This is a genomic window from Flintibacter porci (genome assembly GCF_041925195.1).
Taxonomy (GTDB): Bacteria; Bacillota; Clostridia; order Oscillospirales; family Oscillospiraceae; genus Lawsonibacter; species Lawsonibacter porci.
On sequence record NZ_JBHEVB010000005.1, the window covers coordinates 57,672 to 173,014 of the forward strand.

At 58.8% G+C, this 115,343-nt stretch carries 104 protein-coding genes, 1 tRNA gene, 1 other RNA gene, 1 pseudogene and 1 riboswitch (2 of these 108 cut by a window edge); of the genes and pseudogenes, 62 read left to right on the plus strand and 45 right to left on the minus strand.

Translation table 11 applies throughout. The features are described from left to right. From glgB to ACEVJL_RS06625, 6 genes are all read left to right on the plus strand, one after another. On the plus strand, nt 1–969 hold the 3' portion of the coding sequence (gene glgB, locus ACEVJL_RS06600) for a 1,4-alpha-glucan branching protein GlgB (protein WP_374737269.1). It extends 831 nt beyond the left edge of the window; the window shows 969 of its 1,800 coding nt (coding positions 832–1,800); its start codon lies beyond the left edge, outside the window; its stop codon occupies nt 967–969. Between the two features lie 128 nt (nt 970–1,097). Beyond that, the gene (locus tag ACEVJL_RS06605; protein WP_374737270.1) at nt 1,098–2,873 is read left to right on the plus strand and encodes an oleate hydratase; all 1,776 of its coding nucleotides are present in this window, start codon (nt 1,098–1,100) and stop codon (nt 2,871–2,873) included. Between the two features lie 100 nt (nt 2,874–2,973). Continuing rightward, the gene (locus tag ACEVJL_RS06610) at nt 2,974–3,549 is read left to right on the plus strand and encodes a DUF308 domain-containing protein (protein ID WP_374737271.1); all 576 of its coding nucleotides are present in this window, start codon (nt 2,974–2,976) and stop codon (nt 3,547–3,549) included. An 85-nt stretch (nt 3,550–3,634) separates the two neighbouring features. Further along, nucleotides 3,635–4,990, plus strand: coding sequence for a radical SAM protein (locus ACEVJL_RS06615; RefSeq protein ID WP_374737272.1), 1,356 nt, complete (start codon nt 3,635–3,637; stop codon nt 4,988–4,990). Between the two features lie 21 nt (nt 4,991–5,011). Continuing rightward, nucleotides 5,012–7,825 carry an oxidoreductase gene (locus ACEVJL_RS06620; RefSeq protein ID WP_374737273.1) on the plus strand — a complete coding sequence of 938 codons (2,814 nt, stop codon included), beginning with the start codon at nt 5,012–5,014 and terminating at the stop codon, nt 7,823–7,825. Between the two features lie 75 nt (nt 7,826–7,900). Then, nucleotides 7,901–8,659, plus strand: coding sequence for an SDR family NAD(P)-dependent oxidoreductase (locus tag ACEVJL_RS06625; RefSeq protein ID WP_374737274.1), 759 nt, complete (start codon nt 7,901–7,903; stop codon nt 8,657–8,659). Nucleotides 8,660–8,858: 199 nt separating this feature from the next. Here ACEVJL_RS06625 and ACEVJL_RS06630 read toward each other — a convergent pair whose 3' ends face one another. After that, nucleotides 8,859–10,328: a C40 family peptidase gene (locus tag ACEVJL_RS06630; protein WP_374737275.1), complete on the minus strand. Its 1,470-nt coding sequence runs from the start codon at nt 10,326–10,328 to the stop codon at nt 8,859–8,861. Nucleotides 10,329–10,459: 131 nt separating this feature from the next. After that, nucleotides 10,460–12,133: a primase C-terminal domain-containing protein gene (locus ACEVJL_RS06635; RefSeq protein WP_374737276.1), complete on the minus strand. Its 1,674-nt coding sequence runs from the start codon at nt 12,131–12,133 to the stop codon at nt 10,460–10,462. 782 nt (nt 12,134–12,915) lie between these two features. Here ACEVJL_RS06635 and ACEVJL_RS06640 point away from each other — a divergent pair. The 10 genes from ACEVJL_RS06640 to spoIIR all read left to right on the plus strand — a co-directional run bounded on the left by ACEVJL_RS06640 (nt 12,916) and on the right by spoIIR (nt 23,720). Next, nucleotides 12,916–14,643: a recombinase family protein gene (locus tag ACEVJL_RS06640; protein WP_374737277.1), complete on the plus strand. Its 1,728-nt coding sequence runs from the start codon at nt 12,916–12,918 to the stop codon at nt 14,641–14,643. Between the two features lie 7 nt (nt 14,644–14,650). Further along, entirely contained in the window at nt 14,651–15,004 is a 354-nt protein-coding gene (locus ACEVJL_RS06645) for a sigma-70 family RNA polymerase sigma factor (protein ID WP_302667960.1), read from the plus strand. 198 nt (nt 15,005–15,202) lie between these two features. Next, the gene (locus ACEVJL_RS06650; RefSeq protein WP_374737278.1) at nt 15,203–16,240 is read left to right on the plus strand and encodes a TAXI family TRAP transporter solute-binding subunit; all 1,038 of its coding nucleotides are present in this window, start codon (nt 15,203–15,205) and stop codon (nt 16,238–16,240) included. A gap of 182 nt (nt 16,241–16,422) precedes the next feature. After that, nucleotides 16,423–18,408 (plus strand): TRAP transporter permease, encoded by a 1,986-nt coding sequence (locus ACEVJL_RS06655; RefSeq protein ID WP_374737279.1) that lies wholly within the window; start codon nt 16,423–16,425, stop codon nt 18,406–18,408. A gap of 150 nt (nt 18,409–18,558) precedes the next feature. Next, nucleotides 18,559–19,038 (plus strand): Lrp/AsnC family transcriptional regulator, encoded by a 480-nt coding sequence (locus ACEVJL_RS06660; protein WP_008981383.1) that lies wholly within the window; start codon nt 18,559–18,561, stop codon nt 19,036–19,038. Next, complete coding sequence (locus ACEVJL_RS06665) at nt 19,035–20,219, plus strand: aminotransferase class I/II-fold pyridoxal phosphate-dependent enzyme (RefSeq protein ID WP_110441982.1); 1,185 nt, start codon at nt 19,035–19,037, stop codon at nt 20,217–20,219. The genes ACEVJL_RS06660 and ACEVJL_RS06665 overlap by 4 nt, the downstream gene beginning before the upstream one ends. 38 nt (nt 20,220–20,257) lie before the next feature. Beyond that, the gene (thrH, locus tag ACEVJL_RS06670; RefSeq protein ID WP_302667956.1) at nt 20,258–20,857 is read left to right on the plus strand and encodes a bifunctional phosphoserine phosphatase/homoserine phosphotransferase ThrH; all 600 of its coding nucleotides are present in this window, start codon (nt 20,258–20,260) and stop codon (nt 20,855–20,857) included. A gap of 28 nt (nt 20,858–20,885) precedes the next feature. Then, nucleotides 20,886–22,169 carry a DUF1015 domain-containing protein gene (locus tag ACEVJL_RS06675; protein ID WP_374737280.1) on the plus strand — a complete coding sequence of 428 codons (1,284 nt, stop codon included), beginning with the start codon at nt 20,886–20,888 and terminating at the stop codon, nt 22,167–22,169. Between the two features lie 19 nt (nt 22,170–22,188). Further along, a complete protein-coding gene (gene ispE, locus ACEVJL_RS06680; RefSeq protein WP_302667954.1) occupies nt 22,189–23,040 on the plus strand; it encodes a 4-(cytidine 5'-diphospho)-2-C-methyl-D-erythritol kinase in 852 nt (283 codons plus the stop codon). Nucleotides 23,041–23,096: 56 nt separating this feature from the next. After that, nucleotides 23,097–23,720, plus strand: coding sequence for a stage II sporulation protein R (gene spoIIR, locus ACEVJL_RS06685; protein ID WP_235396962.1), 624 nt, complete (start codon nt 23,097–23,099; stop codon nt 23,718–23,720). Between the two features lie 34 nt (nt 23,721–23,754). Here the strand turns inward: spoIIR and ACEVJL_RS06690 are convergent, their stop codons facing one another. The 5 genes from ACEVJL_RS06690 to ACEVJL_RS06710 all read right to left on the minus strand — a co-directional run bounded on the left by ACEVJL_RS06690 (nt 23,755) and on the right by ACEVJL_RS06710 (nt 31,690). Then, nucleotides 23,755–23,994, minus strand: coding sequence for a hypothetical protein (locus tag ACEVJL_RS06690; RefSeq protein ID WP_020989835.1), 240 nt, complete (start codon nt 23,992–23,994; stop codon nt 23,755–23,757). 310 nt (nt 23,995–24,304) lie between these two features. Next, nucleotides 24,305–27,061 (minus strand): DNA polymerase I, encoded by a 2,757-nt coding sequence (gene polA, locus ACEVJL_RS06695; RefSeq protein WP_374737281.1) that lies wholly within the window; start codon nt 27,059–27,061, stop codon nt 24,305–24,307. A 142-nt stretch (nt 27,062–27,203) separates the two neighbouring features. After that, nucleotides 27,204–29,999: a CAP domain-containing protein gene (locus ACEVJL_RS06700; protein WP_374737282.1), complete on the minus strand. Its 2,796-nt coding sequence runs from the start codon at nt 29,997–29,999 to the stop codon at nt 27,204–27,206. Between the two features lie 102 nt (nt 30,000–30,101). Next, on the minus strand, nt 30,102–30,695 hold the full coding sequence (locus ACEVJL_RS06705; protein WP_235398733.1) for an NAD(P)H-dependent oxidoreductase: 594 nt from the start codon (nt 30,693–30,695) through the stop codon (nt 30,102–30,104). Further along, entirely contained in the window at nt 30,692–31,690 is a 999-nt protein-coding gene (locus ACEVJL_RS06710) for a pyruvate kinase (RefSeq protein WP_235398734.1), read from the minus strand. Before ACEVJL_RS06710 ends, ACEVJL_RS06705 begins: the two co-directional genes overlap by 4 nt. Before the next feature lie 222 nt (nt 31,691–31,912). Here ACEVJL_RS06710 and ACEVJL_RS06715 point away from each other — a divergent pair, with 222 nt between their 5' ends. From ACEVJL_RS06715 to ACEVJL_RS06730, 4 genes are read left to right on the plus strand one after another with little or no spacing between them, the layout of a single operon-like run. Further along, nucleotides 31,913–32,653, plus strand: coding sequence for a WecB/TagA/CpsF family glycosyltransferase (locus ACEVJL_RS06715; RefSeq protein WP_008981465.1), 741 nt, complete (start codon nt 31,913–31,915; stop codon nt 32,651–32,653). Continuing rightward, nucleotides 32,653–33,321, plus strand: coding sequence for a dTMP kinase (locus ACEVJL_RS06720; RefSeq protein WP_302667948.1), 669 nt, complete (start codon nt 32,653–32,655; stop codon nt 33,319–33,321). The genes ACEVJL_RS06715 and ACEVJL_RS06720 overlap by 1 nt, the downstream gene beginning before the upstream one ends. A gap of 35 nt (nt 33,322–33,356) precedes the next feature. Continuing rightward, nucleotides 33,357–33,902 (plus strand): DJ-1 family glyoxalase III, encoded by a 546-nt coding sequence (locus ACEVJL_RS06725; RefSeq protein ID WP_151076347.1) that lies wholly within the window; start codon nt 33,357–33,359, stop codon nt 33,900–33,902. Then, complete coding sequence (locus tag ACEVJL_RS06730) at nt 33,877–34,464, plus strand: 5-formyltetrahydrofolate cyclo-ligase (protein WP_374737283.1); 588 nt, start codon at nt 33,877–33,879, stop codon at nt 34,462–34,464. Before ACEVJL_RS06725 ends, ACEVJL_RS06730 begins: the two co-directional genes overlap by 26 nt. A 53-nt stretch (nt 34,465–34,517) precedes the next feature. Here ACEVJL_RS06730 and ACEVJL_RS06735 read toward each other — a convergent pair whose 3' ends face one another. Next, on the minus strand, nt 34,518–34,661 hold the full coding sequence (locus tag ACEVJL_RS06735) for a hypothetical protein (protein ID WP_302667946.1): 144 nt from the start codon (nt 34,659–34,661) through the stop codon (nt 34,518–34,520). Nucleotides 34,662–34,873: 212 nt separating this feature from the next. Here ACEVJL_RS06735 and mltG point away from each other — a divergent pair, with 212 nt between their 5' ends. Beyond that, the gene (gene mltG / locus ACEVJL_RS06740) at nt 34,874–36,001 is read left to right on the plus strand and encodes an endolytic transglycosylase MltG (protein WP_235398738.1); all 1,128 of its coding nucleotides are present in this window, start codon (nt 34,874–34,876) and stop codon (nt 35,999–36,001) included. A gap of 54 nt (nt 36,002–36,055) precedes the next feature. Beyond that, nucleotides 36,056–37,270, plus strand: coding sequence for a peptidase U32 family protein (locus ACEVJL_RS06745; RefSeq protein ID WP_374737284.1), 1,215 nt, complete (start codon nt 36,056–36,058; stop codon nt 37,268–37,270). Between the two features lie 51 nt (nt 37,271–37,321). Here the strand turns inward: ACEVJL_RS06745 and ACEVJL_RS06750 are convergent, their stop codons facing one another. Beyond that, nucleotides 37,322–38,284 carry an S-layer homology domain-containing protein gene (locus ACEVJL_RS06750; protein WP_235398740.1) on the minus strand — a complete coding sequence of 321 codons (963 nt, stop codon included), beginning with the start codon at nt 38,282–38,284 and terminating at the stop codon, nt 37,322–37,324. A gap of 296 nt (nt 38,285–38,580) precedes the next feature. Here ACEVJL_RS06750 and rimI point away from each other — a divergent pair, with 296 nt between their 5' ends. The 13 genes and pseudogenes from rimI (at nt 38,581) to gltS (ending at nt 50,162) form a co-directional block, all read left to right on the plus strand. After that, nucleotides 38,581–39,030 carry a ribosomal protein S18-alanine N-acetyltransferase gene (gene rimI, locus ACEVJL_RS06755; RefSeq protein WP_020989855.1) on the plus strand — a complete coding sequence of 150 codons (450 nt, stop codon included), beginning with the start codon at nt 38,581–38,583 and terminating at the stop codon, nt 39,028–39,030. Between the two features lie 185 nt (nt 39,031–39,215). Then, entirely contained in the window at nt 39,216–39,914 is a 699-nt protein-coding gene (locus tag ACEVJL_RS06760; RefSeq protein ID WP_008981474.1) for an RraA family protein, read from the plus strand. A gap of 47 nt (nt 39,915–39,961) precedes the next feature. Continuing rightward, the gene (locus ACEVJL_RS06765; protein WP_374737285.1) at nt 39,962–41,158 is read left to right on the plus strand and encodes a pyridoxal phosphate-dependent aminotransferase; all 1,197 of its coding nucleotides are present in this window, start codon (nt 39,962–39,964) and stop codon (nt 41,156–41,158) included. A 42-nt stretch (nt 41,159–41,200) separates the two neighbouring features. Further along, nucleotides 41,201–42,418, plus strand: a complete 1,218-nt coding sequence (locus ACEVJL_RS06770) for a Na+/H+ antiporter NhaC family protein (protein WP_374737286.1) — start codon at nt 41,201–41,203, stop codon at nt 42,416–42,418. A gap of 146 nt (nt 42,419–42,564) precedes the next feature. Beyond that, entirely contained in the window at nt 42,565–43,422 is an 858-nt protein-coding gene (locus ACEVJL_RS06775; protein ID WP_235397929.1) for a MurR/RpiR family transcriptional regulator, read from the plus strand. Nucleotides 43,423–43,455: 33 nt separating this feature from the next. Further along, on the plus strand, nt 43,456–44,466 hold the full coding sequence (gene tsaD, locus ACEVJL_RS06780) for a tRNA (adenosine(37)-N6)-threonylcarbamoyltransferase complex transferase subunit TsaD (protein ID WP_235397931.1): 1,011 nt from the start codon (nt 43,456–43,458) through the stop codon (nt 44,464–44,466). Nucleotides 44,467–44,618: 152 nt separating this feature from the next. Continuing rightward, nucleotides 44,619–44,726, plus strand: a pseudogene (locus tag ACEVJL_RS06785) (tRNA (adenosine(37)-N6)-threonylcarbamoyltransferase complex transferase subunit TsaD); the annotation flags it as partial. Nucleotides 44,727–45,212: 486 nt separating this feature from the next. Then, nucleotides 45,213–45,743, plus strand: a complete 531-nt coding sequence (infC, locus tag ACEVJL_RS06790; protein ID WP_084203557.1) for a translation initiation factor IF-3 — start codon at nt 45,213–45,215, stop codon at nt 45,741–45,743. 21 nt (nt 45,744–45,764) lie between these two features. Further along, complete coding sequence (rpmI, locus tag ACEVJL_RS06795; RefSeq protein WP_008981480.1) at nt 45,765–45,974, plus strand: 50S ribosomal protein L35; 210 nt, start codon at nt 45,765–45,767, stop codon at nt 45,972–45,974. A gap of 20 nt (nt 45,975–45,994) precedes the next feature. Further along, nucleotides 45,995–46,351, plus strand: a complete 357-nt coding sequence (gene rplT / locus ACEVJL_RS06800) for a 50S ribosomal protein L20 (protein WP_008981481.1) — start codon at nt 45,995–45,997, stop codon at nt 46,349–46,351. A gap of 154 nt (nt 46,352–46,505) precedes the next feature. Then, on the plus strand, nt 46,506–47,810 hold the full coding sequence (locus ACEVJL_RS06805; RefSeq protein ID WP_374737287.1) for a sensor histidine kinase: 1,305 nt from the start codon (nt 46,506–46,508) through the stop codon (nt 47,808–47,810). Continuing rightward, nucleotides 47,807–48,643 carry a DNA-binding domain-containing protein gene (locus ACEVJL_RS06810; protein ID WP_235397937.1) on the plus strand — a complete coding sequence of 279 codons (837 nt, stop codon included), beginning with the start codon at nt 47,807–47,809 and terminating at the stop codon, nt 48,641–48,643. Before ACEVJL_RS06805 ends, ACEVJL_RS06810 begins: the two co-directional genes overlap by 4 nt. 277 nt (nt 48,644–48,920) lie before the next feature. Next, nucleotides 48,921–50,162, plus strand: coding sequence for a sodium/glutamate symporter (gene gltS, locus ACEVJL_RS06815; protein WP_374737288.1), 1,242 nt, complete (start codon nt 48,921–48,923; stop codon nt 50,160–50,162). A gap of 89 nt (nt 50,163–50,251) precedes the next feature. On the opposite strand, the gene ACEVJL_RS06820 is transcribed toward gltS, so the two are convergent. Both ACEVJL_RS06820 and ACEVJL_RS06825 read right to left on the minus strand, forming a co-directional pair. Further along, nucleotides 50,252–50,833 carry an epoxyqueuosine reductase QueH gene (locus ACEVJL_RS06820; protein WP_235397941.1) on the minus strand — a complete coding sequence of 194 codons (582 nt, stop codon included), beginning with the start codon at nt 50,831–50,833 and terminating at the stop codon, nt 50,252–50,254. Further along, nucleotides 50,830–51,342, minus strand: coding sequence for an SLOG family protein (locus tag ACEVJL_RS06825; RefSeq protein ID WP_374737289.1), 513 nt, complete (start codon nt 51,340–51,342; stop codon nt 50,830–50,832). Before ACEVJL_RS06825 ends, ACEVJL_RS06820 begins: the two co-directional genes overlap by 4 nt. 154 nt (nt 51,343–51,496) lie before the next feature. Beyond that, a riboswitch (FMN riboswitch) is annotated at nt 51,497–51,622 on the plus strand. Between the two features lie 113 nt (nt 51,623–51,735). Between ACEVJL_RS06825 and ACEVJL_RS06830 the strand changes: the two genes are divergently transcribed. Then, the gene (locus ACEVJL_RS06830; protein WP_374737290.1) at nt 51,736–52,425 is read left to right on the plus strand and encodes an ECF transporter S component; all 690 of its coding nucleotides are present in this window, start codon (nt 51,736–51,738) and stop codon (nt 52,423–52,425) included. 25 nt (nt 52,426–52,450) lie between these two features. On the opposite strand, the gene ACEVJL_RS06835 is transcribed toward ACEVJL_RS06830, so the two are convergent. Then, entirely contained in the window at nt 52,451–52,870 is a 420-nt protein-coding gene (locus ACEVJL_RS06835) for a YjdF family protein (protein ID WP_374737291.1), read from the minus strand. 221 nt (nt 52,871–53,091) lie between these two features. On the opposite strand from ACEVJL_RS06835, the gene dinB reads away from it, so the two are divergent. The 5 genes from dinB (at nt 53,092) to ACEVJL_RS06860 (ending at nt 59,215) form a co-directional block, all read left to right on the plus strand. After that, nucleotides 53,092–54,336, plus strand: coding sequence for a DNA polymerase IV (gene dinB / locus ACEVJL_RS06840; RefSeq protein ID WP_374737292.1), 1,245 nt, complete (start codon nt 53,092–53,094; stop codon nt 54,334–54,336). 30 nt (nt 54,337–54,366) lie between these two features. Beyond that, nucleotides 54,367–55,401 (plus strand): inorganic phosphate transporter, encoded by a 1,035-nt coding sequence (locus tag ACEVJL_RS06845; protein WP_374737293.1) that lies wholly within the window; start codon nt 54,367–54,369, stop codon nt 55,399–55,401. A 91-nt stretch (nt 55,402–55,492) separates the two neighbouring features. Continuing rightward, the gene (locus ACEVJL_RS06850) at nt 55,493–55,873 is read left to right on the plus strand and encodes a BlaI/MecI/CopY family transcriptional regulator (RefSeq protein WP_008981491.1); all 381 of its coding nucleotides are present in this window, start codon (nt 55,493–55,495) and stop codon (nt 55,871–55,873) included. Beyond that, nucleotides 55,874–57,565, plus strand: a complete 1,692-nt coding sequence (locus ACEVJL_RS06855; RefSeq protein WP_374737294.1) for a M56 family metallopeptidase — start codon at nt 55,874–55,876, stop codon at nt 57,563–57,565. Nucleotides 57,566–57,646: 81 nt separating this feature from the next. Beyond that, entirely contained in the window at nt 57,647–59,215 is a 1,569-nt protein-coding gene (locus ACEVJL_RS06860; RefSeq protein ID WP_374737295.1) for a copper amine oxidase N-terminal domain-containing protein, read from the plus strand. Between the two features lie 97 nt (nt 59,216–59,312). Here the strand turns inward: ACEVJL_RS06860 and ACEVJL_RS06865 are convergent, their stop codons facing one another. The 9 genes from ACEVJL_RS06865 to ACEVJL_RS06905 form a co-directional block, all read right to left on the minus strand. Beyond that, nucleotides 59,313–61,619 (minus strand): ATP-dependent Clp protease ATP-binding subunit, encoded by a 2,307-nt coding sequence (locus ACEVJL_RS06865; protein WP_302667928.1) that lies wholly within the window; start codon nt 61,617–61,619, stop codon nt 59,313–59,315. Between the two features lie 82 nt (nt 61,620–61,701). Beyond that, nucleotides 61,702–62,427 (minus strand): CvpA family protein, encoded by a 726-nt coding sequence (locus ACEVJL_RS06870; protein WP_374737296.1) that lies wholly within the window; start codon nt 62,425–62,427, stop codon nt 61,702–61,704. A 35-nt stretch (nt 62,428–62,462) separates the two neighbouring features. Next, a complete protein-coding gene (locus ACEVJL_RS06875) occupies nt 62,463–63,629 on the minus strand; it encodes a DUF5711 family protein (protein ID WP_325207963.1) in 1,167 nt (388 codons plus the stop codon). 39 nt (nt 63,630–63,668) lie between these two features. Then, nucleotides 63,669–64,421, minus strand: coding sequence for a tRNA pseudouridine(38-40) synthase TruA (truA, locus tag ACEVJL_RS06880; protein WP_235397962.1), 753 nt, complete (start codon nt 64,419–64,421; stop codon nt 63,669–63,671). 23 nt (nt 64,422–64,444) lie between these two features. Next, complete coding sequence (locus tag ACEVJL_RS06885) at nt 64,445–65,254, minus strand: energy-coupling factor transporter transmembrane component T family protein (protein WP_235397964.1); 810 nt, start codon at nt 65,252–65,254, stop codon at nt 64,445–64,447. Beyond that, entirely contained in the window at nt 65,255–66,118 is an 864-nt protein-coding gene (locus ACEVJL_RS06890) for an energy-coupling factor transporter ATPase (protein ID WP_008981499.1), read from the minus strand. A 71-nt stretch (nt 66,119–66,189) separates the two neighbouring features. Next, nucleotides 66,190–66,447, minus strand: a complete 258-nt coding sequence (locus ACEVJL_RS06895) for a hypothetical protein (RefSeq protein WP_302670931.1) — start codon at nt 66,445–66,447, stop codon at nt 66,190–66,192. A gap of 37 nt (nt 66,448–66,484) precedes the next feature. Next, nucleotides 66,485–67,333 carry an energy-coupling factor transporter ATPase gene (locus ACEVJL_RS06900; protein WP_374737297.1) on the minus strand — a complete coding sequence of 283 codons (849 nt, stop codon included), beginning with the start codon at nt 67,331–67,333 and terminating at the stop codon, nt 66,485–66,487. A 39-nt stretch (nt 67,334–67,372) separates the two neighbouring features. Continuing rightward, nucleotides 67,373–68,233: a class I SAM-dependent methyltransferase gene (locus tag ACEVJL_RS06905; protein ID WP_374737298.1), complete on the minus strand. Its 861-nt coding sequence runs from the start codon at nt 68,231–68,233 to the stop codon at nt 67,373–67,375. Nucleotides 68,234–68,410: 177 nt separating this feature from the next. Here ACEVJL_RS06905 and ACEVJL_RS06910 point away from each other — a divergent pair, with 177 nt between their 5' ends. From ACEVJL_RS06910 to pap, 8 genes are all read left to right on the plus strand, one after another. Next, nucleotides 68,411–69,103: a hypothetical protein gene (locus ACEVJL_RS06910; RefSeq protein WP_374737299.1), complete on the plus strand. Its 693-nt coding sequence runs from the start codon at nt 68,411–68,413 to the stop codon at nt 69,101–69,103. 149 nt (nt 69,104–69,252) lie between these two features. Further along, complete coding sequence (locus tag ACEVJL_RS06915; RefSeq protein WP_110442019.1) at nt 69,253–69,513, plus strand: hypothetical protein; 261 nt, start codon at nt 69,253–69,255, stop codon at nt 69,511–69,513. Between the two features lie 89 nt (nt 69,514–69,602). After that, entirely contained in the window at nt 69,603–70,781 is a 1,179-nt protein-coding gene (locus tag ACEVJL_RS06920; protein WP_374737300.1) for an ABC transporter substrate-binding protein, read from the plus strand. 162 nt (nt 70,782–70,943) lie between these two features. Then, nucleotides 70,944–71,855 (plus strand): branched-chain amino acid ABC transporter permease, encoded by a 912-nt coding sequence (locus ACEVJL_RS06925; RefSeq protein WP_374737372.1) that lies wholly within the window; start codon nt 70,944–70,946, stop codon nt 71,853–71,855. 10 nt (nt 71,856–71,865) lie between these two features. Continuing rightward, the gene (locus ACEVJL_RS06930; RefSeq protein WP_110442021.1) at nt 71,866–72,924 is read left to right on the plus strand and encodes a branched-chain amino acid ABC transporter permease; all 1,059 of its coding nucleotides are present in this window, start codon (nt 71,866–71,868) and stop codon (nt 72,922–72,924) included. After that, nucleotides 72,921–73,772, plus strand: a complete 852-nt coding sequence (locus ACEVJL_RS06935; RefSeq protein WP_374737301.1) for an ABC transporter ATP-binding protein — start codon at nt 72,921–72,923, stop codon at nt 73,770–73,772. Before ACEVJL_RS06930 ends, ACEVJL_RS06935 begins: the two co-directional genes overlap by 4 nt. Nucleotides 73,773–73,784: 12 nt before the next feature. Next, complete coding sequence (locus tag ACEVJL_RS06940; protein ID WP_040649869.1) at nt 73,785–74,486, plus strand: ABC transporter ATP-binding protein; 702 nt, start codon at nt 73,785–73,787, stop codon at nt 74,484–74,486. A 110-nt stretch (nt 74,487–74,596) separates the two neighbouring features. Then, on the plus strand, nt 74,597–76,066 hold the full coding sequence (gene pap, locus ACEVJL_RS06945; RefSeq protein ID WP_374737302.1) for a polyphosphate:AMP phosphotransferase: 1,470 nt from the start codon (nt 74,597–74,599) through the stop codon (nt 76,064–76,066). A 46-nt stretch (nt 76,067–76,112) separates the two neighbouring features. On the opposite strand, the gene glsA is transcribed toward pap, so the two are convergent. Beyond that, the gene (gene glsA, locus ACEVJL_RS06950; protein WP_008981508.1) at nt 76,113–77,030 is read right to left on the minus strand and encodes a glutaminase A; all 918 of its coding nucleotides are present in this window, start codon (nt 77,028–77,030) and stop codon (nt 76,113–76,115) included. Between the two features lie 266 nt (nt 77,031–77,296). On the opposite strand from glsA, the gene ACEVJL_RS06955 reads away from it, so the two are divergent. Beyond that, complete coding sequence (locus ACEVJL_RS06955) at nt 77,297–78,331, plus strand: threonine aldolase family protein (RefSeq protein WP_374737303.1); 1,035 nt, start codon at nt 77,297–77,299, stop codon at nt 78,329–78,331. 45 nt (nt 78,332–78,376) lie between these two features. On the opposite strand, the gene ACEVJL_RS06960 is transcribed toward ACEVJL_RS06955, so the two are convergent. Further along, complete coding sequence (locus tag ACEVJL_RS06960; protein WP_020989867.1) at nt 78,377–79,324, minus strand: L-lactate dehydrogenase; 948 nt, start codon at nt 79,322–79,324, stop codon at nt 78,377–78,379. A 212-nt stretch (nt 79,325–79,536) separates the two neighbouring features. On the opposite strand from ACEVJL_RS06960, the gene ACEVJL_RS06965 reads away from it, so the two are divergent. After that, on the plus strand, nt 79,537–80,082 hold the full coding sequence (locus ACEVJL_RS06965) for an RNA polymerase sigma factor (protein WP_374737304.1): 546 nt from the start codon (nt 79,537–79,539) through the stop codon (nt 80,080–80,082). Continuing rightward, nucleotides 80,066–81,415 (plus strand): hypothetical protein, encoded by a 1,350-nt coding sequence (locus tag ACEVJL_RS06970; protein ID WP_374737305.1) that lies wholly within the window; start codon nt 80,066–80,068, stop codon nt 81,413–81,415. Before ACEVJL_RS06965 ends, ACEVJL_RS06970 begins: the two co-directional genes overlap by 17 nt. Nucleotides 81,416–81,583: 168 nt before the next feature. Here ACEVJL_RS06970 and ACEVJL_RS06975 read toward each other — a convergent pair whose 3' ends face one another. The 9 genes from ACEVJL_RS06975 to ACEVJL_RS07015 all read right to left on the minus strand — a co-directional run bounded on the left by ACEVJL_RS06975 (nt 81,584) and on the right by ACEVJL_RS07015 (nt 91,210). Next, nucleotides 81,584–83,662: a sodium-translocating pyrophosphatase gene (locus ACEVJL_RS06975; protein WP_374737306.1), complete on the minus strand. Its 2,079-nt coding sequence runs from the start codon at nt 83,660–83,662 to the stop codon at nt 81,584–81,586. A 192-nt stretch (nt 83,663–83,854) separates the two neighbouring features. Beyond that, a complete protein-coding gene (locus ACEVJL_RS06980; RefSeq protein WP_151076317.1) occupies nt 83,855–85,291 on the minus strand; it encodes a TrkH family potassium uptake protein in 1,437 nt (478 codons plus the stop codon). Beyond that, on the minus strand, nt 85,281–86,684 hold the full coding sequence (trkA, locus tag ACEVJL_RS06985; RefSeq protein ID WP_374737307.1) for a Trk system potassium transporter TrkA: 1,404 nt from the start codon (nt 86,682–86,684) through the stop codon (nt 85,281–85,283). The genes ACEVJL_RS06980 and trkA overlap by 11 nt, the downstream gene beginning before the upstream one ends. A 65-nt stretch (nt 86,685–86,749) precedes the next feature. Beyond that, the gene (locus ACEVJL_RS06990; RefSeq protein WP_374737308.1) at nt 86,750–87,397 is read right to left on the minus strand and encodes a hypothetical protein; all 648 of its coding nucleotides are present in this window, start codon (nt 87,395–87,397) and stop codon (nt 86,750–86,752) included. Nucleotides 87,398–87,582: 185 nt separating this feature from the next. Further along, nucleotides 87,583–87,870 carry a GIY-YIG nuclease family protein gene (locus tag ACEVJL_RS06995; protein ID WP_235397993.1) on the minus strand — a complete coding sequence of 96 codons (288 nt, stop codon included), beginning with the start codon at nt 87,868–87,870 and terminating at the stop codon, nt 87,583–87,585. Continuing rightward, on the minus strand, nt 87,870–89,324 hold the full coding sequence (locus tag ACEVJL_RS07000; protein WP_374737309.1) for a sensor histidine kinase: 1,455 nt from the start codon (nt 89,322–89,324) through the stop codon (nt 87,870–87,872). Before ACEVJL_RS07000 ends, ACEVJL_RS06995 begins: the two co-directional genes overlap by 1 nt. 28 nt (nt 89,325–89,352) lie before the next feature. Continuing rightward, nucleotides 89,353–89,859, minus strand: coding sequence for a hypothetical protein (locus ACEVJL_RS07005; RefSeq protein ID WP_008981520.1), 507 nt, complete (start codon nt 89,857–89,859; stop codon nt 89,353–89,355). Nucleotides 89,860–89,885: 26 nt separating this feature from the next. After that, nucleotides 89,886–90,560 (minus strand): response regulator transcription factor, encoded by a 675-nt coding sequence (locus ACEVJL_RS07010; protein ID WP_374737310.1) that lies wholly within the window; start codon nt 90,558–90,560, stop codon nt 89,886–89,888. 41 nt (nt 90,561–90,601) lie between these two features. Further along, a complete protein-coding gene (locus ACEVJL_RS07015; protein WP_235397999.1) occupies nt 90,602–91,210 on the minus strand; it encodes a UBA domain-containing protein in 609 nt (202 codons plus the stop codon). A gap of 161 nt (nt 91,211–91,371) precedes the next feature. On the opposite strand from ACEVJL_RS07015, the gene ACEVJL_RS07020 reads away from it, so the two are divergent. The 5 genes from ACEVJL_RS07020 (at nt 91,372) to ACEVJL_RS07040 (ending at nt 94,150) form a co-directional block, all read left to right on the plus strand. Continuing rightward, on the plus strand, nt 91,372–92,541 hold the full coding sequence (locus ACEVJL_RS07020) for a polysaccharide deacetylase family protein (protein WP_374737311.1): 1,170 nt from the start codon (nt 91,372–91,374) through the stop codon (nt 92,539–92,541). A gap of 11 nt (nt 92,542–92,552) precedes the next feature. Further along, on the plus strand, nt 92,553–92,867 hold the full coding sequence (locus ACEVJL_RS07025) for a hypothetical protein (RefSeq protein WP_235398003.1): 315 nt from the start codon (nt 92,553–92,555) through the stop codon (nt 92,865–92,867). 54 nt (nt 92,868–92,921) lie between these two features. Next, nucleotides 92,922–93,431 carry a DUF6512 family protein gene (locus ACEVJL_RS07030; RefSeq protein ID WP_374737312.1) on the plus strand — a complete coding sequence of 170 codons (510 nt, stop codon included), beginning with the start codon at nt 92,922–92,924 and terminating at the stop codon, nt 93,429–93,431. A gap of 19 nt (nt 93,432–93,450) precedes the next feature. After that, on the plus strand, nt 93,451–94,053 hold the full coding sequence (locus ACEVJL_RS07035) for a 4'-phosphopantetheinyl transferase family protein (protein WP_374737313.1): 603 nt from the start codon (nt 93,451–93,453) through the stop codon (nt 94,051–94,053). A 21-nt stretch (nt 94,054–94,074) separates the two neighbouring features. Next, a tRNA-Arg gene (locus ACEVJL_RS07040) sits at nt 94,075–94,150 on the plus strand. A gap of 258 nt (nt 94,151–94,408) precedes the next feature. Here ACEVJL_RS07040 and ACEVJL_RS07045 read toward each other — a convergent pair. From ACEVJL_RS07045 to ACEVJL_RS07055, 3 genes are all read right to left on the minus strand, one after another. After that, nucleotides 94,409–95,686: an L-cysteine desulfidase family protein gene (locus tag ACEVJL_RS07045; RefSeq protein WP_374737314.1), complete on the minus strand. Its 1,278-nt coding sequence runs from the start codon at nt 95,684–95,686 to the stop codon at nt 94,409–94,411. A 176-nt stretch (nt 95,687–95,862) separates the two neighbouring features. Continuing rightward, complete coding sequence (locus tag ACEVJL_RS07050; RefSeq protein WP_374737315.1) at nt 95,863–96,819, minus strand: DUF4179 domain-containing protein; 957 nt, start codon at nt 96,817–96,819, stop codon at nt 95,863–95,865. Next, nucleotides 96,809–97,306: an RNA polymerase sigma factor gene (locus tag ACEVJL_RS07055; protein WP_374737316.1), complete on the minus strand. Its 498-nt coding sequence runs from the start codon at nt 97,304–97,306 to the stop codon at nt 96,809–96,811. Before ACEVJL_RS07055 ends, ACEVJL_RS07050 begins: the two co-directional genes overlap by 11 nt. Nucleotides 97,307–97,437: 131 nt before the next feature. Between ACEVJL_RS07055 and ACEVJL_RS07060 the strand changes: the two genes are divergently transcribed. Further along, on the plus strand, nt 97,438–97,839 hold the full coding sequence (locus ACEVJL_RS07060) for a hypothetical protein (RefSeq protein ID WP_374737317.1): 402 nt from the start codon (nt 97,438–97,440) through the stop codon (nt 97,837–97,839). Between the two features lie 356 nt (nt 97,840–98,195). On the opposite strand, the gene eno is transcribed toward ACEVJL_RS07060, so the two are convergent. The 5 genes from eno to ACEVJL_RS07085 form a co-directional block, all read right to left on the minus strand. Further along, nucleotides 98,196–99,497 carry a phosphopyruvate hydratase gene (gene eno, locus ACEVJL_RS07065; RefSeq protein WP_008981530.1) on the minus strand — a complete coding sequence of 434 codons (1,302 nt, stop codon included), beginning with the start codon at nt 99,495–99,497 and terminating at the stop codon, nt 98,196–98,198. Between the two features lie 471 nt (nt 99,498–99,968). Next, nucleotides 99,969–101,483: a 2,3-bisphosphoglycerate-independent phosphoglycerate mutase gene (gene gpmI / locus ACEVJL_RS07070; protein WP_008981531.1), complete on the minus strand. Its 1,515-nt coding sequence runs from the start codon at nt 101,481–101,483 to the stop codon at nt 99,969–99,971. A gap of 381 nt (nt 101,484–101,864) precedes the next feature. After that, nucleotides 101,865–102,638: a triose-phosphate isomerase gene (tpiA, locus tag ACEVJL_RS07075; RefSeq protein WP_020989873.1), complete on the minus strand. Its 774-nt coding sequence runs from the start codon at nt 102,636–102,638 to the stop codon at nt 101,865–101,867. A gap of 400 nt (nt 102,639–103,038) precedes the next feature. Continuing rightward, a complete protein-coding gene (locus tag ACEVJL_RS07080; RefSeq protein WP_374737318.1) occupies nt 103,039–104,235 on the minus strand; it encodes a phosphoglycerate kinase in 1,197 nt (398 codons plus the stop codon). Between the two features lie 99 nt (nt 104,236–104,334). After that, entirely contained in the window at nt 104,335–104,850 is a 516-nt protein-coding gene (locus tag ACEVJL_RS07085; protein WP_235398017.1) for a tRNA (cytidine(34)-2'-O)-methyltransferase, read from the minus strand. Between the two features lie 357 nt (nt 104,851–105,207). On the opposite strand from ACEVJL_RS07085, the gene ACEVJL_RS07090 reads away from it, so the two are divergent. Continuing rightward, nucleotides 105,208–105,822 carry an MBL fold metallo-hydrolase gene (locus tag ACEVJL_RS07090; protein ID WP_374737319.1) on the plus strand — a complete coding sequence of 205 codons (615 nt, stop codon included), beginning with the start codon at nt 105,208–105,210 and terminating at the stop codon, nt 105,820–105,822. Nucleotides 105,823–105,873: 51 nt separating this feature from the next. On the opposite strand, the gene ACEVJL_RS07095 is transcribed toward ACEVJL_RS07090, so the two are convergent. From ACEVJL_RS07095 to ACEVJL_RS07115, 5 genes are all read right to left on the minus strand, one after another. Next, a complete protein-coding gene (locus tag ACEVJL_RS07095; protein ID WP_374737320.1) occupies nt 105,874–107,184 on the minus strand; it encodes a CCA tRNA nucleotidyltransferase in 1,311 nt (436 codons plus the stop codon). A gap of 12 nt (nt 107,185–107,196) precedes the next feature. After that, nucleotides 107,197–108,321, minus strand: coding sequence for an SLC13 family permease (locus ACEVJL_RS07100; RefSeq protein ID WP_374737321.1), 1,125 nt, complete (start codon nt 108,319–108,321; stop codon nt 107,197–107,199). Nucleotides 108,322–108,423: 102 nt separating this feature from the next. Further along, a complete protein-coding gene (locus ACEVJL_RS07105) occupies nt 108,424–109,974 on the minus strand; it encodes a peptidylprolyl isomerase (protein WP_235398025.1) in 1,551 nt (516 codons plus the stop codon). 218 nt (nt 109,975–110,192) lie between these two features. Next, a non-coding RNA gene (gene ssrS / locus ACEVJL_RS07110) (6S RNA) lies at nt 110,193–110,392 on the minus strand. Between the two features lie 17 nt (nt 110,393–110,409). Further along, nucleotides 110,410–110,724 carry a DUF1292 domain-containing protein gene (locus ACEVJL_RS07115; RefSeq protein ID WP_020989875.1) on the minus strand — a complete coding sequence of 105 codons (315 nt, stop codon included), beginning with the start codon at nt 110,722–110,724 and terminating at the stop codon, nt 110,410–110,412. 357 nt (nt 110,725–111,081) lie between these two features. Between ACEVJL_RS07115 and ACEVJL_RS07120 the strand changes: the two genes are divergently transcribed. The 3 genes from ACEVJL_RS07120 to ACEVJL_RS07130 form a co-directional block, all read left to right on the plus strand. Further along, nucleotides 111,082–113,706, plus strand: a complete 2,625-nt coding sequence (locus ACEVJL_RS07120; protein ID WP_374737322.1) for a transglycosylase domain-containing protein — start codon at nt 111,082–111,084, stop codon at nt 113,704–113,706. A 230-nt stretch (nt 113,707–113,936) separates the two neighbouring features. After that, the gene (locus tag ACEVJL_RS07125; protein WP_008981542.1) at nt 113,937–114,377 is read left to right on the plus strand and encodes an ACT domain-containing protein; all 441 of its coding nucleotides are present in this window, start codon (nt 113,937–113,939) and stop codon (nt 114,375–114,377) included. Between the two features lie 36 nt (nt 114,378–114,413). Beyond that, nucleotides 114,414–115,343, plus strand: partial view of a homoserine dehydrogenase gene (locus tag ACEVJL_RS07130; protein ID WP_008981543.1) — the 5' portion only. The gene runs 279 nt beyond the window's last position; 930 of the gene's 1,209 nt are visible here — the first part of the coding sequence; the start codon lies at nt 114,414–114,416; its stop codon lies beyond the right edge, outside the window.

Genomic DNA, 115,343 nt, shown 5'->3' on the forward strand with positions numbered 1-115,343 from the left:
GCCGCGAATTACTGGCTGACGGAATTTCATGTAGATGGTCTGCGCATGGATGCAATCAGCCGCATGATCTATTGGCAGGGAGACCCTGGACGGGGTGTCAATCTGGACGCAGTAAAATTCCTGCAATATATGAATCGGAGGTTGAAGGCACTGCATCCAACCGCAATTCTGATAGCGGAGGACTCCACATCCTATCCCGATGTTACAAAGTCTGTGTCTGAAAACGGGCTGGGGTTCGACTATAAGTGGGACATGGGCTGGATGAACGACACCTTGGATTACTGCCGCACGGCTCCCGCATATCGTGGCATGAACTATCATAAGCTGACTTTTTCCATGATGTATTATTATCATGACCAGTTTCTTCTTCCGCTGTCCCATGACGAAGTCGTTCACGGAAAGGCGACAATCCTGCAAAAAATGAACGGTCACTATGAGGAGAAATTCCCCCAAGCCAGAATCCTCTATATGTACATGTATGCCCATCCAGGAAAGAAGCTGAATTTTATGGGGAACGAGCTTGGGCAACTGCGAGAGTGGGATGAAAAGCGGCAGCAGGACTGGAACTTGTTGGATTTTCCTGCACATCGGGAGTTCCATCGCTTCATGATAGACTTGAACCATATTTACCTGCAACATCTTGCTCTGTCTGAAAAAGATTACGATCCCGATGGCTTTCGGTGGCTGGACTGCCATCAGGAGGAGCGGTGTATCTATGCCTTTGAACGCATAGGAAGCAGTGAACGAATCATCGCTGTCTTTAATTTTTCCAACCGTGAACAGATATACCAATTAAAGATACAGAACCCACAAACTGTCCAGGTGCTGCTGAGCAGTAATTGGGTAATTTACGGCGGCGATGAAACAAATTACGGTGCAAATTTGACAACTAAAAACAACATACTGGAATTGACGATGAAACCCTATACGGCGCTTTATATGATAACGTATAGTACAAATAAAAACTGAGCATAAAATACAGACAAAAGCAGCCTCTATGCCTAAAAAACAGGCATAGGGGCTGCTTTTGCCCATATCTTGTGCGGGGAGTTCCAATTACAATACAAGCACAAACATAAAACAAGGAGGCGCTCAATATGTATTATTCCAGCGGTAACTATGAAGCGTTTGCCCGTCCTCAGAAGCCGGAGGGCGTTGACCACAAGTCGGCCTACTTCATTGGTACTGGCCTGGCGGCCCTGTCCGCAGGCTGCTTTCTGGTGCGGGACGCCCAGATGCCCGGTTCCCACATCCACTTTTTTGAGCGGGACCCGATAGCTGGCGGTGCCTGCGACGGATGGAACTACCCCGAGGTGGGTTATGTCATGCGGGGCGGCCGGGAGATGGACAATCACTTCGAGGTCATGTGGGATCTGTTCCGCTCCATCCCGTCCATTGAGACCGAGGGCGTGTCTGTCCTGGACGAGTACTACTGGCTCAACAAGCGTGACCCCAACTACTCCCTATGCCGGGTCACCGAGAACCGGGGCCAGGACGCCCATACCGGCGGCAAGTTTGGCCTGAGCGACAAGGGTGCCATGGAGCTGATGCATTTCTTTTTCACGCCCGACGAGTACATGGAAGACAAGCGCATCACCGACTACTTTGACGACGAGGTGCTGAACACCAACTTCTGGACCTACTGGCGGACCATGTTTGCCTTTTATAACTGCAACAGTGCCCTGGAGATGAAGCGGTATATGCAGCGCTTCATTCACCATATCGACGGCCTGCCCGATCTGCGGGCCCTCCGCTTTACCCGGTATAACCAGTATGAGTCCATGATCCTGCCCATGGTAAAGTACCTGGAGGATCACGGGGCCCAGTTCCACTTCAACACCCAAGTGATGGACGTGCACTTTGACATCCTCGACGGCAGAAAGGCTGCCAGGCGCGTGGAGCTGTTTCACGACGGCCAGCAGGAGTTCCTGGATCTGACGGATGACGATTACCTCTTTATCACCAACGGCAGCAATGTGGAGAACTCCACCATCGGCGGTCAGGATAAGCCCTGCGAGTATATCACCGATATCCGTCCCGGCGGTTCCTTCGATCTGTGGCGGAAGATCGCGGCCCAGGACCCCTCCTTTGGTCATCCCGACAAGTTCTGCACCAATCCGGAGGAGTGCAACTGGATGGGCGTCACCGTCAACACCCTGGACGAAAAGATCCTGCCCTACATCCAGAACATCTGCAAGCGGGATCCTCTCTCTGGCGGCGTAGTCACCGGCGGCATCGTCACGGCCCAGGATTCCGGCTGGCTCCTGAGCTGGACTATCAACCGCCAGCCTCAGTTCCGCTCCCAGCCCAAGGATCAGTGCCTGGTGTGGCTTTACGGGCTCTATACCGACCGTCCCGGAGACTATGTGAAGAAGAATATGCGGGACTGCACCGGCAAGGAGATCTGCATGGAGTGGCTCTACCACATCGGTGTACCCGCAGACAAGATCGAGGAGTTGGCCACCCACAGCGCCAACACGGTTCCCACCATGATGCCCTTCGCCAGCTCCTACTTCATGCCCCGCGCCGCCGGTGACCGGCCTGACGTGGTGCCCGAGGGGGCCGTGAACTTCGCCTTCCTGGGCCAGTTTGCCGAGGTGCCCCGGGATACGGTGTTTACCACCGAATACTCCATGCGCACCGCCATGGTGGCCGTCTATACCCTCTTCCATATAGATCGCGGCGTGCCCGAGGTTTGGGGCAGCCTTTATGACCTGCGTGCGCTCCTCGCCGCCACTGTCAGCCTCCGGGATGGCAGACCGCTGACGGAGATGGACCTGGGCTTCAAGGAGAAAATGGTTGTCAAAAAACTGCTGCAGAAGATTCAGGGGACCGACATTGAAAAGCTGCTGAAGGAATATCATGTCATTTAAACCAGAATGTTCTGGCAAATGAAACGGGGCTCCCACATTCTGCCGAGCCTGTCAGGGTGTGGGAGCCCCATTCTGTAACAAAGGGAAGGAGATGTTGGCAGTGCCCTCAAATAAGCGGATTTGGGCCGCAAAGGTCGGCTATATTATCGTTTCCATACTGATTGGTGTGCTGGGCATTGTGCTGATCGCTACTCCGAATTTTTCCGTTTCGCTGTTATGCCGGCTCGGCGGCGGAATCCTGATTCTGTTCGGCATTGTAAAAATTATCGGCTATTGCTCAAATGACTTATACCGATTGGCTTTTCAATATGATTTGGCAATTGGTATTTTGCTCATTGCGCTTGGCGCGATTCTGATACTCCGCACACGCATTATGACCAGTCTCATCTGCGTTCTTCTGGGAATCTATACGCTTGCCGATGCGCTTTTGAAAATACAAATTTCCGTCGATTCAAAAACATTTGGTATTCGCCAATGGTGGCTGATCCTCGCGGTGGCGATTATCACTGGCGTCGTTGGCTTTCTGCTGGTTTTCCGCCTGTCAGAAAACGCACGGATCGTTATGATTCTGCTGGGACTGGCCCTCCTTATGGAAGGTGCATTGAATTTCATTACGGTTCTGACGTCCGTAAAAATCAATCATCATCAATCGCCGATTGTCACCGGAAGTGAATAGGAGGAAATCAAGTAGAATTTGTACCTATACATGCCCATAGAGCTTTTATAAAAAGAAATCAAAATACATGAGGGAGGATATTATCATGAATGCTTCAACAGCAATCAAAAAATTCGGATTGGAGCAGGCTTTCAACTACCTGTATAAGGATCCGAAAGAAAATCTCGTAAAGCTGATGGATTGGGCGGATAAGTTTGCAGACGGCGAGTTTGAAACGCAGCGGAAGCTTATCCGCGAGGCAATCACGGATCCAAAGCACCCCTATTATCCCTTCATTCAGCGGCTGATGACAGACATCGACCCGGAGGTTATGAAGACCATCGCCGTGAACTTCTTTATCAACGCCTCCTTGGTTGGATGGCCCAAGCAGGAGGAGTGCCGCAAGAAATATGGCTGCAATATTCCATGGGCCATTCTTCTGGACCCCACCAGTGCCTGCAACCTCCACTGCACCGGCTGCTGGGCCGCTGAGTACGGCAACAAGCTGAACCTGACCTACGAGGAGATCGACGGCATTATCCAGCAGGGTAAGGAGTTGGGCATCTACATGTACATCTACACTGGCGGTGAGCCGCTGGTACGCAAGAAGGACCTGATCCGCCTTTGTGAAAAGCACTCCGACTGCATTTTCCTCAGCTTTACCAACGCCACATTGATCGACGAGGCTTTTGCGGACGAGATGCTGCGGGTGAAGAACTTTGTCCCCGCGATTTCCCTGGAGGGCTCCGAGAGCGCCACAGATGGTCGGCGCGGCGACGGCGTGTACGGCAAGGTCATGAAGGCCATCGATCTGCTGCACCAGAAAAAGCTGGTCTACGGGATTTCCGCCTGCTACACCAGCGCCAATTTCGAGTCCATTACCTCTGAGGCGTTCTTCGATCAGCTGATCGGCCTGGGCTGCTATTTCATTTGGTACTTCCACTATATGCCGGTGGGCAATGACGCTTCTCCGGAGCTGCTGCCCACGCCGGAGCAGCGGATCGCTACCTATCACCGCATCCGGCAATACCGGGCGGAGAAGCCCCTGTTCGCCATGGACTTCCAGAACGACGCGGAGTATGTGGGTGGCTGTATTGCCGGCGGCCGCAGGTATCTGCACATCAATGCCAACGGTGATGTGGACCCCTGCGTGTTCATTCACTACTCCGACAGCAACATCCGGGAAAAGACGCTGCTGGAGTGCCTCCAGTCTCCCATCTTTATGGCCTATCACGACGGGCACCCCTTCAACAAGAACATGCTTCGCCCCTGTCCCATGCTGGAGAATCCCCAGCTTTTACGGGAAATGGTGCATAAGACCGGTGCCCACTCCACGGATCTGCAATCGCCGGAGAGTGTGGATCACCTGTGCGACAAGTGCATCGTCTATGCGGAGAATTGGAAACTCGAGGCGGAGCGGCTGTGGAAAGATGACAAAGCGCAGAAAACATGCGGTGTCTGATGATAAAAAGGAGGAGTTTCTATGTACGAAAAACTATTTACCCCTGGTAAGATCGGCAACGTCACAGTAAAGAACCGTCTGGTCATGTCCCCCATGGGCATTGGCTTGGCGGAACTGGACGGCAGCCCCTCAGAGGATATGCTGGCCTTTTACGAAGCCCGCGCCATGGGTGGAGCCGGCCTGATCATTCCGGAGATCACCCGGGTCAATGATGTTCATGGTGCCGGACTTATGCGGCAGCTGTCCGTCACCCAGGACCGCCATATTCCCGGTCTGGCCCGGCTGGCCACCGCAGTACATAAGCATGGGGCAAAAATCTTCATCCAGCTCCATCACCCGGGCCGGGAAACAGTCACCGCACTGACTGGCGGGCAGCCTGTAGTCTCCGCCTCCGCCATTCCCTGCAAATACCTTCAGCAGGAGACTCGGGCACTGACCACTGAAGAAGTCCAGCATCTGATCGCCCAATTCGTAGCTGGCGCGGCGCGGGTACAGAAGGCTGGCTGTGACGGTGTGGAGCTTCACGCTGCCCACGGCTATTTACTCCAGCAGTTCCTGTCTCCCTATACCAATAAGCGGGAGGATCAATACGGCGGCAGCTTTGAAAACCGCCTGCGGATGCTCTCTGAGATCATTGCCGGCATCCGCGAAACCTGCGGCCCCGATTTCCCCATCGGTGTCCGCCTCAGTGTAGAGGAATTTCTGGATAAAACTGGTGTTAGTGAGGACTACATCCATATCCAAGACGGCGTAAAAATTGCCATGGCTTTGGAGTCCATGGGCATTGATTTTGTTGATGTATCCGTGGGCCTGTATGAGACCGGCATCACCTGCGTGGAGCCTATTTCCTATCCTCAGGGTTGGCGGCGGGAGCTCATCAAGGCTGTCAAAGACCACGTGCATATCCCTGTCATCGGCGTTTCCTCCATCCGGGAGCCTGCTGTGGCGGAGCAATTCCTGGCCGACGGCGTGGAGGACTTCGTGTCTATGGGTCGCAGTTGGCTGGCGGATGAGCAGTGGGGCAAAAAGGTCCAGGAGGGCCGGGAAGCGGAGCTGTGCAAGTGCATTAATTGCCTGCGCTGCTTCGAAAGCCTGAACCAGTGGAATGCCGCGGGCCTCCCCCCCGAGTGCGCTCTGAATCCCCGGATGGCTCGGGAGCGGAAGTACGGCGATCTGGAACGGGATCTTCAGAGTCACACTGCCGTGGTCGTGGGCGGCGGTCCCGCAGGCATGATGGCTGCCAAAACCCTGGCAGAGCGGGGCGTCAAGGTCACGCTGCTGGATCGGGGCAGCGAACTGGGCGGTACTGTAAATCTGGCCAAAAAGCCTCCGCTGAAAGAGCGGATGCAGTGGGTGGCCGACTATTATGCCAACGCCTTCCAGCGTCTGGGTGTGGAAGTTCAGCTGAACACCGAAGTTACCGCTGACACTGTGGCGGCACTCCAGCCTGATGCCGTGGTGGTGGCCACGGGTTCTAAATCCGTGGTGCCGGAGAGCATCCCCGGCGTCCATGGTGCCAATGTCCACACCATTGAGGAGGTCCTGTCCGGAAAGGTGTCTTTGTCCGGTAAACAGGTCGTGGTTATCGGTGCGGGCAACACCGGCATCGAGACCGCCGAATATCTGTGTGCTGCGGGCAATACTGTAACCATTGTGGATCAGCTGGATAAAGTGGCGCCCACGGCTAACCACACCAATGTGGCAGACATCTGCGGGCGGCTGAATCAACACGGAGCCAAATTCCTGCTGGCTCACTCTCTGAAAGAGATTCGGGAGAATCAGGTTGTGTTGGAGCGGCTGGTGGATCATGCCGAGGTCACTGTCTCCGCAGATGCGGTGGTGCTGTCGCTGGGCTTCCGTCCGGACAACGCCCTGGCAGAGGAACTGCGTGCTAAGAGCATAGAAACTGTCGAAGTAGGAAGCGCCGTGAAGGATGGCACCATCGCCCCTGCTACCCGCAGTGGCTATGAGGCTGGACGTCAGCTCTTCCGCCCGATGGTGAAGGCACCCAGTTTCCGTGTGCCCGCTGAGGACCTGCCTAATTTCGGAAAGGTGTCTCTGATGAAGAATCAGGAGGGCGTGTATCTGGCTTACCTTACGGATCCTGCAGCTATCGCACGGGTGCTGCCTCCCCCGCTGAAGCCCTTCTCCATCCCCGTGGTGACGCTGTCCGTCTGCCATGTGAAAGAACCTACGTTTGCTGATGACTATTACGAAGCCATTCTGGGTGTCTATGCCACTTATGGCACCACCCTGGGCCTGTATCCTCTGGGCTTGGTGCTGGGCGGTCCCGGTGCCGAAATGGCAGTCCAGTGTGGCCGGGATAACGGATCCATCCCCAAGAAACTGGGGGCCGAGTTCGTCATCCGGAGCAGCGGCGATTCCGTCACGGCTCAGGTCACCCGCCGGGGCACCCAACTGGTGAACCTGAAGATGGAGCTCGGTCAGTACAACAGCCCCTTGACCGGTACACTGTATCAGTTCCCGGCTCCAGGCAAAAAGACCTACGGCGGTGGTTTCTACTTCCATTTTGACCGGGAACCTGACCAGCAGGGCATCAGTCACTTTATGAACGGCTGCCTGCTGCAAAACCTGTGCGAATATATATACCATACCTGGGAGCCCGGCTTTGCCGCGCTACAGCTTCAGTCCTCCGTGGACGATCCCTGGGCGGAGCTGCCTATCCACACCATTGTGGGCGGCGCCTACTCCTGCAATGATCTGATGGTTCACAAGCTGAATCTGGCGGAAAAAGTGGATGCTGACGCAGTAGTACCCTATCTCCTCACTGGGCGCTATGACCGGACAGCGTTTATGGAAACAGGCCGAATCTGAGGCAGCCCTATCACCTGATTCAACCCGAAGAAATATCATCTTTCACTGACTATACGAAATAGAAAGGAAGCGCACATGATGAAACTGGAGAACAAAGTCGCCATTATCACCGGATCGACCCGCGGCATTGGCCGCGCTACTGCCAAACTTTTTGCCGCTGAGGGAGCGAAGGTGGTTGTTGTGGGCACCAACGCAGAATTAGGAGAGAGCTGCGTGGCTGAAATTAAGGCCGACGGCGGCAAGGCCATATTCTGCAAGACCGATGTTACCTCTGAGGAGAGTCTGTCCGCGCTGGTGAAGGCTGCGCTGGATACCTACAGCCGCATTGACATTCTGGTGAACAACGCGGGTGTAGGCGGTTCTACCGCTAACATGAATGACATCACCATGGATGAATGGAATAAAGTTCTGACGACCAATCTCACCGCACCCTTCATGCTGTGTAAGAAGGTGATCCCTGTCATGGAGGAACAGGGCGGCGGCGCTATCGTCAACATTGCCTCCATGGCCTCCACTGGCGCGGGCCGGGGCGGGTTAGCCTATACCTCCGCTAAGCACGGTCTGCTGGGGTTGACCAGGCAGATGTCTATGGACCACGGCCGCACCGGTGTTCGGATTAACGCCGTGCTCCCGGGTCCCATTGAGACAGATATGATCGCCCGTGTTCTTGCAATTCCGCAGCATCCGGTGTGCATGAAGATCAAAATGAGCCCGGCTGCACGGGCCGGTAGACCGGAAGAGGTCGCCCAGGCGGTTGCGTTCCTGGCCAGCGATGAAGCGAGCTTTATTCACGGCGCGGCTTTGGCTGTGGATGGTGGCTATACTATTTTTTAATACCTGAAAAGTGGATGTCGCAGAGAAATGCTGGCATATGAGATGATGGGCACCATTTTGCGTCATAATTTTACATTAACACTGATAGCATTTCCTGAAATGTGTTAAAAGCTGTGGAAAATTGATGATGTCGGCAATTCCTTTATACTTTTTGACGTGTTGTTTTTTGCTTTGCCCTATCGTCGCTCCTTTCGGAAAATCAGTTCAAACGCCCAAAGGCGTAAAAGTGCTCCTGCCAGTAGTTCGTAGTGATACTGGCGTATTTGATGGGGTCGCCTGCGTGGATCATCATACCGTCTCCCACATAGATACCCACATGGGAAACAGGGCCGTCGCAGTCATAGGTTTTCGTAAAGAAAATCAGATCTCCGGGCCTTGCGTCAGCGGGCGATACATAGGCGCATTGATTGAAAATTCCTGTTGCCGTGGTGCGGGGCAGGTTGTGGACGCCGCTGGCCGTATAGACCCAGCAGACAAAGCCGGAACAGTCGAAGGAGGTGGAGGGGCTGGAGCCGCCCCATACATAGGGCCAGCCCAGGTACTTTTCCGCCTCCGTGATAAGGGCCGCAAAGGCAGGGTCAGAAAGAGCTTCGCCCGGTACGGTGTAATCACTTCCGGGGTCATAGCTGCCACCGCCGCCCGTGTAAATGTCATCCCACAGATAGGGCTTGTTGCCTTTGAGCTCCAAGGTAATGTCGTAGATTTCTTTCTGCTCGGCATCCAGCAGGGAGTTAACCACCACGGGCAGGGTCTTGTTCTGGAGCTGCACATGGAGAATGTAATACTCATACGGCACCTCGTAGGTATCCGTATGGGTGGTTCCGTCCTCGTCCGTCCATGTGTCCGTTTCGGTGCGGTAGCGTATCTCCACTTCCTCGGTCAGCGTCAGCTTGTACTGCGCCTCAAACAAGGCCCGGAGCTCACCCTGCACATTTTCACGGGTATAGGTGCGGAGCTTGGCAATCAGGTAGGAGGTCAGCTCATAGGGGTTGTGGCCCAGCTCGTCCACCTGATAGCGGTAATCGTCATAGCCGGGATGGGTGCTCTCAATGTGGGCGATTTTCTGCCGGAGCTCGTTTTCAAGAGCCGTATAGTCCTCGTTGGCCCCTAAAATATCCTCGTCCTCGGCGGTGTAGGAGGTGCCGACCACGGCGTTCATCATGCCAATACCCAGCGAAGGGAGGGCGGAAAAGACGGAGTTCAAAATCAACAACAGACAGAACAACAGCAGAATGATGATTACTCCGCTTTTATGACGGCGCACAAACCGGGTGGCATAGGCCGCCGCCTTTTCGGTGGTAGTGGCCGCCGCTCCCGCCGCCTTGGCCCCCTGTCTTGCAGCCTCCCGGGCCTGCTTGGCGTATTCCCGCTTGATTTTCCATTTCTGGGCCATGCGGGAAAGAAAGCTGCTTTGAAGCTCCGGGTGCTCCTGCGCCATCTGCTGATAGTGGAGGTTGGCATTGGCCTTCATGGTCTTGTGTTCCCATTTCTCCACCTGCCGGGCCGGGTGCTCCCGGATACGCCGCTTGGTGTAGCGGGTGGCCTTATGCACTCCGGCCTCTGCCAGAAGCTCGGCCTTGTGGGCGCTCTCCACACCCACATTCTCATGCTCGACCTCATGTATTTTGCGGTGGGTGTAGGCCGCAGAGAACGCATAAAGATGGAGCATAGCTTCCCCTTTGGGTTGGTCTGAAACTGACGCAGGATATCCAGAAGATTCTCCGTGCAGCATAGAGCTGGTATGCCCCCAACTTAATCTTAAAGGAGTATCAGATCTTATCAGGCAGTTCGAACACTGCTTCAATTTCTCTTCTGTTTGTAATCCTGATAATGGTAGAGACACCCCAAAAAGGCCGGAGAGTAGATCCACAGATTCCGTTTGCACAGGACCTCAAAGAGAAAATCCAAGGTATCCAGGTTCTCCAGCAGCTCTGCAGCGTGACTTTTAACAGCACTCAGGCCAGGGACGGGGCGGCAAGGTCCGTTTCTTGCTTTGCTCCGCCTGGATAGAAAATCGGATCCAGGTGGGGAAGGGGGAGTTTGTCGGTAAGAAAGAGCCGTTTGAACAGGAACCTCCTGCTCTAGGAGTATAATATTACGCGCTTCGTCTTTTGAAATCGTATTTTTACCGCGAATATGGCTAGTGGAAGATCGTACCAGTCGAGACAGGTATATATCCCACAACTCATGTGCGGTAAACAGCTCTGACAACTTATGGGCATACTCTGTAATGACCTTACAGATCGTGTTATAGGCATGACCGACCGCCCGTGCTATTGCGGCAGTGGACATCCCTCTGAGATGCCCCTCCATAATCGCACGGTTGCGTTGACGCTTTTTTTCGGCGTTACGCGCTTTCCGGGCCCGATTGGTGTCGCGAGGCGCAGCGACAGACAGGCCGATTGCAGCCTGCATTTCGGGGGTGATGGCAAGATTATCAATCAGACGCTGGTTGCTCGGGTGGTACCGCTTGCGGTTGGATGTGGACAGACTACGTTCCACCTCGCGCTCCCCCAGAGGATGCGCAAGGCTGCGGTTAACGGTCTGAACATATGCCATCGCCTCGTTGTTGGACAAACCGGCCATCTGAGCTGCGCAAAAGGTGTGCCAGAGATATAGGTCGCGCTGTCCCACATCAATGGGCCGTAGCTCATGTAGGCGCATCAGCGCATCCAAACGACGCAGTCCAATGGTGGTCCAGCGGTTAGAGCTGCTCCCTTTGTAGCGAGGGGGGAGAGGAATTGAATCATATGCCCTGGGGAGGTCCATCCGTTGCCGGTGCAGCATTACGTAACTACCATAGGTTCCGGCCGCTGTGTTATATGTACCAGGTATGCGTGTCAGCCCAGCTACATTGCTGCTGTAGCCCATGTCCACTTGGTACCCGAGAATCCCAATATTTTGTAGCAGGCTCTGGATCATCTGCGCGTAATGACGGGATACCTCTCGCACCATCCAATCCAGTTTGGCAGATACCTGCTGGATGCACCACACCAGATGGATGCCCCGTCCGGTATATTCAGCGATATTGGGGATTGGATATCCTGAATCTTCCAGCCAGTAGCACAGTTTGTACATGATCTGCCTGCCATCTGCAGGAGAGTGACCATCATGCGCATCAATATCGACGGCGATAAAGTTGTAGGACAGTGCATTCTCCGTTCCCCAAGGACCAGGCTTGTACTGCTGCGCACGACCAAAATAATAGTCGCACCGTGTTGATATATGCATCTTCTCAGCCCAACTGCCCAGTTGATCAGCAGGCACAGCTTTTATCAGCTTAAAAGTCCCATCCCCGCAGCGGATCACAATGGGGACCAAGCCTTTGTACTCCGGACAGTCGCTGCCGAAAAGTAGATCGAAATACGTCTTTATATCTGCGTGGGGGAAATTGTGGTGCGGCTGTAGGGCCGGCATATTCGGCATATGTTTTTCGCGGAAGGCGGCACTCTCTGTTTTGCTCCAAATGCTCATGGTGTTGCTCCTTATGGGGGTGGCAATATAGGGCCGGGAGGTTCGTATTAAGCGACTGGCTACTGAGGTCGGCACGGTTTTTCCGCCCTCCAGTGCCATAGGGGCCCAAAAAATTGCATTTGAAGAAACCAAGAAAGTGGTGTGAGAAATGCCACATATGCAAAAAGGGCACCGGTGTATGCTCTAAATACATCGGTGCCCTAAATTTTTAACAAAAAAGGGTATTCGCCATATTCGGCAAATACCCAAACATTTTGTCTATGTTACACTTACAATAGATGATTCTCACTCGATGGATACGACCGTTCTAGGAGTGAGACGAAAGAGAGACGACTTCCATGGGAAGAGAAAGAGACTGACGCATTGCCTGCCAAAATGGCTAGGATACGACGGAAGAGAGACTTTTACACTACGTATTGTAATCCTTTTTACATTCTGCGTCAATACATTTTTTGAATTTTTCAAATTGATTTTAAAGGATTTTACATCTAAAACGATTGTTTTATACCGCTATTGGAACAATTAAGTGCATGCGAGCAACCAAGAGCGGAGCAGATCACTTCGGGCCTCGCTGTTTGGTTTCTGTGGTAAATAGATCTGACACATTATAAGCATATGTCGCCATGACTCTGTAGAGCGCACGACAGGTATGAACATTTACCATGCCCATGTATACCAGTATCGGTATTATAAAGTTTACTGAAAGAGCTTCCTTGCCTTGCGGCCTGTATAATCTATGTTATAATAGAAACAGTAATATTACACTAAAGGGGAAGTGAAGGATGAAAGACCGGTCGACCAAACGATATGTTATCTACTCCCGGAAATCCAAGTTTACCGGCAAGGGCGAGAGTATCGAAAACCAGATTGAATTGTGCCGCCAGTATATCACCGCCCATTACAGTCAGGAGGAGGCAGATGCCGCCCTAGTGTACGAGGACGAGGGCTTTTCAGGCGGCAATCTGGAGCGCCCCCAATTCAAAAAGATGATGAAAGACTCTCAGGAGACTCCCTTTGCAGCCATCGTGGTCTACCGCCTTGACCGCATCAGCCGTAACATTGGGGACTTTGCCAAGCTGATCGAGGACCTTGGCAAACGAAAAATTGATTTTATCTCCATCCGGGAACAGTTTGATACATCTTCCCCAATGGGACGGGCCATGATGTACATTGCCTCGGTCTTTTCCCAGCTGGAGCGAGAAACCATTGCAGAGCGCATCCGGGACAACATGCACGAGTTGGCCAAAACCGGGCGCTGGCTGGGCGGGACTACTCCCACCGGGTATGAATCCGAGAGCATCACCAGTGTGACGGTGGATGGAAAGACACGGAAGGCGTGCAAGTTGAAAATCATTCCGGACGAGATTGACCTGGTCAAGCGGATTTTTGACAAGTTTCTGGAAACACAGTCCCTGACCCAAACAGATGCCTTTCTGCTGCAAGGCAAATACCGGACAAAACGGGGCAAAGCATTTACCCGCTTTGCCATCCGGGGTATTTTGACCAACCCCGTCTATATGATTGCGGATGAAGCTGCGTATGAATACCTGACGGAAAAGGGCGTGGAACTGTTTTCGGACCGTTCTGATTTTGACGGCAGGCATGGTATCATGGCCTATAACCGTACTTTGCAGCAGCCTGGCAAGGCCCACCAGGAAAAGCCGATGGAGGAATGGATCGTGTCGGTGGGCAAACATGAGGGCGTGATCCCCGGCGCTATGTGGATCAGCGTTCAAAAGCTGTTGGAGCTCAATAAATCCAAGAGCTATCGCAAGCCCAGGAGCAATGTGGCCCTGCTCTCTGGGTTGCTGGTCTGCGGCCGCTGCGGCGATTATATGCGGCCCAAACTGACCAGCCGCACGAATGCATCCGGGGAACCTATTTACACCTATATGTGTGCCATGAAAGAGCGCAGCCGTGGCCATGTGTGCGATATGAAAAATGCAAACGGCAATACGCTGGACTCAAAGGTGGTAGACTTTCTGATGAAGCTGGGCAAAAACAGCGAGGAGATGGCCCGGCAGATCACCATGACCAAGAAGATCATACAGGGCAATCGGGAGGGCTGTGATGCCCAGATCGCCAAGATCAAGTCGCAGATCGAGGAGAAGGAGAGCGGTATCAAGGCGCTGGTTCTGTCCCTCTCCAAAGCCGCAGGAAGCAATACGGAGCAGTATATCATCCAACAGGTGGATGAACTGCATGGAGAGATCGAGTTCCTCAAAAAGCGGCTGCAGGAATTGGAGTCCATCACCCAGAAGCATCAACTGTCCGATCTTGAGTTTGATATCATCCAGCAGCTCCTTTCCACCTTTGGGGAGAACCTCGTCGATTACAGTGTGGAGCAGAAGCGGGCAGCGATCCGCACCTTTGTGAAGCGGATCGTCTGGGATGGAGAAAACGCCCACATCTATCTGTTCAACGACGATGGGGACTGCGAGTACCCAGAACCAACAGACGACTGGGATGGCGGCGATTCAAAGAGTCTGTCAGGAGAGGATAGCAAATGAGATCCTCATGCACTTCCGGGCGCAGAAGAAACTCCAGGGGGAGGTCTCCTTGTCCGACACCATGGAAAACGGCGGGGACGGCAATTCCCTGTCCTTGATGGATGTCATTGCTGTGGATGACAACATGCTCGAGGATCTGGATACCCGGGATGCGTGCAGGCGAGTGCGGCAGTGTGTGGGGGAGTGCCTCAACCCCCGGGAGCGGGCCATCATCACCCTGCGCTACGGACTGGATGACCAGCCTCCACGGACGCAACGGGAGGTGGCTGCCCGGTGCGGTATCAGCCGGTCCTATGTGTCCCGTATCGAAAAACGGGCCCTGGCAAAGCTGGAACAGGCCATGGACGGATGGCGTCCTTAGTCAAAAAGGCGATGTTAAAATGTCATAAAGAACATTCGAAAATGTTATGAAAAAATACAGAAATAGGGAAAAATGATAAAATTTTTGACGTAGCTCACAAAACGTTAAAAAACGTTATTGCGTTTTTTCAACAAATATACTATAATAAGCCTGCAAGTATTGTCCCTGCAAATCAATCATTGAATTGGAGGAATCTACATGAAAAAGAAACTTGCTCTGGTTCTGGCTCTGGCTCTTACTGCCAGCCTGTCCCTCACGGCCTGCACCACTTCCGGCGGTACCAGTTCTGGTTCCGACTCTGGTTCTGGATCCAACACCGTTGCTGAGACCGTTAAGGGCGGCAAGGACGGCGGCACCAGCCTGAACTTCACCACCGGCGGCGATCAGGGTACTTACTACGGCTTCGGCAGCATCCTGGCCCAGAAGGTGGGCGAGGCTACCAGCACCCAGGTGACCGCTATCACTTCTAATGGTTCCGCGGCCAACATTCAGGCCATGCAGGACGGCGACGCTCAGCTGGGCTTCGTGCAGTCCGACGTTATGGCTTATGCCTATGAAGGCACCCGCACCTTTAAGGATCTGGGTGCCTACTCCGACTTCTCCACCGTAGCCTCCGTCTATATGGAGCAGGTGCAGATCGTCACCCTGGACCCCAACATCAAGACCGTAGCTGACCTGGCTGGTAAGCGCGTGTCCATCGGCGCTCCCAACTCCGGCGTGTACTTCAACGCTGTGGACGTGCTGGGCGCTTATGACCTGACCGAGGATGACATCGAGGCCACCTACGAGGACTTCGGCACCAGCGCTGACTCCCTGAAGGACGGCAAGATCGACGCCGCATTCGTGGTCGCCGGTGCTCCCACCACCGCCATCACCTCCCTGGCCACCACCAAGGACGTGTATCTGGTTAGCCTGGACGACGAGCACATCGACAAGCTGCTGGAGACCTCTCCTTACTACAGCAAGAACGTGATTTCTGCTGACACCTACGACATGGACGCCGACGCCACCACCGTGGCCGTGGTCGCCACCGTGATCGCCCGCAACGACGTGTCTGATGAGGACGTGTACAACTTCCTGTTCGGCGTGTACAAGAACATCGAAAGCCTGACTCAGTCCCACCAGAAGGGCGCGGAGCTGGATCTGGAGTTCGCCGCTTCCAACACCGCCGTTCCCTATCATCCCGGTGCGGTTGCCTTCTTTGCTGACGAGGGAATTACCGTTCCCGGAAAGTAAATCCATTCCCTGCTGACAGTCATTCCATGGGCTGCGGCGGACTTGTCCGCCGCAGCCCGCTGTGAATTGCGGGATCAACTTGCGAAGCAGAAGCGCCCGCATTCCCTAAAGGGCATGCGGGCGCGTGTGTTCCGCAGGCAGTCGCGGAACCGTAAAGGAGAACGGAGAAAGGATTTTGTGGTATGGACTACAACGAAAAAGAAAGGGAAAAAAAGGTGAACGCACCGGAAGAATCACCGGAAGACGTTGCCGCAGCAGTCGATGAGGTCATGAAAAAATATGACCGAGAGTCCAATGTCCGTGTGTGGGAAGGAGCGCCCAAGCAGGTTGTGCGGGCGATCATGGCTCTCTTTTCCGTCTACTGCATCTATGTGACCCTGTTTGTCAGCGGCCTGCTGGAAGTTCGTCTGACTATGTTCCTGGGACTAATTCTGGTCATCGGTTACCTCAATTATCCCATCAAGAAGGGGATGGTTCGGGTCAACTACATGCCTTGGTACGACATCATCATTATGGTGCTGGGCGCTGGCTCCTTCTTCTACTTTGCATTCAACGCAAAGGAGATCCTGAAGCTGGCCAGCAACATCACCAAACAGCCCATCATGGTGGCCATCGCCATCATCGGCATCTTGGCTTTTGCTGAGCTGTGCCGGCGCTGCGTGGGCATCCCCATCCTGTGTGTGGTGGGTGCACTGCTCATCTATACCTTCGCCAATGTCCGTTTCGGCAAGGTGATTTACGACCTGTTCTACACCACCAACGGCATCATGGGTACCCCCATCAAGGTGTGTGCCCAGTATATCGTGGTATTCATCATCTTCGGCGCGTTCCTGGAGCGCACCGGAATTTCCAGCTTCTTCATTGATCTGGCGAATTCCGTGGCCGGTTCCACCTCCGGCGGTCCCGCCAAGGTGGCTGTTATCTCCTCCGCCCTGTGCGGCATGGTGTCCGGCTCCTCCGTGGGCAACACCGTGACCACCGGTTCTGTCACCATCCCCATGATGAAGAAGACGGGCTATAAGCCTCAGTTTGCCGGCGCCGTTGAGGCATCTGCCTCTACCGGCGGTCAGATCATGCCCCCCATCATGGGCGCTGCTGCCTTCCTGATGGCCGAATTCATGGGAATCCCCTACGCACAGGTGGCCGCGAAGGCCATCCTGCCCGCTATCCTCTACTTCACCGGCATCTATATTGCCGTCCATCTGGAAGCCAAGAAGCTGGGCCTGAAGGGTATCCCTAAGGATCAGCTTCCTAAGATGGGGAAGCTCATCAAAAAGATCTATCTGCTACTGCCCCTGGTGGTGCTGGTAGTCATGGTCTCCCTGGACCTGAAGACCATGCAGTTCTGCGCCGCCGTGGCCATTGGTATTACCATCGTGGTCAGCCTCTTCAACAAGGATGACCGCATCACTGTGACCAAGTTCATCGATGCCCTGGAGGCCGGCGGCAAGGGCACCATCACCGTGGCTGTGGCCTGCGCTATGGCTGGTATCGTGGCCGGCTGCATCACCTCCACCGGTCTGGCTTCCAAGCTCATCACCGCCATCGTGGCTGTCTCCGGCGGCAAGGCTATCATCGCTCTGTTCCTCACCATGCTGTGCTGCATCGTGCTGGGCATGGGCGTGCCTACCACCGCTAACTACTGCATCATGGCTTCCACCTGTGCCCCCATCCTGATGAGCCCCGCCATCGGCATTCCCAAGGTGGCTGCCCACTTTTTCGTGTTCTACTTCGGCATCGTGGCCGACATCACTCCGCCCGTGGCCCTGGCCGCCTATGCCGGCTCCGCCATCGCCAAGGCGCCCCCTATGAAGACCGCCCTCAATGCCACCCGCCTTGCCATCGCGGCCTTCATCGTCCCCTACATCTTCGCCTTCAGCCCTGTGATGCTCTTTGAGTTCAGCAAGGGCACTTCCACCGTTATGATGGTGGTTCAGATCATCCAGATCTGCGTCACCTCTCTGTTGGGTATCTTCGGTGTGGCTGCCGCTCTCAACGGCTTCCTCTATAAGAAGATTAACCCTCTCTTCCGTCTGTTTATGATCGTGGGTGGTCTGTGCATGATGATCCCCGGTACCGTCAGCGATATCGCAGGCCTGGTTCTGGTCGGCAGTGTTTGCGTGTATCAGTATCTGAGTGCCAAGAAGGACCGCTCTGTGGCTGCGTAACACAATTGAGCATAAGCAAAAGACGTCCGCCGCTGGCGGGCGTCTTTTTTGTGCGGAAAGAACAGAGCCAGCATTGCGCATACAGTCAAAATGCGCTATAATATTCAGAACACACCAATTTGATATTGGCGAAAAAGGAGGACGTATCCTATGAACACACTGCTGGAGCTGCTGGAGCAGGACTGCACCCAGTCCGCAGCACAGTTGGCCGCACAGGCGGGCATGACCGAGGAACAGGTGAAGGCGGAGATGGCACGCCTGGAGCAGGACGGGACCATTCTGGGCTATCAGGCCATTATTGACTGGGACCGGGTGAAGCGGGAGAATGTCACCGCTCTCATCGAGGTGAAGGTCGTCCCCCAGAGCATCGACGGTTTTGACCGCATCGCGGAGCGCATCTACCAGTACGACGAGGTAGAGAGCATGTACCTGATGAGCGGTTCGTTTGACCTGACGGTCATTATCTCCGGCCGCACCCTGCGGGAGGTAGCCCAGTTTGTGGGCGAGCGTCTGGCTCCTCTGGAGGGAGTCACCGGCACGGCCACCCACTTCATTTTGAAGAAATATAAGGAAAAACACCTGGTATTCCGCCGTCCGGAGCCCCAGGAGAGGGAGTTTGTGTTTTCATGAATTACGACCAGATCATTTCTCAGCGCATCCAGAATATCAAGCCCTCGGGCATCCGTAAGTTTTTCGACATCCTGGAGGAGATGACTGATGCCATCTCCCTGGGCATCGGCGAGCCCGACTTTGTTACCCCCTGGCACATCCGGGACGCGGGTATCTACTCCCTGGAGCGGGGCCACACCAAGTACACCTCCAACGCCGGCATGCTGGAGCTGCGGCGGGAGATTTCCAACTACCTGCGCCGCCGCTTTGATCTTAACTACGACTACGCCAAGCAGATCCTGGTCACCGTGGGCGGCAGCGAGGCCATCGACCTGGCCCTGCGCTGCCTGCTGAACCCCGGTGACGAGGTCATCGTGCCCGTGCCCTCCTTTGTGTGCTATGGGCCTCTTACCGAGATGGCGGGCGGCGTGCCGGTCTATGTGGAGCTGAAGGCGGAGGACCAGTTCCGCCTCACCCCCGAGCAGCTCAAGGCCGCCATCACCCCCAAAACCAAGGTGCTGGTGCTGCCCTTCCCCTCCAACCCCACCGGCGGCATCATGAGCCGTCCCGACCTGGAGGCCATTGCCGAGGTGCTGCGGGGCACCGATATCATGGTGATCTCTGACGAAATTTACGCCGAGCTTACCTACGGCCAGCGCCACGTGTCCATGGCCAACCTTACCGATATGTATGAGCGTACCGTGGTGGTCAACGGCTTTTCCAAGAGCCACGCCATGACGGGCTGGCGCATGGGCTATGTGTGCGCTCCCCAGCCGGTGATCGCCGCTATGACCAAGCTGCACCAGTTTGGCATCATGTCTGCGCCCACTACCAGCCAGTATGCCGCCATCGAGGCCATGCGCAACGGCGACAAGGACATTGAACATATGCGGGAGGAGTACGACAGCCGCCGCCGCTACCTGGTGGAAAACCTCAACCGCATCGGCCTTACCTGCTTTGAGCCCAAGGGCGCCTTTTACGTATTCCCCTGCATTAAGTCCAGTGGCCTGACCTCGGAGGAGTTCTGCGAGCGCTTCCTCATGGAGGAGAAGGTGGCCGTCATTCCCGGCACTGCCTTTGGCCCGGGCGGCGAGGGCTTTGTGCGGGCCTGCTACGCCGCTTCCATGAAGGACATCGCCGAGGCGGTCAGCCGTATGGATAACTTTTTGCAGAACCTGCGCCGTAAGCAGGGAGAAGAATAAGCCGGACGAACTGAGAAGCGGCATGGAGGAATAAGATCATGAATATCGTATGTTTGGATATGGAGGGCGTTCTGGTCCCCGAGATCTGGATCGCCTTTGCGGAAGAGAGCGGCATCCCTGAGCTTAAGCGCACCACCCGGGATGAGCCCGACTATGATAAGCTCATGCGCTGGCGTCTGGGCATCCTGAAGGAGCACGGACTGGGTCTGAAGGAGATCCAGGCCACCATCGCCAAGATCGACCCCCTGCCCGGGGCTAAGGAGTTTTTGGATGAGCTGCGCACCATGACCCAGGTGGTCATCCTCAGCGACACCTTTGAGGAGTTTGCCCAGCCCTTGATGAAGAAGCTGGGCTGGCCCACCATCTTCTGCAACAGCCTGGAGGTGGCTTCTGACGGGGAGATCACCGGCTTCAAGATGCGCTGCGAGCAGTCCAAGCTCACCACGGTGAAGGCCCTGCAGTCCATGGGCTATGAGACCATCGCCGCCGGAGACAGCTACAACGACCTGGGTATGATCCAGGCCAGCAAGGCGGGCTTCCTCTTCAAGAGCACCGACAAAATCAAGGCTGACCACCCCGAGCTGCCTGCCTTTGAGGAGTTTGGAGAGCTGCTGGAGGGCATCCGCAAGGCCCTTTGACCCAATTTTGGAAACATAGGTGAAAATCATGAACGCGTTTGAATCCCTGCCCTTCCGTCCCGCGGACATTCTGCTGCCCAAGGACTGTGAATACTCCAAGTGGAGCGTGGTGGCCTGCGACCAGTATACCTCTCAGCCGGAATACTGGCAGCGGGTAGCAGAGTATGTGAGCCGCGCCCCCTCTGCTCTGCGGCTCATTCTGCCGGAGAGCTGCCTGGAGGGTCCCAATGTGGAGACCGACATCATGGAGATCAACAACACCATGAGCCGCTACCTCCGGGAGGGCCGCTTTGTCTGCCACCCCGACGCCCTGTTCTATGTGGAGCGCATTCTGGAGGGCGGAAAGGTGCGCCGGGGCCTGATGGGCATGGTGGATCTGGAGCAGTACGACTACGAGCCTGGAGTTGAGAGTCTGGTGCGAGCCACCGAGGGCACCGTCCTCTCCCGCATCCCGCCCCGAGTGGCGGTGCGGAAAAACGCCCCCATCGAGCTGCCCCATGTGATGCTGCTGGCCGACGATCCGGACAAGACGGTCATCGAGCCTCTGGCCGATCAGACGGAGGATATGACCCTCCTTTATGACTTTGACCTCATGGAGGGCGGCGGCCGCCTGCGGGGCTGGGAGCTGACCCAGCAGCAGAAGGAGCAGGTGGCCAAGGCTCTCACCGCTCTGGCCGATCCGGAAGCCTTCCGGGCGCGGTACCATTTGAAGGAAAACCTGCCCGTGCTGCTGTTTGCAGTAGGGGACGGAAATCACTCCCTGGCCACCGCCAAGGAGTGCTATGAGCGGCAAAAGCGGCTCACGCCGCCGCAGCATTGGGATACGCTGCCCGCCCGGTTTGCCCTGGTGGAGCTCAACAACCTCCATGATAGTGCTCTGGAATTTGAACCCATCCACCGGGTGGTGTTCGGGGTGGAGCCGCAGCAGCTGCTGGAGGCTATGGAGGCATATTACCCCGGACTTATCCACGGGGAGGGAGAGGGCCACGTGCTGCCCTATGTCTGGGGAGACTGCCAGGGGACCGTGACGGTTCCCAACCCCAAGGCTCAGCTTCCGGTGGGGACCCTTCAGCGTTTCCTGGATGATTATCTGCAAAATAATCCCGGCCGGGTGGACTACATCCACGGCGCCCAGGTGGCCCGGGATCTGGCCCGGCGGAAGGATACCATTGCCTTTTTGCTGCCCGCCATGGGCAAGGAGGAGCTGTTCCCCACCGTGATCCACGACGGGGTGCTGCCCCGCAAGACCTTCTCCATGGGTCGGGCGCAGGATAAACGGTTTTACCTGGAGGCCCGGAGGATCCGGGACTGAGAGAAAGGGGGCGCCGTGCATGAAGACGCGGGCCTGGGCAAAGCTGAATTTGACCCTGGATGTGCTGGGAAAGCGGGAGGACGGCTATCACGATCTGTGCATGGTGATGCAGTCAGTCACCCTCCACGACACCCTCACCCTCACGCCCAATGAAGGACAGGGGCTGCGGGTAAAGACCAATCTGCGTTTCCTGCCCACGGGAGACAAAAACCTGGCCGCTGCCGCCGCCCTGCGATTTTGGGAGGCCTTGGGCCGGGAGCCGGAACACCTGGATATTGAGATTCAAAAGCGTATCCCGGTCTGTGCCGGTATGGCAGGAGGCAGCAGCGACGCGGCCGCGGTGCTGCGGGCACTCAATGAGTTGGCAGGCAGCCCCTTTACTCCCACAGAGTTGGCCAAAGTGGGGGAGAAGGTAGGTTCCGACGTGCCCTATTGTGTGCTGGGAGGTACCGCCCTGGCCGAGGGACGAGGCGAGGTGCTCACCTCGCTGCCCGCCCTGCCGCCCTGCTGGGTGGTGGCCTGCAAGCCGGATTTTCCCATCTCTACCCCCGAGCTGTTTGCCCGCATTGACAGCTGTAAGATCCGCTGCCGTCCCGACACGGCCGGCATGCTGGAGGCGCTGAAGGCGGGCAGCCTGGAGGAGGTGGCCCGGCGGATGTACAACGTGTTTGAAGATGTGCTTCCCGAGCGCTATCAGGCCCGGGTGGCGGAGATCAAGCATGTGCTTATCCAGAAGGGAGCCCTGGGCGCCAACATGAGCGGCACCGGCCCAACAGCCTTTGGCTTGTTTGACAGCGAGGCGGCGGCCCGAGAGGCTCAGGCAGCCCTGCAAGAGGGATACCGGGATACTTTTTTGTGCCGGAGTGTTTAAAATGGAAAAAAGCCGTCCATCCTACTATGTACTACATAGGATGGACGGTGTTTTTTATGGATCGGAAGCTGAAGCGGTGGGAAGTGGCCCTGTTGTGCGGCGTGCTGGCGGCGCTGTTGTGGAGCGCCTGGGCCGGGCAGGAGCAGGCAGAGCTGGCTGGGCAGGTGATCCGCCTGCATGTGCTGGCCAACTCCGACAGCCAGGCCGACCAGGAGCTGAAGCTGGCCGTGCGGGACAGGGTGCTGGAGCAAGCCGAGGATCTCTATCCGGAAGATGCTACCCTGGAGCAGGCACGAGAGATTTTGGAGGACAACCTGGACGAGTTGGCCGCGGCTGGGCAGCAGGTGGTGGACGAGGCAGGCAAGGACTATCCCGTTACTGCTCAGCTGGAGGAGTGCTGGTTCCCCACCAAGGAATATGAAAACTTTGCCCTGCCTGCAGGAGAGTATACGGCACTGCGGGTAGTGATTGGAGAGGGAGAGGGTCAGAACTGGTGGTGCGTAGCCTTTCCGCCCCTGTGTCTGGGAGCGGCTACCGAGAGCGTAGAGGAGGCCACGGCGGCGGGACTCTTTACGGAGGATCAAGCCGGGCTGATGACCCGGGAGAATGAAGGGTATGTGCTGAAATTCAAGTCCCTGGAGCTGCTGGGAGAACTGCGGGGACTGCTCACTGGAAACTGAAAAGCGCCCGTCCACAAGGACGGGCGCTTTGTGCTTAGTATTCTTCTTTGGACTCCAGCAGGTAGGGGAGGAAGTCGGCCATCAGGGGGATGTAGGTGGCCACAAAGGCGATCCCGGCCAGAATGGCCACTTTGGGCTTGTGCCGGGAGGGGACCAGAAGGCCCAGCAAAATTCCTACGGCACAAAGGCAGATCTTCACCAGGGCGAAGTCACGCCAGGTGCTCTCGGCGGCATACTCGTCCGCCCGGTCCAGTAACCATCTCAGCCAGTTCATACATGCCCTCCTTTTCTTTCCGCTTCCTTGCCGCTTTCTTGTAAGAAAGCTTGGCAAAGAACGTTGTGCGAAACTGCGTTTCGCTTCTGAGTCTGGAGTGATCTCCCGCACAGCCGCAACCGACGGGACATTCCCCTTGTGCTTTCATTTTAAGTCACGCCTCGACAAAATGCAAGAAAAACCGGGGGAAATAAACTGGAAGATGAGATGGCGGAGGACAGCTTTCGACAAAATCCTGCTCCCAGGCGGGGGCAGAAGCAAAACGGAGTTTTGCAGAAAGTTCTTTTGCTGACTTTTCTTTCAAGAAAAGTTAGTGGGCGGAGGCCCAGGTAGTCCCGGCGTGAGTCTCAGCCAGCAGAGGGACAGACAACTGGCATACGCCCTCCATCTCCTCCTTGACTAGCTTACACACCGTCTCAGCCTCAGCCTCGGGGCACTCCACGATCAGTTCGTCGTGGACCTGGAGTACCAGACGGCCCTCCAGCCCCTCCCGGAGCAGGCGGTCCCGCACCCGGATCATAGCCAGCTTGATGATGTCGGCGGCAGTTCCCTGGATGGGCATGTTCAGCGCCACCCGCTCTCCGAAGGAGCGGGTATTGAAGTTGGAGGACTTCAGCTCCGGTAGCCAGCGGCGGCGACCAAACAGGGTGGACACATAGCCGTCCTGCTTGCCCTGCTCCACCACGCCGTCCATATAGGCCCGCACGCCGGAATAGTGGGCAAAGTACTTATCCATATACTCCTTGGCCTGCTGCACGGAAACGCCAATGTCCTGGCTCAGGGAGAAGGGGGAGATACCGTAAACGATGCCGAAGTTTACCGCCTTGGCGCTGCGGCGCATCTGGGGCGTGACCTGGTCAGGTGTCACGCCAAAGACCTGGGAGGCGGTAATGGTGTGGATGTCCGCTCCGCTGTGGAAGCCCTCGATCATGGCCTGATCTCCGGCCATGTGGGCCAGCAGGCGCAGCTCGATCTGGGAGTAGTCCGCGTCCACCAGCACCTTGCCCGGGGCGGCCACAAACATCTCCCGGAGCTGGGCGCCCAACTGGGTGCGGATGGGGATGTTCTGGAGGTTGGGCTCGGTGGAGGAGAGCCGCCCGGTGGCGGTGACGGTGTTCTGGAAGCAGGTGTGGATGCGCCCGTCGGGGGCGATGACTTTGCCCAGACCGTCGGCATAGGTGGATTTCAGCTTGGTGAGCTGGCGGTAGTCCAGAATGGCCTCGATGATGGGGTGCTTGCCCCGCAGTTTCTCCAGCACCTCGGCGTTGGTGGAGTAGCCGGTTTTTGTCTTCTTCACCGGAGGCAGGCCCAGCTTGTCAAAGAGAATTTTTCCCAGCTGCTGGGTGGAGTTGATGTTGAACTCCTCTCCGGCCAGCTCATAGATGAGGGCCTGGTCCTTCTCAATGCCCTGAGCCAGAGCTTCGCCGAAGGCAGCCAGAGCCTTCCGGTCCACCAACACGCCAGAGCGCTCCATCTCGGCCAGCACGGGGCACAGGGGCAGCTCGATCTCCTCATAGAGCTGGGTGAGCTTCAGTTCCTCCAGACGCTGGGACAGCGTTTCATAGAGCGCGTCGATGAGGGCGCAGTGACTCAAAAATGCACCCATGGGGCCGCTGACCTGGGTGGCGGCTCCCTCCCGGTCCTCCACCCCGGCGTAGGGGTCCGCCCCGGCGGAGCGGGCCTCCTCAAAGGCAAAGAGGGAGTCAAACGCACCGGGGGTGAGATACTCCTTGGCCTTGGCAAACTCCTGGTTGTAGTAGGTGAGACCCAACTTCTCCAGGTCGTAGCTGCCGTCGGTGGGGGAGAGAAGGTAGGCGGCCACCTCGGTGTCAAAGAGGATGCCCTGGGGGGCGATCCCCTGGTCCATCAGCTCCTTCTCCAGCTCTTTGGCTCCGTGGACCACCTTCTGGATGTCGGCGGCAAAGAGGGCCTGGAGCACCTGGTTGTAGTTCTCCAGGCGATTGGCGAAGAGCAGAGCGCCGTGGGCCTCGGTGGGGCTGGGCTCAAAGCTGACGCAGACTGCGTCCAGGCCGGGCAGAGCCAGCACGGCCACGTGGTCAGCCTGCCGCCACAGCGCCAGCAGCTCCTGAGCCCGGGCGGCGTCGGCGACCACCTCGCTGGTGCAGGTGCACTCCGCTATCTTGCCCTCCTGGGGAGCGCCCTCCCCCTGGGGGGCGGTGAGGTGGTACTTGTCGATGAGCTTGGCAAACTCCAGCTCCAGGAAAAGCTGGTAGAGGCGGTTGTTGTCCACCTCTTTGCGCAGGTTCTGTTCCGGGGCGAAGTCCAGAGGGGCGTTACACCGGATGGTGGCCAGGTCGTAGGACATGCGGGCCATCTCCTCCCCCTCCTGGAGCTTTTTGATGACGCCCGGCTTGGCGGGGGTGCCGGGGGCCATCTCCGGGGTGGGCATGGCGGCGTACAGGTCATCGATGGAGCCGTAACGGCCCACCAGGGCCATAGCAGTCTTCTCGCCCACGCCCTTGACGCCGGGAATGTTGTCGCTGGCGTCCCCCATGAGGGCCTTGAGGTCGATAATGTGGATGGGATCAAAGCCGTATTCCTCCCGGAAGGCGTCGGGCGTCATGTCCTTGGTGGTGGTGCGGCCCATGCGGGTGGACACCAGTTTGACGGTGGTGTGGTCGGTGACCAGCTGGAGGGAGTCCTTGTCGCCGGTGACCACGATGGTGTCCCACCCGGAGGCGGTGTCCTTGGCGGCAATGGTGCCCATCAGGTCGTCCGCCTCCCAGCCGTCCATCTCGTAGATGGGGATGTTCATGGCGGACAGCACGTCCTTCAAAATGGGCATCTGGCTGGCCAGCTCATCGGGCATCCCCTTCCGGGTGGCCTTGTAGCCGTCATAGGCCAGGTGGCGGAAGGTGGGAGCCTTGCGGTCAAAGGTGACGCACAGGGCGTCGGGGTTGCTGTCGTCCAGCAGCTTGCCCAGGATATTTAAAAAGCCGAAGATGGCGTTGGTAGGCTGGCCGGAGCGGGTGGTGAGATTCTGGCTCACCCCGTAAAAGGCCCGGTTGACCAGGGAGTTGCCGTCCAGGACCATCAGTTTTTTCATGTGGGTATCCTCTCGTTTCTTCCCCGGAAGGGGTAACATTTCTCTCTTAGTATACCAGTCTTCCCGCAGGTGGGCAAGAAAAACCGGGGGCCGCGCTGCGGCCCCCGGAGGGAATAAATGGGAGAAAAGAGGTGTTTCAGAATCAGTTATGTTCCACTTTTAATTGACAGCTGCCCGATTCGTCCAGCACAAGGAAAATGTCCACACCCCGGAAGGTGAAGCCGCCAAAAGCGCTGTCGCCGGGGGTATAGTTCTGGCAGATCATCGCAGAAACATGGGATTTGGCATTGGGATCTTCGGCATACAGCCGTTCCAGGGCGTTCAGATCTGCCACAGCGGTGCCTTGGAAGGGAACCATAGAAGTAAAAGGCATCTCGGCCCGATTGGCCTGTTTGCCGCCTGCCACCCATAGCAGAGCATAATTATAAAGACCTGGAGTAGCTTTCACGCAGCCGGAGAACTGAACGGTGTTTTTCCCGGTGACCTTCAGCTCCATATACTGGCCGCCCTCCCAGTCCTGGCGGTAGTAGTCGGTGCAGCCGTCGGCAGGCAGTGAGCTCTCCTTGGTAAAGTATCGGTCGTTGCCGGAGGAGTTCCCACTGTTCGATCCGGTATTGCCTTCCTCTTTTTCGTTGGAGCCGATAAACAGCTGGACCCAGGCGTTCCCCGGGGCATAGCCCACACCGATCGCATTGAAATTGGCGTTGAGGATATTGGCCCGATGGCCGGGAGAATTCATCCAGCCCGCCACCACAGCTTCGGGAGAGGGGTATCCCATGGCAATGTTCTCGCCGGCAGTGTAGTAGCTGATGCCCATGTCTTTAAAGATACTGGAGAAGCTGGAGCCGTCGGGGCGGGTGTGGTCGAAGAGCGTCAAAATCTCCTGGGCACGAATCTGGGCGCCCTGGGTGGCTTTTTCGCTGATGCTCAGAGGAGACAGCCCCTCCTTGGCGCGCTCCGCATTGACCAGACGTACCACCTCCTCGGCCATGGCCTGGGGATCGATGGAGACAGGCTTGGTCACGGTCAGAACCGCAGAATCCTTTACTCCGTTTTTGGCGGTGACTGTGATGACCGCGGTGCCCGCGCTCTGGGCGGTAATGCGGCCGTTCTGGGTGACGGTGGCCACGGAAGGATCGCTGGAGGACCAGGTGAGCGTCTTGTCTGCGGCGTTGCTGGGGTAGATCGCAGCACTGCCTGTGGTGCTCTCTCCTACCTGAAGGGAGGTGGCCGCCAGAGTCAAAGACACATTGGTGACCTCTTGACGGGGGACGTTGATGGTGACCCGATCCACCAGGCCGGCTACCTGACACAGAATCACACAAACTTCTGCACGGGTAATGTTGCTGCTGCCGTTAAAGCGGTAGTTGGTGCCGCCGGACAGAGCTCCGGCCCGGTACCACTTGTATACCTGAGGGCCGTAGGGGTCGCCCTCATCCACATCCGGGATAAAGCCGTCGGGAATATCGTTGATGGCAGGAAGCTGGCTGGCCGGAACGGCCTGATCCAGCAGAGCCACCATCTCGTAGCGGGTGGCTTTGCGGTCCATCTGGGACAAGCCGACTCCGGGCAGAACAATGCCGTAGTTTACACAGTACTGATAGTAGGGGGTGTACCAGGGAGAGGAGGCAGAGACTTTGGGCAGCGTGCCTTTACCCTGGCTGTGGAGCTGATAGGCCAGCACCATGGTCTGGCCCAGAGTCAGATTTCCGTTGGGGGTGAAGGTATTGCTTCCGGTGCCGGTCATCAGGCCCTCTTTGGTGGCCAGAGTCACATAGGGGGCAAACCAGCTGGCAGCGGGAACGTCGGCAAAGTTAGTGTTGGAGGGGCACTCCGGTTCCACGGGCTTTTCCGGTTCTTCCGGCTCCTCCGGCTCGACGGGCTGCTGGTTATAGGTATCCGGATCAAAGAAATCCACCTGGTAGGAGAAGGCGGCGGGAGAGCCGCTTTTGCTCTTCAACCCGTCAATGGTGACGGTGTAGACGCCCTCATACCGGTCGATATTGTCGGGGCGGAAAATGATGCAGTTGGCTACGCCGTAGTTGCCGGTGTTCACATTGAGATAGCGGCCTGCACCGGCGTTATAGCTCTCGTTCCCAGACAGAACCCAGCTCTTGCCGTCGCTCTCCCGCACCAGGGTGATGGTGAGCTGGGACAGGGAGGGGATGGCATACTTCTGGGGGTTGAGAGTGACGCTCCAGGCGGTATTTGTCTCAAAACCGCCAGTGTTGGTGGGGAAGTTGCCGGAAGCAGGCCAGGCGATAAAGTCATAGTCGCACCCGGAGCCGCTGCGGTCAAAGACCTTCTCGGTTACATAGCGGCCGTACCCGCTGGAGGACTGGGCATAGCCAAATCCCACTTTGCCCAGAGTGGGGTTGAGCTGCCAGCGGCGGTGGCCCACCCGGCTGATGTTGGAGCTGTCGCTGTCGTCCATGAAGCCGTCAGGGGCAAAGGCAAGGGTGACGCCGGCATACAGGTTGCTGGACGAGGCGGCGGAGTAACCCTGCTTATAGAAGCTCTCGTCCATATCGGCGGGTTTGCTGGGACTGTGGCTCAGACCGCCGTTGGCGGCAGTGAGCACCGCACCGTACTGGGCATTCTCGCACAGACTGGCGTCCAGGGTGACGGAGGGAAGTCCGGCAATGCGCCGCAGGGCGTTGAGCCGGTCCACCGCCCGCTGAAGAGCCTGGCTGCTCACCCGGCCAATGGAGTAGGGGGCGGTGACAGAGGGGGTCACGTCAAAGACCTGGTCGGGCATGGTGTTGGGATTCTCACGGAGCAGCTGCGTGATCTCCTCTTTGGACAGCTTGGGCAGAGAGGTGGAACCGCTGTCCCGATTGCTGCCCGCCGCCCAGGCAGCCGGGATCAGAGACAGCACCAGGGCAAGTACACAGGTCAAAGCGATGAGTTTTGCCAGGGGAGAGGTACTTCGTTTCATGGTGATCGCTCCTTCTCTATATTTTATTTTAGTCAAAGCACGCGCAGTTTCCCACAGACGAGGGCAGAGCCGCGGACGCTATGGGCTGTCCTTTCTGAAAGTTTAGAGGGTTTGGGCCAGATGCTTTGCCTCCCGTTTGGCCCGGTTCAAAATGGCCTGGGCGTCATTTTCCCACACGTCCAGTCCCTCGGCGGTAAGACAGTGGGTGCGGGAGATGCCGAACATGTCGCTGAGTCCCTTTAAATAGTCATAGCCAAAGTTTTTATCGCCGATCTCGCCTCCGGCGGTGGTGATATACACCAGGTTGCCTGCCTTGCACAGGCCCTCCTGCTTGCCTTCCAGGGTGTAGTGGAAGGTGATGCCCAGCACGCTGGCCCACTCCAGGTAGACTTTTAGGGCGGCGGGGAAGGTGAGGTCCCAATAGGGCGCTGCCACCACCACCAGATCAGCGCCCTGCATCTCATGGGCGGGGGCAAACATGGGGTCCCAGGGGTCGGCCTGGAAGCGCGCGTCCCGCTCTGTGGTCATGGGGCCGGTGAGCACCGGCAGGTCACAGGCGGTAAGGTCCCGCTCCAGAATTTCTGCCTTGGGCCAGCGGGCCTTGCAGGCGTCCAGAAAGGCCTGGCTGAGCTGCCAGGTACGGGACTCCTCCCAGCCGCGCATACAGGCGTTGACAAACAAAATATGCTGTATCATACTGCATTCTCCTTTCCAAGATCGGCCAGGGCCTGGCTTGCGGTTTTGACCAGATAATCCATGGCCTCCACAGGGTAGTCTCCCGCGGCGGTCTCACCGGTGAGCATCAGCGCGCAGGAGCCGTCCAGCACCGCGTTGTAGATATCGCTTACCTCAGCCCGGGTGGGCACGGCCCGCTGCTGCATGGACCAGAGCAGCTGAGTGACCACAAAGAACGGCTTCCCTGCCTCCCGGCAGGCGCGGGCAATGTGCTTTTGGGCGGAGGGCAGCTGCCACAGGGGCATGCTGTTGCCCAGGTCGCCCCGGGCAATACAGACGATGTCGGCAGAATCGATGATCTCGTCCAGCTTCTCCAGTCCCCGCTGGTTTTCAATTTTCGCCATGATCTTCCCGTGCTCCAGCCCGGCCTCAGCCATGGCCCGGCGCAGGGTGTGGACATCCTCCGCACCCCGGACAAAGGGCTGCAGAATGTGGGTCACGCCGAAGCGTTTGGCCTGGGCCAGATTGTCCAGATCTGCCTGGGTGAGGGTGGGAGTATGGACCTCCCGGCCTAGAATGGCCAGGCTCTTGCGGCTTTGAAGCTGCCCGCCCCGCTCTACCCGGCAGAAAAGACCGTCCGGGCGCTTTTCCTCCACCTGTACCAGCAGGGCGCTGTCGTCCAGGGAGATGCGGTCTCCCGGCTGGGCAGCTTCCAGGGCGGCGGTGGGAATGGGGATGCCGCCGGGGCCAAGCACGGTCCGGCTCCCGGACTCCAGCGCAACGGGAGCAGTGAGGGTACCCACCCGCAGCTCCGGGCCTTGCAGGTCTATGATGAGATGGGCGGCACGGCCGCAGGCGCGGGCGGCAGGCCAATAGATATCCTCCAGCAGGGGGGCGCACTGGGGGAGGGTGGTGTGAGACAAATTGAGCCGCGCGCCGGTCATTCCGGCGGCAAACAGCCCGTCCAGGGTGGCTCGGTCGGCGCAGGAGCCACCCAGAGTGGCATAAAATTCCATGGAACATTCGCTCCTTTTTTTGCTGCTGTCTCTATTATGGTGCCCTCAGCCCCCTTCGTCAATCGAAATTCGGGGAATTTCCCGGAAATCGGATTGTTTACCCCTTTTTCATAGACTTTTTTCCGGAAGCGTGATAGAATAAGATGCCTGAATGAAACCATTGCCCTCAAAAAGGCATGACCATAGTCCAACCAATTCTTTGATGATGTGGAGGATGTTCCATTGAAAACGAATGTGTTAGGCATCCAATTTGACAACCTGACCCGTGAGGAGGCCCGCCAGGCGGGCCGGGAGCTGCTGCGGGGCAGCGATTTTCACTACGTAGTTACCCCCAACCCCGAGTTTCTGCTGGCTGCGGAAAAGGACCTGGAGTTCCAGAAGATCCTCAACCGGGCCGATTTGGTGCTGCCCGACGGCATCGGGGTGGTCTATTCCGCTAAGATTTTGGGTACACCTTTAAAGGAGCGGGTAGCCGGCTTTGATTTTGCCTGCGACATGCTGGAGGAGCTCAACGAGCTGGGCGGCCGGCTCTATCTGCTGGGCGCCAAGCCCGGCGTGGCCGAGGAGGCCGCTGCCAAGATCGTGGAGCAGCATCCCAAGATCGTGATCTGCGGCACCCACGATGGCTACTTCAAGGAGTCTGATCCGGTGGCCCGGGAAGTGGCCGCCGCCCAGCCCGACCTGCTGTTTGTCTGCCTGGGCGCCCCCAAGCAGGAGAAGTGGATCGCCCGCTTTGGACTGCTCACCGGAGCCAAGATGGCCATCGGCCTGGGCGGCGCGCTGGACGTGTTCGCCGGCAACGTGGAGCGGGCTCCCGAGAAGTGGCAGAAGATGGGCATGGAGTGGGCGTACCGCCTCAGCCGTGAGCCCAAGCGCTTTGGCCGCATGGCCAAGCTGCCCCTGGTGCTGGTGAAGGCCGCAGGGCAGCGCGTCACCGGCCGCCGCCGTCCGGGGGTTCTGTGATGGCGGGACGGTTGATTGTATTCGAGGGTACCGACGGCTCCGGCAAGTCCACCCAGTTTCAGGCCCTGTGCCGCCGGGTGACCCAGAGCGGCCGGGACTACCAGAAGCTGGTTTTTCCCCAGTATAAAGAGCCCTCCTCCGCCCTCATCCGCATGTATCTGGCGGGGGAGTTCGGTACCCATCCCCAGGATGTAAACCCCTACGCCGCCTCCGCCTTCTATGCGGTGGACCGGTACGCCTCCCTGAAAAAGGTGTGGGGGGAGTACTATGAGCAGGGCGGACTGGTGCTCACCGACCGGTACACCACCTCCAACGCGGTACACCAGGCGGTGAAGTGTGCCCCCCAGGAGCGGGAGGCCTTCCTGCGCTGGCTGGACGATTTTGAGCACGACAAGCTGGGCCTGCCCCGGCCCGACCTGGTGCTCTATCTGGATATGCCCACCGAGCGGGCCGTAGAACTGCTGCGCCGCCGGGAGGCTGCCACCCACACCAAGGCCGACATCCACGAGCTGGACACCGGATATCTTGCCGCCTGCCGGGACAGTGCCCTGCAGGCCGCCCAGCTGCTGGGCTGGAAGGTGATCCCCTGCGTCAACGCCCAGGGCGAGGTGCGCAGCGTGGAGGAGATTCATGAGGAGATCTGGTCCCTGGCGGCCCCTGTGCTGTAAGAGACCGGACGACAGGACAACAAGGAGGGTTATCCATGGTATATGTACTGCTGGCCCCCGGCTTTGAGGAGTCCGAGGCCATCGTCCCCACCGATCTGCTGCGGCAGGGCGGGCTGGAGACCGCGCTGGTCTCCCTGTCCGGCCCCACCGTCACCGGGGGACACAACATTACCGTCCAGGCCGACCTGGAGCTGTCCCAGGTGGATCTGGACCAGGCGGAGATGATCGTGCTGCCCGGCGGCGGCGTGGGCGTGGAGAACCTGTGGAACAGTGAAGCGGTCTCCCAGCTCATCCAGGAGGCCGCCAAGCGGAATATCTGGCTGGCCGCTCTGTGCGCCGGCCCTGTGCTGCTGGCCCGCTGGGGTCTGCTGGACGGCCGAAAGGCCACCTCCTATCCCACCCGCCACGACCAGCTGGGCAAGGCCGAGGTGCTGCCCCAGGAGCGCGCCGTGGCAGACGGCAAGTTTGTTACCGGCCACGCCTGCGGCTCCTCCTTCGACTTCGGTCTGAAGCTGGTGGAGGTCCTGCGGGGCAAAGAGGTTGCGGACGAGATCAATGGACGTATCTTCTACTATCGCTGAGGCCAAAAAGGCGTTGCGCGCCCGGTTGAGGCGGGAGATTGCTGCCATTTCCCCTGAGGAGTGTCTGGAGAGCGACCGGGCCCTGTTTGACCGCTTTTTGTCCCTGCCTCAGGTACAGGCAGCGGACACGATGTTTTTGTTCTGGGGTATCCCGGGACGGGAGCCGGAGACGGAGCGGCTGGTGCGGGAGCTGACCCGGCAGGGCAAGCGGGTAGGCCTTCCCCGGATGCTGCCCGGACACCAGATGGAGGTGCGGCAGTTTGATCCCCGCATCCCAATGAAGCAGGCCGCCTTCGGCATCTGGGAGCCGTCGGAAGAGGCTCCGCTGCTGGAGAAAAAAGACATTGCGCTGGCCCTTGTTCCCGCCGTGAGCTATGACCGCCGGGGGTACCGGCTGGGCTTTGGGGGCGGCTACTACGACCGGTGGCTGGAGGATTTTTCCGGCCGGACGGCAGGTCTGTGCCGGGGTGTCCTTCTTCAGAAGCAGGTTCCCATCGAGGGTCACGACGCCCGGGTGGAGGTGGTGCTCACCGAGCAGGAGGCCATCTGGATACAGACATAAAAAAAGCGGGACTTGAAGTCCCGCTTTGTCCCGCGCCGGGGCCTAGTGTAGGGTCAGCAGCCGCAGCCGTTGTTGCAGCCGCAGCCGTTGCTGTTCTCGCTGGCGCCGTTGTTGCCGCAGCAGCAGCACAGGACGATGATCAGCAGGATGATCCACAGGCAGCCGTTGCCGCCAAAGCCGTTATTGCCAAAGCACATTGTTGTTTCACCTCACTTACCCCGCCGGGGTTTTCCCGGCGTTCTGGTATAGTCTATGGCAGCCCCCTGTCCCAGGTTCCCTGGCAAAGAAAATTTTCTTGCGGGCGGGCGCCGTTCCCAACCCAACCATTGGACCGGCCCAAGGACCGGAGCCGACGGAGCCGGAGCCAAGGCCCGGTCCATCCGGCAGATTTGATTTAGGAGCTGACTCTATGGCACAAGATTATCAATCTTCCTCCTCCAGACAGCCGCGGCGGCGGGAGGAGACGCAGCGCTCATCCAACACACGGCGCCGGAAAAAGCGCTCTGGCCTGAGCGGAGCGGCCATCTATGCGATTTTTGTCATCGGCGTGTCCGCGCTGCTGGCCTGCATCGGCTGGGTGGCTGCCAACGACGTGCTGGCTCTGAACAAACCAGAGAAGACCGCTACCATTACCATTACCAACGACGACAGCTTTGGTGATGTGGCTGAAAAGCTCAAGGACGAGGGACTCATCGAATATAAGTTCCTCTTCAATCTCTTTGCCACCTTCACCCGCAGCAAGGACGACGTGGTGGCAGGCACCTTTACCCTGAACACCGATATGGACTACCGGGCCCTGCTGTCCGGCATGAGTGCCAACTCGGCCACCCGGGCCACCGTCACCGTGACCATCCCCGAGGGCTACACCGTGGATCAGATCTTCACGCTGTTGGAGGAGAAGGGTGTGGCCAGCGTGGAGGACCTGCAGGATATGGCGGCCAACCACGACTACGCCTTCTCCTTCCTCCAGGATCTGGAGCTTGGGGACTATCACCGCCTGGAGGGCTATCTCTACCCCGACACCTACGAATTTACCACCCCCCAGAACCCCCTGTATGTCATCAACAAGATGCTGGTGCGCTTTGACGAGCAGTTTACCGATGCAATGCGCCAGGAGGTGGCAGACAGCGGCCGTACCATCCATGAGATCATCACCATTGCATCCATGATCGAGAAGGAGACGGACGGCAATGACCGGGCCGATATCGCCTCGGTCATCTACAACCGCCTGAATAACCCCAGCAGCGGAACCCAGGGATATCTGCAGATCGACGCCACCCTGGCCTATATCAACGGCGGCAAGGTGCCCACGGAGGCGGACAAGTCCATTGATTCCCCCTACAACACCTACCTCTACAAGGGACTGCCTGCCGGACCCATCTCCAACCCCGGTCTGGAGTCCATCAAGGCAGCTATGAATCCCAACAGCACTTCGTACTACTACTACGCCCTGGGCGACGACGGAGTACACCACTTCTTCAAGACCCGGCGGGAGCAGCAGAACTTCATTGCTACTCAGGAGCTTTACAACAAATAACAAAAGCAGGCCCCGGAGCTACTCCGGGGCCTGTACTCTGGAGGGAGAACCGATATGAAAAAACCGGAACTGCTGGCTCCGGCAGGAGATATGGAGCGGCTTCAGATGGCGCTGGCCTACGGAGCAGACGCGGTCTATCTGGCGGGTACCATGTTTGGTATGCGCTCCTTTGCGGGCAATTTTACCCCCGAAGAGCTGAAAACCGCCGTAGAACTGTGCCACAGCAAGGGAGTGCGGGTCCATGTGACCTGCAACACCATGCCCCGCAATGAGGAGGTGGCCCGGCTCCCGGAGTGGCTGGAGTATCTGGACAGCGTCGGAGTGGATGCCATCATACTGGCCGATGTGGGTACCATGGCTCTGGCCAAGCGCCACGCCCCCCACGTCCAGTGCCACATTTCCACCCAGGCCAGCATCGTCAACTACCAGTCTGCCACCGCCTGGCACGACCTGGGAGCCAGCCGGGTGATCCTGGCCCGGGAGCTGAGCCTTGATGAGATCCGGGAGATCCGCCTCAAGACCCCCAAGGAGCTGGAGATTGAGGCCTTCGCTCACGGGGCTATGTGCGTAAGCTATTCCGGACGGTGCCTGCTGTCCAACTACATGACGGGCCGGGACTCCAACCGGGGAGCCTGCGCCCAGCCCTGCCGCTACCAGTACGCCCTGATGGAGGAGAAGCGGCCCGGCGAGTATTTCCCCGTCTTTGAGGAGAATGGGGAGACCTACATTATGAACTCCAAGGATATGTGCATGATCGACCACGTGGCCGAGCTGATGGAGGCGGGTCTGGACTCTCTGAAGCTGGAGGGCCGGGCCAAGAGCGCCTACTATGCCGCCATTGTCACCGGAGCTTACCGCCACGCCATCGACGCAGCGGCGGCGGGACAGCCTCTGGACCCGGTATGGCGGGATGAGGTGGAGCGCATCAGCCACCGGCATTACTCCACCGGCTTCTATTTTGGCCAGCCGGGCCAGTATACCGAAAACTCCCGCTATGTCCGGGACTGGCAGATCGTGGCCAAGGTGCAGTCCTGTGACGAACAGGGCAACGCCACCCTCACGCTGAACAATAAGTTCTCTGTGGGGGATACCCTGGAGCTGGTAGGTCCCGACGTACGACCCCAGACCCTCACCGTGGAGGGACTGTGGGACGAGGCGGGAGAAGCTTTGGAGCAGGTGCGCAAGCCCCAGATGGTCTTCCGCATGAAGCTGCCTCAGCCGGTGCCTCCTCTGTCCCTGCTGCGCCGTCAGGCAGAGCTGACCCCTTAAACAAGAAAGCCCCCGCCGGCATCTCAGCCGGCGGGGGCAGTTTTGTCCGTGTCAATCGGTGGGGTTCAGAGTTTGGAACATGCGCAGGGCCATGATAAGGCAGGACTGGCGCTGGGCGCTGCGCTGAGGGGAAAAGCGGTTGTTTCCGGTACCCACGATAATGTCGTGGCGGGCCATAAAGTACACGCTGCTCTTGGCCCAGGAGGCGATGGAGCTGTCGTCGGCAAAGGAGCCGGACTGTCCCTCCACACTGCCGCCCAGCTTGCGGTAGACGGCGGCGAGCATGGTGGCTGCCTGCTCCCGGGAGATGGACTGGGAGGGAGAGAAGGTAGTGGCAGAGGTGCCGGCAGTCAGCCCCAGTGCCCAGGCCTTGCCTGCCTCCGGGTCGGAGGTGTCGGTGAAGGGAGTGTGGCTGGGGGCAGAGATGGCCTCTCCGCCCATGGCCTCATACAGCCGCACTGCAAGGGAGGCAAACTGCAGCCGGCTGATGGAGCCGCGCAGGTCCTGGCCCTTAAGGCGCGCCGGCATCAGATTCATGGCAATGGCCTCGTTGACCAGATCCACTGCCCACTCATCCACCGGCTCCCCGGTAATGGTGGTGGTGTTGAGCCCGCCGCTTCCCGATGCGCGCACCCAAACCCCGGCGTCCATGGCCTGACTGGAGTGGGGGTCCTGAGTGATGACATGGTAGATATAGTTGTGGTCCCGCACGGTCAGGTGCTCCTGGGAGGTGAGGGTATTTTCCAGTGCCCAGTAGCCGGAGGAGGAGCGGTAGGTAAAGCGCTCCACGATAATTTGATTGCCAAGGTCACTGCGCACGACAGTGCCGGGAGGCAGCAGCGTCAAGGTGTGGGACAGGGTGGGGGAGTAGAGAAAGCTCTCTGTCCCGTCCGGGTCCTGAGAGAGATGGTAAACGGCCTGATTGCTCTGGATGGTGGCGGCCAGACTGCTTGGAACCAGCAGAGCGCACAGGGCGCAGGCGGTAAGCAGGAGGGAGAGGGCGCGTCGAAGCATGGTCATTTCCTTTCTGATGGGGGAGCGCACAGAGCGCCCCGGGGTGGAAGGGCTTGCGTGGTCGGCTGAAAATAGAGACAAAAGAATAACCTTATTTATATAGACGGGGATACACAGGAAAAGGTTTCAACATTTTGACAGGAAAAGAAAAATCGTAGCTTTCACGAAAATCAGGCAATGAAATTGTGAAATCTGCCGGTGCAGTTGTGCCGCTTTACACAGGAAAGCGGATGGTGTATGATTAAAACAATAATTCCGGCAGGAGCCTGAAAAAAGGGTTTAGGAGATTGTTTTATATGTATTATCAGATCGTTCCCATGGACCGCAGTCACATTGAGCAGATCGCCCGGCTGGAGCAGGCCTGCTTCTCCAGTCCCTGGACGGAGAACATGCTGGCCGACGCCCTGTTTGATACCCAGGCCAGCTTTATCGTGGCCGAGGATGAGGAGGGCAACGTGCTGGGCTATGCTGGCCTGCACGTCATTGTAGATGAGGGGTACATCGACAACGTGGCAGTGGAACCTGACGCTCGCCGCCACGGGGTAGCCAGCGCCCTTCTGGACGTGTTCTGCCGCTTTGGCGAGGTAAACCTGGCTTTCCTCACCCTGGAGGTGCGTGCTTCCAACCAGGCGGCTATTGCCCTGTATGAGAAGCACGGATTTACTCAGGCAGGACTGCGGAAAAACTACTATGACAAGCCCAGGGAAGATGCGGTTCTTATGACCAGATATTTTGAAAAACAGTAAAAAGCAAAAATATTGGATGGATTCCCGCCTGAAAATGGTTGAAAAACCACAGGCGGGAATTTTTGTGTTGTTTATTCTACAGAAAAATATTCACTTGCAAGGTAATATGTTGACAAATAAACAACAAAAAACTAAAATGAATGCAGAACAACACCCAACCGGTACATACAGAAAGGCAGGCAGAAATGGCAGTTGGAAATCGTGTGTTTTTAAAGCGGCCCATGCCAAGCCAGGAACTGTTGGATGGCTTTGCAGGGCTGCCCGCGGCAAACATTGCCGATACCATGGGGCGCTCCTGCGCCATGAATCCCAGAATCAAGCTTATGAGCGGCTTTCAGGGGATCATGGTGGGTCCGGCGCTGACCGTAAAAGCCAGAGCGGGCGACAACCTGTTTCTCCATCAGGCGCTGGACATGGCTCAGCCGGGCGACATCATTGTGGTGTCCAACGATGAGGATCAGACCCGGTCTTTGATGGGTGAGATCATGTTTACCTATGCCAAGTACCAGCGTAAGCTGGGCGGACTGGTGCTGGATGGCCCCATTCGGGATGTGGACGCGGTGCGGCAGATGGATCTGCCGGTCTATGCCAACGGTTCTACCCCCGGCGGTCCCCATAAAGAGGGACCCGGAGAGATCAATGTACCCATTGCCTGCGGCGGAGTGAGTGTGAATCCGGGCGACATTATTGTGGCTGACGCCGACGGCATTATTGTGATTCCGCTGAAAGACGCCCCGGCTGTGCTGGAGGCGGCGAAGAAGTTCCATCAGCAGGATGAGGCCAAGGTGGAGGCAGCCAAAAATGGAACCTCCAACCGTGCCTGGGTGATGAAGACCCTGCAGGCAAAGAATACGGAGTTTATTGATGGAGCGTATGGAGAATAATTCATTTGCCCCAGACACCCTGTGCGGATATTGAGAGGAGTATAACTATGGCAACCACACTGGCAGAACGTATGAAAAAATTCAGCGGTTCCCCCACCTCGGCTCTGATCGCCAAGGTGGCAGAGCTGAAGCGGCAGGGAAAAGATATTATTTCCCTCAACGTAGGGGAACCGGATTTTGGAACTCCTGATTACATCAAGGTGGCCGGTATGAAGGCCATCGCGGATAATTTCACCAAATATACCCCCGGCAACGGCATTCTGGAGCTTCGCCAGGCCATTGTAAAGAAGCTGAAAGAGGACAATGGTTTGGACTATACCGTCAATGAGGTGACCACCGCGGTGGGAGCCAAGCAGGCCATTGCCAGTGCCATGATGGTGATTGCAGGTCCTGGCGATGAGGTGCTGCTCCCCATTCCCTGTTGGGTCAGCCACACAGAGATGATTCGTCTGGCGGGTGCTACTCCGGTGTTTGTGCCGGTGCGGCAGGACAATTATGAGCTGGACCTGGATGCCATCCGGGCGGCTATCACCCCGCGCACCAAGGCCATCGTCATCTGCACCCCCAACAATCCCACCGGTGCGGTGTATAGCGAGGAGAGCCTGCGGGAGCTGGCCGACCTGGCGGTCAAGCACGATTTCTTTATCGTGGCCGATGAGATCTATGAAAAAATGGTCTATGACGGTGCAAAGCACTTCAGTGTGGCCTCCATCTCCCGGGAGGTATGGGAGCGGACCATTACCGTCAATGGTTTTTCCAAGGCTTACGCTATGACGGGCTGGCGTATCGGCTATGCCGCGGCCCGGGCGGATGTGATCAAGGGAATCATGGCGGTGCAGAGCCAGACTACCTCTGCCACCAGCGCGATTTCCCAGAAGGCGGCTCTGGCGGCTCTGCAGGGCTCTCAGCATGACATGCAGGTTATGGTGGAAGAGTTCAAGCGGAGAAAAGATTATGTGGTGCAGCGGCTCAATGCCATAGAAGGAATTACATGTCCGGATGTAAAGGGCGCGTTCTATGTATATCCGGATGTGCAGCCCTATCTTGGCAAGCGGTTTGGGGATAAGGTGATTGAGAATGCCGTAGACCTGTGCCAGTATCTGCTGGATGAGGCGCTGATCTCCACAGTACCCGGTGAGGCGTACAATGTCCCTGGGAAGATCCGAATCTCCTATTCCAATTCCATGGAGAATCTGGAAAAGGCGCTGGACCGTATGGAACAGGCACTGAAGCAATTGAGCTGAGAAGTATAAACGAACTGGTATTGCATTGGAAGAAAGGAGATTATGATGGAGGCGAAAAAATCGTACCCAGTCAGCTACTATGGCGGTCATGTGGGAGCTTGGCTGTGTGTTGCTCTGGCGGTAGCCGGGATCATGTATATGCTGCTGATCCGGGGCGGCGGAACAAAGAGCATGATGGTGGTTTTGTTCCTCTCCCTGGTGCTTGGACTGATTTTGGCAAAAGATCGTAAGGCCTACGGCGACGAAATGTTAAAAGGCCTGCGGGAATCCATGGTCTGCGTGATCTGCGTGGCGTTCTTTATGGCGGGACTACTGTCTGCCCTGCTGAAAACCAGCGGATTGATTGAAGCCCTGATCTGGGTTGTGGCCCAGATGAACGTGAATACAGGTTTTATTCCGGTAATTGCCTTTTTGGTCTGTGTGCTGATTTCCACAGCCTGCGGAACCTCCACCGGAGCCGTCACTGCAGTTTCTGCCGTAATGTGCCCCTTGGCAGGTGAGCTGGGGATCGATATGGGCCTTATGTGCGGCGCGATCATCAGCGGCTCCATTTTTGGCGATAACCTGGCTCCCATTTCTGATACCACCATTGCATCTTCCCAAACTCAGGGAGCCAGCGTCAATGATGTGGTGCGTACTCGTATCCCCTATTCCATTATTGTAGGCGCTATTTCCGCCGTGCTGTATGTGGTGATCGGCCTTCAGCAGTCCAGCGGTGGAAGCGCGGTGATCGAGGGCGATCCCACCAAAGCCAAGTCCCTGATTTTCCTGGTTCTCCCCATTGTGCTGGTCTATATGATGCGCAGAGGTTGGGGCCTGGTCTCCGCCCTGCTCCTTTCCAATGCGCTGGCCCTGCTGTTCAGCGTTGTGCTGGGTGTCATTGAGCCTTCTGTCCTGTTCAGTGATGACAGCCCCGTTGCCTCTGGTATGATCGGCATGGCAAATGTGGCCATTGTATTCTTTGGTCCCTTCGTCAAGCAGCTGATGAGCGATTATAAGGACGAGGCAGATCCCTGTCGAAGCGCCAATATTCTGGACGGCGTTGCCTGCGGAACGAACGGACTGATCCCTCACGGCAATCCTGCTCTGGTGATCACAGGCGTAGCGACCAGCGTAGCTGGAGTTCCGGCGTCTTTCTCCTTCCTGAATTTTATTGGATATACCTTCCATTGCTGGGGCCTTCTGATTATTTTCCTGCTGAGCATTCTGACCGGTATCGGAAGAAAGCGGAAAAAGGAAAACGTACAGTCCCAGGGATAAACAAATACTCTCTCCTTAATATGACCCGGCGGCGCCGCGCAGGACTTCTGCGCAGCGCCGCCGGGTTTTGCGCTGGAAGCGGGGAGATTGACCACAATGGCAAACTGTGGTATCCTTTCCCTGTATCAGTGAGGAGAGGGTAACACATGGATGATTTGGTGAAAAAGATACAGGGAATGTCCCTGACACGCACCGACGCGGAGATTGCGGAGTATATTTTAGCCAATCTGAATACCATTGGGTTTCAGACCTCCACCTCCCTTGCAGAAGCCATCGGAGTCAGCGACACGTCGGTGATCCGCTTTATCCGCAAACTCGGGTTCAAAGGTTATGCAGACTTCCGGGGAGAGATGAACGCGAGGGCGGCCAGACAGATCAATCAGGTCCAGCAGGACTTGTCTCCCGGAGAGAAGTATGCCCGCAGCAGAGCGCAGCTCAAGCAGGGCAGCCTGATCAGTGATGTGGGGGGCTATACCTTAGAGAATCTGCAAAAGAGCTTTGCCCAGCTGGATCAGGGAACGGTGGACCAGGTGGTGGACATCCTGCTCAGCAGTGACCGCAAGTATATTGTGGGATTTCGCGGAACGGCCTGCTGCGCCCAATATATGGCCAGCAAGCTGCTGTTTTTGACTCCCCACGTGGTTTCTGTGACCCATGCAGATGCCACGGCAGTGGAAAATGTATTGGATATTACCGATAAAGACTGCCTGTTTCTGTACAGCTTCCCGCGCTATTCCCAGATCTGTGGTGTGCTGATGGACATTGCCCGGGAGAGCGGGGCAAAAATTATTTTGATGACAGACCGGCGTACCTGCCCTCTAGCCAGTAAGGCGGATGTGGTGGTGGTGGCACAGGTAGAGGGACTGGGATTTGCCAACTCCTATGTGGCCCCCCTCAGTCTGTCGGAGGTGTTCCTGCTGGCCATCAGCGGACAGCGGGATGTGACCCGCACCGAACGCTTTAACCGAATCGACGCGGTTATGGAAAAAGAAAAACTATATTAACTTTATTTCCTGCAAACTGGAAGAAGGAGCCGTATGAATATTTTAGCCATTGAATCCTCCTGCGACGAGACCGCCGCTGCAGTTGTCAAAGACGGGCGGACGGTGCTGTCCAACTGTGTGGCCTCTCAGATCGAGATGCATACCATTTACGGCGGCGTAGTACCCGAGATCGCCTCCCGCAAGCATGTGGAGGCAGTGACCGGTCTGGCCGACCAGGCTTTGGAGCAGGCGGGGATGACCCGGGGCGACCTGGATGCCATCGCTGTGACCTATGCGCCTGGTCTCATCGGCGCGGTGCTGGTGGGAGTGAACTTTGCCAAGGGCGCGTCCATGGCCCTGGATCTGCCCTTGATCCCAGTCCATCATGTGCGGGGCCATATTGCGGCAAATTACCTCACCCACCCCGATCTGGAGCCCCCTTTTGTCTGCCTGTGCGTCTCCGGCGGCACGACCGCCATTGTGGACGTGAAGTCTTACACCGAGATGGAGGTGCTGGGCGGCACCCGTGACGATGCAGCAGGGGAGTGCTTTGACAAGGTGGCTCGGGTGCTGGGCATCGGTTACCCCGGCGGCGGCCCCATGGACCGCTTGGCTCAGGGTGGAGATGACAGCCGGTACGAGCTGCCCCGCGCCCATGTGGCCGGCCATGAGCTGGATATGTCCTTCTCCGGCTTGAAGACGGCCAGTCTCAACCTTATCCACAACACCCAGCAGAAGGGGGAGGAGTTGTCCCTGCCTGACTTTGCTGCCAGCTTTGGCCGGGCGGTGAGCGACTCGCTGGTGCCCCGGGCTATGGCAGCCGCCCGAATGAAGGGTTACGGCCGACTGGCGGTGGCCGGAGGCGTGGCGGCAAACAGCCGCATCCGCGCCGGCCTGCAAGCCGCCTGCGCCAAGAGCGGAGATAAGCTCTACCTGCCGGAGCTGAAGTACTGCGGCGACAACGCCGCTATGATCGGCTGCCAGGGATTTTATGAGTACCAGGCCGGGCATGTAGCCGGCCTGGATCTGAACGCCTATGCTACCCGGGATATCAGCCTGGGGTAAGCGGTGTTGTCGCCGGGGCCCCGCCGCAAGGTGGGGCGGCGTTTGCGCCGTACAAGCGTTTTGCCTTTGGCAAAACCTTGGCGCAGGGCGGATTCATTCCGCCCGAGCATTTTAAATGGAAGGGGGCCCCATGGAGCTAGCTCCATGAGGAGGACAATGCCGCCATGATCGGCTGCCAGGGATTTTATGAGTACCAGGCCGGGCATGTGGCGGGCCTGGATCTGAACGCCTATGCTACCCGGGATATTTCCCTGGGTTAAATATCGAAATCTTCAAGCCCTCCTCTGTGGGAACAATACCGTCGGGGGAGGGCTTATTCTTTTCAAATAAAAAAGCAATTTAATGCATTATGTAACCTTACAAGGTGGAATCAAGAAGAAAATGGAAGGGAGAAAACAAAAAGATTTAAAACAGTGTGCAGGAAATAACAATAAAATGTGGAAAGTAGTGTGGAAAGTGTGTAAAACTTTTTGTAGAAGCAGGACGAAAAAAGAAGGTTATGTAAATATTTGCGGGGATGGAAGAAAAGACGGAAAAAGATAAAATAATACTTGACAAGGGCGAGACACACTGATAAAATGTGTAAGAAAAAGAAAGCAGGAACGGTGCCCCGTACCTCACCCCAGGCCAGAGCCAAAGGGTTAACAAGGTTTCACTTCTTCGCCAGGGAGACTTGGCGGGGATTTTTGTGACGCGGGCGCCATTCCGGCAGCCGCGTTTATTTTTTTGTTTGGAGGTGCTTTCCCATCGCTAACACAGGTCATCAAACCAACGAAGAAATCCGGGACAAGGAGGTCCGTCTGATCTCTGAGACCGGTGAGCAGCTTGGCATCATGTCCTCTCAGGAGGCGCTGCGCATGGCTGAGGAGCAGAACCTGGACCTGGTCAAGATCTCTCCCAACGCTGTGCCCCCGGTATGCAAGCTGATGGACTACGGCAAGTACCGGTTCGAGCAGACCAAGCGCGAAAAGGAAGCCCGTAAAAACCAGCGGGTAGTGGAGATCAAAGAGATCCGCATGTCCCCCAGCATTGACGTCAACGACTTCAATGTGAAGCTGCGCAACGCCCAGAAGTTCCTGTCTGAGGGCAACCGCTGCAAGGTGACCGTGCGGTTCCGCGGCCGTGAGATGGCCCACACCAACATCGGTCAGGATCTGCTGCTGAAGTTTGCCGAGTCCTGCGGCGAGACCGCCGTGATGGATAAAAGTCCGAAGCTGGAGGGACGCCACATGTCCATCTTCCTGTCCCCCAAGCCTGCCAAGGACGCCAAAAAGTAAGAAGCAAAGGAGTTTTCTGTTATGCCGAAGATCAAGATCAAGACTCATAGCGGCGCTAAGAAGCGCTTTTCCCTCACGAAGTCCGGCAAGGTCAAGCGCGCCATGACCAAGAAGCGTCACCTGCTCAACGGTCACGGCAAGACCACCAAGCTCAAGCGGGCTCTGCGCGGCACCACTTATGCCGACAAGACCAATGAGGCCGCCATCAAGCGCATGATCCTGTACAAGTAAGAAGAGGGAGGGAACGAACAATGGCAAGAGTTAAGGGCGCGATGATGACGCGCAAGAGAAGAAATAAGATCCTGAAGATGGCCAAGGGCTACTGGGGTGCTAAGTCCAAGCACTTCAAGATGGCCAACCAGGCCGTGATGAAGTCCGGCTCTTACGCCTACACCGGCCGTAAGCTGAAGAAGCGTGACTTCCGTCAGCTGTGGATCACCCGCATCAATGCCGCCTGCAAGATGAACGGCATGAACTATTCCACCTTCATGAACGGCCTGAAGAAGGCTGGCATCGTGATCAACCGTAAGATGCTCTCCGAGCTGGCTGTGAACGATAAGGCCGCTTTCGCTCAGCTCACTGAGACCGCTAAGAAGGCCCTGGCCTAAGTTTTATCCTTTCAAACGTCTGCGCATTCCGCGCAGACGTTTTTTTATACCATAAACAAGCTGGTGGAGCAGTGTGTTTCTAGGCAAAAGGACAAAGACGTGGTATAATAAGACCGGTTGCCCCCCTGGGCGGTATACGAAGGAGGACATAGGTTTGGAGGGAAAAAAGAGACAACTCATTCGATGGCGGGCCAGCCGATGGGAACGCAAGCTGCTGGCGGCTCTGGGCACGGCTTTAAGCGCGGAGCTGTTCTTCAACATCTGGGCGGAAAATTTCCGCATCTCAGCGGCTGTGGTACTCTACCCTGTGCTTCTGCTTACCCTGATGCAGGACAGCCGCAAGCCCGATACCGGAGTGCTGACTGCGCTGACGGTTCTGGTGGTGCGGTGTATCATTGGAGTGGCCGGGGGCGAAGATCTGATATTCGTGGCCTGCCAGGAGTATCCGGGAGCCTTGTTCTATCTCTGCTACGACTGCCTGCTGTGTCTCCAGGTGCCAAACCGGTATGAGGCATCCCTTACCACGCTGTGGCGCAGCTTCTGGATCTGCGATATGCTCTCCAATATGGAGGACCTGACTTTGTCCCGGATGGCGTTGCCGGATGCGCCGGCCATTGTGACCCTGGTGCTGCTGGGACTGGCACGCTCTCTGCTGGCTGCGGGTATTTTATGGGGGATGCGGCGCTATCAGCGCCTGCTGATGGAGGAGGAACACGAGCGGCGCTATCAGCGTTTGTTCCTGCTTACCGCCAATTTGAAAAATGAACTGTATTTTCTAAAAAAAGACGCAGAAAACATTGAAGGGATCATGACCCGTGCCTATCAGCTCTACGAGCAGCTGGGAGCGGAGGACTATCCTGAGCCTCTGCGTCAGCTTGCCCTGTCCATCGCCCGGGACGTGCATGAGGTAAAAAAGGACAATCTCAGTATTATCCGGGGCATTGAGGGCGAGGTAGCCAACGCCTACAACGATGAGACCATGCGCATGTCCGATCTGCTGCATATTTTGCGGGATACCATGCGGCATATTCTGGGAGAACGTCAGAATGATGTGCTGCTGGAATGTCGGTGTGAGACGGATTTTGCCACTGCGGAACACTACCGGCTTATGTCGGTGCTGAAAAATCTGGTGATGAACGCCGCGGAAGCCATTCAAAGCGGACGGGGTTCAGGGATGATCCTGGTGGAGGAACGGGTGGTCCGGGAGCAGATGGTGCTGACCGTGCGGGATACCGGACCTGGTATCTCCAAGCGGGCCATGCAGAATCTGTTCCAGGTGGGCTATTCCACCAAATTTGATCCCCAGACCGGAAACATCAACCGGGGCGTAGGTCTGCCGGCGGTACGGTTTTTGGTAGAGGAGCTGGATGGAACCATTGAGGTGACCAGCAGTGAGGGGGAGGGGGCCTGTTTTCAGGTGACCATTCCCATGGATGCACTGAGGGGAGGAGAAGCATGAGAATCTATATTGTAGAAGACGATATCTCAGTCATCAGCATTTTAGAGGATATTGTAGAGAGCAACGACCTGGGGACCGTGTGCGGAGACAGCGGAAGCGGACTGGACCTGGATAAGATCCTGGCACTGGCACCGGACCTGGTGCTGGTGGACCTGCTGATGCCCGGCAAGGACGGGATACAGGTGGTCCGCGAGCTGAAGGAGCGGGGCTGTCTGGCAAAATTTATTATGATCTCCCAGGTCAGCAGCAAAGAGATGGTGGCCAAGGCCTACCTGGCCGGAGTGGATTTCTTTATCAACAAGCCAATTAACCTGATTGAAGTGCGTCAGGTGATTCGGAATATCCGCCAGCAGATGGAAAATGAGCGGGATCTGAACACCATTCAAAGTGTATTTACCATCAAGCAGACTCCCGTGGTGGAGCGGCAGTCTCGCTCTGATGTGCAGCGCAAGCGGATTCAATATGCCCTGAGCCAGCTGGGCATGGCTGGAGAGAAGGGGGCAAAGGATATTATGGATATGTGCATGTACCTGCTGGACCGGCACCAGCAGGTGTGCCAGGTGGGGGTGGGCGCCCTGTGTGCCCAGCTTAGCGACAGTCCCAAGTCTATGGAGCAGCGGGCACGTCGGGCGGTAGAGCGTGGGCTCAACCATCTGGCCAGCCTGGGACTGGACGACTATGGAAACGAGGTCTTTACCCAGTATGCCTCCCGGCTGTTCCCCTTCCAGGAGGTGCGCGCGGAGATGTCCTTTATCCAGGGCAAGGGCAGCAAGGGCAAGGCTAACCTGAAATGCTTTTTGGATGGTATGTTGGTGCTGGCGGAGGAAGATTGACCCATTGACCTATAAGTTTGCATATCTTGACCTATTTCTGCGATAATCTTCCATCTTGGAAGTCAAAGGGTAGGATAATACAAATCAGGAGGAAGAAACAGGAAAATATCGTAAATAAGTGGTCAGATGCCCCAAAATGAAAAACGAAAAATTGTGAAATTTGGGGAAAAAATTTTCGCGCCGTAGGATTTTGAAGCAATTTGAAGGAAGCTGTGTAAAATCCCCTCATGTAGGAACTGGGAAACCAATTAGTACATAGAAAAGGAGAGAGGAAAACATGCCCCAGATTGCTCTGAATATGTACCAGACTGCAGCCATCGCCATGATGCTGTTTGTCCTGGGACGATTCCTGACCAACCGCGTTGAATTCCTGAGAAAGTGTTGTATCCCTGCCCCCGTGGTGGGCGGCCTGATCTTCGCTCTGACCCACCTGGCCCTGCGTATGGCCGGCGTAGTGGAGTTTACCTTCGACTCCAACGTCAAGGACTTCTTCATGACCCTGTTCTTCACCAGCGTCGGTTACACCGCTTGCTTCCGCCTGCTGAAGAAGGGTGGCAAGAAGGTTATCACCTTCCTGATCGTTGCCATCATCATGGTGTGCCTGCAGAACGTGGTTAGCTCCATCCTGGCCGGTGTCTTCGACTGGGATCTGCGTCTGGGTCTGTGCACCGGCTCCATCCCCATGGTTGGCGGCCACGGCACCGCCGGCTCCTATGGTCCCATGATGGAGAATGACCTGGGTATCGCCCGAGCCAACGTTATCGCCATTGCTGCTGCTACCTATGGCCTGGTGGCCGGCTCCCTGATGGGTGGCCCCACTGCCCGCAGCATCATCAACAAGTACAACCTGAAGTCCACCGAGAGCGGAACCGGCGTGGAGCTGGACGACATGAGCGCTGCTGACCGCGAGAAGGCTGAGCGCGTGGACGTGGACGCTTTCACCAATGCCGCTATCCTGCTGATCGTTGCTGCCGGCCTGGGCACCCTGCTCACTGCCGCCCTCAACAACATCCAGATCGACATCGGCAACTTCCACTTCAAGTTTACCTTCCCCACCTATATCGGCGCCATGCTGATCGCTGCTGTCATCCGTAACTTCTGCGACGCCAAGCACATTGTGCTGCCTTCCCGCGCTCTGGACCTGTGGGGCAATGTGTCTCTGTCCATCTTCCTGGCCATCGCTCTGATGTCCGTGGCTCTGTGGCAGCTGGCTGAGGTGGCCGGCCCCATGATCGTGATGCTGGTCGCTCAGACCGTCCTGATGTTCTTCTTCGCCCGCTTTGTGGTGTACAACATCATGGGCCACGACTACGAGGCTGCCGTCATGACCGCCGCCTTCTGTGGCTTCGGTATGGGCGCTACTCCCAACGCCATGGCCAACATGCAGGCTGTTACCAAGCGCTATGGTCCCGCTCCTCAGGCCTACTTCATCGTGCCTCTGGTCGGCTCCCTGTTCATCGACTTCTTCAACGGCCTGATCATCACCGGCTTCCTGAACGTCCTGCCCATCTTCGGCTAAGTTCAGAAAGTTTCCCAGCCAAACGAAAAAGCCAGTCCCAATCGGGACTGGCTTTTTTATATTTAAAATATTTAAAAGAAAAAGCAGCATTAAGTCAGGCCGGCGTTTTCCTGCTCCCGGCGCTTGGCCTCCTTCTTCCACTTGGCGGCCATGTAGCGCTCCTCCTCGCTGAAGATGCATCCGCAGTACTTCTGCATGTAGAAGCCGTGCTCCCGGGCAAAATCCTGTCCCTCTCGGAAGAGAGGGCGGAAGTCCCGGTAGAGGAATTCTACTCCATATTGCTGTCCCATCTCCCGGGCAATGGCGGCGATGGCGTCATGCTTCTGGTAGGGGGAGATGAGAAGGGAGGTGGTGAAGGAGTCAAAGCCGTGCTCGGCGGCATATTTTGCGGTCTCTTCCATCCGTACCCGGTAGCAGTAGGCGCAGCGGCCGTCGATGTTGTCGGCTACGTTGGTAATAAAGGAGCGCAGGTCATACCGGCCACCGATGATCAGCTTCATGCCGATTTCCTTGGCGTAGCCCTCCAGAGTGGCCTTCCGGGCCTGGTACTCGGTATAGGGGTGGATGTTAGGGTTAAACCAGAAGCCGGTGACAGAGTGTCCCTCCTCCCGCAGCTGGGCGATGGGGCGGTTGGCGCAGGGGGCGCAGCAGATGTGCATGAGCGTGTTCATGTTTCTTCCTCCAGTGGTACCGGATGGACCAGCAGGCCCTTCCGAATAGCATATAACAAAGTTTGGGCCGTGCCCCCCTGGGGCACGCCGTTGTAGACGGTGAGAATGTGGGCGGCGTGGTCCACCATGTAGCGGTTGCGGCGCATCATGCAGAAGCGGTCGTAGCGGTGCTGTACCAGAGTCTCATAGTCGCACCGGTCCAGAATGGACTGATAGCGCTCCTGCTCTTTCTTGGGCCAGCTGTGGGCCTGACTCTCGCAGGGGCGGGCACACTCCAGGGTGACTCCGGGCCGACGCTCCCGCAGAGCGAGTACCGCCTCGGCAAAGTAGAGATCAGCTCCCCGGGCCATGCCGCAGATAAAATGGCGGACGCCTCCGTCATAGACCTGCATCAGGGCAGCGTCCAGCCGCTGCTTCAGTGCCATGCAGCGCGGGTCGTCCTCGTGGGTGCCCCAGGGCAGCTTGTCCGGGCGGTGGCCGGTAAAGCAGCAGGTGGTGCTCTTGTCCATGGCAGGTCCTCCTCTCCGACAGGGATTTGGAATCATTGTAATATAGCAGAAAGGGAAAGTCAACGGAGAGTCGAATACTTGTTCTAATTTGCCGAAAAACGGGGGGTTGCAATTTTCTTTGCGCCGTGTATAATAAGACATGGACAACTGAATGATATGTCTTCAGGGCGGGGTGAAATTCCCCACTGGCGGTATAGTCCGCGACCGGACCTGCAAGCAGGTCCGCTGACCCGGTGAAACTCCGGGACCAACGGTATAGTCCGGATGGAAGAAGATGTGTGTCAAAACAATAGTGTGTGCCGTTCCGGCATGCATAAAGCGCACCTCCTTGATTGTTTTACACCTGGAAGACATGCTCTTTCAGATGTATCAAACAAAAAGGAGTGTTTTTTTATGTCCGCACCTTCCATGACCAGCACCTCCGCCCGCTCCAGAATGAATACCAAAGTGATGGTGAGCATGGCCATGCTTACCGGAATCGCCTACATTGTGATGCTGGCCTCCAAGCTGATGCCCAGCGTCATGTTCCTGGATTTTGACTTCAAAGATGTGATCATCTGCATCGGCGGCTTCACCTTTGGCCCCATGGCTGCCGCCATCATCTCCATTCTGGTGGCGTTTATCGAGATGATCACCATCAGCACCACCGGTCCCATTGGCTTTATCATGAACGCCCTGGCTACCTGTGCCTTCTGCTGCACCGCATCCTTCATTTACAAAAAGATGCACACCAAGAAGGGCGCTGTGCTGGGCCTGGCCTGTGGTGTAGTCGCCCTGACCGCGGTGATGCTACTGTGGAATTACCTCATCACCCCCCTGTACATGACCGGTTTCTCCCGGGCGGATGTGGCGGCCATGCTGCCCACCCTGTTCCTGCCCTTTAACCTGGCCAAGGGCGGCATGAATATGGCGGCTACCCTGCTCATTTATCCCCCTGTGGTGGCTGCCCTGCGGGGCGCCGGCGTGGTGCCTCCCTCTCAGAGCACCCAGGCCAAGAAGATCAGTGCTGGTTTCGCGCTGTTCTCTCTGGCTCTGCTGGCCACCTTTGTGGTGTTTGCTCTGGTGCTGGCCGGTGTAATCTGATTTTATAAAATAAAGCGGCGCGGGCTTAATGCCCGCGCCGCTTTTCGCGCTTTTTTTCCTGACGGAGCCGGAAGCGTTCCTCCTGTGTCTGCCGTTTTTGGGCGGCCCGGCGGGCCTGTCGCTCCAAACCAACGGCCTCCCGCTGACGGGCGAGGGACTCCTGGGCTTTGGTACCCAGTCCCTTTGGCTGGGTGGCTTTGGCGGCTTCCCGCTGCATCCGCTTTGGATTAGCCAAGGCCGGCCGGGGGGCTGTCTCTGGTAAGACAGGGCCAAAGGGCAGCCGGGGCCACTCTCTCTGGAGCCACTGGTACAACTGGGCGTCGGTGGGCTCCGCCCCAAAAACCACCCGGGCGGCCTGGTAGCCGTCCTGACTCCAGCGTTCGGCAATGCCCACCCAGAAGGGGGGCTGGAACAACACAGTGAACTGGCTGATGTTCCGTTCCATATTCAGTTTCCTCCCATAAAAATGTGAATATGGAGAAGGGACGACCCGGGAGGGAAGGCTACTGACGGGAGCGCGGCCCGCGGACGGACTACCAACCGCCCTGTGTTTTTATCTCCACCCCCATTGTATCGGGGAGAGAAGCGGATGTCAATGGAGAAAACAGAACGTTTGTTTGACATAAATGGGCGGACGCGCTATGATAAAGAAAAGGGGGTGGGGCCGTGGAGCGGGTGATTTTCCACTGTGATCTGAATAGCTTTTATGCCTCGGTGGAGCTGCTGAGCCACCCGGAGCTGCGCCACCTGCCCGTGGCGGTGTGCGGCGACCCGGAGAGCCGCCACGGCATCATCCTGGCCAAAAATGAGCCAGCCAAGCGGTTCGGGGTAAAGACTGCCGAGACCATCTGGCAGGCACGGAAAAAGTGCCCGGACCTGGTGCTGCTGCCCGCCCACCACGACCGGTACCGGGAATACTCCCGGCGGGTCAATGAGCTCTACCAGGAGTACACCGATCTGGTGGAGCCCTTCGGCATCGACGAGAGCTGGCTGGATGTCACCGGCACCCTTCACCTCTTCGGCGGGGACCCGGCAGCCCTGGCCGACCGCCTGCGGGAGCGGATGCGGGGAGAGCTGGGACTGACCATCTCGGTGGGGGTGTCCTTCAACAAGGTGTTTGCCAAGCTGGGCAGCGACTACAAAAAGCCTGACGCCACCACCTGCATTACCCCGGAGAACTTTCGGGACATCGTCTGGCCTCTGCCGGTGACCGACCTACTGTTTGTGGGCCGGGCGGCGGGGCGCACGCTGGAGAAGTTTGGGGTGCGCACCATCGGGGAGCTGGCCCGGTTTGAGCGGGAGGCCCTCTATCAGCTGTTGGGGCGGCCGGGAGCCCAGCTTCACGACTATGCCAACGGCCTGGACCGGGCTCCGGTGGCTCCGGCGGGGGAGCACGCGCCCCCAAAGTCGGTGGGCAACGGGCTGACCTTCCCTAAAAATCTCCAGGGACGGGAGGAGATCGCCTCCGGCATTGCCATGCTCTCCGACCAGGTGGCCGCCCGCCTGCGCCGCCATGGTATGAAATGCGGCGGGGTGGCTCTCACCGTTCGGGACCCGGATTTTCGGGATGTGAGTCGCCAGAAGCGGCTGGACCGGCCCACCAATCTCAGCCGGGAGCTGGCCCGGGAGGCCATGGACCTGGCCGACCAGTTGTGGAATATGAGCCTGCCGGTGCGGGCGCTCACCGTCACCGCCATCTATCTGGTGGCCGAGGACGAGGCCGTGGCCCAGCAGGATCTGTTTGCCGGGGCGGAGGAGGAAAAGCGCCAGCGTCTGGAGCAGCTGGACCGGGCTATGGACGCCATCCGGGACAAGTACGGCAAGGGGGCCATTGGCCGGGCGTCCACCCCCAAAGGGATGGACCGGGAGCGGCACGCCCCGCCACCGGGGGGCGCATATCATCCGAAATAGGGACATACCGTGGGACATGGAGGTGAGTTCATGTCCCACTCTTTTTTTGCCTTTTTGCAGCAGCTGGGAGAAACCCCAGCCCTGGCCCTGTTTACGCTGCTTACCCTGGGGGTGCTGCTGGTCAACGGCTGGACCGATGCTCCCAACGCCATTGCCGGAGCGGTGGTCACGGGAGCGCTGCCCTTTCGCAGGGCGGTGATTCTGGCGGCGGTGTGCAATTTTGCCGGAGTGTGCTGCGTGACGGCGGTAAACGCCTCGGTGGCCGAGACGGTCTACTCCATCGCCGCCTTTTCCGGCGGCCCACGGGCGGCCTCCATTGCCCTGAGTGCTGGGATGGCAGGGGTAGTGATTTGGGCAGTGGTGTGTTGGCGGTGGGGTATCCCTACCAGCGAGAGCCACGCCTTAGTGGCGGGGATCACCGGGGCGGCGGTGGCCCTGGAGGGGAGCTGGAGCTGTGTGCGCTGGGAGAGCTGGGGGAAGGTGCTGCTGGGCCTGCTGCTGTCCACCGCCGCCGGGTTCTGGTGTGGGCGGCAGATGGGACGGCGGGCCGGAACATGGAGGGGATCGGACCGCCTCTTTCGCTGCCTTCAGCTCCCCGGAGCGGCGGCCACTGCCTTTTTCCACGGAGCCCAGGACGGCCAGAAGTTTCTGGGGGTGTTTCTGCTGGGGACGGCTCTGGTCCAGGGACGGCAGGACGAGCAGACCTTTGTAGTGCCATTGTGGCTGCTGGTGTTCTGCGCGGTGGGAATGGCGCTGGGCACCGGAATGGGGGGACGGCGGATCATCGACACGGTGGGCCGGGAGATGGTGACCCTCAACCCCCGGGATGGGGTAGCCTGCGACCTGGCAGGGGTGGGCTGCCTGTTGGTGGCCACGGTGATGGGCCTGCCTGTCTCCACCACCCATACCCGCACCGCCGCGCTGCTGGGAGTGGGCTGTGCCGGGGGAAAGAAGGCGGACTGGAGGGTGGCGGGTACCATTGCCCTGGCCTGGGGGCTCACCTTCCCAGGCTGTGTGGTCCTGGGGTGGAGCATGGCCCGGCTCTTTTTGCACATTTGGCAATAAATTGGGGAAAACTTCTTGACAATCAATTTCTGCAAATGTAGAATATTATTGAAAGATCTGCAAATGCAGAAATAGAAAGGAGGAGTACTCCATGAAGGACTATCCCCGTCTGCCCGAGTCGGAGCTGGACATTATGCTGGTGGTGTGGGAGCTGAAGGAGGCCACCGCACCCGCTATTTTGGAGCGGCTGGAACGGCCCCTTACCGCCAGCGCCCTGCACAGCTACCTTAAGCGCCTGGAGGAGAAGGGCTATCTGGCCTGCCGAAAGGAGGGGAAAACGAACCGCTACACCCCGCTGGTGGAGCGGGAGGCCTATCGCCGTCAGGAGGGACGCACCATCCTGGGTAAGCTGTACGAGGGGTCCCTCAAGCGCTTTGCCGCCGCCCTCCACGACGGCGGAGCCTTAGACCAAAGCGAGGTGGAGGAACTGCGGGCCTATCTGGATGAGCTGGAGGAAAAGGGGGGCATGTAAATGGAGACCCTGTTTTTGCGCGTGGTCTGGCTGTCGGCCACCGTGTCGGCGGTGCTGCTGCCTCTGCTGCTGGCCTCCCGGTGGCTGCAAAGCCGGGTAAAGGCCAAGAGCTTATACATCCTGTGGCTGCTGCTGGCCGTTCGGCTGGTGGTGCCGGTGGAGATCACTCTGCCCAAGCCTGCGGTGACGGTGCAGGTGCCCCAGTATGAGGTGACCATCCCCACGAATCGCCCCTCGGGAGAGCTGCCGGACGATCAGCTCTCTCCGGTGGAGCCCAATGTGGCGCCATCCCTTCCCCAAACGGAGCAAGAGCCTGACCTGACCGCCCAGACCGAGGTGCCGGTGGCGGTGGTGTTGGGAACGTTATGGCTGACCGGTGTGTTTGCCATCGCCCTCATCCAAATCAGCAGCTACCTGGTCACCCGACGGGCTCTGCTGCGCTGGGCGCGTCCGGTATCCCCCGAGACTCGGGAGCAGATTCAATATTTGGCTCTGCGGCTGGGGCTCAAGCGAACCTTTCAGGTGCGGCGCAGTGACCGGGTACGCACCGCCATGGTGCTTGGCGTGCTGCGTCCGGTGCTGCTGATACCTCAGGAGGAGTGCGACCCCCTGGTGGTCCTCCATGAGCTTAACCACCTGCGCCGCCGGGACCTGGAGTACAAGGGCCTGATGATGGCAGCCTGCTGGCTGCACTGGTTTAACCCCCTGGTGTGGTGGATGAGCCGTGTGGCAGGCCGGAATCTGGAGCTGTGCTGTGACGAGGACGTGGCGGGCAAAGAAAATTCTGCCTTCCGCCATCGGTATGGCCGGCTGCTGCTGGAGTGCGCCACGGAAGGGGCGGGGCCCGTTCTCTCCAGCCGCTTTGGCAGCAGCAAGGAGGAGCTGAAGGCCCGGCTCACCAACCTGTTTGTGGCAAAAAAGCGGGGCCGGGCTCTGGTGTGTCTGGCGCTGGCCTGTGCTGTGCTGGCAGGCGGTCTGGTGGCCTGTGAGCAGACCCAACCCCCTGCACCAGATGCACAGCTGGACGCGTTGGAGGAGAGTATTTCCTATCAAGATGGAGTCCTCTCCTTTACATTGCCGGAGGGAGAAGGGGAGTGGAATATACAAATCTCCGGGCGGGCCGACACCTCAGACCTGGGTGGAATTAGTCTTCACTATATGGAGGGGACGGAGTGGACGCCGTCTATGATATATTTCCTGCCGCTGTCCGCACAGACGGTTCTGGATGTGACAGAGCTGACCCTTACCGCTTGGCTGGATGGGCAGGAGCGGTCTGTGGATCTGGTGCCTTATCTCCGTGAAAGGATATGGTATGTGAATGAGGAGTACGGCTTTACCCTTCAACTGCCTCAGGAGTGGGTGGGGCAGGTGGACATCCGGGAGGAGAGCATTGGCGTGGACTTCTGCATGAAGGACGCGGGAGACTGGGAGGGCGCTGGTTGGCTGGTGGGGGTCTACCTCACGGATCTGGACACCTGGCAGAGCATTGCCGACGCGGATTACCCTTACGGACAGCGCTTCCTGGGCCAGACAGCCCAAGGGATTCTGTATGCCATTGGTCCCAGTGACGTGCGCTATGACGAAACCATCCCCGGAGAGATGGAGCGGTATAACGCCCTGTATGCGCAGGTGGACGAAATGCTGGGCAGTTTCCAGGTAAAAAACACGGGAGAAGATGGACAAACTGAATAATTAAGATAATCTTAATTGACTTAAAATTTTCTGAAATATATAATTAAGGTATCAATCCTCTATCTGAGAAAGGAGCCTTGTATGAAAAAGTATCTTCGCCTGCTGCTGTGCACCGGCGTGACCGCCGCCCTTTTGACGCTGCCCGCTCTGGCTGCGGACAACGATACCCTCCCCGCCAAGCAGGGGGACTTCTATGTGATGGTCAATGGAGAGTACGTCACCTTCCCCGATGCAGTGCCTCAGATCCGGGAGAACCGCTCCTGCCTGCCCTTTGTGGCGGTGTTTGAGCAGCTGGGCTTTGCAGAGGAGGATATGACCTGGGATGGCGCCACCGGTACGGTCACCGCCGTCAAGCCCGATGTGTCTTATACCGCCTTTCAGGGGAATACCAAACAGGGAGATTTGACGGTCCAGCTCACCATTGGCTCCAATAACATTTCGTACTGGTATGAGGGAAATACCACGGCAGACCCCCATGGGCATCAGGCCCAGGTTGTGGAGCACATCCAGAGTGAAGTGGCCCCCTATGTCTACCAGAACCGCACCTATATTCCCTTCGGCCTGCTGGCCGACGCGCTGGGATACAATGTAGGCTGGGACGGCGAGGTGGCAGCGGTCATCATCGATGACGTAGATGCCATTCTGGCCGCCAACACCGAGACCTATAATCGGATGGATGAGTATCAGGCCTATAACCGCACCTTTGTGGAGAAAAACCAGAAGATCACCGGCAGCTATTCCATGGGCCTGACCATGAAGCAGAAGATCCAGGAGACCAACAGCGATCTCTCGTTTACGGCCGAGGGCGACTACGATATGATCACCGGCGGCACCACTGCGTTTGAGTTTGATACCGATATGACCATGGATGCCTCGATGGTAACAGGCGGGTTGGATCTGACCGGCGCGATGACCTCTCCGGAAGGGGAGCCTCTGTTCCCCATGGATCTGGGCTTCTCCATGCGGGGTGATACCACCGACGGAATCTTCTACTTCAAGCTGGATTCCAAGCAGCTGGGGAACCTCAATGGCTGGGATACCGAGAGCTGGTATAAGATGGATATGGCCGCGTTTTACGATGCCATGTCTGAGCAGACCGGCATGACCTATGCCCAGCTTATGGAGCTGTCCAACGCCTCTCTGGACGAGAGCTTCTCCCAGCTGCTGCCCCAGATGCTGAAGGATATGCCCCTTAACAGCGTAGCCTTTACCACCACGGACTATCTGGAGCTGCTCAACACCATCTGCGGCGACAGCCACTTTGTCAAGTCCGGCTCCAGCTATGTGAATACCTTCCTCAATGAGGGCGGTATCCAGGGCACCTTCACCCTCTACACCAGCGGCGGCAAGGTGAACGGCTACGCCATGGAGCTGAAAGCCGATCCCAATGTGGCAGGCGGAGAGTTGTCCATTGCCACCTCCATGAAGGGCTCCAAAATGGAGCTGGCCATGAATATGGCGGCCTCTCAGGGTGAGGGCCAGGAGGGCGAGATCATCTCCCAGGTGGATATGACTTTGGATATGATGATGGACGGGACCTATCAGACCACCAGCACCCAGCCCGCGACAGAGCCTCCCGCAGGCGCTTCCGTTGTGGACCTGATGGAGCTGCTTGGCTCTCTCATCCCCACTGAGCCGACCATGCCCTAAGTACAACGAAAACGAATTTTTAATCAAAAAAAGCCAGTGGGCCAGTCCGTTTGGACTGGCCCACTGGTTTATACCGCAAAAGCGGTTTTATATTTTGTTACAGAGAGATCAGCTGGATCTTATCCTCATCAGCCAATACATTCAGATGGGTGACCGGGTTCTGCCAGCTGTCAATGATGCGCTGGGCGATCACGTCCTCCAGCTCCTTCTGGATGCACCGGCGCAGGTTCCGGGCGCCGTAGGCGGCGGAGTAGGATTTTTTGACCAGATAGCGGAGCAGGCTCTCGTCCCAGGTGAGGGTGATGTGCTTCTCAGCCAGGGAGTCCTTCAATTCCTGGAGCATAAGCGCCGCAATATCCTTGAAGTTGTCCTCGGTGAGCTGGTGGAAGTAGACGATCTCGTCCACGCGGTTAATAAACTCGGGTCGCAGGAAGTCCTGCAGGGCCTTCATGGCCCGCTCCTTGCCCTGCTCCTCGGCAGTGCGGTCAAAGCCCACGCTGCCCACCTTGGAGTTGCTGCCCGCGTTGGAGGTCATAACGATGACGGTGTTCTCAAAGTTCACCTTGCGGCCGTGGGCGTCGGTGATATGGCCATCGTCCAGAATCTGCAGGAGAATATTGAGCACGTCGGGGTGGGCCTTCTCGATCTCGTCAAAGAGGACCACAGAGTAGGGTTTTCTCCGGATCTTCTCGGTGAGCTGGCCCGCCTCGTCATAGCCCACATAGCCCGGGGGAGAGCCGATGATGCGGGAGACGGCGTACTTCTCCATAAACTCGGACATATCCAGACGGATGAGAGATTCCGGGGCGTGGAACAGGTCCTGGGCCAGCTGCTTGACCAGCTCGGTCTTACCCACGCCGGTGGAGCCCACGAAGATGAAGGATACCGGCTTGTGCTTGGGGCTGATACCCACACGACCACGGCGGATGGCGGCGGCGACTGCCTTTACCGCCTCGTCCTGGCCGATGATGTGCTTTTTCAGGCGCTCCTCCAGCTTGGAGAGCTGTTCATACTCCTGCTCCCGGATCTGGCTGGCGGGGATATTGGTCCAAAGCTCGATCACGTTGGCCAGATGTTCCACTTCCAGAGCGGGCACCGACTGGGCCTCCAGCTGGTGCTGCTCGGCCTCCAGGCGCAGCTCCTGGCTGCGGATATTGGCCAGACGGGCGTAGGCCTCCTCGGTGTCGGCAGCCATCATGACCTCTTTTTCCTTGTTCAGGTCGGCCAGCTCCTTGGTGATAGCGGCCTGACGGGCCAGGGTGGTGTTTTTCAGGTTGACGTTGGAACAGGCCTCGTCGATGAGGTCGATGGCCTTGTCAGGCAGATAGCGGTCGGTGATGTACCGCTCGCTCATGGTCACCGCCAGACGGCACATCTCCGGGGAGATGGACACCTGGTGGTAGGCCTCATAGTAGGGGGCAATGCCCTCAATGATCTTGACGCTCTCCTCAATGGAGGGCTCCTCCACGATGACGGGCTGGAAGCGGCGCTCCAGGGCGGTGTCCTTCTCAATGTGCTTGCGGTACTCGTTGAGGGTGGTGGCGCCAATGACCTGGAGCTCGCCCCGGCTCAGAGCGGGTTTCAGGATATTGGCGGCGTTCATGCTGCCCTCGGCATCGCCGGCGCCCACAATGTTGTGGACCTCGTCGATGACCAGGATGATATTGCCCAGCTTGCGGATCTCCTCAATGAGGCCCTTCATGCGGCTCTCAAACTGGCCGCGGAACTGGGTGCCTGCCACCAGGGCAGTGAGGTCCAGAAGATAGACCTCCTTGTCCAGCAGCTTGTAGGGCACCTGGCCCTTGGCGATCTTCATGGCCAGACCTTCGGCAATGGCGGTCTTGCCAACGCCCGGCTCACCGATGAGACAGGGGTTGTTCTTCTGGCGGCGGTTGAGGATCTGGATGACGCGCTCCAGTTCCCGGTCCCGGCCGATGAGTTTGTCCAGCTTGCCCTCCTGGGCCTTCTTGGTCAGAGAGATGCAGTAGTTCTCCAAAAATTTCCGCTTAGCGGGGCGCTCCCCCTTGGGGTTGGGCGCGGATTTCTCGCTGCGGGGAGTCTCTCCGGCAGCGGGGGCGTTGCCGTTGCCGCCAAAGAGCTGGTTGAGGAAGGGGAAGGTGGCGGTGCGGCCGTCATCCTCGCCGTCGCTGTCCCCGTCGGGCTGGGGCATCAGGCCTTCCATACCCTCGGCGCCGCCGAAGGCGGACATCATCTCATTGGTGAGGTTGTCAAGCTCCTCGTCAGTAATGCCCATCTTCTTCATCATGTCGTCGATGGGCTTGATGCCAAGCTCCCGGGCACACTTCAGGCACAGACCCTCATTTTTGGTCTGTCCGCCCTCCAGCTTGGTAATAAAAATAACCGCTACGTTTTTATTGCAGCGGCTGCATAAAGTAGGCTGCATATATTGCGCTCCTTTCCGGAGTGAACGTGTTACGCTCCAAGTTACGGGGTATCATACACCACAATTATGAACTGGTCATGAATTACAGAAAGCTGGCCATCAGGGCAAAGGGATTGGTGGTGCAGAAGAAGTGGAGCAGCATGGTGCCGTCCACCGCCTCCTGGGGGATCATGCTGCGCAGCAGCCAGCAGGCGATAAACAGCAGGGCGGCTCCCTTGATGAGACCCATGCCCGCGCCCGCCCAGTGGTTGAGGGTGGACAGTACCGGCAGCTTGAAGGCCAGGTTCAGAGCCTGGCTGAGGAAGTGCCATGCCACCAGCACCAGGACAAAGCAGATGATAAACAGCACGCCCTGGGCGATCTGCAGGGCGATGTATCCGGCGATGGACTCCACCACATTGGAGGTCACCGCCAGCACGCCCTGGCTCACCGCGCCGTGAATGGCGTCCGAGAAATACTGTACCAGAGCGGAGTCGCCCACCAGCTCCAGGATCTGCTCCAGGGAGAAGTCCTCACCAAGGCCGTCCAGGCCGGAGCTGTCCGGAGAGGGAGTGCTCCCCTCGGGCAGGGTCACGCCCTGCTCCTGGAGGCTTTCCTCCAGAGCGGAGTTGATGTTGAGCTCGATAGCGGGGCGGACCATCTGGCTGACCGGCTCTGCCAGAGCGTCAGAGAGAACGGAGGCCCCGATAAAGGCCACGAACACAGCCAGAAAGCCGCACAGGGTCAGGACAAAGCCCTTGCGGTAGCCCTGAAACAGGGTAGCGGCCAGGACAACGGCAAGGATCAGGTCAAAGAAAAGATAGCTCATGGGAATCTCCTTATTTCCCCGCGTGGGGGCGCTTCTTAGTTGGGCAGGTACAGCCAAGCCTGCTGGGCATTGGCCAGCACGGCGGCCCCGGAGGAGGACAGCGCCGTATACCGGGCGTTTTGCGTATGCTCTAGAATACTATATGTTGTCATATCGGAGGTGTAGATGGTGAGGGTATCGCCAGTGAGCAGGGAGAAATACCGCCCTGCCGCGTCAAAGGAGAGCACGGAGGAGGTGAGAGACTGGGTGGCGATCTCCTCCCCATTGGAATCCACAGTAACGATCTGGTTGGCCGAGCCCGCCCGGTAGCGGCCCAGCAGCAGCACGGCAAAGCCGTCGCCGCCCAGGTCACAGCCCTTCAGATAGTTGCCGCCCAGAGAGTAGGTGGCGGTCTCCTTTCCGTTGGGGGAGACAATGACCACCTCGTCCTCGCCCAGCACCCACAGGGCTCCGTTCTCGTAGTCCAGGTCCAGGGGAACCAGGTTGCCCAGAGAGACCACCGCAGAGGGCTCCTTCTGGTCCACGGGGTAGAAGCGGACCTGGCTTTCATAGGAGCCGCCCGACTGCCCCAAGGTTAGAATGGCCACTGTTTTGCAGTCGGGGGAGAGAACGGCATCCATGATAAAGGTGCTGGAGAGATTGATCTGAATGACCGTCTTGTCGAAGGTACTGTTGTACACCGTGACGCTGCCCTTATAGCCGCTCTGCTGGGCGGTGACAGCCAGCCAGCCCGCCTCGTTGACCCGGGCGGAGAGCAGGCTGTTTCCGTCGTCCAGAGTGAGGCGGAAGGCCTCCTGGGCGTTGCGGAAAACAAACAGGTTCTGACCGCCCACGTCATAGGCCACACCGGTAGCTCCGGCGGTGGACAGGGTGGGGTGCTCCAGGGTGAGTACCTCCTGGGCATAGGTCTCGCCCGAGAAGGAGTAGTAGCGCACACCGGAGGTGGAGGAGAGCAGAATGCCGTCCTCCAGATAGGCGAAGGTGGCCTGGTCTCCTCCCGCGTGGGAGAAGGGGGTGGCCTCGCCGGTGTCGCTGGTTTTCAGGTCCCGGTATTCAAACCAGCGCTTCAGAGCGTCCAGATTGAATTTATCCCGGTTGGCCACCAGAAATACCGCCCCGATGAGCAGGGCGGCAGTGACCAGAAGGGCCAGCACACGAACCAAGATATTCGGCTTTTTGGGTTTCGATTCCATCTCGCTCATAGAAAACCCTTTCTTGTTGGGGTGGAGACGGGACAGCAGTTACAGCACGTCCTCGTCGTACCACAGCTTTGTCATGTACAGTCCTCCGGGGGGCACGGTGGGTCCGGCCAGGGTGCGGTTGCCTGACTCCAGAATGGACGGGATGTCCTGGGGGGACAGTTTCCCTTCGGCGGCGTAAACGATGGTGCCGGTCATAGCCCGAACCATGTTGTAGAGAAAGCCGTTGGCACAAACCTTGCACTCGATGAGCTGGTCGTGCCGCGTCACGTCAAAGTAGTACACGGTACGCACGGTAGTTTTTGTCTCCGTGCCCACCGACCGCACCGCCCGGAAGTCGTGGGTCCCCACGAACTGGTCGGCCGCCTGCTGCATGATTTTCTCGTCCAGGTGCTTGGGGTAAAACCAGGCCCGGTCCACATAGAAGGGGTTGCCCAGGCGGGAGTTATAGATGCGGTAGGTGTACTCCTTGCGGTGGCAGGAGCCGATGGCATTGAACTCCATGGGCACCTCCGTGGCCTTCACCACCACGATATCCCGGGGCAGGCGGGTGTTTACCGCCAGGGGGATGCGGTCGCAGGGGATGGTGGAGGTGGTGCGGAAGTTGGCAATATATACCTCAGCGTGGACCCCGGCGTCGGTGCGGCCGGCGCCGGTACACTTTACCGGGTGGCATACTACGGTAGACAGAGCCTTTTCCAGGGTTTCCGCCACCGAAATGGCGTTTTTCTGCACCTGCCAGCCGTGGTAAGCGGTGCCGTTGTACATCAGTTTCAGGGCAATATTTCGTTCCATTGAATCACCAAACAAGTGAGATTTTAAAGGCCCATACGACCCAGCACGCCCACCAGCACGGTGAGCACCACAAACAGCACCAGTACAAAATAGTCCCGGCCCACGTAGTGGAGCTGACGCAGACGGGTACGGCCCTCGCCACCGTGGTAGCAGCGGCACTCCATGGCCACCGCCAGCTCGTCGGCACGGCGGAAGGCGGAGATGAACAGAGGCACCAGCAGGGGAATCAGGGCCTTGGCCCGCTGGATGAGATTGCCGCTTTCAAAATCGGCGCCCCGGGCCCGCTGGGCGGACATGATCTTGTCGGTCTCCTCAATGAGGGTGGGGATAAAGCGCAGGGCGATGGACATGATCATGGCCAGCTCATGCACCGGAACCTTGATCTTCTTCAGCGGTCCCAGCAGAGATTCCAGGGCATCGGTCAGAAGAATGGGGGAGGTGGTGTAGGTAAGCAGGAAGGTGCCTGCAATGAGCATCAGAATACGTACCACCATGAAAAATGCGTTGAATACACCCTCCAGCGTAATGGTCAAAATCCAAATTTTGGCCAGCACGTGATCACCAGGAGTATAAAACAGGTTCAAAATTGCGGTAAACACCACAATGAACACCACAGGCTTCAGTCCGCGGACGATGGATTTCAGAGGCACCTTGGAGATGGCGATGGACACCGCCAGCAGCAGGAACATGATGCCGTAGGTAAGAAAGCTCTTAGCCAGGAACAGGGCTACGATATACAGCACCACCGCCAGCAGCTTGGTGCGGGGGTCCAGCTTGTGGACAAAGGAGTGGCCGGGGAAGTACTGGCCCAGGGTAATGTCTTTCAGTGCCATTTACTTCACCGCCTTTCCCAGCTTGGCCAGAATGGCCTGTCTGGCCTGGTCGATGGTGTACACCGACGGGTCGATGTCCACGCCCATCTGGCGCAGTCGGTGGAACACCCGGGTCATCTGAGGCACACCCAGACCCATAGCCTCCAGCTCATCCCCGTGGGCAAAGACCTCCCGGGGTGCGCCCTGGAAGGGGATCTTTCCGTCGTTGACCACCACCAGGCGGTCCACCGACCGGGCCACCTCCTCCATGGAGTGGGACACCAGGATGATGGTGGCATTCTGGGCCTTGTGGTAGTCCCGGATGTTGCCCAGAATGGACTCCACGCCCACCGGGTCCAGTCCGGCGGTGGGCTCGTCCAAAATGAGCACCTTGGGCTCCATGGCGATGACGCCCGCGATAGCTACTCGGCGCTTCTGGCCGCCGGAGAGCTCAAAGGGAGATTTGTCCAGCTGATCGTCCCGCAGGCCCACAAAGTAGGCTGCCGAGCGCACCCGCCGGTCGATCTCCTTCTCGTCCAGTCCCATGTTGGTGGGACCAAAGGCGATGTCTTTGTATACCGTCTCCTCAAACAGCTGATACTCCGGATACTGGAACACCAGACCTACCTGGAACCGGGTCATCCGGGTGCGCTTGGGATCGGACCAGATGTCCTCCCCCTGAAAGAGCACCTGGCCGGAGGTGGGTTTCAGCAGGCCGTTGAGGTGCTGAATAAGGGTGGATTTCCCCGAGCCGGTGTGGCCGATGATGCCCAGGTACTCCCCCTTATAGGCGGAAAAGTCCACATCCAGCAGGGCGGAGCGCTCGAAGGGAGTGCCCGCCGAGTAGGTGTGGGTGAGATGTTTTGTTTCGATGATCGCTTCCATTGTGGTACCATCCTTATGGCAGAGTGGTGCATGTCCCGATAGGATCACGCCCGAAAGAGAAAACGCGGTACTTACGGTTCGTCAGAGTGCTTTTCCAGTTTTTCCAACTGGGTTTGGAGATAATAGGTCTGCATCTCCAGCCGTTTGACCCGCTGTTTCAGGGAGACCAGACACACGGCCACCCATGCGGCGGCCAGAGCAACCAGGCCCCACAGTACGGTGAGGGAGCTTTCTTCAAAAATGGGCACGAGTAGTTTGGGAAGAAAGAAAACGACGAAAAACGTGGCGATGCCCGCAAAGACCCGGGCGCTTCCTTCTGAATTGCTCATAGCGAAGTCTCCCTTCTGTGAGTCTGGTTTTCTCTTGTTAAGTTTTCAGCAGCTGATAGAGAGCCTGAGCGCACTCCTCATCGCTCAGCGCGTCCAGAGGCAGATCCAGCCCATCCTGGCGCAGCTGCCAGAGAAGCTCGGTGGTATCGGGGACGGTGAGGCCTACTGCCTTGAGTCCCTCCACGTCCTGAAAGACCTCCTTGGGGGTGCCGTCGGCAATGACCTTGCCCTTGGCCATGACCACCAGGCGGTCGGCCTGGGCGGCCTCGTCCATGTGGTGGGTGATGAGGACCACCGTGACGCCGCGCTCCCGGTTCAGGGTCTTGATGGTGCGTAGCACGTCGGCACGGCCGATGGGGTCCAGCATGGCGGTGGGCTCGTCCAGCACGATGCACCGGGGCTGCATGGCGATGACGCCCGCGATGGCGATGCGCTGCTTCTGGCCGCCGGAGAGAAGGTGGGGGGCGTGCTCCCGGTACTCGTACATGCCCACGGCCTTCAGGGCGTCATCCACCCGGCGGCGGATCTCGTCGGAGGGAACGCCTAAATTTTCCGGGGCAAAGGCCACATCCTCCTCCACCACGTTGGCTACGATCTGGTTGTCCGGGTTCTGGAATACCATGCCCACGGTGCGACGGATATTCAGCAGCAGATGGTCCTCGTTGGTGTCCATGCCGCTGACGTACACCGTGCCCCCGGTGGGCAGCAGGATGGCGTTCATGTGCTTGGCCAGAGTGGATTTGCCGCTGCCATTGTGGCCCAGAACGGCCACAAAGGAGCCCTCCTCAATGTCCAGACTGACGCCGCCCAGCACAATGGGGGCCACCCCTTCAGCGGTGACGTAGGAGAAGCGCACGTCCTGGGCGGAAATGATGGGTTCGCTCATAATAGCAATACCTCACTTAGAGATCAAAAAATCAAAGGCTTACTTGCTCCAGCGGCCGGTGGCGCCGCAGGGCAGCACCAGGCCGGTCTGGGTGACAGGCAGGCCCAGCTCGTTGCTGACGGTGTGGCCGCCGAATTTTTTGGAGACCACGGTCTCCAGAATGTAGGTGACTACGCTGGGGGCCAGACCGGTGGTGTAGGAGTTGAGGATAATGAACAGGGGATCATCGGAGAGCACCCCGCTCACCAGCTCCACAAAGGGGTAGAGGTTCTCCTCCAGCTTCCACACCTCACCGGTGGGACCCCGGCCGTAGGAGGGGGGATCCATGATGATGGCGTCGTACTTCCGGCCCCGGCGGATCTCCCGCTCTACAAACTTGCCGCAGTCGTCCACGATCCAGCGGATGGGGGCGTTCTCCAGCCCGGAGCTCTTGGCGTTTTCCCGGGCCCACTGGACCATGCCCTTGGCCGCGTCCACGTGGCACACCTTGGCGCCCGCCGCCGCGCAGGCCACGGTGGCTCCGCCGGTGTAGGCAAACAGGTTCAGCACGCTGATGGGACGGCCCGCTTTCTGAATTTGCTCCCGGGCCCAGTCCCAGTTGGCCGCCTGCTCCGGGAACAGGCCGGTGTGCTTAAAGTTCATAGGCTTAATATTAAAGGTAAGGTCCCGGTAGGACACAGTCCAGCGCTGGGGCATGGACTTGTTCTGCCACTGGCCTCCTCCGGTGGAGGAGCGGGCATACCGCCCGGCGTTCACCTTCCAGCCGCGGTGGGTGCGGGGCGTGTTCCAGATGGCCTGAGGATCGGGCCGCACCAGCAGCTGATCCCCCCAGCGCTCCAGCTTTTCGCCGCGCCCGCAGTCAATGAGCTCATAGTCCTTCCATTGGTCGGAAACCCACATAAAGTTACCCCTCTCGTCTCATTTAAAACTAATATAGTATACCATCCCGAATTTGGGCCGTCAATGAAAAGCAACGGTCAAATGGCCAGAAAGAATTGTAATTCTTTTGGAAGTGTGGTAGAATAACACGGAAACTGACAAAACGCCCCGGATTTTGGGGCAGAGACGAGGTGCCCCATGGATCATCCCTTCCGAAGTGCCGCCGTAGGCGGATTTAACCGCCAGGACGTGCTGGATTATTTGGAAAAGACCGCCGCGGAGAATGCGCAGAAGCAGCAGGAGCTGGAAAAGCAGCTGGAGCAGCAGAAGCAGGAGCTGGAGCAGCTGCGCCGCCGCTCCGGCGAGCTGGAGGAGCGGGAGACCATCTTCAGCCGGGAGCGGGAAAGCATGTCCCGGGAGCTGGAGCAGACCAAGGGAGTGCTTCAGGACATCCGGCAGCGGGAAAAGACCCAGAGTGAGGAGCTGACCCAGCTGCGCCAGGAGCGGGACCGTCTGCGCGCCCGGGTGGCTGCGCTGGAGCCCGACGCCGCCGCCTATGCGGCGGTGAAGGACCGCACCGCGGGCATGGAGCTGCAGGCCCACTGCCGGGCTCACGCGGTACAGGAGCAGGCCGATCAGCAGGCCCGCCAGGTCCGCCGGCAGACGGAGCAGTGGCTGCGCCAGGTGCAGCAGGAGTATGAGCAGCTGCGCAGCCAGGTGGAATCCACCATCTCCCACGCCGCCGATGAGCTGAGCAAAGCGGGCCGGTGCCTGGACCAGCTCAACCAGATGCTCGGGGAGCAGGAGGTGGCTCTGGAAGCCGTATCCCAGGAGTATTTGGACAGCGACCCGGAGAAGATACCCGCCCCGGTGCCCCTGGAAGAAGCTTAAGGGTCGAAAGTTGTGCATAAGAGACAGGATATACAGTGATACCTGTGCTGTTTCTGTACGAAAGCCCCATTGACGAACGTGCGGGGCTGTCATAAAATAAGGAAAATGATTTATCCGGATGAAGTGCGAAAGGAAAGGAGTGCGTGATCATGATGATGCAGTGCTGTGCAGCTCGATATCAGTGCATGTCCCACGCTGCTCCCCAGCGTGAGGCTGGTTCCTTTGCGCGCTTTTTCCTGAATCACGCCATGATGGACACCATTCTGCTGGTGTCCATTTTTGCTATTTTGCTGGGTGTAACCGTACTGCTCAGCACTCGAATTATTCTGGCCGCCCTGCTGGCGGTATTGGTCATTCTGGGCGTGATGGTTCAGCGAACGCAGCTTTCTCCACCATCAGGTGGGGTGTAACGGGTTAAAAAGCGGCTGCGTTCCCAGGAACGAAGCCGCTTTTTATATATCGTACGCAATATGAAATCCAACTGTAAGGAGAGATTGTTATGAAAAAGTTTCTTGCCTTCACCATGGCGGCAGCGATGACGCTGTCTCTGGCTGCCTGCGGCGGCGGTTCCGGTTCTGGCTCCAATACCAGCGCTGACGGCTCCGGCAGTGCCGCGTTCAAGCTGGGCGGCACCGGCCCCCTGACCGGCGACGCCTCCATCTACGGCCTGGCTGCCCAGCGCGGCGCTCAGATCGCCGTGGAGGAGATCAATGCCGAGGGCGGCGCCATCCAGTTCGAGCTGAAGTACGAGGACGACGTCAACGACCCTGAGAAGGCCGTCAACGCCTACAACGCACTGAAGGAGTGGGGCATGCAGATCTCCCTGGGCTCCGTCACCACCCAGCCCGGCATCGCCACCTCCAGCTACAACTTTGCCGACAGCATCTTTGCTCTGACCCCCTCCGCCTCCTCCCCCGACGTCATCTCCGGCAAGGACAACGTCTATCAGATGTGCTTCTCCGACCCCAACCAGGGCACCGCTTCCGCCAAATACATCTCCGAGCAGAAGCTGGGCGAGAAGGTCTTTATCATCTGGAAGAGCGACGACAACTACTCTACCGGCATCAAGGATAAGTTCATGGCTGAGGCTGAGACTCTTGGCCTGAACGTAGTGGGCAATGCGACCTTCACCGCGGACAGCAAGAACGATTTTACCGTGCAGCTGACCCAGGCCAAGCAGGCCGGGGCCGACCTGCTGTTCCTGCCCATCTACTATGATGCTGCTTCCCTGATCCTGACCCAGGCCAACGCCATGGGCTATGCCCCCAAGTTCTTCGGCGTGGACGGCATGGATGGTATCCTGACCCAGGCGAACTTTGATACCTCCCTGGCCGAGGGCGTCATGCTGCTGACCCCCTTCAACGCCGATGACGAGGACGAGGCCACCCAGCACTTTGTCAAGGCCTATCAAGAGAAGTACAACGAGACTCCCATCCAGTTTGCCGCTGACGCCTACGACTGCGTCTACGCCTACAAGCAGGCTCTGGAGACCGCTGGCTGCACCCCCGATATGAGCGCGGCTGATATCAATGCCAAGCTGAAGGAGACCTTTCCCACCATCACCTTCACCGGCCTGACCGGCGACGGCGCGGGCATCACCTGGGATTCCACCGGTGCGGTGTCCAAGAGCCCCAAGGGCATGGTCATCAAGGACGGCGCTTACGTCGGCATGGACTAAGCCCAGTCAAAACGTAAAGCGATCCCCAGGGGGCTGCGCGGCAGCCCCCTGGGATACCCATTTCTGAAGTGAGAAGGGGACGCATGGGAAAGGGGCCGGAAGGGCCCGGCAATTTTCCCATGCGCCCAAAAAGAGAGAAAAGGTGAGTGAATTATGGATTTCTTGACCCTGTTGGATTATTTGATCCGAGGGCTGAGTCTGGGCAGCATCTATGCCATCATTGCCCTGGGCTACACCATGGTGTATGGCATTGCGAAAATGCTCAACTTCGCCCACGGCGACGTGATCATGGTAGGCGCCTACGCCTGCTTCTTCACGGTGACGGGCATGAGCCCCATGTTTGAGGAGGGCAGCGTGGCTGCCATGGTGGTTCCCGCCCTGGCTGGCGTGGTGTTGTCCATGGTAGTGTGTACCGCCCTGGGCGTGCTCATTGAGGGGCTGGCCTACAAGCCTCTGCGTCAGGCGCCCTCCCTGGCCGTGCTGATTACCGCCATCGGTGTGAGCTACTTTTTGCAGAACGCCGCCCTGCTGCTTTGGTCCTCCAGCCCCAAGATTTTCTCCCCCATTGTAGGCAGCGGACAGCTCCAGGTAGGCCCGCTGAACATCTCCTACGTGACTTTGGTGACCATTGTGGCCTGTATCGTGATCATGGTGTGCCTGACCCTGTTCACCGGCAAGACCAAGATGGGCAAGGCCATGCGCGCCGTGTCTGAGGACAAGGGCGCGGCTCAGCTCATGGGCATCAACGTCAACCGCACCATCTCCATGACCTTTGCCATTGGTTCCGCTCTGGCGGCCATCGCCGGCGTGCTGCTGTGCTCTGCCTATCCCACACTGACCCCCACCACCGGTTCCATGCCTGGTATCAAGGCCTTCACCGCCGCCGTCTTCGGCGGCATCGGCTCCATCCCCGGCGCTCTGCTGGGCGGTCTGCTGCTGGGCATCATCGAGATCTTTGCCAGCGCCTATATCTCCACCCAGCTGTCCACCGCCGTGGTGTTCGGCGTGCTGATCGTGGTGCTGCTGGTCAAGCCCGCTGGTCTGCTGGGCAAGACCGTGCGCGAGAAAGTGTGAGGTGGTAGGAATGATTCGACTTGCGAATATGAACAAGACCACCCGGTCCAGCCTGTTTACCTATGCTCTGGTCATTGTGGCCTTCCTGATCATCCAGGTGCTGCGGGGTACCGTTGGCATCGGCTCTGTGCTGGAGGGACAGCTGATCCCCATCTGTGCCTACGTCACCATGGCTCTGGCCCTGAACCTGGTGGTTGGCGTGTCCGGCGAGCTGAGCCTGGGCCACGCCGGATTTATGAGCATTGGCGCCTTTATGGGCTGCTCCGCTGCCAGCGCTCTGGCAGGTGTGATTCCCTTTGCTCCCCTGCGCCTGGCCGTGGCCATGCTGGTGGGCGCCGCCCTGGCCGGTTTCTTCGGCTTCCTTATCGGTATCCCCGTGCTGCGCCTCAATGGCGACTATCTGGCCATTGTTACCCTGGCCTTCGGCGAGATCATCAAGAGCCTGCTGACCAACGTCTATCTGGGCGTGGATAAGGACGGCTTCCAGTTCAGCTTCCTCAGCGATAAGAACACCCTGGGCGAGGGCGGCATCCAGCTGATCAAAGGTCCCATGGGCGTGATGAACACCGCCCGGATCTCCTCCTTTATTGCCGGTTTTATCCTGGTGATGATCACTCTGATCATTATTTTCAATCTGGTCAACAGCCGCACCGGCCGGGCCATCATGGCCGCCCGGGACAACCGCATCGCTGCCGAGAGCGTGGGTATCAGCGTGACCAAGTACAAGATGATCGCCTTTGTTACCTCTGCTGCTCTGGCCGGTGCCGCCGGTACTCTGTATGGATGCAGCCAGGTTACCTTCACCGCCACCAAGTTTGACTTCAACACCTCCATCCTGATCCTGGTGTTCGTGGTTCTGGGTGGTCTGGGCAATATGTGGGGCTCGGTGATCGCTGCCGCTGCTCTGACCATCCTGCCCGAGGCCCTGCGCCAGTTTGCCGACTACCGCATGCTGGTGTACGCCATCGTCCTCATTCTGGTCATGCTGGCCACCAATAACCCCAGTATTCAGGGCTTCTTTGCCCGGCTGCGCAGCCGCGCGGCGGAGAAGAAAGGAGGGGCACAATGAGCCGAATTCCCAAAGAGCCGGTGAAGCTTGTAGAGGTGCCCAGCACCAACAAGATCCCCAAGCGTGATATTGATAAAAGCCCCATTCTGGAGTGCCGCCACCTGGGCATCGACTTTGGCGGTCTGGCCGCGGTAAAGGACTTCAACATGGCCATCGGTCGCACCGAGATTGCCGGCCTCATCGGTCCCAACGGCGCGGGCAAGACCACCGTCTTCAACCTGCTCACCAAGGTGTACCAGCCCACCCGTGGCACCATCATGGTAGATGGTGTGGACACCCACAACATGAATACCGTCCAGGTGAACAAGGCGGGCATCGCCCGTACCTTCCAGAATATCCGCCTGTTTGACAACCTCACTGTGGAGGACAACGTAAAGCTGGGCCTTCATAACCACATCAACTACGGGATGTGGAGCGGCATCTTCCGTCTGCCCAACTACTGGAAAGAGGAGAAGGTGGCCCACGACCGGGCCATGGAACTGCTGTCCATCTTTGATATGGGTTATCTGGCCAAGTACAAGGCGGGCTCCCTGCCCTACGGCGCCCAGCGCCGCCTGGAGATCGTCCGCGCCTTGGCCACCAACCCCAGCCTGCTGCTGCTGGACGAGCCGGCGGCCGGCATGAACCCCTCTGAGACGGCGGAGCTGATGGAGAACATCGTCAAGATCCGGGACACCTTCGGCATTGCCATCCTGCTCATCGAGCACGATATGAACCTGGTCATGGGCATCTGTGAGGGCATCGCGGTACTCAACTTCGGTCAGATCATCGCCAAGGGCACCCCCGACGAGATCAAGAACGACCCGGTGGTCATTGAGGCCTACCTGGGCAAGCAGAAGGAGGCGTGATCCATGGAGACCATTTTGAAAGTTGAGGGGATCAACGTCTACTACGGCGCCATCCACGCCATCAAGGACATCTCCTTTGAGGTAAACCAGGGGGAGATCGTCACCCTCATCGGCGCCAACGGCGCGGGCAAGACCACCACCTTGCAGACCATTTCCGGCCTGCTGCATACCCGCACCGGAAGCATTACCTTCCAGGGCCAGAATATCACCAACATCCGGGCGGACAAGCTGGTCTCCCGGGGCCTGGCCCAGGTCCCCGAGGGACGGCGGGTCTTTTTGCAGATGTCGGTGCAGGAGAACCTGGAGATGGGAGCCTACACCCAGCCTCAGGCCGGAGTGCCCAAGGACCTGGAGATGGTCTTTGAGCTGTTCCCCCGGCTGAAGGAGCGGCGCAACCAGGTGGCGGGCACCCTGTCCGGCGGCGAGCAGCAGATGCTGGCCATGGGCCGGGCTATGATGTCCCACCCCAAGCTGCTGATGCTGGACGAGCCCTCCATGGGCCTTGCCCCCCTGCTGGTGGAGCAGATCTTTGAGATCATCAAGAACCTGAATAAGCAGGGCTCCACCATTCTGCTGGTGGAACAGAACGCCCAGATGGCGCTGTCCGTGGCTCACCGCGGCTATGTGCTGGAGACGGGCAAGATCGTCACCACCGGCACCGGCGAGGAGCTCATCCGCAGCCCCGAGATCAAAAAAGCTTACCTGGGCGGCTAAGCCCAGCTGCGCGTCAAAAAGAGGAAAATCACCTCTTTTTGACGCGTTTTTTCATTGTAATTTTCAGCCTGTGCGTATACACTAAAGGAAAAACAAAGGGGGCGCTTTTTATGCTGGAGGAGTGGAAATTTGACCGGAAAAAGTTGGACGAGGCGGAGTGCAAAGTCCGTCTGAAGGCCCGGCGGCTGGATCTGGCCGGTTTGCAGCAGCCCATCAAGGGGGCGGGACTGCCGGTGATCGTGCTCATCGAGGGCTGGGGGGCCTCCGGCAAGGGCAGCATGATCCGCTCCCTCATCCGGGAGCTGGACCCCCGGGGATTTCTGGTGCGCAGCGTGACCATGCCAACCCAGGAGGAGCGGCGCTGGCCCTTCTTGAAGCGTCACTTTGAGGCCATCCCGGAGCAGGGTAAAATTTTATTCCTGGATTCCGGGTGGATGGATGAGACGGTGCGGGAGCGGCTGCGGGGCGACCTGTCTGACGGGGAGTACCAGCGGCGGCTGGAGAGTGTGAACCTCTTTGAACGGCAGCTGGCGGCAGGAGGCTACCTGCTGGTAAAGCTGTTTCTGCACATTGAGCAGGACACCCAGCGCAAGCGCCTGGAGAAGCTGGAAAAGCATAAGGACACCGCCTGGCGGGCGGGGGAGAACGACTGGCGGCAGAACAAGAACTACCGCCGCACCCAGGAGGCCTTTGACGACTTCATGCAGGCCACCCACACCGACTGGGCTCCCTGGAAGGTGATCGACGCCACCTCCGGTCCCTGTGCCCAGCTGGCGGCGGCCGACTGGCTCTACCAGCAGATTACCGCCGCCCTGCGCTGTCCACCCACAGCGGAGCCGCCGGTGTACCGCTGGCCTCTGGTGGACATCCAGCCTCTGGAGAAGGTGAAGCTGGACAAGACTATGGACAAGGACAAGTACCAGCGGGAACTGGAGGAATGCCGGGAGAAGCTGGAGGACCTGCATAACCAGCTCTACCGCAAGAAAATTCCCGTGGTCATCGCCTACGAGGGTTGGGACGCCGCCGGCAAGGGGGGCAACATCAAGCGCCTGGCTTCTGCCCTGGACCCCCGGGGCTATGAGGTGGTGCCCATCGCCAGCCCCACCCCGGATGAGAAGCACCGCCACTACCTGTGGCGCTTCTGGCGCAAGCTGCCCAAGACGGGACACATCGCCATCTTTGACCGCAGCTGGTACGGCCGAGTGATGGTGGAGCGGCTGGAGGGCTTCTGCACCCTGGAGGACTGGCAGCGGGCCTATGATGAGATCAACGAGTTTGAGCGGGAGCTCACCGACGCAGGCGCGGTGGTGCTGAAGTTCTGGGTGCAGATCGATAAGGATACCCAGCTCCAGCGCTTCCAGGCCCGGGAGAACACCCCGGAGAAGCGCTGGAAGATCACCGACGAGGACTGGCGCAACCGGGAGAAGTGGGATGCCTATCAGGTGGCGGTCAACGAGATGCTCGCCCGCACCAACACGGAGAATGCCCCCTGGAATATCCTGGAGTCGGTGGACAAGCGCTACGCCCGCATCAAAGCGATGAAAATCGTCATCCATGCCCTGGAGCAGGCACTGGACTAGAGAAGCATAAAAAATTGCCGCCCATATAGGCGGCAATTTTTTGCGGTTAAAATACGCTGAGGTAGAGCTTGCGGCTCAGGTCCTCCAGCACGTGGATTCCAGCCAGGCTGTTGCCCTTGTCATCCAGGCCGGGGGAGTAGATGCCGATGCCCATACGGGTGGGGGAGACAGCCATAATGCCGCCGCCTACGCCGCTCTTGGCGGGCAGTCCCACCTTGATGGCAAAGTCGCCCGCGCCGTTGTACATGCCGCAGGTCATGAGAATGGCATTGACATAGTGGGCGTAGCGGCTGGAGAACACACGCTCCTCCGACACCGGGCGGCGGCCCCGGTTGGCAAAGACAAAGGCGATGTTGGCCAGGTCCTTGCAGTTTACCAGGATGGAGCAGGCCTTGAAGTAGCAGTCCAGCACCTCCTCCACGTCATCCTGGATAAGACCATGGCTCTTGAGCAGAAAGGCCAGGGCACGGTTGCGGCTGCCGGTGCGCTTCTCCGACTCATAGACGGCCTGGCTGATATCGATGTCTGGGTTGCCCGCCACCTTCCGGGTCAGCTCCAGCAGGCGCTGGAAGCGCGTTTCATAGGTCTCACCCTTGATAAGGGTGCACAGCAGAATGGCGCCCATATTGACCATGGGGTTAAGATGCTCGCTGAGCAGGGCCTGGTCGGTGTAGTTGATGGCGTCAAAAGGCTTTCCCGTGGCCTCCACACCCACGTGGGCGCGGACCATCTCCTCCCCGTTGTCCATCAGAGCCAGGAGTAAAAAGAGCGGCTTTACAATGCTCTGGATAGTAAACCGCTTCTGAAAGTCCCCGGCGAAGCTGGTCTTGCCGTCGCTGGAGACTACGTAGATGCCCAGGTCATCCTGGTTGGCCTTGGCAAGCTCAGGGATGTAATTGGCCAAGCGCCCTTCCTTGGTATAATGGCGATTCTCCTCGATCAGCTGCTCCAGAAGTTCGTCCATGGTAATTCCTCCTCTGATGGTATCTCTGCCTCAGGCGCAGAAAGGCCGGGCCTCTGCACAGAAGGGCAGAGAGTCCGGACCCGTGTCTTTTGTCATCCAATTTGCTGACCTTATTGTAGCAGATTGTCCACAAAAAAGGAAGAGGGAACAAAGAAAATATGTAGAATTACAAAAAGTGAGGGGCGGATTCTTGCGCTGTTGTGGCGGGCGCGGTATGATAAGAAAAAACAAGCGCCCTTTCCAAAGGGCGGGAAGGGAGCAAGAACATGATACGCTTTGAATGTGACTACGGGGAGGGGGCCCACCCCAAAATTCTGGAGGCCCTGACCCAGACCAATCTGGAGCAGACGGCGGGCTACGGTATGGACCCCCACTGCGATCACGCCCGGGAACTTATCCGCCAGGCCTGCCAGGCCCCGGAGGCGGCGGTGGAGTTTTTGGTGGGCGGTACCCAGGCCAACGCCACCGTAATTGCCGCCATCCTTCGGCCCTATCAGGGGGCGCTGTGTGCCCAGACGGGACATATCAACGTCCACGAGACGGGAGCCATTGAGGCCAGCGGCCACAAGGTGCTCCCCCTGCCCGCCAAGGAGGGAAAAATCACCGCTCAGGAGATCCGCCGCGCCTGCCGGGACCACTGGGAGGACGCCACCCATGAGCATATCGTCCAGCCCGGTCTGGTCTATCTCTCCCAGCCCACCGAGGAGGGTACCCTCTATACCCGCTCCGAACTGGAGGACATCCGTGCGGCCTGCGATGAGTACCACCTGCCCCTGTACATCGACGGAGCCCGGTGCGGCTATGGCCTGGGTGCAGCGGAGAACGACGTGACCCTGGCCGACCTGGCCCGGCTGGCCAATGTGTTTTATATCGGCGGCACCAAGGTGGGCGCCTTGTTCGGAGAGGCGGTGGTCATCCCCGACCCGGCCATTCAGAAGGATTTCCGCTATATGATCAAGCGCATGGGCGGCATGTTGGCCAAGGGCCGGCTGCTGGGAATCCAGTTTGAGGTCCTGTTCCAGGGGGGCCTCTATGAGCAGCTGGGCCGCCGCACCGTGGCTCTGGCCCAGAAGTTGGCAGCAGCTTTTGAGGCAAAGGGCATCTCCATGCTCCATAAATCTCCCACCAACCAGCAGTTCCCCATCCTGACCCAGGCCCAGCGGGACAAGCTGGGGGAGAAGTACGCCTTCTCTTTCTGGCAGGCGATGGACGAGGACCGGGCGGCGGTGCGCTTCTGCACCAGCTGGGCCACCCGGGAGGAGGATGTGGACGCGCTGGTGGCGGACATCCAGAATCTATAATCAAAAAGCCGGAGAGCACGTCGCTCTCCGGCTTTTTCATGAAAATTAGGGCAGGTCAAGGGTGGCGATGACCTCTTTGAGCTGCTGGGCGGAGGACAGAAGGGCCTGGTGCTCCTTCTCGTCCAAAGGAATCTCCAGCACGGTTTCTACGCCGTTCTCTCCCACGATGGAGGGGACGCTCAGGCACAGGCCGTCCAGGCCGTACTGGCCCTCCAACAGCACCGACACAGGGAGCATGGCGTGCTCGTCCTTCATCACACACTCGGCGATGCGGGAGACCGCCATGGCGATGCCGTAGTAGGTGGCTCCCTTGCGCTGGATGATCTCATAGGCGCTGTCCCGCACCTCGTGGTAGATCTTGTCCCGCAGGGCGGCCTGGTCCTGGATACCACGCAGGGTGCAGAACTGGGCCAGATCCACGGTGGAAATGTTGGCACTGCTCCACACCGCCAGCTCGCTGTCTCCGTGCTCGCCAATGATGGCGGCGTGGACGTTGCGGCTGTCTACCCCCAGTTCCTGGCTGAGCAGGTACTTGAGGCGGGCAGTGTCCAGCACGGTGCCCGAGCCGATCACCCGGTGGGCAGGCAGGCCGGACAGCCGCCAGGCGGCGTAGGTGAGCACATCCACCGGATTGGACACGATCATCAGGATGCCCTTGAAATTCCGGCTGGTGAGCTGGGGAATGATGCTCTTCAAAATAGCCACGTTCTTGCCGATCAGGTCCAGGCGGGTCTCGCCGGGCTTCTGGTTGGCTCCGGCGGTGACGATGACCATGGCGCAGTCGGCCACATCGTCGTAGTCCCCGGCGTAGATGCGCATGGAGGCGGTGTAGGGCAGACCGTGGCTCAGGTCCATGGCCTCGCCTTCTGCCTTTTCCCGGTTGGCGTCAATGAGCACCAGCTCGGAGAAAATGCCCTTCTGCATCAGGCTGAAAGCGATAGAGGCTCCCACAAAACCGCAGCCGATCACCGCGGCCTTTCGTACGTTGATCATAGTATAAACGCTCCTTTCCAGTTGGCAGTAGTTTTGCCCGTTTTTCGGAGTGCCATTCGGTACTATTATCCTGCTAAATTAGTAGGAAAATAACAAGAGGAAAAAGAACCAAGAAAATGGAGGAGAGAAACGAATATTTTGGAAAAACGCCGTGGGGTAACCGGGCGGGCCATGTATAATAGAATAGAGGCGCACAGGAGGAGGTGAGGGCTATGAAGGGAGAGGAGGCGGTACGCCGTCTGGTAGACGGGGAGCCGGATGCCCTGGATGCGGTGTCGGCGGCCTATACGCCGCTTTTGAACTATGTGATTTTTGCAATTTTGGAAGACAAGCAGGAGCGGGAGGAGTGCCTGGCCGATGTGCTCCACCAGGTGTGGCAGGCACGGGAGCAATTTGACGCGAAACGGGGCAGCTTCACCACCTGGCTTACCACCCTGGCCCGGAACGCGGCCCTCAACCGCAAAAGAGCCCAGCGCCGCCGGGAGGCGGGGCGAGCGGAGTGGGACGAGAGGGTGCCCCATCCTGGGGATGGCCCGGAGGAGCAGGTTTTGAAAGCAGAGGAGCGGGAGCGGCTTCAAGAGGCCATCCGCAATTTGTCCTACCAGGAGCAGATATTGTTTTACCGAAAATATTACTACTTGCAGTCCACCCGGCAGATCGCCGCGGAGCTGGGAACCAGCGAGCGGGCGGTGGAGGGCAAGCTGTACCGCCTGCGCAAAAAGCTGCAGAAGGCGCTGGGAGGTGAGTTTGATGCGTGAGGAGGACAAGCTGGACGTTTTGCTGACCCAGGAGGCGGGGGAGCTGCCCCCTCCCCCGGTGGTGGATGAGGCGATCACGCCCTGGAAGCGGGCAATATACCGCATTGTCTGGGGCATCGGACTGACCACGTGTACCTTGAATGTTTGGATCGTAAAGGATCTGATGGTGGCTGTGGGTACGGTACTGCTGTGGCTGGGCTTTCGGGCGCTGCGGAGGGAGAATCGGTGCTTTACTGCCTGCTGGGTCATCAGTTTGATCGAGGCGGCATTTCAGTTTGCTGGTTTGATACTCAATGCCACCATCTGGGTTTCAGAACAGCCCCTTAGCTGGCTGTCCTATTCTGGACTGATGCTTCCGCTGATCCAGTATATCTGCCTGTGGCAGGGTATCATAGAAGTACGCCGCCGGGCGGGACAGCCGGCCGAGGCGAGAGCCGCCGGTGCGCTCATCTGGTTCTATCTGGTGCTGGCTGCCCTTGCCCTGCTGAATGTCCAGGGGCTGATTATTGTAGGGGCTCTCCTGGTAGTCTATATCCTGATCCTGCGCAGCCTGAGTAAGTTTGCCCATCTGCTGGATGAGGCAGGCTATCAGGTACAGCCCGCCCCGGTGCGGGTATCTGACCGAAGTATCTGGATCACTTGGTTTGCTGCTCTGCTGGTGTGCATTTCGGCGGCCACCCTCCTCTTTGGCCGCTATCCTATGGAGTGGACGCCCCGGCCGGAGGGAGAGCAGGCGGGCCTGGAGGAGATCCGCTCCCACCTGGTGGAGCTGGGGGTGCCGGAGCAGGTGGCCGACGACCTGTCAGCGGAGGACTTGTCCAGCCTGGAGGGGGCCCTGAGAGTGGAGGCGGAGGTAACTGAAGCGCCCTTTAACAATGGGAAGATGATGTACACCTCCACGGGGGTCTATTACAGCGAATATGTAGTAAAAGAGCTGAAGGTGACCAACCTGGCGGTGGAGCTTCCGGGCAGGCAGTGGAAGATCATCCACCACTTCCAGTGGCAGGTCCAGCCCAAGTACCGCACCACCGAGTGCATTGCTCTCAAGTCTGCGGCACACACAGGCGTAGAGGGTGTTCACATGGAGGGAACCGTCACCGGGCGGCTGCTCTATGACAAGGATGGAACGACCTATCTGGGGGACTACTACCGCCTGGAGGAGGAAGTGTTCGCTACAAATTCTATCTTCTGGAGCCCGACAGAAAAGCACTTGTTCATGGCGCTGTTTTCTATCCCGCTGGGTGGGGAGAACTGCCGGGGCTATCTCACCTATCCCATGAGTGCCGGGGAGAACAGCAAGATTTTGCAGTCCTGGATGAATTATACGCACTAGGTGGGATTTTGGAACTACCCCCTGATGACGGCGGAAGAGTATGAAAAGCTTGGAATTTGGAGATCAGGAAGTTTCCAGACAGCCCAGGCCTCCATTAACTGGATCAGTGAGGAAACAGAAGAGGACCCGGCCTGAGCCGGGTCCTCTTTGTGATATCAGGGAGAAACATTACAAAATGTGAAAGGCCACCACCAATCCGGAGAACACGATGGACACCGTGGACACCAGCTTGATGAGAATGTTCAGGGAGGGACCGGAGGTGTCCTTAAAGGGGTCGCCCACCGTGTCGCCCACCACGGCGGCCTTGTGGCAGTCGGAGCCCTTGCCCCCGTGGTGGCCCGCCTCGATGTACTTCTTGGCGTTGTCCCAGGCGCCGCCCGCGTTGGACATAAACACCGCCATGGCAAAGCCGGTCACCGACACGCCGCCCAGCAGCCCCACCACGCCGATAGGGCCCAGGATAAGGCCGGTGAGGATAGGCACCACGATGGCCAGCAGGGCGGGGACTACCATCTCCCTCAGCGCGCCCTTGGTACACAGAGCCACGCAGGAGGCGTAGTCCGGGTCAGTCTCATGTTCCATGATGCCCGCGATTTCCTTAAACTGGCGGCGTACCTCTACCACGATGGACTGGGCGGCAGTCTGCACTGCGTTCATGGTGAGGGCGGAGAAGACGAAGGTGAGCATGGCTCCGATGAAGAGCCCCACCAGCATCAGAGGATTGGTGAGGGTGAGGTCCAGCACCTCGGGAGTCTTGGTCTGTACGATATTCACATAGGACACCAACAGAGCCAGTGCGGTGAGGGAGGCCGAGCCGATGGCAAAGCCCTTGCCGGTGGCGGCGGTGGTGTTGCCCAGGGAGTCCAAAGCGTCGGTACGCTCCCGAACCGACTCGGGCAGGCCGGACATCTCAGCAATGCCTCCCGCGTTGTCGGCCACGGGGCCGTAGGCGTCGGTGGCCAGGGTGATACCCAGGGTAGACAGCATGCCTACGGCGGCGATGCCGATGCCGTAGAGCCCCTGGTTAAAGGAGGAGGCTCCCCCGGCGGCGTAGAAGCTGACCAGAATGGCGATGGCCACCACCAGGATGGAGGCGATGGTAGACAACATTCCCAGAGAGATGCCGCCGATAATTACGGTGGCCGCGCCGGTCTCGGAGGCGGCAGCCAGCCGCTGGGTGGGCTTATAGGTGTCGGAGGTGTAATATTCGGTGAAGTAGCCGATGGCGCAGCCCCCGGCCAGTCCGGCCAGAATGGCCACATAGACGCCCCAGTGGCCCAGCAGGAAATAGGTGAGGGGAGCGGCGGCGATGGCAGAGAGAGCAGCGGCCAGATAGGTGCCGGTGCGCAGGGAGCGCAGCAGGGATTTCTGGGAGGCGTTCTCTTCGGTTTTTACGAAGAAGCTGCCCACGATGGAGCACAAAATGCCGCACACCGCCAGCAGGATGGGCAAAATCAGCCCATTCCAGCCGTAGCCGGCGCTGGCGCCCAGAGCGAAAGTGGCCAGGATGGAGCCCACATAGGACTCGTACAGGTCAGCGCCCATACCGGCCACATCGCCTACGTTGTCGCCCACGTTGTCCGCAATGGTGGCGGGGTTGCGGGGATCGTCCTCCGGGATACCCGCCTCCACCTTGCCCACCAGGTCAGCACCTACGTCGGCAGCTTTGGTGTAGATGCCTCCGCCCACCCGGGCGAACAGAGCCATAAAGGAGGCGCCCATGCCGTTCATCACCATGATATTGCCCAGAGTCACCGGGTCGTCGATCCCGGCCCCCAGGCGCAGGATGACAAACCACAGGGAGATGTCCAGCAGTCCAAGGCCTACCACGGTAAAGCCCATGACACAGCCCGAGGAGAAGGCCACCCGCAGGCCGCGGTTCAGGCGCTCACTGGCGGCCTGGGCGGTGCGTGCGTTGGCGTTGGTGGCAATTTTCATGCCCACCAGACCGGCCAGCATGGACCAGATGCCGCCGGTCAGAAAGGCAAAGGGAGTGAATCGGGAGAGCATCTGTCCGCCCGTGCCGAAGGCCATGACCAGCAGCAGAACAAAGACCACGGCAAAGACCTTGGCCACCGTGGCGTACTGGTGCTTGAGGTAGGCATTGGCGCCGGAGCGGATAGCCCCGGCAATTTTTTGCATAGCGGGGGTCCCTTCCGAATAGGACATGACCCGCCTCTTTTGCTGCAGAGCAAACAGGAGGGCAGCCAGTGCGCCCGCAAAGCCCAGCCAGTACAGGTTCTCCATGAAAACACGCCCTTTCTTTGGATATAGAAGCCTGCGCTTGTTGGAAACAACCAAAAAATATAGAAAATCACAGGCCTCTTATCATCATTTTACCATACCAAGGATAGAATGCAAGGGGGATTGTGCAAAACGCAGTCTCGAGGTATAAAAAATGCCCGCAGCAGAACACTGCGGGCAGAAACAGGCGAAATGCTAATTGCGGCGCCAGGTGTGGCGGCTGAACAGAACCAGGATGGGAAAGATCTCCAACCGGCCGATGATCATGCACAGGGAGAGGACCACCTTGCTCAGCGGGGAGAAGGCGGCAAAATTGCCGGAGGGGCCGATGGTTGCCAAACCGGGACCTACGTTGCTCACGCAGGTGAGGGCGGCAGAGAAGGAGACGTCAAAGGGGACGTTATCCAGAGAGACCACCAAAGCGGCAGTGAGGATGATCAGAATGTAAAAGCCGATAAACACCAGCACGGAGTGCAGAGTGCTCTCATCCACCGGCTTTCCGTCCAGACGCACCACTTCCACCGAGCGGGGATGGGCAATGCGGTGCAGCTCCCGGCGGATGGAACGCAGCAGCATGACCACCCGGGAGCACTTGATGCCGCCGCCGGTAGAGCCGGCGCAGGCGCCGCAGAACATGAGGATCACCAGAATCATCTGGGAGAAGTGGGGCCAGAGCACAAAGTCCGCCGTGGCAAAGCCAGTGGTGGAAATGATGGACGCCACCTGGAAGAAGGCGTAGCGCAGGCTGTCCCACACGTTCTCATAGATGGGCATGATATTGATGGTGATCAGCGCAGTGGAACCCGCCACCAGCAGCAGGAAGAACCGGGCCTCGTCGCTCTTGAGCGCCTCCTTGAACCGGCGCTGAAGCAGAAGGAAATACAGGCCGAAGTTCAGTGAGAAGAGCAGGGCGAAAATGGCGATGATGATTTCGGCGGTGGGATTGCCGTAGGCGCCCACACTGAGATTGCGGTTGGAGAAGCCGCCGGTGCCGGCGGTGGAAAAGGAGTGAATGAGGGCGTCATACAGAGGCAGACCGCAGATCTTCAGCAAAATGACCTCCGCCAGCGTGAGGGCGAAGTACATCTGATAGAGGATCTTGGAGGTCTGGGACTGCTTGGGCACCAGCTTGGAAAAGACCGGACCGGGGGTCTCCGCCTGGGTGAGGTAGTGGGGACGCACCCCCAGGGAGGGGACAATGGCGGTGACCAGCACCAGTACGCCCATGCCGCCCAGCCAGTGGGTGAAGGCGCGCCAGAAGAGGATGCCGTAGGGCAAGGCCTCGATGTTGGTGAGAATGGTAGCTCCGGTGGTGGTGAAGCCGGAAGAAGCCTCAAACACGCAGTCGATAAAAGAGTTGAAATAGCCGGAAAAATAGAAGGGAAGTCCGCCAACCACGCCGGTGAGCAGCCACAGCAGTCCCACCGACACAAAGCCCTCCCGCACGTGGAAGTGCCGCTCTGCGGGCAGGAAGGACAGGGGAAGGCTGATGCACAAAATGACCAGAATACTCCACACAAAAGGCATGGGGCTTTCGTGGTAGAGCAGAGCTACCGCCATAGGCAGTACCAGCACGGCGGCCTCCATGGACAAAATCCGGCCCAGAAGCTTAAAAACCAGCTTAATGTTCATCCTTGCCTCCAGTCAGGAGAAAGCTTGCGTCCTCCTCGGCATAGATGTCATTGAGATCCTGGATGGGCCGGTCACGGGAGATGATAATGACCGAATCACCCTCTTGGATGCAGGAGGAACCTTCGGGGATGATGATCTCGCCGTCCCGCATGATGACAGCGATGAGGATGCCCTTGTGCAGGTGCAGATCCCGCAGGGGCACATTGAGATGGCGGGTGGAGGGGCCAACGGTAAACTCCATGGCCTCAGTCTTGCCATCGGCAATGCGGTAGAGGGTATTCATCACGCTGCCCTGGGAGTTCTGCATGCCGCGCACCAGCTGAAGGATCTGGGCGGCGGTGATAAGCTTGGGGGAGATGACGCTGTCCAGACCCACGGCCCGGGCAATGCCGGTATAGTTCTGGCGGTTACACTTGGTGACCACCTTGTGCATGCCCTGCTGCATGGCGTACAGGGAGATGATCAGGTTGTCCTCATCCCGGTCGGTGAGGGCGACAAAGGCGTCGGCGGCGGACATGCGCTCAGACTCCAGCAGCTCCTGGTCGGTGCCGTCGCCGCAGATCACGGTGGTGCGGGGCATCATCTCGCTGACCAGACGGCAGCGCTTTTCGCTCAGCTCCACGATCTTGACCCGCATCTTCATCTTTTCCAGAATGGCGGTGAGGTACACCGAGATCTTGCCGCCGCCCACAATGAATACCGTCTTTACCTTGGGGCTGTACCGGCCCAGCAGGCGGAAGAACTGGTCCAGGCTGGTGGGGCGGCCGATGAGATAGAGCTTATCCCCCACTTGGGGAACAAAGGAACCGTTGGGGATGGTGACCTCGCCGTCCCGGTCTACGGCACACACCAGCAGGGAGAGCTGCTTGACCTGGGCAGACAGGGCGTGGAGGGGCTGGTTGACCAGGAAGTCCCCCTCCTGCAGGCGAAAGCCCATCAGCTCTACCCGGCCGCGGCAGAAGGTCTCGATGTTGGCCGCCGATGGGAAGCGCAGCAGGCGGGAAATTTCCACCGCCGTGGCGTTTTCCGGGTTGATGACCATATCGATGCCCATGTTCTTTTTCAGCTCGTGCAGACCCAGGTTATACTCCAGGTTGCGGATGCGGGCGATGGTGTACTTGGCTCCCAGGTGCTTGGCGGTGAGACAGCAGACCATGTTCACCTCGTCGGAGTTGGTGGCAGCCACCAGCAGATCGGCGTCCTCCGCTCCCGCTTCCCGCAGGGTGTCGGTGGATACGCCGTTGCCCTTGACGCTCATAATGTCCAGCGCGTCGGTGGCGCGGCGCAGGGCGCTGTCCTGGGTGTCCACGATGGTAATGTCATGCTTTTCGTTCAAAAGCTGCTCCGCCAGAGAAAAACCGACTTTTCCGGTGCCTATAATGATGATTTTCACAGTATCGGCAAGCCTCTCTTTCTAATATGAAAGCCGTCTTCGGCTGAAGGATGATCTTGGGTGCATCAGATGGTCCACTCTCCGTGGACCACACCCACCAAATACCAGGAGGTTTTCTCTCCCAGGAACACCAGCTTGAGGGAACACCAATCCAGTCCCTCGTTGGCAGGGTCCCGGCTGGGATAGCAGAAATCTACAAAGTGGCAGTCTGGGTAGGCCTCGGTCAGGTTTTCCAGGGCGTTGCCGCTGGTGATGATCTGGTCCACGCCCACCTTAGGGGCCTGTGTATAGTCCGCATCAAAGACAAAGCGGGTAAAATACTCCGACATGGTCATTTGGATGGACTCGCCCCGGCCGTCCTCATAGCCCCAGGTGTAGGTGCTGGTATCCGACGACAGATTCTTGATCTGATCGGCGGTAAAGTTCTGGTCGCGCTGAAGGTCCACCGTGGAGTAGGGGGTAAAGGTCACCCCGCGGGTGGGATGCACATAGGTGGACAGAGTCTCATAGTCCTGGTCATGCAAGGCATTGGTGACCGCGGCGGCAGTGTGAAGCAGGCTGGTCGTGTTTACCGCGGATTCCGAGGGAGTTTCTTCCTTTTGAATCACGGCAGCGGGCGTGGCGGCGGCAGGGTGCCGCAGCGATACGGAACACAGCAGCCCCAGAACAAATCCAGACACCAGCAGGATCAGGGGAATGGCAGCGCGCTTCATCGGATAAGCATCTCCTTTTCCGGTCGTTGGTGTAAGAAGGGGGTGCGGAGAATGTGATAAGAAATCAGCATACATTATAGTAGTGATACAGGGAAAAAGCAAGAGAGGAAGGGCATTCTGCAAAAAAATAGCATTTGAAAAAAGCGCATGCCTCGGTTTGAAAAACGAAAGCAAAAAAAGACGCCCTAAGGCGTCTTTTTTTCAGTGGGTATAAGTGAGTCGGAAAGAGGGGGCGCGGCGGCGATCAGGGCCAGTTTCTCCTTGCGGGTGAGGCGCTTTAAGGCGGCCTCCCGGCGCAGGGCCTGGCCGTGATCCCCGGCCTGCTCCAGATAGACCAGGGAGACCGGACGGCGGGAGCGGGTATACTTGGCGCCCTGCCCGGCGTTATGCTGCTGAAGGCGGCGCGGGGGATCGTTGGTGCAGCCGGCGTACAGGGTGTCGTCGGCGCAGCGCAGCAGATAGACATACCACATTATCCTGCCTCCTGTTCCGGCGGCGCCAGAGGCAGCAAAAAGGAGATGCGGGTACCCACACCGGGGCGGGAGACCACTTCCAACCATCCCTCGTGGCGCTCCACGATCCAGCGAGCAATGGACAGACCCAGCCCGGTGCCCCCGGTTTTCCGGTCCCGGGACTGGTCGGTCCGGTAAAAGCGCTCGAAGATGTGGGGGATGCTGTCGGGAGGAATGCCGTCTCCCTCATCCTGTACGGTGAGACGGGCATAGCGCTCCTGGGTGGAGAGACGCAGATAGATCCGGCTGCCCGGGGGACTGTATTTGATGGCGTTGTCCATTAAAATGCGCATGACCTGTTTGATCAGTCCCTGGTCGGCCCGCACCGGGACCGGCTCTTCTCCCCAGCGGGGTAGGAACACCCGGTCGGGGCAGATCATCTCTTCCTCCCGCAGTACCTCGCCGGCCAGAGCGGACAGATCAAACAGACTGGGTTTTACCGGCTGGGTGTCGTTATCTCCCCGGGCTAAGAAGAGAAGCTGCTCCACCAGCTCCTCCATGGACTTGGCCTCGGAGCGGATAGCGCTGATGGACTCCTGCAGGGCCTCCGGGTCGTCCTTGCCCCAGCGGTCCAGCAGGGCGGCGTAGCCCTGGATGACGGCGATTGGGGTGCGCAGCTCGTGGCTGGCATCGGAGACGAAGCGGGCCTGGGCGCTGTAAGCCCGGTTGATGCGCTCCAGCATGGCGTTGATGGACTGGGCCAGAGAGCGCAGTTCCTTTTGGGTGGCGGGCAGATCGATGCGGCTGTCCAGGTGCTTGGCATTGATCTTCTCCAGCTCCCCGGCCAGAGCCTCCAGCTCCTGGCGGGACATGTGGGTCATGGAGCTGAGGCGGGAGGCGGTGGCGGCCAGCTCCTGAAGGGGGCGCAGCACCTTGCGGATGGAGCGGTTGTTGCCAAACAGGCTGGTGAGCAGGAAGATGCCCTGAAACACCAGCACCACAACTCCTGCCCAGTACAAGGTCTGGAAGATGCCGGTCAGGTTGACCGTGATGGCGTAGGGGGTGGTCTCGCTGGGCATCTGGATCTGGTAATAATGGCTTAAGTCCCAAAGCCGCAGACCGTCGGCGGTCTCCTCACGGATGGGGAGCCAGGCGAAAATGGGCACCGGGTAGCCTGTGGGCTCCCCGTCCAAAAGAGTGATGGTGTAGTCGCTGGCCTCCATCCAGGCCAGGGCGTCCTGGGTGGGGACGCCCCGTTCCTCCACCAGGGCGGCCACATCGGCACAGCGGTTTTCTCCGTAGAGGATCAGCCCGCACAGAGCCATACCGGCCAGCAGCAGGTCCAGCACCACAAAGATGCACAGCTGGCGGAAGAAAAATCCCAGATTCAGCCGAAAGGCCAGAGAGGTGTCCCGGGCGGTGGAAATGGGGGCCGTGGGGGGCGGAGAGTGAAAGCGCTGCCGTTTTTTTTCCATGGCGGCCCTCCTTTCTCAAAAAGGATGATTACGCTTGGGTTTTGAGCCAGGCGCGGATGGAGTCCAGGTTCTCAAAGGCCACAAAGCTGCCGCCGTGCAGGAGCATGTCCAGCATGGCCTGCTCCTGGGGAGTGCGGGCGGAGCCTTTGGCCTCCAGGGACTGACGGGTGGAGCGGGTGACCATGTTCACCATCCGCCGCTTGAGCCATCCCACCTTTTTGGGAGCCCAGCCGCCCTGAAGGTAGAACAGGGGCGCGTCCCCCACATAGTTGGACCGGCGCAGAGAGGCCATGGTGCCCTCGCCGGGCTGGGACATGCCCACGCCGCATACGCCCTGGATCTTCCAGCGCTTCATAGACCGGTCCAGACCGCCGATGTGTCCGGCGGTGAGAGGTCCCATATAAAACACCTGGGCGTCGGACAGGAGCTGGCGCTCCGCCTCGGCCAAGGTGTAGGTCTTCATCTTTTCTGCTTTGCCCAGCATCTGGGCGTACTCCTTGGTAAAGCCGGTGTGAGACTGGTAGACAATTACCATTGCAATAACTTCCTTTCTGTGTGGCGTCAGGACTCCCGGATCACATAGCCCACGCCGCGCACGGTGTGGATGAGCTTGATGCCGAAGGCCTCGTCGATCTTGCTGCGGAGAAAGCGGATGTACACATCCACCGAGTTGGTCTCTCCCACAAAGTCAAAGCCCCATACGCTGTCCAGCAGGGCCTCCCGGGTGAGTACCCGGCCCTTGTTTTCCAGCAGCTGGTGCAGAAGATCAAATTCTTTCTTGGTCAGCTCCACACTCTGTCCCCGGACGCTGACCTGGTGGCGCTCCACATCCATAGCCAGCTCTCCGGCGGTGAGGATGCTGCCGGTGTGGACAGCCCGTTTGCGCAGAGCGGCCCGGATGCGGGCCAGCAGCTCCTCGATGGCAAAGGGCTTGGTGATATAGTCGTCTGCTCCGGAATCCAGGCCGGACACTTTGTCGATGACGCTGTCCCGGGCTGTGAGCATGATAACGGGCAGGTCGCTCTCCCGGCGCAGACGGCGCAGCACCTCCATCCCGGAAAGCTGGGGCAGCATGATGTCCAGCAGCACCAGATCGTACTTGCCGCACAGCGCCTGCTCCAGCCCGCTGCGCCCGTCAAAGGCCTTGGTCACCTCGTAGCCCTCGTAGCGCAGTTCCATCTCCACCATCCGGGCCAGCTTCTCCTCGTCCTCCACCAGAAGGATCTTTTCTGCCATTGAGTTCGCTCCCTTACGTTGAAAATTTTGATTCTAAACAGTTATTTTTTGCGGTTGTTATACTTATCGTGCTGGTTTTTCAGCTCTTCCATCACCTGGCGGCCCAGGTCGGCGGCGGTATCGGCCACACTGCCCATCACGCCGTTGATGGTCTCATCCTCCAGGTCCGGGCCGGAGATCTGATACCGGAAGCCGAAAAACAGGCCCAGAAGCAGCAGGGGCAGCGAGACCCAGGGAGCAAAGAGCACCAGTACGATCAGCACCAAAATGGGCAGAGAGGTCACCGGCTGGCCCCGCCGCCAGATCTCCAGCTCATTGTCGATGAGCCAGCGGCGCAGGGTTCCAAACAGGGTCTTGCCGCTGACTACCTTCACCCCCATGCCCTTAAACTTCTTTTTCTTTCGTTGTTCCGTCCCGTCCGTTTTCTCCCCCAGAGGGGCCAACTCCTCCTGGGAGGGAGGCGGCGGAGGCGTTTCATTTCGTGTGGAGTAGTAGGCCCCTTGGGGACGGGGAATGGCGCCCTGCTCCTCCAGATAGATCAGGGCGTCCAACAGATTGCCGCCGCTGTACTCCAGGGCCTGCTTGGCCTGGCCGTAGGACACGTCGGCTTTTTCACGCAGGCGTTCCACCTGCTCCAGGGTAATTTCCATGGTGTTAGCTCCTTTCCCCAGCTTGTGCCATAAGGATACCACACGCGGGTTGAAGGGTACTTTACCCTTTCTTAAAAATGGGTTAAAGGGGGGCTGTCTTGCCCAACTGATTATACTATGATATAATTTCGCTAGCAAGTGCCGGAAAGGAGGCAAAGACGGTGGAGAAATGGAAAAAGCGGACGGCGCTGGCCCTGGTACTGACCCTGCTGGTGGCGCTGCTGAACACCGCTCAGGCAGCGGGAAATATCTATCTGACGGCAGTCAATGAGAGCGTGCTGGAGCTCACATCGGATACTATGCCCACCTGGTCGGGGGGCGTATTGTACGTGCCCTACACCGTCTTTGACAGCAGCTATACCGGCATCAATTTAGGTATCAGCAGCAGTTACAGCCGGGACGGAGGGACCGTTACCCTGTATAATCTGCAGCAGATGATGATCTTCGATCTGAACCGGGGGACATGCTATAATCCCATCACGGAAGAGACTATCTCCGGCCGGGCCATTCTGCGCAACGGAAGACCCTATGTGCCGGTTGCTACCGTGTGCAGCTTTTTTGGCCTGTCCTACTCGGTCATTGTTATTGACGAGGGGTATATCGTGCGCATCAAAAGCTCGGCGGTGGTGCTCAGCGATGCCTGGTTTGTGGACGCGGCCCAGAACTCCATCCGCAGCCGGATCCGGGACTACAACCAGGCCAACCAGAGCCAGCCCACCCCCGGCGTACTGCCCCCCACCAACAATACGGAGGATCCCCAGCCCGAGATCACTGTGCCAGACGATCCGGATGACACCAGTGTGATCCCCGCCTATCTTGGCTTTTCCTGTGAGGATGCCCAGGGGCTGAGTGAGATTCTGGATACGCTGGACAGCTACAGTCAAAGGGCGATTTTTTTCTTTGACGCAGAGGGCCTGGAGCGGGAGGACGATCTGATCTTCCGGATTCTGGGCAGCGGGCACAGCATCGGGCTGATTGCACAGGGCCGCACGGCGGCCGGTACCCGCCGCCTGTTGGAGCAGGCCAACGAGACCCTCAGTGAGGTGGCCTATACCCGCGCCTCGGTGGTCCTGGTGCCGGAGAACCAGCGGGAGGAGCTGGAGCAAGAGGGTTGGATCTGTTGGAACGAGACGGCTTCGGCGGTCCCGGATCAGGGTGTGAGCGCCAGTACCTATGCAAATAAGGTGCTCAGCCGCATCAGCGGAAACCATGCCCGGGTGTATCTCACCCTGGATGGCAGCAGTGAGACGGCTCGGGTGCTGCCCACCCTGCTGCGCCGTCTATCTGCAGAGGGCTACGGGGTCAGCGTACCCCTGGAGACCAGATTGTAAGGAGTTACGCCATGGATTTGACACGCAATATCGTGCCCACATCGGCCCAGGCGCCCCGTGTGGCACGGCTGACCCGACATCTGAAGGCACGTCTGGAGGACTTTGGTCCGGGAGGACCGGAGGTGGTCCAGGCGGACCAGGCCACCGGAACGGTCCGTTTCCGGGTGCCGGGGAAGGACAGTGCCTGGCTTCGGCAGCAGCTGGGGGAGCGCTGGAACATTCAAATCCAGGTGGAAGACGGCTTGGCGGTATGCCGCCTGGGACCGGATACCCCCTTTGAGGGGCTGGACCGGCTGTGGGGCTGTCTGTTTGAACTGGTAGGATAAGCGCATAAAAATTGGAACGGCGGCATAAGGTTTCTCCGAGAGAGGTGAGACCTTATGGTATATGAAAAAAAGCAGCTGCTCCTGGCCTTTGTGCTGGCGGTACTGGCAGGAGTAGGATTGCACTTTGTCTACGGGCTGTGTCCCAACGGGGTCACAGCCCTGTTTTCACCGGTGAACGAGAGTATTTGGGAGCACACCAAAATTTTATTCTGGCCCTATCTGGCGGCGGCGGTGTGGCTCACCTGGGGGAGGCCCACCGGCCTGCGCCCCTGGCTGCTGACGGGAGTGGGGATCTGCCTGGCCATGTTGGCGGTGGGATACCTTCTCCATGTGGTGCTGGGCTGGAACAGTCTTGCGGCCGACCTGGTGCTGTACGGCGTGCTGATGGCTCTGGGCTTCTGGCTGCCCACCCGCATGGCCGGACCGTTCCAGGGCCTGCGGTGGCATTTGCCTGCTCTGTTGGCGGCGCTGCTGGTGACGGCTATGGTGTGCTTTACCTTCCGAGCGCCTCAGGGAGCTCTGTTTACCGATTTTTCCCAGGAGAGCGGGCAGCAAGTGAAGTAGAGAGAAGGAGTACCTCCACATGATACTTTTAGGGATCAACGATCTGGCCCGGCGGGAGCAGGCAAGGGAGCTGCTGGCCTGGGGAGCAGAGCGATACTGGGGGCTGTCTCCCTTGCCGCAGATCGCGGCAGGGGAGCGGGGGAAGCCCTGGTTTCCCGCCTGTCCCCAGCGCCACTTTAACCTGAGCCACAGCGGAAAGCTGGCACTGTGTGCCTTGGCCGACGGGGAGGTGGGAGTGGATGTCCAGGAGATGCGGGCCGCCTGGCGGCCTTCTTTGGTGGAGCGTACCTGCCGTCCGGAAGAGCGGGCCTGGCTGGCCAGCCTGGGAGACCGGGGAGAGGACTTTGCCCAGCTCTGGGCGCTGAAGGAGAGCGCAGGCAAGCAGACAGGCTACGGTCTGCCCTACCCGCCCAGCCGTCAGGCGGTGCCTGTGCCCCCGCTGGGGGAGCCCTATGATCCCGGGCAGATCTACACCTTGGGAGAGATCCAATTTCGTGTCTATCTGGGGGAAAATTGGCGGGGAGCGGCCTGCGGTCTGGAGGTTCCCCCCCAGGAAATCCAGTGGGTAAGCGGCCTGGGAAAGGAAATTAGCCCTTTACAAGGAGAAGAGAATCTGCTATAATAACGGAGCAACTTAAGAGATGCGCCCGTAGTTCAATGGATAGAGCGTCAGATTCCGGTTCTGAATGTTGGGGGTTCGAGTCCCTTCGGGCGTACCAAAAAGAAAGACATCTGCATATTGCAGATGTCTTTCTTTTTGGGTTCCGGCGGCCAGAGGCCGCCTCCACCCTTCGGCGATTAAAATGCTCGGGCGAAGTGAATTCGCCCTGCGCCAAGGTTTTCGCCTCAAGCGAAAACACTTGTACGGCGCATAAGCGCCGCGGCCCAGAAGGGCCGTTTTGGGATCGGTTAAAAAAACTTTCTTTACACAGAACAAACGCCGGGCAGGTACGCAGTACCTGCCCGGCGTTTATTTATCAGTTGCCCAGCATGATATTCAAAATCTCATTGTCGGTGGACTTCATGCCCACCCGGCCCATACGGCCGATGTTGCTGATGGTCTCCTCCACGTCCTCGTTGACCAGACCCTCACCGGGCTGGAAGGTGCGGTTGTGCAGCCCCATCTTCATGCCCAGCAGGGCGGTCTCCACGGCGGTGGCGATTTTGGCGGCGCAGGAGGACTTAGCTCCGTCGCACACCATGCCGCCCACGGTGGCAATGGTGTTGGTGATGGTGTCGCATAGCACCTCATAGGGGTAGTCCAGCAGGTAACAGATGCCGCAGGCGGCTCCGCAGGCGGCGCTGACCACGCCGCAGTAGGCGGACAGGCTGCCGATATAGCTCTTCTGGTGGATGGAGATGAGGTTGGCGGCCACCAGCGCCCGCAGCAGCTTCTCCCGGGGGACGCTGTGCTCCTGGGCGTAGATGATCACCGGCACACTGACCGTGATGCCCTGGTTGCCGCTGCCCGAGTTGATGACCACCGGCATGGGGCAGCCGTTCATCCGGGCGTCAGAGCCGGCGGCGGCGTAGGCGCGGGCGCGGATGTGGACGGGAGGATCGGTGTAGCCCTCCAGCAGGACACGGCCCACCTCGGCGCCGTAGGAGTGCTCCAGACCCTCCCGGCAGATAGCCATGTTGCACTCGATCTGGGGGGTGAGGATGGGCTCCACCTCAGAGAGCTTCACCTCGTCGGCAAACTCCATAATGTTTTTCACCGTCAGCAGGCTGCGGTCGCCGCTCTGCTGGATCTTCTCCTCCTTGGTGACGGTGACGCCGGGGCAGTCCACCCCGTCCTTCTGCATCCGGGTGATATTTTTGTGGGTATTCTGGATCTCTACCAGGGCGGAGTGCTCTCCGGCGGTAAGCTCCACCACGATGTACAGGGTGGCCACATTTTCGATGAGCTTGCAGGAGCAGAAGTCGCCCTTCAGCAGCTCACGCACCTTGGCGCGGTGCTCGTCGGTGATACCCTCCAGCACGGCCAATTCCAGTTCCGGGTTGCCGCCCACAATACCCAGAGTGGCGGCCACGTCAATGCCACGCAGTCCACCCGAGTTGGGGACAGTGACGCCCATAACGTTTTTGACAATATTGCCGCTGCAATGGACGGTGCAGTGCTCGGGCATCTCTCCCAGCAGCTGGCGGGCCTTGGCGGCGGCATAGGCGATCGCAATGGGTTCGGTGCACCCAAGGGCCATGGACAGCTCCGAGCGCAGAATGGTCAAATGATTCTCATACAGTGCCTGATCCAAACAGATACACCCTTTCTTGTTGCTCGTTTTTCCAAAAGCGCAGGTTCTCACAGGGCTTTCTCGCGTAGGAGAAAGGATTCTTTCCCCATTATAGCCTGTCTTGTGGAAAGCCGCAAGGGGAAGAGAAGGGCCGGTTCGCTTGCGAACCGGCCCTGGTAGAAATAGAACAAATTTAATTATTTTCGCGTTACGCTTCCCTGGTCTGTGCCGTTTAGTGTGATAGTCCAACAGGGCAGCTCCAAACGGACGATTTCTTCGGGAGATACAGGCTCTGAGAAGTACCAAGTGCTTGTGGTGTGTCCAGTGCCGCCTGTGCCGACGCTTTTTTCAGCGGTTTCCGTATGCCCATCTGCAAATACGACATTCATATTATCCGTTTGGATAAAACTATCTGGACCACCCTCCAGAACGATACCGATGGGGCTGATTTTCAGGGTGTGGAAATCGGAATGATCGCCTGCGTCCAGGGAGACTGTTCTGGTTTCCAGAGGAGTGAGTGTGAAGGGAATCTCCCAAGTCCCGTAAATGGATTCCCGCCTGCCTCCATAATAAAAAGCAATCCCGTCAATACAGAGATTCCAGTCTCTCATCTGACTGTAATTCTCACCTGCCGCATGCAATTCGACCAATGCGGTGTGGGTATCTTCCTCATATCCAAGGAGTTTGGTCCCGGAGGTCATGCCTTGAATCTCGGTGCCTTCCTTTGGAGTGAGGAAATCGATTAAGATGTCACAGATGTTTTCCATGGGCTGCGTCCCGGTATGATCCTGCACTTCCAGGTAGATGCGGACGGTGTACTCGTCTGCCATAGCGGACAGCAGGCGGATTTCTACTCCCTGGTCTACGGCAGAAGCGCCTTCGAATGGCGTGGTATAGGCTTCGAAAAGACCCAGAGCACGGCTGAGCTGCTCCCGCAGCGTGGGAGAGATGGCAAGTGCGGAGCCGGTCAGGATCAGCACAGCGGCCATGATGGCGATGATCCGCCGCCCCAGCCGTTTTTTGCTCCTGGCCTGGGCAGGCAGCTCCTCCAGGCGCTTCTCCAGCCGCTCCTCAAAGTCCTGAGGAATGGGGCAGTCCTCTATCACTGCACGCCCTTTCATTTGGGCGTCAAAGTCCTTCCAATCAAAATCCATATGCTTCCTCCTCGCGCAGCAGCGCTCTCAGACGTTCCCGCCCTCGGCTCAGCCGGGATTTTACCGTTCCCTGGGCAACGCCCAAAGTCTTGGCGATCTCCGCCACTGGCATGTCCTCGTAGTAGTAGAACATCACAGCCAGCCGCTGGTCCTCCGGCAGGCGCAAAACCGCATCCCACAGACCGGATGGCTCCGGGAGCGGCGCGCTCCCTGCGGCATGGCTCAGATCGTCCATATAGACCACCCGCTGCTGGCTTCGCCGCTGGCCATAGGCACAGTTGACGGTGATCTTCAGCAGCCAGCGGCGGGCGGCATCCTGGTTTTTCAGCTTGGGAAGGGCCTGCCAAGCCAGCAAAACTGCCTCGCCTACCGCATCCTCCGCGTCGGCGTCGCAGTCCAGAATGGCACGGGCGGCGCGGAACATGGAATGGCTGTGTTCCCGTATCAGGGCGGCGAAACGCTGCCGGTTGTCCTGGTTGTTCTCCATGGGGTTCACCTCGTCTCTTGTTGTCCGGACGTCTTATAGATGCACGGGAAAGAGATTCGGTTCCATTTTATCAAATTTTTTTGTAGAAGTCTTATCTGAGCGCGCAGAGGCGAAGCTTTGCAGGAAGTTCTTTGCCAAGCTTTCTTTCTCGTCGTCGCAAAGTCCGCTTTATTCAGAACGGTCTTTCGACCATTCTTTACTCCGCTTCCTTGCTCCTCCTCTCCAGTGCACAACCGCTTCGCTGGGTTGTGCGCTGGTACAGCGGCTTCGCCACCGAGATACCCGGAAACAGGTCCGCAAGGAGCTGGGCAAGAAAAAAGCAGGACCGCCGAAGCGGTCCTGCTTGTAGTTGGAAGGAATTACTTCAGGTTGAAGAAAGCCTTCATGCCGGGATACTGAGCGATCCCGCCCAGCCTCCCATGATGTGCTTTGGCACACCATGGGAACCCGCTGTTTTTTATATGCTCGGGCGAAGTGAATTCGCCCTGCGCCAAGGTTTTGCCCGTTGGGCAAAACACTTGTACGCGCCATAAGGCGCGCCCCGCCTGTGGCGGGGACCCCGGAGGAGCTGGGCAAAATAAAAAGCAGGACCGCAAAAGCGGTCCTGCTTGTAGTTGGAAGGAATTACTTCAGGTTGAAGAAAGCCTTCATGCCGGGATACTGAGGATCCCGCCCAGCCTCCCATGATGTGCTTTGGCACACCATGGGAACCCGCTGTTTTTTATATGCTCGGGCGAAGTGAATTCGCCCTGCGCCAAGGTTTTTCCCGTTGGGCAAAACACTTGTACGCGCCATAAGGCGCGCCCCGCCTGTGGCGGGGACCCCGGAGGAGCTGGGCGAAATAAAAAGCAGGACCACTTTCGCGGTCCTGCTTTGTCGTTGGAAGGAATTACTTCAGGTTGAAGAAAGCCTTCATGCCGGGATACTGAGCGATCTCGCCCAGCTCCTCCTCGATGCGGAGCAGCTGGTTGTACTTGGCCACACGGTCAGTACGGCTGGGAGCGCCGGTCTTGATCTGGCCAGCGTTCAGAGCCACAGCGATGTCAGCAATGGTGGCGTCCTCGGTCTCGCCGGAACGGTGAGAGACGATGGCGGTGTAGCCAGCGCGGTTGGCCATCTGGATGGCGTCCAGGGTCTCGGTCAGGGTGCCGATCTGGTTGACCTTGATCAGGATGGCGTTGCCAACCTTCTTCTCAATGCCGGTAGCCAGACGCTCCACGTTGGTCACGAACAGGTCGTCGCCAACCAGCTGCACGCGGTCGCCGATGGCCTTGGTCAGCATAGCCCAGCCTTCCCAGTCGGTCTCGGCCATGCCGTCCTCCAGGGAGATGATGGGGTAGTTGTCGGCGAACTTCTTCCACATGTTGACCAGCTGCTGCTGAGTCAGCTTCTTGCCGGACTTGGGCTGGACGTAGCACTTCTGCTCGTCGTCCCACCACTCGGAGGAAGCAGCGTCGATGGCGATCTTGAAGTCCTCGCCGGGCTTGTAGCCGGCCTTCTCGATGGCCTCAACGATGACCTTCAGAGCGTCCTCGTCCTTCTTCAGGTTGGGAGCGTAGCCGCCCTCGTCGCCAACACCGGCGGCGGGAGTGCCGTTCTCCTTCAGCACGGTCTTCAGGGTGTGGAAGACCTCAGCGCAGCGGCGCAGAGCCTCGCGGAAGGAAGGAGCGGAGACAGGCATGATCATGAACTCCTGGATCTCCACGTTGTTGGTGGCGTGAGCGCCGCCGTTGAGGATGTTCATCATGGGAACAGGCAGCTGCTTGGCGTTAACGCCGCCGATATAGTTGTACAGAGCCACGCCCAGGGACTCGGCAGCAGCCTTGGCGCAGGCCAGGGAAGCGCCCAGAATGGCGTTGGCGCCCAGACGGCTCTTGTTGGGGGTGCCGTCCAGCTCGATCATGGCCTTGTCGATGGCGACCTGGTCCAGAACGTTCATGCCGATCAGGCACTCAGCGATCTCGGTGTTCACATTCTTCACAGCGTTCTCAACGCCCTTGCCCATGTAACGGCTCTTGTCGCCGTCACGCAGCTCGCAGGCCTCATAGATACCGGTGGAAGCGCCGGAGGGAACAGCGGCACGGCCCATGGTGCCGTCCTCCAGGTACACCTCGACCTCAACGGTGGGGTTGCCGCGGCTGTCCAGGATCTCACGGCCCAGGACGTCAACGATCTCGATCATCTGCTTCATGGGAATCAATCTCCTTTCCAAAATGCGGCGGAGCTTGTCCGCCAAGGGGAAAATGGATTATTAAAACGCGGGGCGTGTCCCCGCTAAGGGGTAACGAAGCGCGGAGGATAGGCGTGCAGGGGAGATAACGACATAGCGGACGCCGGCAAACCAAGAAGTCGCTAGCGACTTCTGTTTGGCGGTGAAGTCGGCGGAGTTATCGACCCGGCCGCACGCCCAATCCGTAGCGTGACAACGCTTAGTTGAGAATCAGGGTCTCTCCGTCCATCTCCTTGGGCTTTTCCAGGGCCCAAACGGACCAGTCCGTTTGGGTTCCCGTTTTTTTGAATGCTCGGGCGAAGTGAATTCGCCCTGCGCCAAAGTTTTGCCCTTTGGGCAAAACTCTTGTACGGCGCAAGCGCCGCCCCGCCGTTGGCGGGGGCATGGGCCGGAAAAGCCCGGGTAATGTGACAGAAAAACCAGATTAAGCAATTAGTTGAGAATCAAAGTCTCCCCATCCATCTCCTTGGGCTTTTCCAGGCCCATGAGGTCCAGCATGGTGGGAGCGATGTCAGCCAGACGGCCGTCACGCAGCTTCACACTGGCGCCCACGATATAGAAGGGAACCAGATTGGTGGTGTGAGCGGTGAAGGGATCGCCCTTCTCGTCCACCATGTGCTCGGCATTGCCGTGGTCGGCGGTGATGAGAGACACGCCGCCCATCTTGGAGGTGGCCTCCACAACCTTGCCCACGCACTCGTCCACAGTGGACACGGCCTTCAGAGCGGCCTCGTACACGCCGGTGTGGCCCACCATGTCACAGTTAGCAAAGTTGAGGATGATCACGTCATAGTTGCCGCTCTCGATGCGGCGCACAGCCTCCTCAGTGACCGCATAAGCGGACATCTCAGGCTGCAGGTCGTAGGTAGCAACCTTGGGGGAGGGGATGAGCACCCGATCCTCGCCGGGGAACACCTGCTCCACGCCGCCGTTGAAGAAGAAGGTCACATGGGCGTACTTCTCAGTCTCGGCAATGCGCAGCTGGGTCATACCCTGCTTGGAGATATACTCGCCAAAAATGTTTTCCAGCTTCTGACGGGGATAAGCCACAGTGACGTTGGGCATGGTGGCGTCATACTCGGTGGTGCAGATAAAGTCCACAGAGAGGAAGCCGGTCTTGCGCTCTACGTCGGTGAAGTCCTCGTCCACGAAGCAGCGGGTGATCTCACGGGCGCGGTCAGGACGGAAGTTGAAGAAAATAATGGAGTCGTTGTCGTGGACCTTGGCGTCCTTGCAGCAAACCACAGGCTCCATGAACTCGTCAGTCACGCCGGCGTCATAGGAGGCCTGAACAGCCTGAGCAGCGTCCTCAACAACAGGGCCGATGCCGCAGGCCATCGCGTCGTAGGCCCGCTGTAGGCGGTCCCAGCGCTTGTCACGGTCCATGGCGTAGTAGCGGCCCATAACAGTGGCGATCTCACCAATGCCCAGCTCCTGGATCTTGGCCTGGAGCTGCTCCACGTAGCTCTTGCCGGAGGTGGGGGGCACGTCACGGCCGTCCAGGAAGCAGTGGACATAGACCTTCTTCAGACCCTGCTCCTTGGCCATCTTCAGCAGAGCGAACAGGTGAGTGATGTGGCTGTGAACACCGCCGTCAGACAGAAGGCCCATCAGGTGCAGGGAAGAACCCCACTCACGGCAGTTGTCCATGGCCTCCAGGAAGGCGCTGTTCTTAAAAAAGTCCCCGGTCTGAATATCCCGGGTGATGCGGGGCAGGTCCTGGAAGACCACCCGGCCAGCGCCCATGTTGGTGTGGCCGACCTCGCTGTTGCCCATCTGGCCCTCAGGCAGACCAACGTCCAGGCCGGAGGCAGACAGCTTACAGCCGGGGCAGTCCCGGAAGATGTGGTCCAGATTGGGGGTGGAGGCGTTGGCCACCGCGTTGCCAGCGTCGGGGCTGGTGAGACCAAAGCCGTCCATAATGATCAAAGTGGTAGGTGTTTTCATAAAAACAAATTCTCCTTAGCAATAGGTCCGGAGGACACCTTATTCCCCTCGGAGAGCGGAGGGGGGCACGCGGGGGAAACTGGTTCCCGCCCGCGGTGCGCGGCAGCGGACTGTCACGCTGCGGGCTGGGCGCATGGCCTGGGTGACAACTCCTCCGACTCCGGGCAGACCCGGTTCAGCCCTTGGCTGCCCCTGGGCTCTGCCCATCCGCTTCGGAGTCTGTCGCCCCTATGCGCCTGCCCTCCGCGCTTCTTGGTCACGCTGCGGCGGCTGTGCAACGCGCGGCTTCCCTACGACTCTGGCTGGTCTTGGGCCGCTGAGCGGCCCAACGCTCGCCCTCGCTCCAGTCCATCCGCGCTGCTCCGCACGCCTTCGCGCTTCTTACTCCTGGTTAGCAGAGTTGATGATCTGCACGAAGTCAGCGGGCTTCAGGCTGGCGCCGCCGATCAGGCCGCCGTCCACGTCGGGCTGAGCCAGCAGCTCAGCGGCGTTCTTGGCGTTCATGGAACCACCGTACTGGATGGTGACAGAGCGGGCCACATGAGCGCCGTACAGCTTGCGGATGACGGCACGGATGGCCTGGCAGACCTCGCCGGCCTGCTCGGCAGTGGCGGTCTTGCCGGTGCCGATAGCCCACAGGGGCTCGTAGGCGATGACCACGTGACGCATCTTGTCGGCGGGCACGCCGGCCAGAGCGCACTTGACCTGGTAAGCAATCAGCTCCATGGTCACGCCCAGCTCACGCTGCTCCAGGCTCTCGCCCACACAGATGATGGGGAACAGGCCGGCGTTGATGGCGGCGTGGACCTTCTTGTTGACGGTGAAATCGGTCTCGTTATAGTACTGGCGGCGCTCGGAGTGGCCGATGATGACGTACTTGGCGCCGGCCTCCTTGATCATCTCAGCGGTGATCTCACCGGTGTAAGCGCCGTGATCCTCATAGTGGCAGGTCTCAGCGCCGATGGCGATGTGGCAGTCCTTGAACAGGCGGACGGCGGACTGGATGTTGGTGGCGGGCACACACAGCACCACGTTGCACCACTTGCCGCGGGGCATGATGGGCTTAAGCTCCTCAGCAAAAGCCTTGGTCTGGGACAGGGTGTTGTTCATCTTCCAGTTGCCGGCGATGATAGTCTTACGGTAACGACGATTCATGTTCTTTTTCTTCCTTTCCTTTATACGGGTGCTGTGGGAGATGATATAGAACCGGACTGCCCGCCGCCCTGGCACACAGGCCGGGGCGGGGGAGTTCGGAATAATCAAACAACGTTGTCACGCTGTGGATTGGACACGCGGCCAGGTCGTTTTCGCTGCGACTCCGGACACAAACAGCCGGGCACTGCCCGTCTTGGTTTGCATCCGTCGCTCCGCTCCAAGCTCCCTTGCGTGTCTATCCTCCGCGCTTCTTATTGTCACGCTGCGGGCTGGGCGCATGGCCGGGTTGACAACTCCTCCGACTCCGGGCAGACCCGGTTCAGCCCTTGGCTGCCCCTGGGCTCTGCCCATCCGCTTCGGAGTCTGTCGCCCCTATGCGCCTGCCTTCCGCGCTTCTTAATTAGGCATCCAGGAGGCAAGCCACGCCGGGCAGCTCCTTGCCCTCCATGAACTCCAGGCTGGCGCCGCCGCCGGTGGAGATGTGGGTCATCTTGTCGGCATAGCCCAGCTGCTGCACGGCAGCCGCGCTGTCGCCGCCGCCGATGATGGTGATGGCGTTGCTCTTGCTCAGGGCCTCGGCCACAGCCTGGGTGCCCTTAGCGAAGGCGGGGAACTCAAATACGCCCATGGGGCCGTTCCAGATCACGGTGCCGGCGTCCTTCACGGCGTTGGAATAGGCCTCGATGGCCTTGGGGCCGATGTCCATGCCCAGGCAGTCATCGGGGATGTTCATGCTGTCCACCAGGATGGGCTCAGCGTCGGCGGAGAACTCCTTGGCGCAGATGGTGTCCTCAGGCAGCAGCAGCTTTACGCCCTTCTCCTGGGCCTTCTTCATCATGTCGTTGCAGTAGTCCAGCCAATCCTCTTCCAGCAGGGACTTGCCGATGGAACCGCCCTGAGCCTTCAGGAAGGTGTAGGTCATGCCGCCGCCGATGATGATGGTGTCGGCGATCTCCAGCAGGTTGTTGATGACGCCGATCTTGGAGGAAACCTTGCTGCCGCCCAGGATGGCAACCAGAGGACGCTTGGGGTTGGCCAGAGCGCCGCCGATGATCTCCAGCTCCTTCTGGATCAGAAAGCCGCTGACAGCGGGCAGGTAATCGGCAACGCCGGCGGTGGAGGCGTGAGCGCGGTGCACAGCGCCGAAGGCGTCGGACACATACACCTCAGCCATGGAAGCCATAGCCTTGGCCAGCTCGGGATCGTTCTTGGTCTCACCCTTCTCAAAGCGGGTGTTCTCCAGCAGCATGATCTGGCCGGGCTTCAGAGCAGCGGCCTTGGCCTGGGCGTCGGGACCCACCACGTCGTCGGCCATGATGACCTCTTTGCCCAGCAGCTCGCTGAGCCGCTTGGCCACGGGCTTCAGGCTCAGGGAGGGGACAACCTCACCCTTGGGCTTGCCCATGTGGGAGCAGGCGATGACGGCGGCGTTCTGATCCAGCAGGTACTGGATGGTGGGCAGAGCGGCGCGGATACGCTTGTCATCGGTGATGACGCCGCTGCCGTCCTTGGCCATGGGCACGTTAAAGTCGCAGCGCAGCAGAACCTTCTTGCCGGCGACCTCGATGTCCTTGACAGTTTTCTTGTTGTAATTCATGGGAAAACGCTCCTCTCTTCGCAAATAAATGGAACAGGGAAAAACTTTCCGAAATCACCCGCGGCTCGGGGGACCGGCGCGGTGAGACTCGTCCGATGTTCAGCGTGCCCCGGACGGGAGGGAACCATCCCGTCCTCCTGCCATCTCACCCACGCCGGACAGCTGGGGGAACCCCTGCTGGCGCAGTGCCTCGTAGGCCAGGATGGCCACGGAGTTGGACAGGTTGAGGCTGCGGGCGTCCGCCCGCATGGGAATCCGGATACAGCGGTCGTAGTGTGCCAGACGGAACTCCTCCGGCAGGCCTGCCGTCTCCTTGCCGAAAAACAGGTAGCAGTTGTCGCGGAACGTGGCTCCGGTATAGTCCCGCGGGGCCTTGGTGGTGGCCAGCCACAGGTCGGGGTCGGGGTTCTCGGCGAAGAAGTGCTCCAGGTTTCGGTATACACGCAGATCCACCATGGGCCAGTAGTCCAGCCCGGCCCGGCGCACCGCTTTTTCGCTGATATCAAAGCCAAGAGGCTCGATGAGGTGCAGGCGGCTGCGGGTGGCGGCGCAGGTACGGGCAATGTTGCCGCAATTTTGGGGAATTTCAGGTTCAACCAAGACGATATTCAGCAACTTAGACCCTCCTCGCGTGTCGGGTATCATTGTATTCCAAATGGGCGAGAAATTCAACTATAAAATGGTCGAAAAATTACAAAAAAATTAAAAAACCGGGAGAAAACGCAGGGAAGGACAATGGTTTTGTGAAATTGGGAAATTCAAGGGGGGCGGAATGGGGGAGAATCGGGCATTGTGCCGAACTTTGGGGAAAAGAAGGGAAGGGTAAAAGACGGCGAAAGGACAGAAGAGTGGAGTAAAAAGGGAAAAACGCAGGGAAATAACCGGACAATGACCGGGCTGAAAAAAAGAACGCTCCAAATTTTTCATTTGCTATGGTATAATATTCACAAAAAAGAAAGGAAGGATGGACTTATGCATCTGACATGGAATGGACACTCCTGCTTTACCCTGGAGACCCGGCAGGGCACGCTGGTGCTGGACCCCTATCGGCCCGGCTCGGTGCCCGGGCTGCCCAACCTGAAGCTGGAGGCGGACGGCGTCTACTGCAGTCATCAGCACGACGACCACGCCGGCGCGGAGTTGGTGACCCTCTCCGGACGGGGCCACACCGTCCAGGTGGAGGAGATCGAGACCTACCACGACCCGGAGCAGGGCGCTCTGCGGGGCAAGAATACCATCCGTATCTTTACCGCCGAGGGCCTGCGGGTGGCCCATCTGGGCGACCTGGGCTGTGAGCTGACCCAGGAGCAGGCGGAGCGGCTCACCGGACTAGACGCCCTTCTCTTCCCTGTGGGCGGCTTCTATACCATCGATGCCCAGCAGGCCCACAAGGTGGTGGAGCAGCTGAAGCCCCGGGTGGCCGTCCCCATGCACTACCGGGGGGAGAACTTCGGCTACGATGTCATTGGTCCACTGGAGGACTATCTGGCCCTGTGCTCTGATGTGGTGAGCTACCCCGGCAATACTTTGGAACTCACCGCAGACACACCCGCCCAGACGGCGGTGCTCACCTGCCCGGTGAAATAAAAAAGTAAAATGCGGCGGCGTGACGAGTTTTTTCGTCACGCCGCCGCATTTTTAGTCTGTCAGATGTTTCAGCAAAATATTCCGCTCATTGGGAAGCGTCCCCTCCACCACCTGATCCAGCAGGTAGTTGAGAGCGCGGCCGATGGCCGGGCCGGACAGCCCCGCCGCCATAGCGTCCCGGCCGTTGACCGCCAGGCCTTTTAACGTCAGGCAAGGGGCCTGGGCCAGAATGGCACAGGCCAGGTCGGCTACATCGTCCAGTTCTTCTCGGGCAGACTGCTTGGGGAGGCAGGAGGCCCCGTCCGCCTTCATAAGTTCAATGAGCTGGAAAAAGAGCTCCGGCCCCAACCGCCGCAGCCACCGGCCCACACAGGCCTGGGTAGGCTGGAGAGGCAGGTGGTGACGCTGCACCAGTGTGACCACCCGGTTTCGGGTGGCGCTGTCCAGGCGCAGCTGCACGGCAATGTCCTCACACAGCCGGGCACTCTCTTCCGCGTGGCCGTAGAAATGTCCGGTGCCACCCTCATCCATAAAAAAGGTGGCGGGCTTGCCCACATCGTGAAGGAGCGCCGCCAGCCGCAGGGCGGGCTGGGGCGGCACCTTTTCCACCGTTTTTACCAGATGGGTGTACACATCCCAGGCGTGGTGGGGATTTTTCTGGTCAAATCCCACCGTGGGGGCCAGCTGGGGAACAATTTCGCACACGGTCTGTGGAAAGTCCAGCAGGACCCGGCCAGCACCGGGACCGCAGAGCAGGAGTAAAAACTCCCCGCCGATGCGCTCCCGGGCCACCATGGCCAGCCGGGGCGTCTCGGTACGGATGGCCTGGGCGGTGTCCGGATGGATGGCAAAGTCCAGCTGAGCGGCCAGCCGAAGTCCCCGGAGGATGCGCAGAGCGTCCTCCTGAAAGCGGCGCTCCGGTTCCCCCACACAGCGGATGAGCCCGGCCTCCAGGTCGGCCCGGCCGCCAAAGCGGTCTGCCAGCCCGTCCTCGTCCCAGGCCATGGCGTTGACGGTAAAGTCACGCCGGGCCAAGTCCTCCGTCAGGCTAGTGGTGAAGGACACCTGATCGGGGTGACGGCCGTCGGAGTACGTCCCCTCCTGGCGGAAGGTGGTCACCTCCACCGGAAGTCCCTGACAAAGCACCGTCACCGTCCCGTGACGCAGCCCGGTGGGGATACAGTGCAGGTTGGCGCAGGCAGCTATGATCTCCTCCGGTTGGGCGGAGGTGGCGGCGTCATAGTCGTGGGGCTCCTTGCCCCGCAGAAAGTCCCGCACACAGCCGCCCACCAGTACAGCCTGATAGCCGGACGCCCGCAGGCGGGCAAGTACCTCCAGAGCTCTGGGGTCCCATTGGATCATCATGGACCTCCTTTAATGGACCAATCGGGCGGCCACAGGCAGCAGTACCAGCAGACCTACCACGTTGGCGGCAGTGAACCACAGGAAGTAGGGCAGCGGCTTTGCCTCCCGCGAGCGCAGATAGAACTTCATAGAAATGAGGCTGGCCAGAGAGGCCACAGGGGTTCCCAGGCCGCCCACATCCACCCCGGCCAGCAGTCCCTTCCAGTCCTCGGTAAGGCCGGAGAGAAGTACGGCGGCGGGAACGTTGCTGATGACCTGGCTGGCGGCGGCGGAGCACAGCAGGGGGCTGCGGGAGAGCAGGCTGCCCAAACCAGCGCGCACGGCGGGCATCTGGCCCAGGTTGCCGCTGAAAATAAAGAAACACACAAAGGTGAGCAGCAGCATGTAGTCCACCTGGCCCAGCAGCTGCCGCCGGGCCAGCAGCAGGGAGACGATCACAAGGACGGTGAGGATGCCGTAGGGCAGGACGCGGCACACCGACAGTAGGCACAGGCCAAACAGCACCAGGTACAGGGCCAGATGTTTGGGGCTGGTGAGGCGCACCTGCTCCGGAAAGGAGACGGAGATCCATCCCTTGCCGCCAAAATACAGCCCTGCCGCCGCCAGGCCGACCAGACTGATGAGGGTCAGGGGCAGCAGCAGAGAGAGAAAATCGCCCATGGACAGGGAGAAATGGGCGTAGAGAAACAGGTTTTGCGGGTTGCCCACCGGGGTGGCCATGCTGCCCAGATTGGCGGCCACCGTCTGAAGGGAAATAATAGGGATAAGCAGATCCCGGCGGCCCACCATCTCCAGCACCAGAATGGCGAAGGGGACGAAGGTGATAAGGGCCACATCGTTGGTCACCAGCATGGAACAGAAGAAGGGCAGCAGGATGAGAGTGAGAGAAATGAGCCGCACCGGCCGCTCTCCCGCCAGCAGCCGCTGGGCCAGCACCAAAAACAATCCGCACTCCTGAAGCCCCGCCACCACGGCCATCAGACAAAACAGCAGACACAGTACCCGCAGGTCGATATAGTCCACATAGGCGGCGGAGGGGGGGACAAAGAAGGCGGAGACCAGGGCACACACAAAGGAGATGGACAGCACCGGCTCACGCCGGATAAACTGCCACAGAGAATGGGTGGATGCCATACCAAGAGCCTCCCAAATGTTTTTACCACACAACACAGCATATGCCCGCAATCGGGCGGGAAAATGCCCCCGAACCGCTGGGGTTCGGGGGCAGAGAAAGGTTTATTTTACGTACTGGATGCCGGAGCCCTGCTGGGCCTCCACATCACCGTACAGGCCCTCGGCCCACTCGTTGGTGGCCTCGGAAGCCAGGGCGTTCTTGGCGGTGACCTTCCAGGCGGGATCGTTCCAGCCCACGAAGTACATGATGTGCCAGCCCTGCGTGGAGCTGCCGGTGTTCTTCACCAGTCCGGTGTCACCAGGCTGGCGGCTGCTGTCCAGGCACCAGTTGGTGAAATCCTCGATAAAGCCGTCATAACGGGAAACGCCGGTGTACAGACCGCCGCTGCTCTGAGAGCCGCGGTCGGCGGTGTTCTGGACCGCCATCACAGCGAAGGACTCCTCGTCAGCGCTGCCGGACTTCCAGCTGTCCAGCAGGCTCTGGGCCTTCTCCTCAGCCTGGGCGAACTGCTCGTCGGTGGGATTGGAGCCGGCAGAGACCAGGACGTGACGGACGTCGGCGGTAGCGGACTCATCGCGGGTGCGGCTGTCGATCTGAACCACATAGTAGTTGAAGACGTAGCTGTCGCTCTGGTCGTTCTCCACGATGGTGGTCTCACCGGCCTGGCGGGCGGCGTCATAGAGCCACTCGGCATAGCTGCTGCTGGAGAAGGAGGAGCCCATCTGGCTCTGGTGCACGGTGGAGGAATAGACCTTATCGGAGTACTCCTCAGCCAGGTCAGCGGCGTCGCTGCCGGCGGCCAGCTTGTTCTGGATCTCCTGAGCGGTAGCCTGGGCCTGAGCCTTGGCGGTATCAAAGGCGGCCTGCTTCTCCTCGTCGGTCAGGTCCACAGAGTTGCCCTCTTCGTCGGTGGTGGTAGTCTCAATGGAGGCCTGAACAGTGAAGACAGAGTAATTAAAGGTGTCCAGGTTGTTCTTGTTCTCCTGATAGTAGGCCTCCAACTCCTCGTCGGAGTAGGTCAGGTTATCCTGGTGATCCTGCTGATAGTAGGTGGCGATGGTCTGAGCGGTGAGGATCTCCTTGTAGAGTTTCTCAGTCATGTAGGAGCCAAAGTTGGTGCGCAGATAGTGCTCCAGGCTGGAATAGCCGCTGGCACGTACGGACTGAGCGGTCTGCTCTATGCTGGTATCCACATAGGCCTGGCCAGCGGCGGGCAGAGTGTAGCCCTCCTTCTCGGCGGCGTGGTTGAGCATGGTGACCTGAGTCAGACTGGTCAGGCCCTGATCCAGGAAGTAGTCATACCAAGTGGTGCCGGACTCCTCGTCCTTGACCTGGTCCTTGGGGTCCACGCTGGAGTCAAAACCGGTGTTCATGCCCATCTGAGCATAGTACAGGGTCTCAGTCATGGCGTTGTGGTAATAATACTGAACGACAGCGGGAGTAAAGTCCTCGCCGTCAATGGTCACAGCGGTGGTACGCTTCTGGAAAAAGCCGCTGTCCCACACCAGCAGGGCGATGGCCAAAACGGCGATGACAACGCCGACCACGCCATAGACCACGTGCATGCGGCTGCTTTTTTCCTCCGCTTTGTTGTTGCGCCGCTGGGCATAAGTCGAGCCCTGGCGGGTCTTCTTTTCTCTGGATGCACTCACAGTTGATTCCGTCCTCTCGTTGTTGAAAAGTCACCCGGCTCAGCCGGGCGGAAGAAGATTCCGCATTATTATATAAAAAACTTCCATGGGATTCAAGGGGCAAAAGAGACAAGAAGGGAAGGTTTTACAGAATGTTCATGGAAAAAGTGAAGGTTATTTGAAAAGAAAACGAAAAAAAGACCGCGGCATAAGCCGCGGCCCAGTTCCAAATGAGCTTTATATACCCCGCTCTGGCCGTGTGAACCCGTTTAAAACCTGCACGAAATGGCAGGTGGGTCGCCTCCACGACGCTTATCTGCTTCCAACTTCCAGCCGACCTCGATGGGGGCCGGGAGGCCTGCAAGCCACGCCGTGAGGTGGGCGTCCCGTTTAAAAAATGTGGGTTTAAAAGAGCCCATCACGCACCGAGCAGGAAAACTCACCTGAGTCTGCGATTTAATTTTCCTCTTCTTCCTCGAAGAAGCGCTCCATAAAGAGATTGTAGACGGTTTCCACCTCTTCGTCATTGTCCAGGGTGGAGAGCAGCTCTTCGCCGTTTTCCTCCACGACCTTCATAATGACCAGGCCGTACTCCTCGTCATCCGCGTCCACATCCACCGGCTCGCCGGTCTCTTCATCCTCAGCGACTGCGGGGAACAGGGCGTGGTAGGTGATGCCGTTATGTTCCAGTGTATCCACCAGTTCCAGCTCAAATTCATTGCCGTCCTCGTCGGTCACGGTGATGAAATCAGGGCCGAATTCTTCGCTCATAGGGGAAATCCCTCCTGCTTATGTACTGACCATATTGTACCCTGTGTGCGGAAAAAATGCAAGTAGGGAGCGAGGTAAATTTTTACCGGCCGTTGCGCAAAAGAAATCCTGGGATAGACAAATGGGGATAATATGGTATAATATATACTGATTTTTTGCCGTCATGCTTCTGTTTAAGGGGTGCATCGCCGAAGAAATGCGCCGGCAGAGGCGGCAGGGCAAAAGGGGCGCTGGCCGCGGGAGCGGGGCGCCGGACATGCGAAACAACTGCGCCAAAGCGCATGGCAGCCTGGCACTTGTTCCGGTGCTCAGGGCGGGCCGGTGCGCTGCGCGCCTGCCAGTTCGGAGGTATTTGCTGTGTCTGAACAAAATTATTCTTCCCATTCCAGACGAGAAGGTGCTCGTTCCAGCCAGAACGGGGACCAGCCTGCGCGCCGCCGTAAAAAGAGCAAAAAGAAAAAGGGCGGCGTGATGCGGATCATCGGCACGCTGCTGCTGATTTTCCTGACCACCAGCGCTTTCCTGGCCTGCTTTGCGGCAGTGTATATCGTCAACGTGATTCTCCCACAGGCCAACATGGATCTCTCCAGCTTCAATGTGGACGAGAACAGTGTGATGTACTATCAGGACAAGAGTACCGGAGAGTATAAAGAGCTGCGCCAGGTACTCAGCGTCACCAACTCCCAGTGGGTGGACTATGAGGATATGCCCCAGTACCTCAAGGACGCCGCCGTGGCCATCGAGGACCGCCGGTTCTGGACCCACAATGGCGTGGACTGGTGGCGTACCACCCAGGCGGTGGTGAGCATGTTTACTGGCGGCGATATCCAGGGCGGCTCCACCATCACCCAGCAGCTCATTAAAAACCTGACCGATTATAACGAGACCACCGTCAAGCGAAAGGTCACCGAGATTTTCCGCGCCCTGTATGTAGACTCCCATTATGAAAAAGAGGATATTCTGGAGCTCTACCTCAACGTGATCCCTCTGGGCAGCGGCTGTGAGGGCGTGGGCGCGGCGGCCGAAAAGTACTTCGGCAAGTCGGTGTCCGATCTGACCCTGGCCGAGTGCGCCAGCCTCATCGGCATCACCAACAACCCCTCCAAGTATGGTCCTTATTCCACCGCCCAAGTGGAAAACAGCAATGGCGAGATGTGGAGTGCGGTGCAGTGGAACAAGTACCGCCAGGAGGTCATTCTGGGCCAGATGCTGGAACAGGGTAAGATCTCTCAGCAGGAGTACGACGAGGCGGTGGCACAGGAGCTGGTCTTTGTGGGCAGCAATTCCGAGTCCGGCCAGAGTACCTCGGATATCTACTCCTGGTATGAGGAGCAGGTCATCACCGATGTGATGAACGACCTGAAGGAGGAGTACGGCTACTCCAGCCAGTATGTCAGCCAGATGCTCTCCAACGGCGGCCTGCGCATCTACACCTGCGTGGACCCCCAGGTCCAGGCGGCGGCGGAGGCCATCTACTATGACCGCTCCAACCTGAACTACACCTCTTCCAAAACAGGCCAGCAGCTCCAGTCGGCCATTACCATCATTGATAACTCCACCGGCGACATTGCCGGTCTGGTGGGCCGTATCGGAGAAAAGACCATCAACCGCGGCACCAACCTGGCCACGGGCGCTCTGCGTCAGCCCGGTTCTTCCATCAAACCTTTGACCGCTTATGCCCCTGCCATGGAGATGGGTCTGCTTAGCCCCATCTCGGTGCTGCCCGACTACCCCTATCAGGTGCTGGACGGCAAGGCCTGGCCGGTGAACGTAGACGGCCGCTACCGTGGCCAGGTGACCGTAACCGAGGCGCTGCAGTGGTCCTACAACACCGTGGCCGTGCGGACCATAGCGATGGTCACCCCGGCCAAGTCCTATGAATTTGCCACCCAGCACTTCCATCTGAACCTGGAGAGCGGCCGGATGGTCAATGGACAGATGCAAAGCGACATTAACCTGGCTCCTCTGGCCATGGGCGGTCTGACCGACGGCGTTACCACCCGGCAGATGGCCAACGCCTTTGCCGTGTTCCCCGAGAACGGCATCTACCGGGAGGCCCGCACCTACACCAAGGTGGAGGACAGCGACGGAAATGTGATCCTGGACAACAGCCGGGAGGACGAGACTGCCATCAAGGAGTCCACAGCCTATTATATGAACACCATGCTGCAGAATGTGGTGCAGAACGGCGGCGGTACCGAGGCTCGGATCAGCGGCATGTCCGTTGCCGGTAAGACGGGTACCACCGACAGTAAGTTTGACCGCTGGTTCGTAGGCTACACCCCCTACTACACCGCTGCGGTGTGGGTGGGCTATGAGTACAACGAGCGTGTGCCCTCTTCGGGCAACCCGGCGGCCCAGCTGTGGAAAAAGGTCATGTCTCCCATCCATGACGGGCTGGAAAACACCGGATTCAGCAAGCCCAGCGGCCTGGTGCAGGTCTCTTATTGTAAGGACTGCGGCGGCCTGGCCACCTCTGCCTGTCAGGCCGATCCCCGGGGATCCCGGGTGGCCACCGGCTATGTGATGGCTGAGGACGCGCCTTCCACGTCGTGTTCCTGCCACTCTCTGGAGGAGGGCTCCAACTCTCTGGTCCGGGTCTGCGTGGATGATCCGGTGCTGGATGAGAACGGAGCGTTCACCGGCAGCTACCATCTGGCCGGTCCCTACTGTCCCGAGATCAGCATCCGCACCTATGCCTACCTCAACCTGGATCGGGAGAGCGTGGGCGGCGCCTGGGCGGAAGACAGCCAGTATTTCTACTCCAACTTGCCTAACGTAGGCGTGTGTACCGTCCACACCGGCGAGGCAGTGGTGCCTCCGGAAGGAGGAGAAACCACCGATCCCGATGATCCTTCCAACCCTGAGAACCCGGAGAACCCCGACGGCGGGGAGGAACCGACCGATCCGGAGGACGGCTCTCAGGAGGGCGGCGGAGGAGAAACCAGCCAGCCGGAGAATGTAACCAACTCCGTAAGATAGTGATCACCACCGAGGAGAGGGCCGCCGCAGGCGGCCCTTCTCTTTGCGTCAGTACATGGCCACACGAAAAATTGTGTAAAATGACGAATAACAGCAGGGCGGACCAGTGAAAAATTGACCGGTTGATTGAGCGCCTGCCCATTGCATCCCGGACTTTGGTGTGCTAAAATAGACCACATCGCAAGTACAAATGACCATGACACACGGACAACGGGACGGAGGAACAGAAGGTGAATCAATCCGAGGGCTATTTTATCGTTCAGGCGTCTTCCATGCCGGAGATCTTCCGCAAGGTGGCTCAGGCCAAGCGGCTGCTGGAGACCGGGGAGGAGACCACAGTGAACGGCGCGGCGCATGCCGTAGGCATCAGCCGCAGCGCCTTTTACAAATACAAAGACGCGGTACGGCCATTTCAGGATATGCTCCATGGACGGATCGTCACGTTCCAGACCATGCTGCGGGATGAGCCGGGGGTACTCTCGGGACTGCTCAACGTACTGGCCGGCACAGGGATGAATATTCTGACCATCAATCAGAATATCCCCGTCAACGGCTGTGCTGTGGTGACCATTACGGCTGAGACCTCTCAGATGCACCTGAGCCTGGAGGATATGCTCCAGGCCGCCGCGGACAGCACCGGCGTGATCCGCTGTGAGGTTCTGGCCGGTTAAGAAAGAAACTCTGTGTTTTTTATGAGGTGAGTTGGAATGACAAAGGTAGCGATTCTAGGCTTCGGCACCGTCGGTTCCGGCGTGGCCGAGGTGCTCAGTAAGAACAGCCAGGGCATTGCCCGGCGCTCCGGCGGCGAGATCCAGGTCAAATACATCCTGGACGTGCGGGATTTCCCCGACAGCCCCTTTAAGGACTGCTTCGTGAAGGACTTTTCCATCATTGAGAACGACCCCGAGGTGGACGTGGTGGTGGAGACCATCGGCGGAGCCAAGGTGGCTCTGGAGTTCACCACCCGCGCCCTGAAGGCGGGCAAGAGCGTGGTCTCCTCCAACAAGGAGCTGGTGGCCACCCACGGCTATGAGCTGCTGCAGCTGGCCAAGGCCAACGGAGTCAGCTATCTCTTTGAGGCCAGCGTGGGCGGCGGTATCCCTATCCTGCGCCCCCTCACCAACTGCTTGGCTGCCAACGAGGTAGAGCAGATCACCGGCATCCTCAACGGCACCACCAACTATATCCTCACCCGCATGATCAAGGCGGGCCTCACCTTTGAGCAGGCCCTCAAGGAGGCCCAGGACAACGGCTACGCCGAGAAGGACCCCACCGCCGACGTGGACGGTCACGACGCCTGCCGCAAGATCTGCATCCTGTCCGCTCTGGCCTGCGGCCAGCACGTCTACCCCCAGCAGGTACCCACCCAGGGCATCCGGGAGGTGACCCTGGCTGACGTGGCTTACGCTGATTCCTGCGGCTATAAGATCAAGCTCCTGGGCCGCTGCCTGCGGGAGCCTGAGGGCAAGGTGTGCGCCTTTGTGGCCCCCCACCTGGTCTCCTGTGAGAATCCTCTGGCCGGCGTGGAGGACGTGTTCAACGCCATCGCCGTCACCGGCAACGCCGTGGGCGACGTGATGTTCTACGGTCGCGGCGCCGGCAAGCTGCCCACCGCCTCCGCTGTGGTGGCCGACGTC

Coding starts and splice junctions, on each gene's coding strand:
- ACEVJL_RS06605 (WP_374737270.1), top strand. CDS start 1,098: ATGTATTATTCCAGCGGTAACTATGAAGCGTTTGCCCGTCCTCAGAAG.
- ACEVJL_RS06615 (WP_374737272.1), top strand. CDS start 3,635: ATGAATGCTTCAACAGCAATCAAAAAATTCGGATTGGAGCAGGCTTTC.
- ACEVJL_RS06620 (WP_374737273.1), top strand. CDS start 5,012: ATGTACGAAAAACTATTTACCCCTGGTAAGATCGGCAACGTCACAGTA.
- ACEVJL_RS06625 (WP_374737274.1), top strand. CDS start 7,901: ATGATGAAACTGGAGAACAAAGTCGCCATTATCACCGGATCGACCCGC.
- ACEVJL_RS06630 (WP_374737275.1), bottom strand. CDS start 10,328: ATGCTCCATCTTTATGCGTTCTCTGCGGCCTACACCCACCGCAAAATA.
- ACEVJL_RS06635 (WP_374737276.1), bottom strand. CDS start 12,133: ATGAGCATTTGGAGCAAAACAGAGAGTGCCGCCTTCCGCGAAAAACAT.
- ACEVJL_RS06640 (WP_374737277.1), top strand. CDS start 12,916: ATGAAAGACCGGTCGACCAAACGATATGTTATCTACTCCCGGAAATCC.
- ACEVJL_RS06645 (WP_302667960.1), top strand. CDS start 14,651: ATGCACTTCCGGGCGCAGAAGAAACTCCAGGGGGAGGTCTCCTTGTCC.
- ACEVJL_RS06650 (WP_374737278.1), top strand. CDS start 15,203: ATGAAAAAGAAACTTGCTCTGGTTCTGGCTCTGGCTCTTACTGCCAGC.
- ACEVJL_RS06655 (WP_374737279.1), top strand. CDS start 16,423: ATGGACTACAACGAAAAAGAAAGGGAAAAAAAGGTGAACGCACCGGAA.
- ACEVJL_RS06660 (WP_008981383.1), top strand. CDS start 18,559: ATGAACACACTGCTGGAGCTGCTGGAGCAGGACTGCACCCAGTCCGCA.
- ACEVJL_RS06665 (WP_110441982.1), top strand. CDS start 19,035: ATGAATTACGACCAGATCATTTCTCAGCGCATCCAGAATATCAAGCCC.
- thrH (WP_302667956.1), top strand. CDS start 20,258: ATGAATATCGTATGTTTGGATATGGAGGGCGTTCTGGTCCCCGAGATC.
- ACEVJL_RS06675 (WP_374737280.1), top strand. CDS start 20,886: ATGAACGCGTTTGAATCCCTGCCCTTCCGTCCCGCGGACATTCTGCTG.
- ispE (WP_302667954.1), top strand. CDS start 22,189: ATGAAGACGCGGGCCTGGGCAAAGCTGAATTTGACCCTGGATGTGCTG.
- spoIIR (WP_235396962.1), top strand. CDS start 23,097: ATGGATCGGAAGCTGAAGCGGTGGGAAGTGGCCCTGTTGTGCGGCGTG.
- ACEVJL_RS06690 (WP_020989835.1), bottom strand. CDS start 23,994: ATGAACTGGCTGAGATGGTTACTGGACCGGGCGGACGAGTATGCCGCC.
- polA (WP_374737281.1), bottom strand. CDS start 27,061: ATGAAAAAACTGATGGTCCTGGACGGCAACTCCCTGGTCAACCGGGCC.
- ACEVJL_RS06700 (WP_374737282.1), bottom strand. CDS start 29,999: ATGAAACGAAGTACCTCTCCCCTGGCAAAACTCATCGCTTTGACCTGT.
- ACEVJL_RS06705 (WP_235398733.1), bottom strand. CDS start 30,695: ATGATACAGCATATTTTGTTTGTCAACGCCTGTATGCGCGGCTGGGAG.
- ACEVJL_RS06710 (WP_235398734.1), bottom strand. CDS start 31,690: ATGGAATTTTATGCCACTCTGGGTGGCTCCTGCGCCGACCGAGCCACC.
- ACEVJL_RS06720 (WP_302667948.1), top strand. CDS start 32,653: ATGGCGGGACGGTTGATTGTATTCGAGGGTACCGACGGCTCCGGCAAG.
- ACEVJL_RS06725 (WP_151076347.1), top strand. CDS start 33,357: ATGGTATATGTACTGCTGGCCCCCGGCTTTGAGGAGTCCGAGGCCATC.
- ACEVJL_RS06730 (WP_374737283.1), top strand. CDS start 33,877: ATGGACGTATCTTCTACTATCGCTGAGGCCAAAAAGGCGTTGCGCGCC.
- ACEVJL_RS06735 (WP_302667946.1), bottom strand. CDS start 34,661: ATGTGCTTTGGCAATAACGGCTTTGGCGGCAACGGCTGCCTGTGGATC.
- mltG (WP_235398738.1), top strand. CDS start 34,874: ATGGCACAAGATTATCAATCTTCCTCCTCCAGACAGCCGCGGCGGCGG.
- ACEVJL_RS06745 (WP_374737284.1), top strand. CDS start 36,056: ATGAAAAAACCGGAACTGCTGGCTCCGGCAGGAGATATGGAGCGGCTT.
- ACEVJL_RS06750 (WP_235398740.1), bottom strand. CDS start 38,284: ATGCTTCGACGCGCCCTCTCCCTCCTGCTTACCGCCTGCGCCCTGTGC.
- rimI (WP_020989855.1), top strand. CDS start 38,581: ATGTATTATCAGATCGTTCCCATGGACCGCAGTCACATTGAGCAGATC.
- ACEVJL_RS06760 (WP_008981474.1), top strand. CDS start 39,216: ATGGCAGTTGGAAATCGTGTGTTTTTAAAGCGGCCCATGCCAAGCCAG.
- ACEVJL_RS06765 (WP_374737285.1), top strand. CDS start 39,962: ATGGCAACCACACTGGCAGAACGTATGAAAAAATTCAGCGGTTCCCCC.
- ACEVJL_RS06770 (WP_374737286.1), top strand. CDS start 41,201: ATGATGGAGGCGAAAAAATCGTACCCAGTCAGCTACTATGGCGGTCAT.
- ACEVJL_RS06775 (WP_235397929.1), top strand. CDS start 42,565: ATGGATGATTTGGTGAAAAAGATACAGGGAATGTCCCTGACACGCACC.
- tsaD (WP_235397931.1), top strand. CDS start 43,456: ATGAATATTTTAGCCATTGAATCCTCCTGCGACGAGACCGCCGCTGCA.
- rpmI (WP_008981480.1), top strand. CDS start 45,765: ATGCCGAAGATCAAGATCAAGACTCATAGCGGCGCTAAGAAGCGCTTT.
- rplT (WP_008981481.1), top strand. CDS start 45,995: ATGGCAAGAGTTAAGGGCGCGATGATGACGCGCAAGAGAAGAAATAAG.
- ACEVJL_RS06810 (WP_235397937.1), top strand. CDS start 47,807: ATGAGAATCTATATTGTAGAAGACGATATCTCAGTCATCAGCATTTTA.
- gltS (WP_374737288.1), top strand. CDS start 48,921: ATGCCCCAGATTGCTCTGAATATGTACCAGACTGCAGCCATCGCCATG.
- ACEVJL_RS06820 (WP_235397941.1), bottom strand. CDS start 50,833: ATGAACACGCTCATGCACATCTGCTGCGCCCCCTGCGCCAACCGCCCC.
- ACEVJL_RS06825 (WP_374737289.1), bottom strand. CDS start 51,342: ATGGACAAGAGCACCACCTGCTGCTTTACCGGCCACCGCCCGGACAAG.
- ACEVJL_RS06830 (WP_374737290.1), top strand. CDS start 51,736: ATGTCCGCACCTTCCATGACCAGCACCTCCGCCCGCTCCAGAATGAAT.
- ACEVJL_RS06835 (WP_374737291.1), bottom strand. CDS start 52,870: ATGGAACGGAACATCAGCCAGTTCACTGTGTTGTTCCAGCCCCCCTTC.
- ACEVJL_RS06845 (WP_374737293.1), top strand. CDS start 54,367: ATGTCCCACTCTTTTTTTGCCTTTTTGCAGCAGCTGGGAGAAACCCCA.
- ACEVJL_RS06850 (WP_008981491.1), top strand. CDS start 55,493: ATGAAGGACTATCCCCGTCTGCCCGAGTCGGAGCTGGACATTATGCTG.
- ACEVJL_RS06855 (WP_374737294.1), top strand. CDS start 55,874: ATGGAGACCCTGTTTTTGCGCGTGGTCTGGCTGTCGGCCACCGTGTCG.
- ACEVJL_RS06860 (WP_374737295.1), top strand. CDS start 57,647: ATGAAAAAGTATCTTCGCCTGCTGCTGTGCACCGGCGTGACCGCCGCC.
- ACEVJL_RS06865 (WP_302667928.1), bottom strand. CDS start 61,619: ATGCAGCCTACTTTATGCAGCCGCTGCAATAAAAACGTAGCGGTTATT.
- ACEVJL_RS06870 (WP_374737296.1), bottom strand. CDS start 62,427: ATGAGCTATCTTTTCTTTGACCTGATCCTTGCCGTTGTCCTGGCCGCT.
- ACEVJL_RS06875 (WP_325207963.1), bottom strand. CDS start 63,629: ATGAGCGAGATGGAATCGAAACCCAAAAAGCCGAATATCTTGGTTCGT.
- truA (WP_235397962.1), bottom strand. CDS start 64,421: ATGGAACGAAATATTGCCCTGAAACTGATGTACAACGGCACCGCTTAC.
- ACEVJL_RS06885 (WP_235397964.1), bottom strand. CDS start 65,254: ATGGCACTGAAAGACATTACCCTGGGCCAGTACTTCCCCGGCCACTCC.
- ACEVJL_RS06890 (WP_008981499.1), bottom strand. CDS start 66,118: ATGGAAGCGATCATCGAAACAAAACATCTCACCCACACCTACTCGGCG.
- ACEVJL_RS06895 (WP_302670931.1), bottom strand. CDS start 66,447: ATGAGCAATTCAGAAGGAAGCGCCCGGGTCTTTGCGGGCATCGCCACG.
- ACEVJL_RS06900 (WP_374737297.1), bottom strand. CDS start 67,333: ATGAGCGAACCCATCATTTCCGCCCAGGACGTGCGCTTCTCCTACGTC.
- ACEVJL_RS06905 (WP_374737298.1), bottom strand. CDS start 68,233: ATGTGGGTTTCCGACCAATGGAAGGACTATGAGCTCATTGACTGCGGG.
- ACEVJL_RS06910 (WP_374737299.1), top strand. CDS start 68,411: ATGGATCATCCCTTCCGAAGTGCCGCCGTAGGCGGATTTAACCGCCAG.
- ACEVJL_RS06915 (WP_110442019.1), top strand. CDS start 69,253: ATGATGATGCAGTGCTGTGCAGCTCGATATCAGTGCATGTCCCACGCT.
- ACEVJL_RS06920 (WP_374737300.1), top strand. CDS start 69,603: ATGAAAAAGTTTCTTGCCTTCACCATGGCGGCAGCGATGACGCTGTCT.
- ACEVJL_RS06930 (WP_110442021.1), top strand. CDS start 71,866: ATGATTCGACTTGCGAATATGAACAAGACCACCCGGTCCAGCCTGTTT.
- ACEVJL_RS06935 (WP_374737301.1), top strand. CDS start 72,921: ATGAGCCGAATTCCCAAAGAGCCGGTGAAGCTTGTAGAGGTGCCCAGC.
- pap (WP_374737302.1), top strand. CDS start 74,597: ATGCTGGAGGAGTGGAAATTTGACCGGAAAAAGTTGGACGAGGCGGAG.
- glsA (WP_008981508.1), bottom strand. CDS start 77,030: ATGGACGAACTTCTGGAGCAGCTGATCGAGGAGAATCGCCATTATACC.
- ACEVJL_RS06955 (WP_374737303.1), top strand. CDS start 77,297: ATGATACGCTTTGAATGTGACTACGGGGAGGGGGCCCACCCCAAAATT.
- ACEVJL_RS06960 (WP_020989867.1), bottom strand. CDS start 79,324: ATGATCAACGTACGAAAGGCCGCGGTGATCGGCTGCGGTTTTGTGGGA.
- ACEVJL_RS06965 (WP_374737304.1), top strand. CDS start 79,537: ATGAAGGGAGAGGAGGCGGTACGCCGTCTGGTAGACGGGGAGCCGGAT.
- ACEVJL_RS06975 (WP_374737306.1), bottom strand. CDS start 83,662: ATGGAGAACCTGTACTGGCTGGGCTTTGCGGGCGCACTGGCTGCCCTC.
- ACEVJL_RS06980 (WP_151076317.1), bottom strand. CDS start 85,291: ATGAACATTAAGCTGGTTTTTAAGCTTCTGGGCCGGATTTTGTCCATG.
- ACEVJL_RS06990 (WP_374737308.1), bottom strand. CDS start 87,397: ATGAAGCGCGCTGCCATTCCCCTGATCCTGCTGGTGTCTGGATTTGTT.
- ACEVJL_RS06995 (WP_235397993.1), bottom strand. CDS start 87,870: ATGTGGTATGTCTATCTGCTGCGCTGCGCCGACGACACCCTGTACGCC.
- ACEVJL_RS07000 (WP_374737309.1), bottom strand. CDS start 89,324: ATGGAAAAAAAACGGCAGCGCTTTCACTCTCCGCCCCCCACGGCCCCC.
- ACEVJL_RS07005 (WP_008981520.1), bottom strand. CDS start 89,859: ATGGTAATTGTCTACCAGTCTCACACCGGCTTTACCAAGGAGTACGCC.
- ACEVJL_RS07010 (WP_374737310.1), bottom strand. CDS start 90,560: ATGGCAGAAAAGATCCTTCTGGTGGAGGACGAGGAGAAGCTGGCCCGG.
- ACEVJL_RS07015 (WP_235397999.1), bottom strand. CDS start 91,210: ATGGAAATTACCCTGGAGCAGGTGGAACGCCTGCGTGAAAAAGCCGAC.
- ACEVJL_RS07025 (WP_235398003.1), top strand. CDS start 92,553: ATGGATTTGACACGCAATATCGTGCCCACATCGGCCCAGGCGCCCCGT.
- ACEVJL_RS07030 (WP_374737312.1), top strand. CDS start 92,922: ATGGTATATGAAAAAAAGCAGCTGCTCCTGGCCTTTGTGCTGGCGGTA.
- ACEVJL_RS07035 (WP_374737313.1), top strand. CDS start 93,451: ATGATACTTTTAGGGATCAACGATCTGGCCCGGCGGGAGCAGGCAAGG.
- ACEVJL_RS07050 (WP_374737315.1), bottom strand. CDS start 96,819: ATGGATTTTGATTGGAAGGACTTTGACGCCCAAATGAAAGGGCGTGCA.
- ACEVJL_RS07055 (WP_374737316.1), bottom strand. CDS start 97,306: ATGGAGAACAACCAGGACAACCGGCAGCGTTTCGCCGCCCTGATACGG.
- eno (WP_008981530.1), bottom strand. CDS start 99,497: ATGAAGCAGATGATCGAGATCGTTGACGTCCTGGGCCGTGAGATCCTG.
- gpmI (WP_008981531.1), bottom strand. CDS start 101,483: ATGAAAACACCTACCACTTTGATCATTATGGACGGCTTTGGTCTCACC.
- tpiA (WP_020989873.1), bottom strand. CDS start 102,638: ATGAATCGTCGTTACCGTAAGACTATCATCGCCGGCAACTGGAAGATG.
- ACEVJL_RS07080 (WP_374737318.1), bottom strand. CDS start 104,235: ATGAATTACAACAAGAAAACTGTCAAGGACATCGAGGTCGCCGGCAAG.
- ACEVJL_RS07090 (WP_374737319.1), top strand. CDS start 105,208: ATGCATCTGACATGGAATGGACACTCCTGCTTTACCCTGGAGACCCGG.
- ACEVJL_RS07095 (WP_374737320.1), bottom strand. CDS start 107,184: ATGATCCAATGGGACCCCAGAGCTCTGGAGGTACTTGCCCGCCTGCGG.
- ACEVJL_RS07100 (WP_374737321.1), bottom strand. CDS start 108,321: ATGGCATCCACCCATTCTCTGTGGCAGTTTATCCGGCGTGAGCCGGTG.
- ACEVJL_RS07115 (WP_020989875.1), bottom strand. CDS start 110,724: ATGAGCGAAGAATTCGGCCCTGATTTCATCACCGTGACCGACGAGGAC.